General features: G+C 72.4%; 89 protein-coding genes, 1 tRNA gene and 3 rRNA genes (2 of these 93 only partly in view). 34 read left to right on the plus strand and 59 right to left on the minus strand.

Annotated elements, in window-relative coordinates:
- The 9 genes from K1J57_RS04615 to mca all read right to left on the minus strand — a co-directional run.
- Nucleotides 1-2,004 carry the 5' portion of a thioredoxin domain-containing protein gene (locus tag K1J57_RS04615; RefSeq protein WP_220563236.1) on the minus strand. Its footprint begins 36 nt before the window's first position, so only the first 2,004 of its 2,040 coding nucleotides appear in the window; it begins with the start codon at nucleotides 2,002-2,004; its stop codon lies beyond the left edge, outside the window.
- 66 nt (nucleotides 2,005-2,070) lie between these two features.
- Nucleotides 2,071-3,063 (minus strand): ornithine cyclodeaminase family protein, encoded by a 993-nt coding sequence (locus K1J57_RS04620; protein ID WP_220563237.1) that lies wholly within the window; start codon nucleotides 3,061-3,063, stop codon nucleotides 2,071-2,073.
- An 18-nt stretch (nucleotides 3,064-3,081) separates the two neighbouring features.
- Entirely contained in the window at nucleotides 3,082-4,008 is a 927-nt protein-coding gene (locus K1J57_RS04625; protein WP_220563238.1) for an ABC transporter permease, read from the minus strand.
- On the minus strand, nucleotides 4,005-5,132 hold the full coding sequence (locus tag K1J57_RS04630) for an ABC transporter permease (protein ID WP_220563239.1): 1,128 nt from the start codon (nucleotides 5,130-5,132) through the stop codon (nucleotides 4,005-4,007). Before K1J57_RS04630 ends, K1J57_RS04625 begins: the two co-directional genes overlap by 4 nt.
- Nucleotides 5,129-6,685: an ABC transporter ATP-binding protein gene (locus K1J57_RS04635; protein WP_220563240.1), complete on the minus strand. Its 1,557-nt coding sequence runs from the start codon at nucleotides 6,683-6,685 to the stop codon at nucleotides 5,129-5,131. Before K1J57_RS04635 ends, K1J57_RS04630 begins: the two co-directional genes overlap by 4 nt.
- A 25-nt stretch (nucleotides 6,686-6,710) precedes the next feature.
- Nucleotides 6,711-7,706, minus strand: a complete 996-nt coding sequence (locus tag K1J57_RS04640; protein WP_220563241.1) for a BMP family protein — start codon at nucleotides 7,704-7,706, stop codon at nucleotides 6,711-6,713.
- Between the two features lie 128 nt (nucleotides 7,707-7,834).
- Nucleotides 7,835-8,539 carry a GntR family transcriptional regulator gene (locus K1J57_RS04645; protein WP_220563242.1) on the minus strand — a complete coding sequence of 235 codons (705 nt, stop codon included), beginning with the start codon at nucleotides 8,537-8,539 and terminating at the stop codon, nucleotides 7,835-7,837.
- A 237-nt stretch (nucleotides 8,540-8,776) separates the two neighbouring features.
- Nucleotides 8,777-9,025 carry a hypothetical protein gene (locus K1J57_RS04650; RefSeq protein WP_220563243.1) on the minus strand — a complete coding sequence of 83 codons (249 nt, stop codon included), beginning with the start codon at nucleotides 9,023-9,025 and terminating at the stop codon, nucleotides 8,777-8,779.
- 4 nt (nucleotides 9,026-9,029) lie between these two features.
- The gene (gene mca, locus K1J57_RS04655) at nucleotides 9,030-9,911 is read right to left on the minus strand and encodes a mycothiol conjugate amidase Mca (RefSeq protein WP_220563244.1); all 882 of its coding nucleotides are present in this window, start codon (nucleotides 9,909-9,911) and stop codon (nucleotides 9,030-9,032) included.
- A gap of 155 nt (nucleotides 9,912-10,066) precedes the next feature.
- Here mca and K1J57_RS04660 point away from each other — a divergent pair, with 155 nt between their 5' ends.
- The 4 genes from K1J57_RS04660 (at nucleotide 10,067) to K1J57_RS04675 (ending at nucleotide 12,425) form a co-directional block, all read left to right on the plus strand.
- On the plus strand, nucleotides 10,067-10,519 hold the full coding sequence (locus K1J57_RS04660) for a DUF4307 domain-containing protein (protein ID WP_220563245.1): 453 nt from the start codon (nucleotides 10,067-10,069) through the stop codon (nucleotides 10,517-10,519).
- 141 nt (nucleotides 10,520-10,660) lie between these two features.
- Nucleotides 10,661-11,161 carry a transcription elongation factor GreA gene (greA, locus tag K1J57_RS04665; protein WP_220563246.1) on the plus strand — a complete coding sequence of 167 codons (501 nt, stop codon included), beginning with the start codon at nucleotides 10,661-10,663 and terminating at the stop codon, nucleotides 11,159-11,161.
- 276 nt (nucleotides 11,162-11,437) lie between these two features.
- A complete protein-coding gene (locus K1J57_RS04670) occupies nucleotides 11,438-11,926 on the plus strand; it encodes an RDD family protein (RefSeq protein ID WP_255646844.1) in 489 nt (162 codons plus the stop codon).
- Between the two features lie 10 nt (nucleotides 11,927-11,936).
- A complete protein-coding gene (locus K1J57_RS04675; protein WP_220563248.1) occupies nucleotides 11,937-12,425 on the plus strand; it encodes an RDD family protein in 489 nt (162 codons plus the stop codon).
- Nucleotides 12,426-12,586: 161 nt separating this feature from the next.
- Here the strand turns inward: K1J57_RS04675 and K1J57_RS04680 are convergent, their stop codons facing one another.
- Nucleotides 12,587-13,987: a hypothetical protein gene (locus K1J57_RS04680; RefSeq protein ID WP_255646845.1), complete on the minus strand. Its 1,401-nt coding sequence runs from the start codon at nucleotides 13,985-13,987 to the stop codon at nucleotides 12,587-12,589.
- Nucleotides 13,988-14,131: 144 nt separating this feature from the next.
- Complete coding sequence (locus K1J57_RS04685) at nucleotides 14,132-15,283, minus strand: FIST N-terminal domain-containing protein (protein WP_220563249.1); 1,152 nt, start codon at nucleotides 15,281-15,283, stop codon at nucleotides 14,132-14,134.
- Nucleotides 15,284-15,427: 144 nt separating this feature from the next.
- On the opposite strand from K1J57_RS04685, the gene K1J57_RS04690 reads away from it, so the two are divergent.
- Both K1J57_RS04690 and K1J57_RS04695 read left to right on the plus strand, forming a co-directional pair.
- Complete coding sequence (locus K1J57_RS04690) at nucleotides 15,428-16,843, plus strand: sigma 54-interacting transcriptional regulator (RefSeq protein ID WP_220563250.1); 1,416 nt, start codon at nucleotides 15,428-15,430, stop codon at nucleotides 16,841-16,843.
- Between the two features lie 47 nt (nucleotides 16,844-16,890).
- Nucleotides 16,891-18,012 carry a hypothetical protein gene (locus K1J57_RS04695; protein ID WP_220563251.1) on the plus strand — a complete coding sequence of 374 codons (1,122 nt, stop codon included), beginning with the start codon at nucleotides 16,891-16,893 and terminating at the stop codon, nucleotides 18,010-18,012.
- A gap of 30 nt (nucleotides 18,013-18,042) precedes the next feature.
- Here the strand turns inward: K1J57_RS04695 and K1J57_RS04700 are convergent, their stop codons facing one another.
- Both K1J57_RS04700 and K1J57_RS04705 read right to left on the minus strand, forming a co-directional pair.
- Nucleotides 18,043-18,855, minus strand: coding sequence for a GntR family transcriptional regulator (locus tag K1J57_RS04700; protein WP_220563252.1), 813 nt, complete (start codon nucleotides 18,853-18,855; stop codon nucleotides 18,043-18,045).
- 177 nt (nucleotides 18,856-19,032) lie between these two features.
- Complete coding sequence (locus tag K1J57_RS04705) at nucleotides 19,033-19,761, minus strand: GntR family transcriptional regulator (RefSeq protein ID WP_220563253.1); 729 nt, start codon at nucleotides 19,759-19,761, stop codon at nucleotides 19,033-19,035.
- A gap of 294 nt (nucleotides 19,762-20,055) precedes the next feature.
- Between K1J57_RS04705 and K1J57_RS04710 the strand changes: the two genes are divergently transcribed.
- The gene (locus tag K1J57_RS04710; protein ID WP_220563254.1) at nucleotides 20,056-20,325 is read left to right on the plus strand and encodes a hypothetical protein; all 270 of its coding nucleotides are present in this window, start codon (nucleotides 20,056-20,058) and stop codon (nucleotides 20,323-20,325) included.
- 181 nt (nucleotides 20,326-20,506) lie between these two features.
- Here K1J57_RS04710 and K1J57_RS04715 read toward each other — a convergent pair whose 3' ends face one another.
- The 3 genes from K1J57_RS04715 to K1J57_RS04725 form a co-directional block, all read right to left on the minus strand.
- Nucleotides 20,507-21,652 carry a cystathionine gamma-synthase gene (locus K1J57_RS04715; protein ID WP_220563255.1) on the minus strand — a complete coding sequence of 382 codons (1,146 nt, stop codon included), beginning with the start codon at nucleotides 21,650-21,652 and terminating at the stop codon, nucleotides 20,507-20,509.
- Between the two features lie 305 nt (nucleotides 21,653-21,957).
- Nucleotides 21,958-22,698 carry an acyltransferase gene (locus K1J57_RS04720; protein ID WP_220563256.1) on the minus strand — a complete coding sequence of 247 codons (741 nt, stop codon included), beginning with the start codon at nucleotides 22,696-22,698 and terminating at the stop codon, nucleotides 21,958-21,960.
- A gap of 138 nt (nucleotides 22,699-22,836) precedes the next feature.
- On the minus strand, nucleotides 22,837-24,213 hold the full coding sequence (locus K1J57_RS04725) for a cystathionine beta-synthase (RefSeq protein ID WP_220563257.1): 1,377 nt from the start codon (nucleotides 24,211-24,213) through the stop codon (nucleotides 22,837-22,839).
- A 324-nt stretch (nucleotides 24,214-24,537) separates the two neighbouring features.
- Here K1J57_RS04725 and K1J57_RS04730 point away from each other — a divergent pair, with 324 nt between their 5' ends.
- The 3 genes from K1J57_RS04730 to K1J57_RS04740 all read left to right on the plus strand — a co-directional run bounded on the left by K1J57_RS04730 (nucleotide 24,538) and on the right by K1J57_RS04740 (nucleotide 27,484).
- Entirely contained in the window at nucleotides 24,538-25,584 is a 1,047-nt protein-coding gene (locus K1J57_RS04730; RefSeq protein WP_220563258.1) for an SGNH/GDSL hydrolase family protein, read from the plus strand.
- A 132-nt stretch (nucleotides 25,585-25,716) separates the two neighbouring features.
- On the plus strand, nucleotides 25,717-26,937 hold the full coding sequence (locus tag K1J57_RS04735) for an acetyl-CoA C-acetyltransferase (RefSeq protein ID WP_220563259.1): 1,221 nt from the start codon (nucleotides 25,717-25,719) through the stop codon (nucleotides 26,935-26,937).
- 277 nt (nucleotides 26,938-27,214) lie between these two features.
- On the plus strand, nucleotides 27,215-27,484 hold the full coding sequence (locus tag K1J57_RS04740) for a DUF4287 domain-containing protein (protein ID WP_220563260.1): 270 nt from the start codon (nucleotides 27,215-27,217) through the stop codon (nucleotides 27,482-27,484).
- A gap of 101 nt (nucleotides 27,485-27,585) precedes the next feature.
- Here K1J57_RS04740 and K1J57_RS04745 read toward each other — a convergent pair whose 3' ends face one another.
- The 3 genes from K1J57_RS04745 to pruA form a co-directional block, all read right to left on the minus strand.
- Nucleotides 27,586-28,536: a Bax inhibitor-1/YccA family protein gene (locus tag K1J57_RS04745; protein ID WP_220563261.1), complete on the minus strand. Its 951-nt coding sequence runs from the start codon at nucleotides 28,534-28,536 to the stop codon at nucleotides 27,586-27,588.
- A 196-nt stretch (nucleotides 28,537-28,732) separates the two neighbouring features.
- Nucleotides 28,733-29,659: a proline dehydrogenase family protein gene (locus K1J57_RS04750; protein WP_220563262.1), complete on the minus strand. Its 927-nt coding sequence runs from the start codon at nucleotides 29,657-29,659 to the stop codon at nucleotides 28,733-28,735.
- A gap of 143 nt (nucleotides 29,660-29,802) precedes the next feature.
- On the minus strand, nucleotides 29,803-31,428 hold the full coding sequence (gene pruA, locus K1J57_RS04755) for an L-glutamate gamma-semialdehyde dehydrogenase (RefSeq protein WP_220563263.1): 1,626 nt from the start codon (nucleotides 31,426-31,428) through the stop codon (nucleotides 29,803-29,805).
- Between the two features lie 190 nt (nucleotides 31,429-31,618).
- Between pruA and K1J57_RS04760 the strand changes: the two genes are divergently transcribed.
- On the plus strand, nucleotides 31,619-33,349 hold the full coding sequence (locus K1J57_RS04760; protein WP_220563264.1) for a helix-turn-helix domain-containing protein: 1,731 nt from the start codon (nucleotides 31,619-31,621) through the stop codon (nucleotides 33,347-33,349).
- Nucleotides 33,350-33,366: 17 nt separating this feature from the next.
- On the opposite strand, the gene K1J57_RS04765 is transcribed toward K1J57_RS04760, so the two are convergent.
- From K1J57_RS04765 to K1J57_RS04795, 7 genes are all read right to left on the minus strand, one after another.
- Nucleotides 33,367-33,440, minus strand: a tRNA-Leu gene (locus tag K1J57_RS04765).
- A gap of 114 nt (nucleotides 33,441-33,554) precedes the next feature.
- Entirely contained in the window at nucleotides 33,555-34,934 is a 1,380-nt protein-coding gene (locus K1J57_RS04770) for an NAD(P)/FAD-dependent oxidoreductase (RefSeq protein WP_220563265.1), read from the minus strand.
- A gap of 441 nt (nucleotides 34,935-35,375) precedes the next feature.
- Nucleotides 35,376-36,362 (minus strand): Ppx/GppA phosphatase family protein, encoded by a 987-nt coding sequence (locus tag K1J57_RS04775; RefSeq protein WP_220563266.1) that lies wholly within the window; start codon nucleotides 36,360-36,362, stop codon nucleotides 35,376-35,378.
- On the minus strand, nucleotides 36,359-36,937 hold the full coding sequence (locus K1J57_RS04780; protein ID WP_220563267.1) for a DUF501 domain-containing protein: 579 nt from the start codon (nucleotides 36,935-36,937) through the stop codon (nucleotides 36,359-36,361). The genes K1J57_RS04775 and K1J57_RS04780 overlap by 4 nt, the downstream gene beginning before the upstream one ends.
- Nucleotides 36,938-37,004: 67 nt before the next feature.
- Entirely contained in the window at nucleotides 37,005-37,376 is a 372-nt protein-coding gene (locus K1J57_RS04785; RefSeq protein ID WP_220563268.1) for a septum formation initiator family protein, read from the minus strand.
- A gap of 183 nt (nucleotides 37,377-37,559) precedes the next feature.
- On the minus strand, nucleotides 37,560-38,843 hold the full coding sequence (eno, locus tag K1J57_RS04790) for a phosphopyruvate hydratase (protein WP_220563269.1): 1,284 nt from the start codon (nucleotides 38,841-38,843) through the stop codon (nucleotides 37,560-37,562).
- Nucleotides 38,844-38,948: 105 nt separating this feature from the next.
- The gene (locus K1J57_RS04795) at nucleotides 38,949-39,515 is read right to left on the minus strand and encodes a TetR/AcrR family transcriptional regulator (RefSeq protein WP_220563270.1); all 567 of its coding nucleotides are present in this window, start codon (nucleotides 39,513-39,515) and stop codon (nucleotides 38,949-38,951) included.
- Between the two features lie 145 nt (nucleotides 39,516-39,660).
- Between K1J57_RS04795 and K1J57_RS04800 the strand changes: the two genes are divergently transcribed.
- Nucleotides 39,661-40,872 (plus strand): FAD-dependent monooxygenase, encoded by a 1,212-nt coding sequence (locus tag K1J57_RS04800; protein WP_220563271.1) that lies wholly within the window; start codon nucleotides 39,661-39,663, stop codon nucleotides 40,870-40,872.
- Between the two features lie 229 nt (nucleotides 40,873-41,101).
- Here K1J57_RS04800 and K1J57_RS04805 read toward each other — a convergent pair whose 3' ends face one another.
- Together K1J57_RS04805 and cysC are read right to left on the minus strand one after the other, a co-directional pair.
- Complete coding sequence (locus K1J57_RS04805) at nucleotides 41,102-41,842, minus strand: MazG family protein (protein WP_220563272.1); 741 nt, start codon at nucleotides 41,840-41,842, stop codon at nucleotides 41,102-41,104.
- Between the two features lie 68 nt (nucleotides 41,843-41,910).
- Nucleotides 41,911-43,506 carry an adenylyl-sulfate kinase gene (cysC, locus tag K1J57_RS04810; protein WP_220563273.1) on the minus strand — a complete coding sequence of 532 codons (1,596 nt, stop codon included), beginning with the start codon at nucleotides 43,504-43,506 and terminating at the stop codon, nucleotides 41,911-41,913.
- A gap of 345 nt (nucleotides 43,507-43,851) precedes the next feature.
- Here cysC and mfd point away from each other — a divergent pair, with 345 nt between their 5' ends.
- On the plus strand, nucleotides 43,852-47,448 hold the full coding sequence (gene mfd / locus K1J57_RS04815; RefSeq protein WP_220563274.1) for a transcription-repair coupling factor: 3,597 nt from the start codon (nucleotides 43,852-43,854) through the stop codon (nucleotides 47,446-47,448).
- A 69-nt stretch (nucleotides 47,449-47,517) separates the two neighbouring features.
- Here mfd and K1J57_RS04820 read toward each other — a convergent pair whose 3' ends face one another.
- Together K1J57_RS04820 and K1J57_RS04825 are read right to left on the minus strand one after the other, a co-directional pair.
- Complete coding sequence (locus K1J57_RS04820) at nucleotides 47,518-49,518, minus strand: WD40 repeat domain-containing serine/threonine protein kinase (RefSeq protein ID WP_220563275.1); 2,001 nt, start codon at nucleotides 49,516-49,518, stop codon at nucleotides 47,518-47,520.
- A 152-nt stretch (nucleotides 49,519-49,670) separates the two neighbouring features.
- A complete protein-coding gene (locus K1J57_RS04825) occupies nucleotides 49,671-51,272 on the minus strand; it encodes a DUF6350 family protein (protein ID WP_255646847.1) in 1,602 nt (533 codons plus the stop codon).
- Nucleotides 51,273-51,507: 235 nt separating this feature from the next.
- On the opposite strand from K1J57_RS04825, the gene K1J57_RS04830 reads away from it, so the two are divergent.
- Nucleotides 51,508-52,011: a DUF1707 domain-containing protein gene (locus K1J57_RS04830; RefSeq protein WP_220563277.1), complete on the plus strand. Its 504-nt coding sequence runs from the start codon at nucleotides 51,508-51,510 to the stop codon at nucleotides 52,009-52,011.
- Nucleotides 52,012-52,146: 135 nt separating this feature from the next.
- Here K1J57_RS04830 and sucD read toward each other — a convergent pair whose 3' ends face one another.
- The 3 genes from sucD to K1J57_RS04845 form a co-directional block, all read right to left on the minus strand.
- Nucleotides 52,147-53,025, minus strand: a complete 879-nt coding sequence (gene sucD / locus K1J57_RS04835; protein WP_220563278.1) for a succinate--CoA ligase subunit alpha — start codon at nucleotides 53,023-53,025, stop codon at nucleotides 52,147-52,149.
- Nucleotides 53,026-53,041: 16 nt separating this feature from the next.
- On the minus strand, nucleotides 53,042-54,223 hold the full coding sequence (gene sucC / locus K1J57_RS04840) for an ADP-forming succinate--CoA ligase subunit beta (protein ID WP_220563279.1): 1,182 nt from the start codon (nucleotides 54,221-54,223) through the stop codon (nucleotides 53,042-53,044).
- Between the two features lie 406 nt (nucleotides 54,224-54,629).
- Entirely contained in the window at nucleotides 54,630-55,037 is a 408-nt protein-coding gene (locus tag K1J57_RS04845; protein ID WP_220563280.1) for a cobalamin B12-binding domain-containing protein, read from the minus strand.
- 126 nt (nucleotides 55,038-55,163) lie between these two features.
- On the opposite strand from K1J57_RS04845, the gene K1J57_RS04850 reads away from it, so the two are divergent.
- The 5 genes from K1J57_RS04850 (at nucleotide 55,164) to K1J57_RS04870 (ending at nucleotide 59,739) form a co-directional block, all read left to right on the plus strand.
- On the plus strand, nucleotides 55,164-55,448 hold the full coding sequence (locus K1J57_RS04850; protein ID WP_220563281.1) for a hypothetical protein: 285 nt from the start codon (nucleotides 55,164-55,166) through the stop codon (nucleotides 55,446-55,448).
- Nucleotides 55,449-55,622: 174 nt separating this feature from the next.
- Complete coding sequence (locus tag K1J57_RS04855; protein WP_277615494.1) at nucleotides 55,623-57,056, plus strand: AlkA N-terminal domain-containing protein; 1,434 nt, start codon at nucleotides 55,623-55,625, stop codon at nucleotides 57,054-57,056.
- Between the two features lie 128 nt (nucleotides 57,057-57,184).
- Nucleotides 57,185-57,748, plus strand: a complete 564-nt coding sequence (locus K1J57_RS04860; protein WP_277615514.1) for a methylated-DNA--[protein]-cysteine S-methyltransferase — start codon at nucleotides 57,185-57,187, stop codon at nucleotides 57,746-57,748.
- Nucleotides 57,749-57,928: 180 nt separating this feature from the next.
- Nucleotides 57,929-58,969 (plus strand): M23 family metallopeptidase, encoded by a 1,041-nt coding sequence (locus tag K1J57_RS04865; protein ID WP_220563283.1) that lies wholly within the window; start codon nucleotides 57,929-57,931, stop codon nucleotides 58,967-58,969.
- Nucleotides 58,970-59,331: 362 nt separating this feature from the next.
- Nucleotides 59,332-59,739, plus strand: coding sequence for a hypothetical protein (locus tag K1J57_RS04870; protein ID WP_220563284.1), 408 nt, complete (start codon nucleotides 59,332-59,334; stop codon nucleotides 59,737-59,739).
- 2,739 nt (nucleotides 59,740-62,478) lie between these two features.
- Here the strand turns inward: K1J57_RS04870 and rrf are convergent.
- The 4 genes from rrf to pcrA all read right to left on the minus strand — a co-directional run bounded on the left by rrf (nucleotide 62,479) and on the right by pcrA (nucleotide 70,607).
- Nucleotides 62,479-62,594: ribosomal RNA gene (gene rrf, locus K1J57_RS04875) — 5S ribosomal RNA — on the minus strand.
- 94 nt (nucleotides 62,595-62,688) lie between these two features.
- Nucleotides 62,689-65,784, minus strand: a 23S ribosomal RNA gene (locus tag K1J57_RS04880).
- 373 nt (nucleotides 65,785-66,157) lie between these two features.
- Nucleotides 66,158-67,691: ribosomal RNA gene (locus K1J57_RS04885) — 16S ribosomal RNA — on the minus strand.
- Together the 16S, 23S and 5S rRNA genes form the textbook arrangement of a ribosomal RNA operon.
- Nucleotides 67,692-68,297: 606 nt before the next feature.
- Nucleotides 68,298-70,607 carry a DNA helicase PcrA gene (gene pcrA, locus K1J57_RS04890; RefSeq protein ID WP_220563285.1) on the minus strand — a complete coding sequence of 770 codons (2,310 nt, stop codon included), beginning with the start codon at nucleotides 70,605-70,607 and terminating at the stop codon, nucleotides 68,298-68,300.
- A gap of 150 nt (nucleotides 70,608-70,757) precedes the next feature.
- On the opposite strand from pcrA, the gene K1J57_RS04895 reads away from it, so the two are divergent.
- Complete coding sequence (locus K1J57_RS04895; RefSeq protein ID WP_220563286.1) at nucleotides 70,758-71,687, plus strand: nucleoside hydrolase; 930 nt, start codon at nucleotides 70,758-70,760, stop codon at nucleotides 71,685-71,687.
- Nucleotides 71,688-71,720: 33 nt separating this feature from the next.
- Here the strand turns inward: K1J57_RS04895 and K1J57_RS04900 are convergent, their stop codons facing one another.
- Nucleotides 71,721-72,395: a response regulator transcription factor gene (locus K1J57_RS04900; RefSeq protein ID WP_220563287.1), complete on the minus strand. Its 675-nt coding sequence runs from the start codon at nucleotides 72,393-72,395 to the stop codon at nucleotides 71,721-71,723.
- A gap of 82 nt (nucleotides 72,396-72,477) precedes the next feature.
- Nucleotides 72,478-73,707 carry an ATP-binding protein gene (locus K1J57_RS04905; RefSeq protein WP_220563288.1) on the minus strand — a complete coding sequence of 410 codons (1,230 nt, stop codon included), beginning with the start codon at nucleotides 73,705-73,707 and terminating at the stop codon, nucleotides 72,478-72,480.
- A gap of 209 nt (nucleotides 73,708-73,916) precedes the next feature.
- On the opposite strand from K1J57_RS04905, the gene K1J57_RS04910 reads away from it, so the two are divergent.
- Together K1J57_RS04910 and K1J57_RS04915 are read left to right on the plus strand one after the other, a co-directional pair.
- A complete protein-coding gene (locus K1J57_RS04910; protein WP_220563289.1) occupies nucleotides 73,917-75,302 on the plus strand; it encodes a PspC domain-containing protein in 1,386 nt (461 codons plus the stop codon).
- Nucleotides 75,289-75,567, plus strand: coding sequence for a hypothetical protein (locus K1J57_RS04915; protein ID WP_220563290.1), 279 nt, complete (start codon nucleotides 75,289-75,291; stop codon nucleotides 75,565-75,567). The genes K1J57_RS04910 and K1J57_RS04915 overlap by 14 nt, the downstream gene beginning before the upstream one ends.
- A 58-nt stretch (nucleotides 75,568-75,625) precedes the next feature.
- Here the strand turns inward: K1J57_RS04915 and rsmA are convergent, their stop codons facing one another.
- Nucleotides 75,626-76,513 (minus strand): 16S rRNA (adenine(1518)-N(6)/adenine(1519)-N(6))-dimethyltransferase RsmA, encoded by an 888-nt coding sequence (gene rsmA / locus K1J57_RS04920; RefSeq protein WP_220563291.1) that lies wholly within the window; start codon nucleotides 76,511-76,513, stop codon nucleotides 75,626-75,628.
- 46 nt (nucleotides 76,514-76,559) lie between these two features.
- Nucleotides 76,560-77,723 (minus strand): resuscitation-promoting factor, encoded by a 1,164-nt coding sequence (locus tag K1J57_RS04925; RefSeq protein WP_220563292.1) that lies wholly within the window; start codon nucleotides 77,721-77,723, stop codon nucleotides 76,560-76,562.
- 345 nt (nucleotides 77,724-78,068) lie between these two features.
- Between K1J57_RS04925 and K1J57_RS04930 the strand changes: the two genes are divergently transcribed.
- The 3 genes from K1J57_RS04930 (at nucleotide 78,069) to K1J57_RS04940 (ending at nucleotide 82,561) form a co-directional block, all read left to right on the plus strand.
- Nucleotides 78,069-79,163, plus strand: coding sequence for a CaiB/BaiF CoA-transferase family protein (locus tag K1J57_RS04930; RefSeq protein WP_220563293.1), 1,095 nt, complete (start codon nucleotides 78,069-78,071; stop codon nucleotides 79,161-79,163).
- A 246-nt stretch (nucleotides 79,164-79,409) separates the two neighbouring features.
- A complete protein-coding gene (locus K1J57_RS04935) occupies nucleotides 79,410-81,647 on the plus strand; it encodes a hypothetical protein (protein WP_255646848.1) in 2,238 nt (745 codons plus the stop codon).
- Nucleotides 81,648-82,201: 554 nt separating this feature from the next.
- Nucleotides 82,202-82,561 (plus strand): STAS domain-containing protein, encoded by a 360-nt coding sequence (locus K1J57_RS04940; RefSeq protein ID WP_220563294.1) that lies wholly within the window; start codon nucleotides 82,202-82,204, stop codon nucleotides 82,559-82,561.
- 93 nt (nucleotides 82,562-82,654) lie between these two features.
- Here the strand turns inward: K1J57_RS04940 and K1J57_RS04945 are convergent, their stop codons facing one another.
- On the minus strand, nucleotides 82,655-83,365 hold the full coding sequence (locus K1J57_RS04945; RefSeq protein ID WP_220563295.1) for a M50 family metallopeptidase: 711 nt from the start codon (nucleotides 83,363-83,365) through the stop codon (nucleotides 82,655-82,657).
- 299 nt (nucleotides 83,366-83,664) lie between these two features.
- Here K1J57_RS04945 and K1J57_RS04950 point away from each other — a divergent pair, with 299 nt between their 5' ends.
- A complete protein-coding gene (locus tag K1J57_RS04950) occupies nucleotides 83,665-83,940 on the plus strand; it encodes a hypothetical protein (RefSeq protein WP_220563296.1) in 276 nt (91 codons plus the stop codon).
- A 56-nt stretch (nucleotides 83,941-83,996) separates the two neighbouring features.
- Here K1J57_RS04950 and K1J57_RS04955 read toward each other — a convergent pair whose 3' ends face one another.
- The 11 genes from K1J57_RS04955 to ectA form a co-directional block, all read right to left on the minus strand.
- Entirely contained in the window at nucleotides 83,997-84,434 is a 438-nt protein-coding gene (locus K1J57_RS04955) for an SRPBCC family protein (protein ID WP_220563297.1), read from the minus strand.
- Between the two features lie 292 nt (nucleotides 84,435-84,726).
- Nucleotides 84,727-85,716 (minus strand): NUDIX hydrolase, encoded by a 990-nt coding sequence (locus K1J57_RS04960; protein ID WP_220563298.1) that lies wholly within the window; start codon nucleotides 85,714-85,716, stop codon nucleotides 84,727-84,729.
- Nucleotides 85,713-87,752, minus strand: a complete 2,040-nt coding sequence (locus tag K1J57_RS04965) for an RNA degradosome polyphosphate kinase (RefSeq protein ID WP_255646849.1) — start codon at nucleotides 87,750-87,752, stop codon at nucleotides 85,713-85,715. The genes K1J57_RS04960 and K1J57_RS04965 overlap by 4 nt, the downstream gene beginning before the upstream one ends.
- Before the next feature lie 323 nt (nucleotides 87,753-88,075).
- On the minus strand, nucleotides 88,076-89,005 hold the full coding sequence (locus K1J57_RS04970) for a CPBP family intramembrane glutamic endopeptidase (RefSeq protein ID WP_220563300.1): 930 nt from the start codon (nucleotides 89,003-89,005) through the stop codon (nucleotides 88,076-88,078).
- Nucleotides 89,006-89,150: 145 nt separating this feature from the next.
- Nucleotides 89,151-89,942 carry an ectoine/hydroxyectoine ABC transporter ATP-binding protein EhuA gene (ehuA, locus tag K1J57_RS04975; protein ID WP_220563301.1) on the minus strand — a complete coding sequence of 264 codons (792 nt, stop codon included), beginning with the start codon at nucleotides 89,940-89,942 and terminating at the stop codon, nucleotides 89,151-89,153.
- The gene (gene ehuD, locus K1J57_RS04980) at nucleotides 89,929-90,567 is read right to left on the minus strand and encodes an ectoine/hydroxyectoine ABC transporter permease subunit EhuD (protein ID WP_220563302.1); all 639 of its coding nucleotides are present in this window, start codon (nucleotides 90,565-90,567) and stop codon (nucleotides 89,929-89,931) included. The genes ehuA and ehuD overlap by 14 nt, the downstream gene beginning before the upstream one ends.
- Complete coding sequence (gene ehuC, locus K1J57_RS04985) at nucleotides 90,568-91,293, minus strand: ectoine/hydroxyectoine ABC transporter permease subunit EhuC (RefSeq protein WP_220563303.1); 726 nt, start codon at nucleotides 91,291-91,293, stop codon at nucleotides 90,568-90,570.
- A 6-nt stretch (nucleotides 91,294-91,299) separates the two neighbouring features.
- Complete coding sequence (gene ehuB, locus K1J57_RS04990; protein WP_255647115.1) at nucleotides 91,300-92,166, minus strand: ectoine/hydroxyectoine ABC transporter substrate-binding protein EhuB; 867 nt, start codon at nucleotides 92,164-92,166, stop codon at nucleotides 91,300-91,302.
- 394 nt (nucleotides 92,167-92,560) lie between these two features.
- Complete coding sequence (locus K1J57_RS04995; RefSeq protein WP_220563305.1) at nucleotides 92,561-92,953, minus strand: ectoine synthase; 393 nt, start codon at nucleotides 92,951-92,953, stop codon at nucleotides 92,561-92,563.
- Between the two features lie 111 nt (nucleotides 92,954-93,064).
- Entirely contained in the window at nucleotides 93,065-94,330 is a 1,266-nt protein-coding gene (gene ectB / locus K1J57_RS05000) for a diaminobutyrate--2-oxoglutarate transaminase (RefSeq protein ID WP_220563306.1), read from the minus strand.
- Nucleotides 94,331-94,416: 86 nt separating this feature from the next.
- Nucleotides 94,417-94,884, minus strand: coding sequence for a diaminobutyrate acetyltransferase (gene ectA / locus K1J57_RS05005; RefSeq protein ID WP_255647116.1), 468 nt, complete (start codon nucleotides 94,882-94,884; stop codon nucleotides 94,417-94,419).
- A gap of 908 nt (nucleotides 94,885-95,792) precedes the next feature.
- On the opposite strand from ectA, the gene K1J57_RS05010 reads away from it, so the two are divergent.
- Both K1J57_RS05010 and K1J57_RS05015 read left to right on the plus strand, forming a co-directional pair.
- Nucleotides 95,793-96,056 (plus strand): WhiB family transcriptional regulator, encoded by a 264-nt coding sequence (locus tag K1J57_RS05010; RefSeq protein WP_220563308.1) that lies wholly within the window; start codon nucleotides 95,793-95,795, stop codon nucleotides 96,054-96,056.
- A gap of 805 nt (nucleotides 96,057-96,861) precedes the next feature.
- Nucleotides 96,862-97,491: a copper resistance CopC family protein gene (locus K1J57_RS05015; RefSeq protein ID WP_220563309.1), complete on the plus strand. Its 630-nt coding sequence runs from the start codon at nucleotides 96,862-96,864 to the stop codon at nucleotides 97,489-97,491.
- 77 nt (nucleotides 97,492-97,568) lie between these two features.
- Here K1J57_RS05015 and K1J57_RS05020 read toward each other — a convergent pair whose 3' ends face one another.
- A complete protein-coding gene (locus tag K1J57_RS05020) occupies nucleotides 97,569-98,330 on the minus strand; it encodes a PP2C family serine/threonine-protein phosphatase (RefSeq protein ID WP_220563310.1) in 762 nt (253 codons plus the stop codon).
- 714 nt (nucleotides 98,331-99,044) lie between these two features.
- Between K1J57_RS05020 and K1J57_RS05025 the strand changes: the two genes are divergently transcribed.
- Nucleotides 99,045-100,319, plus strand: a complete 1,275-nt coding sequence (locus K1J57_RS05025; RefSeq protein WP_220563311.1) for a glycosyltransferase — start codon at nucleotides 99,045-99,047, stop codon at nucleotides 100,317-100,319.
- Between the two features lie 136 nt (nucleotides 100,320-100,455).
- Nucleotides 100,456-101,424: an anti-sigma factor RsbA family regulatory protein gene (locus K1J57_RS05030; protein ID WP_220563312.1), complete on the plus strand. Its 969-nt coding sequence runs from the start codon at nucleotides 100,456-100,458 to the stop codon at nucleotides 101,422-101,424.
- A 9-nt stretch (nucleotides 101,425-101,433) separates the two neighbouring features.
- Here K1J57_RS05030 and K1J57_RS05035 read toward each other — a convergent pair whose 3' ends face one another.
- Nucleotides 101,434-101,718 carry an STAS domain-containing protein gene (locus K1J57_RS05035; protein ID WP_255647117.1) on the minus strand — a complete coding sequence of 95 codons (285 nt, stop codon included), beginning with the start codon at nucleotides 101,716-101,718 and terminating at the stop codon, nucleotides 101,434-101,436.
- Between the two features lie 196 nt (nucleotides 101,719-101,914).
- Nucleotides 101,915-102,679 carry an ANTAR domain-containing response regulator gene (locus K1J57_RS05040; protein WP_220563314.1) on the minus strand — a complete coding sequence of 255 codons (765 nt, stop codon included), beginning with the start codon at nucleotides 102,677-102,679 and terminating at the stop codon, nucleotides 101,915-101,917.
- Nucleotides 102,680-102,867: 188 nt separating this feature from the next.
- Between K1J57_RS05040 and K1J57_RS05045 the strand changes: the two genes are divergently transcribed.
- The gene (locus K1J57_RS05045) at nucleotides 102,868-103,953 is read left to right on the plus strand and encodes a GAF domain-containing protein (RefSeq protein WP_255647118.1); all 1,086 of its coding nucleotides are present in this window, start codon (nucleotides 102,868-102,870) and stop codon (nucleotides 103,951-103,953) included.
- A 47-nt stretch (nucleotides 103,954-104,000) separates the two neighbouring features.
- On the opposite strand, the gene K1J57_RS05050 is transcribed toward K1J57_RS05045, so the two are convergent.
- Together K1J57_RS05050 and K1J57_RS05055 are read right to left on the minus strand one after the other, a co-directional pair.
- Nucleotides 104,001-104,642 carry a two-component system response regulator gene (locus K1J57_RS05050; RefSeq protein WP_220565350.1) on the minus strand — a complete coding sequence of 214 codons (642 nt, stop codon included), beginning with the start codon at nucleotides 104,640-104,642 and terminating at the stop codon, nucleotides 104,001-104,003.
- A 5-nt stretch (nucleotides 104,643-104,647) separates the two neighbouring features.
- A complete protein-coding gene (locus K1J57_RS05055) occupies nucleotides 104,648-109,033 on the minus strand; it encodes a HAMP domain-containing protein (protein ID WP_220563316.1) in 4,386 nt (1,461 codons plus the stop codon).
- Between the two features lie 262 nt (nucleotides 109,034-109,295).
- On the opposite strand from K1J57_RS05055, the gene K1J57_RS05060 reads away from it, so the two are divergent.
- Nucleotides 109,296-111,476: a SpoIIE family protein phosphatase gene (locus K1J57_RS05060; RefSeq protein WP_220563317.1), complete on the plus strand. Its 2,181-nt coding sequence runs from the start codon at nucleotides 109,296-109,298 to the stop codon at nucleotides 111,474-111,476.
- 52 nt (nucleotides 111,477-111,528) lie between these two features.
- Here K1J57_RS05060 and K1J57_RS05065 read toward each other — a convergent pair whose 3' ends face one another.
- Nucleotides 111,529-112,134 carry a response regulator transcription factor gene (locus K1J57_RS05065; protein WP_220563318.1) on the minus strand — a complete coding sequence of 202 codons (606 nt, stop codon included), beginning with the start codon at nucleotides 112,132-112,134 and terminating at the stop codon, nucleotides 111,529-111,531.
- Nucleotides 112,135-112,367: 233 nt separating this feature from the next.
- Here K1J57_RS05065 and K1J57_RS05070 point away from each other — a divergent pair, with 233 nt between their 5' ends.
- Both K1J57_RS05070 and K1J57_RS05075 read left to right on the plus strand, forming a co-directional pair.
- Complete coding sequence (locus K1J57_RS05070; protein ID WP_220563319.1) at nucleotides 112,368-114,044, plus strand: trypsin-like peptidase domain-containing protein; 1,677 nt, start codon at nucleotides 112,368-112,370, stop codon at nucleotides 114,042-114,044.
- A 463-nt stretch (nucleotides 114,045-114,507) separates the two neighbouring features.
- On the plus strand, nucleotides 114,508-115,343 hold the 5' portion of the coding sequence (locus tag K1J57_RS05075) for a glycosyltransferase (RefSeq protein WP_220563320.1). The gene runs 445 nt beyond the window's last position; the window shows 836 of its 1,281 coding nt (coding positions 1-836); its start codon is at nucleotides 114,508-114,510; the stop codon falls past the right edge of the window.

Consider the following 115,343-nt stretch of genomic DNA (forward strand, 5'->3'; position numbering starts at 1 on the left):
CGCCGAGGTGACCGGGAGGCGGCAGACGAACCCCTCGCACACGTACGCCGTGGGCCGCCCGTCCACCCGGACGCGGTCGCGCAGCAGCGGCACTCCCCCGTCGTCGAGGCCGTCGCCGCGCGAGAGCACCGTGCCCAGCGGGGCGTGGGCCAGCGCGGTGCGCACCAGCTCGCCGGTGGCCGGGTCCCCGGGGTCGCCGACGACCGCGATCTCCAGCGGACCGGCCAGCAGCGCCTCGCCGACCGCCAGCCCCCACCCGGCGAACCGGGGCGCCTTCTCCGCCAGCAGGCCCACCGGCACCAGCGCCCGCTCGGCGGCCTCCCGGTGGCTGCGCGAGCCGGTGAGCGCCGCGTAGGACAGCAGCGCGCCGGCCGCCGCGGAGCGGCCCGAGGGCACGGCGTTGTCGGTGGGGTCCTGGGGGCGGTTGAACAGCTTCTCGGCGTCGTCCGCCGTGTCGTAGAAACCGCCCTCGTCGTCGACGAAGCGCTCCAGCACCACGTCCAGCAGCTCCCCGGCCGCCCGGGCGTAGCGGGCCTCCCCCGTGACGCCGTGCAGGGCGAGCAGCCCCTCGGCGACGTCGGCGTAGTCCTCCAGGACACCGGGGCTGCTCCCGGCGGCCCCGTCGCGGGAGGTGCGCACCAGCCTCCCCCCGCCCAGGTGCACCGAGAGCAGCAGCTCGGCGGCCTCCCGGGCGGCGTCCACCAGGTCGGGGCGGTCCAGCAGGACCCCCGCCTCGGCCAGGCCCGCGATCGCCAGCCCGTTCCAGGCGGCCACCACCTTGTCGTCGCGCGCCGGCGGCGTGCGCTCCTCCCGGGCGGCCAGCAGGGCGGCGCGGACCCGCTCGTAGCGCCAGGTGTCGGCGGGCGTGGACGGCAGGCGCAGCACCGAGGAGCCGTGCTCGAAGGTGCCCTCCTCCGTCACCCCGAACACCTCGGCGGCGAAGGCGGCGTCCTCCTCCCCCAGCACCTCGCGCAGCTGCCCGGGGGTCCACACGTAGTAGGTGCCCTCCTCCCCGTCGCTGTCGGCGTCCAGCGCGGAGGCGAACCCGCCCTCGGGGGTGCGCAGGTCGCGCAGCATCCAGTCGGAGGTCTCCCCGGCGACCCGGCGCAACAGGGCCGCGGACGCCTCCCCGGCCGGGCCGGGCTCGGCGGGGCGGCGGGCCATCCGGGCGTAGGCGCGCAGCAGCAGGGCGTTGTCGTACAGCATCTTCTCGAAGTGCGGCACCACCCACTCCCGGTCCACCGAGTAGCGGGCGAACCCGCCGCCGAGCTGGTCGTAGATGCCGCCGCGGGCCATGGCGTCGGCGGTGCCCAGCGCCATCAGCCACGAGGGGGTGGGCTCGGCCGCGCTCTGGAGGGGCCGGGTGCGCTCGTCGTGCGCGGTCAGGAACGACAGCAGCATCGACGGCGGGAACTTGGGCGCGCCGCCGAACCCGCCCTCCCGGGTGTCGTAGTCGCGTACCAGCGCCCGCACCGCCAGGTCGAGCACGGCGGCGTCCGGCGGGGGCGCGTCGGGCAGGGCCCGGGGGGCGCCCAGGGCCTCGACGACCCGGCGGCCCTGGTCGAGCAGTTCCCCGCGCCTGGTCCGCCAGGCCTGGGAGACGCCCTCCAGGAGGCGCTGGAAGTGGTCGCGCGGGAAGTAAGTGCCGCAGTAGAAGGGCGCGCCGTCGGGGGTGGCGAAGACCGTCATCGGCCAGCCGCCCTGGCCGGTCATGGCCTGGGTGGCCTCCATGTAGACGGCGTCGACGTCGGGGCGCTCCTCGCGGTCCACCTTGACGTTGACGAACAGGGCGTTCATCCGCTCGGCGGTCGCCCGGTCCTCGAAGGACTCGTGTGCCATGACGTGGCACCAGTGGCAGGCCGCGTAGCCCACGGAGATGAGGACGGGAACGTCGCGGCGGCGCGCCTCGGCGAAGGCCTCCTCCCCCCAGGGCCACCATTCGACGGGGTTGTCGGCGTGCTGGAGCAGGTACGGGCTGGTCGCGTCGCGCAGGCGGTTGGACATGTCCCCACTCTGCCATCCCGGGGCCGCCCGCGGCGGGGAGCGGACGGCCGTACCGGGGCGGCGGGGTCAGTCCGCCAGGGCGATCTCGGTGCCCAGCCCCCTCTCCCGGGCGGCGTCGAGCAGCAGGCGGCCGACCGCGGCGTCCTCCAGGCCCAGGCCGACGGAGGCGAACACGGTGATCCCGGCCCCGGAGGTCCGGCCGGGGTGCCGCCCGGAGACCACCGCGGCCAGGTCCAGGGCGCAGTCCCCGGCGGTGATCGCCCCCTCGGCGATCGCGGCGGCCACGGCCCCGGACTCGTGCAGGGCGACCGGGGCCGAGTCCACGACCAGGAGGCCGGCGGCCAGCGCGGCGGCGTCCACCTCGCGGTGGTCGGTGCGCGGCGGCGCCCCGACGACGTTGAGGTGCTGCCCCGGGCGCAGCCAGGCGCCCTCGACCAGCGGTTCCCTGGACGGGGTGACGGTGCAGACGACGTCCGCCCCGGCCACCACCGCGCGCGGCGAGTCCGCGGGGGCGACCTCCAGGCCCGGCACGTGGGCGGCCACCTCCTCGCGCAGGGCCCGCACGGTCTCCTCCCGGCGCGACCACACCAGGACCCGCTCGGGGCGCCGCTCGTCGGCGAGCGCGACCACGTGGGCGGCGGCCAGCGGGCCGGCGCCCACCACGCCCAGCACGTACGGGCCCGGGCGGGCCAGGTGCCGGGTGGCCACGCGCGTGGTCGCGGCGGTGCGCAGCCGGGTGGGCACCGCGCCGTCCATGACGGCCAGCGGGCCGCCGGTCTCGGCGTCGGCCAGGACCAGCACGGACTGCTGGGCGGGCAGCCCGCGGGCGCGGTTGCCGGGGATGTCGCTGAGCAGTTTGCCCGCGGCCAGGCCGCTCGCGGGCAGCAGCGCGGTCATCGGCACGAACTGCGGGTCGAGCCCGGCGACGCGCGCGGGCTCCCCGTACGGCTGCGCCGCCCGGCCGCCGGCCAGTTCCGCGAAGGCCGCCTCCACGGCCGCGGCGACCCGGGCGGGCGCGACCAGGCCGGTGAGTTCCGAACGGGTGAGGATGAGCGTCATGGGGGCCTTTCCGGTGGTTCAGCCGGTGCGTCCGGCTCGGACGAACGGGACGGTCAGGTCGGAGGGGCGCCGGGATCCGGAGACCAGCCCGGCCACGGCGGCGAGCGCCAGCAGGTACGGCAGTGCCACGAGCAGGGCCGCGGGCAGCGCGACGCCCAGGGCGGGGAGGGTGAACCGGAGCGCCTGGGCCGCGCCGAACACCAGGGCGACGGCGGCCACGCGCCCGGTCCGCCACCGCGCGGCGATGACGGCGACCACGGCGAGGTAGCCCACGCCCGCGGTCATGTGATCGGTGAACGTCTTGACCTGGGCGAGGGCGATGTAGGCTCCGGCGAGCCCGCCCGCCCCGCCGACCAGCAGGACCGCCAGGTGGCGGATGCGGGCCACCGGCAGCCCGGCCCGGTCGGCCTTGACCGCGTCCTCCCCGGTGGCGTCGACGGCCAGGCCCCAGGCGGTGCGCCGCGAGGTGAGCAGGGTCAGCGCGACCACCGCGCCGATCAGCAGGTAGCCCGGGGCCGGCAGGGAGAACAGCGCCCGGCCCAGCACCGGCAGGTCGGAGAGCAGCGGCAGGGCCGCCCGGTCGAAGCCGGGGGTGACCGTGTCCCGGTCCAGGAGCAGCCGGGCCGCGAACACCGTGCCGGAGAGCGCCAGCGTGTTCAGCGCCAGGCCGGTGACGATCTGGTCCGCCCGCCAGGCCACGCTCAGCAGGCCCTGGAGGACGCCGACCAGGACACCCGCCGCGGCCCCGGCGGCCAGTCCGGCCCAGGGGGAGCCGGTGGCCACCGCGGCCAGGACCCCGGCCAGGCAGCCGGTGACCATCATGCCCTCGACGCTCATGTTCAGGACCCCGGCGCGTTCGGAGACGGCCTCGGCCGCCGCGGCGACCATGATCGGCAGGCCCAGGGCGACGCTCATGGCGAGCAGTTCCGTGAGGGTGTGGATCATCGCGCGGTCTCCTTCTCCGGCGGCGCGGCCGAGGGAACGGGGCCGGCGGGCGGCGGCCCCGCGGCCCGGCGCGCCCTCGGCCGGGTGCGGACCAGCAGCGCCGTGCCGGCCACGAGCAGCACGAGCACGGCCTCGGTCATCTGGCTGATCGCGGCGGGCACCCCGGCGGCCAGCTGGACGCCGATGCCCCCGGCCGCCAGCAGGCCCAGGGCCAGGGTGATGAGGACCAGGGCCGTCATCGACCCGCGGGCGAGCAGCCCGGCCACCAGGCCGGTGAAGCCGTACCCCGCGGCGATCCCGTCGGCCAGGACGTACGGCGCCGAGGCGACGACCGTCCCCCCGGCCAGGCCCGCGAAGGCCCCGGCCGCCGTCAGCGAGCCGAAGCGCACCCGGCCCACGGAGACGCCCAGGCGGCGGCTCGCCGCGGCACCCCGCCCGACCGCGGTGAGCCGGAGCCCCGTCGCGGTCCGGTGCAGCAGGAACGCCGTTCCGGCGGCGCCGAGCAGGGCGAGGACGGCGGCGGCCGTCATCGGGGAGCCGGGCAGCCCGAGCAGCGGGACACGGGCCGCCTCGACCAGCGGCTCGGACTGGGGCAGGGTCTCCGCGCTGGTCACCGGCTGGCGCAGCAGCCGCTCGTCGTGGACGGCGAGCATGAGCAGGGCCAGCCCGATGAAGTTGAGCAGCAGGGTCGTGATGATCTCGTTGACCCCGCGCCGGACCAGCAGCCCGGCGGCGACCGCCGCCCAGGCGGCACCGCCCAGGGCGGCCGCCCCCAGCACCAGCGGCAGGGCGAGGAGGGCCGGCGCGGACTCGGGCAGGTGGACCCCCACGGCGGTGGCGCCGACGGCCCCGAGGGCGAACTGCCCCTCCCCGCCGACGTTCACCAGGTTCGCCCGGAACGCGATGACGAACCCGCAGGCGACCAGCAGGATCGCGGCCGCGGTGTTGACGGCCGCCCCCAGCGCGAAGGGGTTGCCCGCGGTCGAGGTCCACAGCGCGTTCAGGGTGGTGCCCGGCGGCGACCCGGCGGCGGCCGCCGCGAGCACGGTGAACAGCAGGGCCCCGGCTCCGCAGAGCAGTCCGAGGGAGAGGGGGTGGCGGGGGTCGGGACGGAGCGGGCTCATGCGGCGGCCCCCGCCATCAGGTGGGCGATCCGGTCGCGGGCGGCGGGGTCGGCGGGGTCCACCGGTCCGGCCAGCGTCCCGCGGTAGGCGACGCGGACCTCGTCGCAGACCGCCAGCAGTTCTTCGAGCTCCCCGGAGATCACGAGGACGGCCGCGCCCCGGTCCGCGGCGGCGCGCAGGTGGCCGAGCACGGCCGCGACCGCGCCGACGTCCAGGCCGCGGGTGGGGTGGGCGGCGACCACGCAGGCCAGCGGGTCCAGCGACAGCTCGCGGGCCAGGACGGCCTTCTGCTGGTTGCCTCCGGACAGGGCGGACATCGGGGCGTCCGGCCCGGGGGCGCGGACGTCGAAGCGGGCGGCCAGGTCCGCGGCCCGGTCCCGGAGGGCGCGGCGGTCCAGGACCCCGAAGCGGCCGGTGAACTCCCGCAGGCGGCCCAGCATGAGGTTCTGGGCCAGGCTCAGGTCCTCCACGACGCCCTCGTGGTGGCGGTCCTCGGGGATGACCGCCAGCCCGGCGGCGGTGCGCTCGCCCGGGGAGGCCGCGGTGATGTCGCGGTCGGCCAGCCGGATCGTCCCGGACCCGACCGGGACCGCCCCCGAGAGCGCGTCGGCCAGGGCGGACTGGCCGTTGCCCTCCACGCCGGCGATCCCGGTGATACGCCCGGCCCGGACGGTGAGGTCGACGCCGTCGACGGCGCTCGCCCCGTGGGCGTCGCGGGCGCGCAGCCCGGCCACCTCCAGGGCGGGCGGTCCGGCCTCCCCGCGCCGCGCGCGCCCGGCGCCGCCCCGCAGGCCCAGGGCGGCGGCCGAGGCGGGGTCCCGCGGCGCGCGGCCGACCATGAGGGAGACGAGGTCGTCGTCGGCGAGGTCGGCCAGGCGCCCGCCGCCGGTGACACGGCCGTGGCGCAGCACCGTGGCCCGGTCGCCGACGGCGCGGACCTCCTGGAGCTTGTGGGTGATGAGCACGACCGCCGTGCCGGAGTCGGCGATGCGCCTCGCGGTGGCCAGGAACGCGTCGATCTCCCGCGGGCCCAGGACCCCGGTCGGCTCGTCGAAGAGGACCAGCCGCGGCCCGTCCACCAGGGCCTTGACGATCTCGGCGGTCTGGCGGTGCCCCACCGACATCCGGTCGACCCGGGCGCCGGGGTCCACGGCCAGCCCGTACTCCTCCCCGATGCGTTCGAGGCGGCGCCGCAGGGCGCGCCGGTCAGGGCGGAACCGGGACCGCCCGAGCAGGAGGTTCTGCTCCACGGTCAGCGTGGGGACGAGGCTGAAGTGCTGGTGGACCATGGCGATGCCGCGGCGGGCGGCGTCGGCGGGCGAGGCGGGGGCGTAGGGCTCGCCGTCCAGGAGCATCCGGCCCCGCAGGGGCGGGGTGCCGCCGAACACGATGTTGCACAGGGTGGACTTGCCCGCGCCGTTCTCGCCCAGGACACAGTGGATCTCGCCCGCGGTGACGGAGAGGTCGACGCCGTCCAGGGCGACCAGGTCGCCGAAGCTTCGGGTGACGCCGTCCAGGCGCAGGACCGCGGGGCGGCCGTCGGAGCCGGTCATGGGGGGCCTTTCCGTTCGCACCGGTCTAGTAGGGCTCGACCGCGCCGGAGGCGATGGCCTCCGCCGCCTCGTCCAGGGCCTGTTCGACCTCCGGGTCGTCGGCGCACAGGACGAAGTCGGTGCCGACGCGGTCGCCCGCCAGGCCGAAGGGGACCTGGGCGGCCTCCCAGGTGCCGTCCAGGACGGCGTCGACCGCGTACTCGATCTGGACGCCGGTGTCGGTGACGACGTATCCGACGTAGGGCGAGCCGTCCGCGCAGTCGCCGGCGATGGGGCCGCCGACCACGTGCGCCCCGGCCTCCAGCGCGGCCTGCTCCAGGCCGGACTTGCCGAGGTTGAGGATCTGGCCGATCACGTCGACGCCGACCCCGTGGTCGGCCGAGGCGGCCTGGAGGGCGCGGGCCGGGTCGTTGAAGTCGCCGAGGAACTGGGGCTCGACGACCTCGATGCCGGGGTCTGCGCTGCGGGCGCCGTTCTCGAAGGCGTGGGAGGAGTTGACGATCTCGGGCAGTTCGGCGCCGCCGATGAAGCCGATCTTCCCGCTCCGGGAGGTCAGGGCCGCGACGACACCGGCGAGGTAGGCGCCCTCCGGCTGGCGGGGGTCGTAGTAGGCCAGGTTCTCCAGGGGCTCGGCGTCGGCGGGTCCGCCGATCTCCACGAAGGTGACGTCCGGCGCGGTGGCGGCGACGGCGCGCACGTCGGCGTCGGTCTGGCCGCCGACGGAGACGACCAGGTCCGACTCCCCGGCCATCCGGCCCAGGACCTGCTCGAAGTCGGCGGCGGCGACCTCTTCGACGAAGGTGATGTCCACCTCGTCGGAGCGCTCCGCCCGGATGCGCTCCACACCCGCGTGCCCGGACTGCATGAACCCGGTGTCGCTGATGGACCCGGGCAGCAGGACGGAGACGCGGAGCCGGTCGTCCGTGCCCTCGCCGCCCCCGGAGCCGCAGGCCGCCAGGGTCAGGGATCCGGTCAGTGCGGCGGCGGCCCAGGCGGCGCCTCGGGTGGTTCGGGGTGACATGACGTGCTCCTCTGCCGAGTTAGCGGTATACCACTAAATTCAGCATGGGAGCGGCCCGTGACCTCCGTGTTGCCCGCCGGGAAACACCGCGTTTCCCCGCACCGGGCCGGCCCGCCGGACGGGCGGCGCTACCTGCGGGTGCGGGTGCGGGTGCGGGTGACGTCGACCGGGTCGAAGCGCTCCCAGGTCTCGGCGATGGCCAGCGTGGGCTCCAGCCCCGCGGCGACGTGCTCGCGGTACAGCGCCGCCGCCCCCTCGCCGTCGCCGCGCTCGATCAGCCCGAGCAGCCGGACGTGCTCCTCCCGCTGCTCGCGGGTGTCGCGGTGCCGGGTGAGGTGGAACAGCCACTGCACGCGGGCGTCCAGCGGCGCCATCATCTCCTGGAGCAGGGGGTTGCCGCAGGCGCCCAGCACCGCGCGGTGGAACCCGGCGTTGGCGGCGGCGGTGGCGGAGTCGTCACCGGCGTCCAGCGCCCGGGCCGCCTCGTCGAGGCACCGCCGCATCAGGCGCAGGTCGTCCTCGCTCCGCTTGGCGGCGGCCAGGCGCGCGGCCAGCGGCTCCAGCTCCTCGCGCACCTCGAAGAGGTGCACGATGTCCTCCCGCGACCAGCCGGCCACCATGGCGCCCTGGCGCGGGACCAGGACGATCAGCCCCTCGGCCTCCAGCATCCGCAGGGCCTCCCGCAGGGGCACCCGGGAGACGCCCAGCTCGGCGGCCGTCTCGCGTTCGGTGATGCGGTGGCCCGGCGGCAGGTGCAGGTCCATGATCCGCGACTTGAGCTCGGCGTAGGCCCGGTCGCGCAGCGACGGGGACGGTGAGGGCGCGGGCGGCATGGACCCCATCGTAGGCCGTGTCCGGCGGGCCGTTCCGGGCCCGCCGTCCGCGGCCCGCCGCGCGACCGGAGGGGTCCGGGTGCGCCGCGGGCCGGGTGCCCGGCCGGGGCGTGTTCGGCGGACGCCTTAGAGCGTTCCGGCGCTCGCGCCGAACGCCGGGAGCGGCCGTCCGAGCGCGGGCGGCGCCGCGAGAGGCGGCCCCGCGGCCGCGACCCGGGACGATCCGCCGAACACTCCCTAGGAGTCCTTCCGCTTCGCGGCGTCGTCCTCGATCAGGGTCGGGGCGGCCGCGACGTCCACCGGCTCCTCGATGGTGCGCTCGCCGCGCACCGTCTTGAGCTTGCCGGTCATGCTGCGCATGAGCAGGTACAGGGCCACACCGACGGCGAAGATCACGAGGAACCCCAGGACGCCCGGGGTGACCGTGTACTTGTCCAGGGTGAACGTGTCGGTGTTCGCGGCGGCGGACACGAGAAGGGTGTTCATGGGCTCATACTCTCACTGCGTCTCGGACACCCGCGAAGAGGTCCGTCTCGGGGACCTCGGTGTCCACCAGGGACCGCACCAGGTGGTAGTCCTCGGTCGGCCAGGCCTGGGCGAGGAGGTCGTTGGGCACCGCGAACCAGAACCCGTTGGGGTCGACCTGGGTCTCGTGCGCCTTCAGCGCCTTCTCGGCGAGGTCGAAGTACTCGCCGCACTCCACGCGCGTGGTGATCTCCCAGGTGGGCCGGTCGCCGCGGTCCTTGATGCGGTCGATCCACTCCTGGTAGGGGTTCTCCAGCCCCTTCTCCTCCAGCAGCGCGGCGATCGCCTCGAACCGCTCGGGCGGGAAGGAGACGAAGTAGTACAGCTTGAGGGGCTGCCAGGGGTCGCCGGTGCCCGGGTAGGCGTCCGGGTCCCCCGCCGTGTCGAAGGCGTGCATCGACACCTTGTGGGTCATGATGTGGTCGGGGTGGGGGTACCCGCCGTTCTCGTCGTAGGTGAGGATCACGTGCGGACGGAAGCGGCGGATCGACTCCACCAGGGGCGCGGCGGCCTCCTCCACCGGGGTGAGGGCGAAACAGCCCTCGGGCAGCGGGGGCAGCGGGTCGCCCTCGGGCAGGCCGGAGTCGACGAAACCGGCGAACTCCTGCCGGATCCCGAGGATCTCGCGGGCCCGGTCCATCTCGCGGCGGCGCACTTCCGCGATGTTCTCGCGGACGTCGGGCCGCTCCATGGCCGGGTTGAGGATGTCACCGCGTTCACCACCGGTCATGGTGACGACCAGCACGTCGGCTCCTTCGGCGACGTAGCGCGCCATGGTGGCCGCGCCCTTGCTGGACTCGTCATCGGGGTGGGCATGCACGGCCATGAGCCGCAGGCGCTCGGACAACGAAGGGTTCTCCTTGACTCGGTCGACGGTCGCAGGGGCGTACCGTCCTGCTCCCCTGATCACGGCACATCCGGCGACTTGGTGCGGGCCGCGCGGGGGGGCTGTCAGGTCGGGGATATCTTAGACAACACCGTCCCCGTGTACGGAGATTCCCGATGCCCACCACCCCGGAGGAAGACGCCGTGAAGAGCGCCGACGAACCGGCCGCCGACGCGGCCGCCCCCGCCGCGGAGACCGCGCCCGCCCTGCGCAAACGCCACGGCAACGGGCCGGTCTTCTTCGTGATCGCGGCGGCGTTCGCCGTGCTGTGCGCCGTCGGGTGGGGCTACGCGGTCATGAGCTACACCGGGCTGGGCGGGGGCGTGTACCACCAGGTGGTCTCCTCCTCGGCGCCGACGGCGGCCGAGGCGACCATCACCTACGAGGTGAACAGCCGCGACGGGGCCGTGTGCCTGATCCGCGCGCTGGACGAGCGCCTGGTGGAGGTGGGCCAGAGGACCGTGGCGACGGAGGCCGGGAACCGCATGGTCACCACGACCGTTGAAACGGTTCGTCAGGCCGCAACGGTAGAAGTGGCCTCGTGCAGGGAACAAGGTTCGCAGGACTGACACCGCCGAACCCCTTTCCCCACCGGTTCGGGCGGTGGAGCCGGCCTTTCGGGAACCGTGTGCCATGACGCACGGTGATATTCTCGTAAGTTCAGCTCTGGCCGCCTGGTGGCCTTTGCTACTAGTACACAAGGAGTTCCCGTGACCCAGACCCGCGATGACAACGTCACCTGGCTCACCCAGGAGGCGTACGACCGGCTCAAGGCAGAGCTGGACCACCTGACGGGGAGCGGGCGCATCGAGATCGCGGAGAAGATCGAGGCCGCCCGCGAGGAGGGCGACCTCAAGGAGAACGGCGGCTACCACGCCGCCAAGGAGGAGCAGGGCAAGATGGAGGCCCGCATCCTCCAGCTCACCGAGATCCTGCGCACCGCGCGGGTCGGCGAGGCCCCTCGGACCGAGGGCGTGGTCGGCCCCGGTATGACCGTCACCGTCATGTTCGACGGCGACGACGAGGAGGTGACGTTCCTGCTCGCCTCCCGCGAGGAGAGCGGCTCCCCGATCGACGTGTACTCCCCGCGCTCCCCGCTCGGCTCCGCCATCAACGGCAAGGCCGTCGGCGAGAAGGTCAGCTACCAGCTGCCCAACGGCAAGAGCCTCGGGGTCGAGATCATCGAGGCGGTCCCCTACAGCGGCATGTAGGGCGGGTCCCCGGCGGGGATCGAAGCGGTGAGGGGCGGCGGATGCCGCCCCTCACCGCATGTGGGGCGGAAGCGGGCGCGGTCCCGGGAGTCCCCGGGGCTCCCCGGTGCGTCGTACCCTCTGAGGGCGGCCGACGGGTGCCGCCTCCCCGACCACCGAAAGGGCACGATGTCCTCGCCTTACTGGAACCCGCAGGGTCCCGGCCACGGCGGCCCCCCTCCGCAGGGCGGCCCGGGTCCGGGCGTCCCGACCCCCCACGGCCCGCAGGGCGGATGGATGCCGCACGAGCCGGAACCGGTGCCCGCCGGCCCCGAGCGCGCCTCCTTCGGCCGCCGCCTGGCCGCCCGGTTCATCGACTACATCCTGGCGGCGATCGCGGCCACGGCGTTCTTCATCCTCATGGCGGTCGTGATGGTGGCCCTGACCGGGGTCACGGAGTCGAGCGACGCCGAGGGCACGGTGTGGGCCCTGCTGTTCTTCTTCGGCTGGGGCGTGCTGCTGTTCTTCTACGACTGGCTGTTCCTGGTCACGTGGGGCGCCACGCTGGGCAAGCTGATGCTCGGCATCAAGGTGACCCGCGCCGACGGCGGCCGCCTCACCCAGGGCCAGGCCGTCGGGCGCTCGGCCTTCTTCTGCCTGCCCCAGTCCCTGCCCTGCCTCGGCCACGTGCTGAGCCTCATGGAGAGCATGGCGGCGCTGGGCGAGGACCGGCTCGCACTGCACGACCGCGTGTCCAAGACCGTCGTCGTGCACTCCCATCCCTGAGGAGGTCCCGATGCCCCGGCCCCTACCGGAGGGCGCCGGCCCCGACGCGGAGCCGGCGCCGTTCTCGCTGCGCGCGACGGCCCGGTTCATCGACATCGTGCTGGCGGCGACCGCGGTCTCGGCGCTGTTCGCCCTCGCGGCGCTGCCGGCCGCGGCGCTCCCCGTGGACGGGTACCTCGCGGCCATGGGCTGGGCGGGGCTGCTGCTGTTCGGCGGGGTGGCGCTGCTGTTCCTGTACGAGTGGGGCTTCCTGGTCGCGCGCGGCGCCACCCCGGGCAAGATGATGACGGGCATCTCCGTGGTCGGCCCCGGCGGCGGCCGCCCCACCCGCGGCCAGGCCGCGGCGCGCGCCGCCGTGCTCTGCCTGCCCCAGGCGGTGCCCTGCGTCGGCCTGTGCTTCACGCTGGTCGAGAGCCTGGGCGCCGCCTCCCCCGACGGGCTCGCCCTGCACGACCGGCTGTCCCGGACCGCCGTCGTCCGCCCCCCGGCACCGACCTAGGACCTGTTCCTGGGTGCTCTCCTCTACCACCGGGGGTTCGTGAGGCGCCCGGCGGGGTTCTGGAGGCCCGGAGGAGACGTCCTCGAGGGAAGCCTGTGGCCGTAGGCCATCCGTTGAGGACCTTCCGCCGCTCGACGGGCGGGCCGAAGCGCAGCGGAGGTTCAAAAAGAGGCGCAGGCGGGTGCGTCGGCGGCGCCTTCGGCGTACACCGCCGGGATGTAGTGGCCCTCGCCGATCCGGTACCAGGCGTCGCCGGTGCCCTGCGGGCCGGTGACCCGGGCCCCGGCCTCCTGGCAGACGACGTCGATGTTCGCGCTGTGGGCGGCCGTGCCGACGGCGGGGTGCTCCGGGCCCGCTCCGCCGCGCACCTCGACCGGCCCCTCCCCGGCGGGCGCGGTGACCTCGACGCGGTGGCGGTACTCGCCGGTCCACAGGTAGTCGACCTGCACCCAGCCGTTGGTCGGCAGCCGGAGCCCGTCGTTGAACGCGCCGTCGGCCAGGTCGATCCCGGCCGGGTTGCGCACCCGGCGGCCGAACCCGTCCAGGCCGCCGTTGTGCCCCTCGGAGTAGGCCGCCTGGGCCTGCGGGCGGCCCCGGTCGAGGTCGCGCCAGGACTGGCGGTCGGCGTTCCAGTGGTCGTCGGTGATGTTCCACGGGCCCACGTCCCAGACGGGCAGGTAGGCGCAGCGGGCCTCGTGGCCCTCGGTGTCGCCCTTGCCCTCCGGCCCCAGGGCGCCGGTGGTGCACACCCGGACGGTGTACTCGCCGCCGCCCCGGGTGGCCAGCCCGCGCCGGGAGGGCAGGGCCACGAAGTGGTCGTTCGCGCGGACGGTGTGCCCGTTGGCGGTGGTCTCCCCGACCAGGCCGATGCGGGTGGCGAAGAGCCGCGCGGAGAACGGGCGCTCGGGGATGTCGTCACCGACCCCGGCCCCGTCCCCGGTCGGGTCGTCGCCGTCCCCGTCGGGCTCCCCGCCGCCGTCGGGGCCCCCGTCGCCCTCGGGCCGGGGCGCGGCCTCGGGCGAGGGGTCGTCGGGCAGGCCGGCCGGGATGTCCCCGGTGCCCTCCAGCGGGCGCACGCCCAGTCCGGTGACGGCGGTGTCGGCGCCGTCGATGCCCACCCGCAGCTGCACCCGGGAGACGTCGGCGTCCAGCGTGATGCGGCCGCCGCGGTCGGGGGCGGGGTACCACTCGGTCCACATGCCGTCGGCGCGGACCCCGCGCACCTCGGCCAGCACGTCCTCGGGGTCGCCGGAGGAGCCCACCCGCACGTCGACGGTGTCGGTGGGCCGTTCCAGGGCCTGCTCGGGGAAGGTCGCCAGGCCGGTGGCCGGGGCCCCGCGCTCGCGGCGCAGGGAGGCCGGGGGCTCGGCCGCCCCGTCCAGGCGCAGCGTTCCGGAGGCCAGGACCAGGCCGATGCGGTCGGCGGACCCCAGGTCCTGGGGGAGCCAGCCGGTCTCCGCGAAGGCGGGTCGGGGGCCGACCGGGAGCAGCAGGACCAGGGCCCCCGCCACCGCCCAGCGCCTGCCGCGCATGCGGATCGAAGTGGGTGCGCACCCGGGCATGACGAACCTTTCGCCTTGATCACACAGAGTGAAGAAATAGTGCACTCTTAGTAAGCGCCCCGGTATGCGCACACTCAAGGAACTCGTGTCGGGTGTCGGTGATACGGCGGTAAAGGTCCGGTTCGCCGCGGGGGCGGCGCCCGCTCAGGCGAAGGCCAGCAGGCAGGCCGTGAACGCGTGCAGGTGGTTGACCCCGCCGACCGGGCCGATCTCCCCCGCCGCGAAGAACCCCGCCACCGCCTCCGCGCCCAGCACCCGGCGCACCGCCAGCACGTCGTGGTCGGCGTGCGGGAACAGGGCGGCACCGCGCCCGTTGCAGGAGAACAGCAGCCCCGCCCCCACCCGGTGGCGCTCGCCGAAGTCGGCCAGCCGCAGGGCCAGGTCCTCGTCCGCGGTCCCGGCGTCGCGTATCTGGAAGCGGACCGTCTGCCCGACCTCGACCGACTCGTCGACGACCAGCGTCCCCGCCCCGGCGTCGGCGCCGGTCAGCGAGCGGATGAGGAAGTCGCCCTGCTCGTGGTGGTCGGCGTACTCGTCCATGGCGATGCCCAGCTGCAGCCCGTGCTCCGCCAGGTCCCGGTCCTCGTCCGAGAGCGTCTCCAGCACCGCCTCCAGGCGGGTGTAGGCGGACTCCCCGGCCAGCTCCTCGACCACGTTGTCGTGCGCCGCGGTGACCGTCATCGCCGGCCCGATCGGGCGGCAGCCCTGGCTCACCACGGTGCCCAGCACGCCCTCGCCGCCGATGAGCAGGCCCACCGCGCCGTTCTCGGCCACCGAGCCGTCGCAGAACAGCCGGACCGACCCCTCACCGAGCATGCCCTCGGCCATGCCGCCCACCAGCGGCAGCCCGCCCAGCGCCCGGGTGGACTCGCGCACGAACTCGCGCGCCGGGAACTCGTAGGGGTTGACCAGCAGCAGGGCGGCCCGGTCGCGCGGACCCGGCTCGCGCATGCCCACGACGGTGAGCCGCTCGCCCTCCACCACCGTGTCCAGCCGGAACGGGGTGAGCTCCACCCCCGGCAGCCGGGCGCACCACACGCTGACCGACCCCTGGCCCTCCACCGCGCGGCCGCCGCCGATGACCCCGACGGCGCTGCACCCCAGGGTGAGCGCGGCGCCCGCCAGCTCCATCACGCGGATCCCGGCCAGCGAGACCTCCTCGGTGTCGGCGCCGCAGACGAAGAAGCACACCAGGTCGGCCGGGCCGTCGAGACGGGCCAGGGCGGTGAGCGCCGCGCGTTCGGCCGCGTTCACCAGGTCCGCCCCGGTCGTCAGTGCATCACCGAACCGAGCCACCGGCTGGACCCCTCACTCGTCACCGGACCCGCCGGACGCGGGTGCCACACTCCGTCATTGTCCCACCCTGAGCCCGCTGCGGAGCCCGGCCGGGACCGGCCTCGGCCGCCATCGGCCGCCGTCCGACGGAGTAGGTTCTGAAGGGTGACACCTCCGCCTCCCCCCGCACTGCCCGGGACCCTGGCCGGACTGCGCGCGTCCGGCCACGAGCACCGCACGGTGGCCGCCGAGATCCGCGCGAACCTGCTGTCCCGCATGGCCTCCGGCCTCCCGCGCTTCCCGGGGACGCACGGGTTCGACGCCACCGTGCTGCCCGCCCTGGAGAAGGCCCTGCTGGCCGGGCACGACGTCGTCCTGCTCGGCGAGCGGGGCCAGGGCAAGACCCGGCTCATCCGCGCCGTCGCCGGCCTGTTGGACGAGTGGTCCCCGGCGGTCGCCGGGTGTTCCGTGAACGATCACCCCTACGCCCCGGTGTGCCCCTCCTGCCTGCGGCGGGCCGCCGCGGAGGGCGACGGCCTGCCGGTGGTGTGGCGCCACCGCTCCGAGCGCTACGGGGAGAAGCTCGCCACCCCCGACACCGGCACCGCCGAGCTGATCGGCGACATCGACCCGGCCCGCCTGGCCGAGGGCCGCTCCCTGGGGGACCCCGAGACCGTCCACTACGGCCTGGTGCCGCGGGCCAACCGCGGCGTGTTCTGCGTCAACGAGCTGCCCGACCTGCCCGCCCGCGCCCAGGTCGCGCTGTTCAACGTGCTGGAGGAGCGCGACCTCCAGATCCGCGGGTACGCGCTGCGCCTGCCGCTCGACCTGCTGCTGCTGGCCAGCGCCAACCCCGACGACTACACCGACCGGGGGCGGATCGTCACCCCGCTCAAGGACCGGTTCGGCGCCCAGGTGCGCACCCACTACCCGCCGACCCTGGACGACGAGCTGGCGGTGCTGCGCCAGGAGGCCGCGGTGCCCGGCGGCACCGTGGTCCCCGGGCACCTGTGGGAGGCCGTCGCCCGGTTCACGAGGCTGGCCCGCGGCTCCCGCAAGGTCGACCCCCGCTCCGGCGTGTCGGTCCGGTTCGCGGTCGCCGCGGTGGAGACGGTGGCGGCCTCCGCCCTGCGCAGGTCCGCGCTGGCCGGGGAGGAGGTCCCGGTGGCCCGGGTGTGCGACCTGGCCTCCGCCGTGCCCTCGCTGCTGGGCAAGGTGGAGTTCGCGATGGGCCACGAGGAGGACGGGGAGGCGATCCTGCTCGGGCTGCTGCGCCGGGCCGTCTCCGACACCTTCCGCGCCCGGCTGGGGGACGTGGACCTGGCCCCGCTGGCTGACCGGTTCACCGCGGGCGGCACGGTGGAGAGCGGCGACCTGGTGGGGGCGGCCGAGCTGCTGCGCCGGATCGGGGCGGTGCCCGGGCTGGCGGCGATGATCGCGGCCGCCGCGCCCGAGGACGAGGACGGCCCGGCCTCCCCCGGGCTGGCCGCGGCGGTGGTGGAGTTCGCGCTGGAGGGCCTCTACCTGGAACGACGCCTGTCCAAGGACATCGTTGCCGACGGAGGGGTCTACCGGTTCTGAAAGCCGGGAACATAACGGGTCGTCGCGCACCCCTGGAGGTAGTGGTTGTGAGGTTCCGGTACCGGGAGTACATGGGAGGCCCCGACCCCCTGGCCGAACCCGACCCGCCGCCCGAGGAGGCCGTCGGGGCCGCCCGCGCCCTGCTCGACCTGATCGCGCAGGCCCCCAGCGCCGACGACGGCGTGGGGGCCGTGGAGAAGGCGGTGGCCCGCTACGCGGAGGGCGACCGGTCGGCCCTGAACGCCCTGGACTCCCCCGGAGCCCTGCTGGGCCGCGCCCTGGGGCCCGGGGCGCGTGAGCTGTGGGACCGGCTGGACCGCGCCGACCACGGGCTGAGCCCGCGCGAGCTGCGGCGGCTGGCCGAGGTGGCGCTGGGCGAGGCGCGCGCCGCCCCCCGCCCGGGCCCGCACCGGGGCGGGCTGCGGGGCGATCCGGGCACCGACCCGACCGGCCGCGACGTCCCCTACCGGGCGGACCGGCCGCTGGACGCGGTGGCCAGCATGCGCCGGGCGATGCTGCGCCGGGCCGCCGACCCCGCCGACACCGCCGCGCTGCGGGCACGGGACCTGCGGTCGGCGCAGACCGAGCCGTCCTCCGGGTGGGCGGTGTCGCTGCTGGTGGACCTGTCCCACTCCATGGCGGCGCGATCCCTGCACGAGGCCGCGGTGCGCACCGCGCTGGCGCTGGACGCCCTGGTGCGCCGCCACCCCGGCGACCGGGTGCAGTGGGTGGGGTTCGGCGAGACCGCCCGCGAGACGGATCCCGCCGAGCTGGTCGCCCACCCGTGGGGCCGGGTGCCCGGCACCAACCTGCACCACGCGCTGCGGCTGGCGCGCGCGTACCGCAGGCGCCACCCCGGCCTGGCCCACCGCGTCCTGGTGGTCACCGACGGGGAGCCCACCGCCCACCTGGGAGAGGACGGCGACGCCCGGTTCTCCTGGCCGGCGAGCCCGCGCACCGCGGAGGTGACGGTCGCCGAGCTGGACGCCGCGGTGCGGGAGGGGGCGCGGGTGACGTTCTTCCTGCTCTCCGACGACCCGCGGCTGCGCGCCTTCCGCGACCTGGTGGTGCGGCGGCGCGGCGTGGACGCGGTCGCCGCCGACGCGGAGGCCCTGGCGCCCCTGCTGCTGGACTCCTACCTCGGCGGGCGGCCGTGGCCGCGTGCATGAGCCGGGCTCACATGCTTCTGCACGTGCGTTTCAGCGCTCGAAGATGTTGACGTCCGAGGCCATGAGCAGCAGCTCCTCCGGAGCGTCGCCGCCGGAGTACAGCAGCTGGTGGCGGTTGGCGGGCATGATCGTCTCGGTGAACCGCAACGGGCGGTCGCCGTCGTAGACGACCCGCTCGTGGACGAGCAGCGGGATGCCCGGGCCCAGGTTGAAGGAGTCCGCCTCGTCCTGGGACGGCATGCGGGCGCCCACGATGTCCCAGTTCCACTCCTCCCGGTACCCCAGGTCGCGCAGCACGGAGGTGACGCCCTGCTCCAGGTGCTGGGGGGACATGAGGGGGGTGTTGCTGGCGATGGTGAAGGGGAAGAAGGTGACCTGGGACTGCCAGAGGCCGCCCTCCACGAACCGGTCGCAGGAGCGGATGACCACCAGGCCGCCGTTGGGCCCCTGCTCCTCGCCGGCCCAGCGCAGGCGCTTGGCCACCCGCGGCCGCATGGTGTCGAGGCTGACCTTGATCTGCTGCTCGATCAGGTCGTACCCGGCCTCGCGCAGGTGCGGCTGGTAGCCGTCCTCGAAGCGCTCGGAGTCGGTGCCGCCGGAGACCGGGGTGGCCAGGTGGACGATGGGCCGGTGGTCGGCGACGAACGCGCCGCGCCCCGCCTGGATGTCGATGACCCCCTCGTCCTGGAGGATGCGCATGCCCAGCCGGGCGGTGGCCCGGGAGACGCCGAACTGCTCGGCGAGCTCCTCCTCGCCCGGTAGCCGCTCGCCCGGTTTGAAGTCGCCGCGGGAGAGGGCCTCGCGCAGGTGATCGGCGACCACCGTCTTCTTCGACGTGCTCATGCGTGTCCTTACGTCCCGTCCGCCCGGCCGCCGTCGGCCGCGGGGGGCCGCCTGCGCGAAGCGGGCGGCCTTTCCCCGTCAACGGACGGACCCCGTCCCGGGTTCTCCCCCGCGGAGGGGCCGGCGTACCACCGGAACGCCCGCCCCGGGGCGGCGGGCGCGCGCCGGGCGCGCGGGTCAGTCGCGGTGGTAGGCACTGATGTCACCGTGCTCGTACTGGTAGCGGATGCTGTGACCGGCGTAGACGGTCTCGACCACCCGGATCGGCCGCTCCTCGGAGAGGTCGGTGCGGTGGACCCACAGCACCGGCACCCCGGGGGGCAGCTCCAGCTGGGCGGCCTCGCTGGGGCTGGGCATCCGGGTCTCCAGCTCGTCCACGAACCCGACCTGCCGGTGGCCGTGTTCGGCCATGACCGACAGGCCGCTCTCCACGTCCTCGGGCAGCATGAGGGGCGTCCCCTGGACCAGGTCCATCGGGTAGAACGCCGAGCTGATGGACCCGGAGATCTCGCCGGAGAAGCGGTACATGCGCCGGACCACCGTCATGTCGCCCTCGGGGACGCGCAGCCGGCTGGCGAGGTCGGCGTTGGCGCTGAGGAGCTGGAGCTCCTCCAGGGTCTGCCCGGCCATGTTGGACTCGTTGAACCCGTCGGCGCCCTTGGAGCGGTTGGCGTGGAAGGTCTCGGGGACGACGTCCTGCACGAAGTGGCCGCGGCCGGGGCGGCTGACGATCAGCCCCTGGTTGCGGAGCATGCCCAGCGCCAGCCTGACGGTGTTGCGGGAGGCGCTGAAACGCTCTTCGAGCTGCTTCTCCGAGGGCAGCTGCCCGCCGAGGGGCAGGCTCCCCTCCCTGATCTCCCGCCGCAGCGCCCGGGCGATCTGTCGATATCTGCTTTCTGCCCGCATAAGTCAGCCCTCAAGGGGGTAGCACTAGAACAACTTCACTTGTACCAACAAGGTGATCGGTACACCAAGCAAACGAGTCCGCCCGGTTCTGTTGAACCCATCATAGATGAAGGCCACCCTTAGTACACGGTGGCGCTGCCAGTTGGTCATACGGAAAAGCGACGATCGAGGCCCCAGGACCGGTCACCAACCGCCCGCAGACGGACACCGCACCCGCGGTGCCGGGCCCCACCCCCCGGGTGGCGGCACTCTCGACCGATAAGGAACAGCTCGGACCCAAACGGAGAACAGCCCATGTTCGCAAGCGTCATCATCGCCGTAGGCGGCCTCCTCCTGGCCCTGGCGGCCGGGTTCTTCCTCGCCGTCTCGATCGGCATCCGCCGCCAGGACGGCAAGGGGGGCTACCGCTCCCTCCGAGAGGAGGACGACAACAGCGCCCTCTCCCGCACCGGAAGCCTCATCGTCGGCCTGCACTTCGCCAACCCCGCCCAGCGCGGGAACACCCCCCGGGTCCCCGCTCCCCGACCCGCCCCCGAGCGAGACCGTACGCCCACCACGGTCTAGCCCGGGACGGCAGGAGCGCCCCGCACGGCACAACGGAGTGCCCACCCCGTTGCAGCCCACCCCCGTCGACAGAGCAGGAGCGCCGCGCCGGGCCCGGCAGAGTCGTCGAGGAGCCCGCGCGGCAGGACCGCGGGCGCCGCGGATCCGGCGGGCGGACCCCCCGAAGGGGCCCGCCGGCGCCTCAGCCCTCCAGAGCCTGCAGCAGGTCTGCCACCAGGTCGTCAGCCGACTCGATGCCCACGGAGATCCGGACCAGATCCGCCGGGACCTCCAGCGGGGAACCCGCGGTGGAGGCGTGCGTCATCCGCCCCGGGTGCTCGATCAGGGACTCCACCCCGCCCAGGGACTCGCCCAGGGTGAAGACCTGCGTACGCTCGCACACCCTCAGAGCAGCCTTCTCCCCGTCGCGCAGAGCGAAGGAGACCATCCCACCGAAGGACCGCATCTGCCGCTCCGCGATCTTGTGCCCCGGGTGCCCCTCCAGACCCGGGTAGAAGACCTTGCGCACCGCCGGGTGGCCCTCCAGCGCGGCCACGACCTTCTCGGCGTTGGCGCTGTGCCGGTCCATCCGCACGCCCAGGGTCTTGACCCCGCGCAGGGTCAGCCAGGAATCGAAGGGCCCCGGAATAGCTCCCATGGTGTTCTGGTGGAACGCCAGCCGCTCGCCCAGTTCGGCGTCGGCCACCACGAGCGCGCCGCCGACGACGTCGGAGTGCCCGCCCAGGTACTTGGTGGTCGAGTGGACGACGACGTCCGCGCCCAGGGTCAGCGGCCGCTGCAGGTAGGACGAGGCGAACGTGTTGTCCACGACGTGGATCGCCCCGGCGTCGTGGGCGATCTGCGCGACCGTCTCGATGTCGGTGATGTTGAGCAGCGGGTTGGTGGGCGTCTCGGTCCAGATCACCTTGGTCTCCGGGCGCACCGCCGCCCGCACCGCCTCGGTGTCGGTCTGGTCGACCGCGTCCCAGGAGACCCCCCAGCGCTCGACCACCTTGGAGACCAGGCGGAAGGTGCCGCCGTAGGCGTCGCCCGGGATGATGATGTGGTCGCCCGGGGACAGCACCGTGCGCAGCAGGGTGTCCTCGGCCGCCATGCCGGAGGCGAACGCCAGGCCGCGCACGCCGTCCTCCAGCGCGGCCAGGCACTCCTCCAGGGCGGCCCGGGTGGGGTTGCCGGTGCGGGAGTACTCGTAGCCCCGGCGCAGCCCGCCCACGCCGTCCTGGGCGTAGGTGCTGGTCTGGTAGATCGGCACCACCACGGCCCCGGTGCCCGCGTCGGGCTCCTGGCCCGCGTGGATGGCCAGCGTCTCGAATCCGTCGAACTTCATGGGCACCACGATAGTGCCCGAGGACCCGCCCGGACCCGTTTTCCCCAGTCCCTCTTCCTGCGCGAACGGCGTCCCGGCCGGCCGATCGCCCCCGGCTCGGACCGGAACCCTGACCGGGATCGGACCACGACCCGGAACCGGGACCGGACCGATCTCCCCGACCCCTCCTCCTGCGCGAACGGCACCCCGACCGACCGGTCGCCCCCGAGTCAGACCGGGCCCCTGACCGGGGACGGACCGCGGCCCGGAACCGGGGGCGACCGATCGCCCGCGGGACGGACCGGGACACGGCCCGGAACCGGGGGTCAGACCGGCGGGAAGCGGGTGGGGGTGCCCGGCTGCGGGGGCTCCTCCGGGGCGCCGGGCAGCGGCCCGGCGGCGGGGGTGGGCACGCGGGTGGGCGTGCCCGTGTCGCGCAGCGGCGGACGCCAGCCCAGCTCGGGCTCGTAGGTGCGCACGACCCTGCCCGGGACGCCCGCGACGACCGCGTGGTCGGGGTAGGTGCCCGGCCGCACGACCGTCCCGGCCGCCACCACGCAGTTGCGGCCCAGGTGGACGCCGGGCAGGATCACCGCGTTCGCGCCGATCCAGGTGCCCGCACCGATGCTCACCGGGTCGTCGACCGGCCACTGGAGGCCGACCGGGATCTCGGTGTTGGCGTAGGAGTGGTTCTGGTCGGTGATGTACACGTAGGGGCCGGTGTACACGTGGTCGCCGATGTCGATCGACTTGTGGGCGACGATGTGGGAGCCGCGCCCGATGGCGCACCCCGAGCCGATCCGCACGACCGTGCCCGGGCCCAGGTCGTAGTCGGGGCCCATCCCGGCGGCCAGGGTCATGTCCCCGCCCAGCACCGTGAAGGCGCCGATCTCGATCCAGGGCTCGCCGTAGAGCGTGGCCGTGGGGAAGGCGATGGCGGAGCCGTCGCCGAAGCGCGCGAACCTGCGCGCGGCACGGGAACCGGAGCGGATCTCCGCGTGACCGCGCGCGTACGACCAGAGCGAACGGATGATCCAGGACAACAGCCGCGACACGCGAGCTCCCATGTGTTACCTGCCAGTAGCCTCGCCGCGAACATTAGCAGTGTTCGAGTATGCGCCCCGATGTCCGTTCCGTTCGCACCGGGGCCCGAACAACGCTCGGTTCCGAGCGCGGTCCGGGCCCGCGGTGCCGTGTCCGGCCCGTCAGTTCGACAGGTGGGCCAGCAGGTCCTGCCGGGTGAGAATGCCCACGGGCTTGCCGTCGCGCAGCACCACCAGGGCGCCCGACGTGCGCAGCAGCCGCACGCAGTCGGCCACCGGCGTGCCGGTGCCCACCGTGGCCAGCGGGCGGCCCATGTGCGCCTCCACCCGGTCGTCCAGCTGCGCCCGGCCGTCGAACAGGGCGTCCAGGACGTCGCGCTCGGCGAGGGAGCCCACCACCTCGGCCGCCATCACCGGCGGCTCCTCCTTCATGACCGGCAGCTGGGAGACCCCGTACTCGCGCATGATCGCGACCGCCGTGCCGACGGTCTCCTCCGGGTGCGTGTGCACGAAGTCGGGCAGCTCCCCGCCCTTGGCGGCCAGCACCTCGCCCGCGGTGGCCCCCTCCGTGTCGGCGGACAGGAAGCCGTAGTCGGACATCCACTCGTCGTTGAAGATCTTGCCCAGGTAGCCGCGCCCGCCGTCGGGCAGCAGCACCACGATCACGTCGTCGGGCCCGGCGTCGCGGGCCACCCGCAGCGCCGCCTCCACGGCCAGGCCGCAGGAGCCGCCCACCAGCAGGGCCTCCTCGCGGGCCAGGCGGCGCGTCATCAGGAACGAGTCCTTGTCGCTGACCGCCACGATCTCGTCGCAGATCCCGGTGTCGTAGGTGCCCGGCCAGATGTCCTCGCCGACGCCCTCCACCAGGTACGGGCGGCCCGAGCCGCCCGAGTACACCGAGCCCTCCGGGTCGGCGCCCACGATCTTCACCGCCCCCTTGGAGACCTCCTTGAGGTAGCGGCCGGTGCCGCTGATGGTGCCGCCGGTGCCGATGCCCGCCACGAAGTGCGTGATCTGGCCCTCGGTCTGCTCCCAGATCTCCGGACCGGTGGAGTGGTAGTGCGACTCCGGGTTGTTCGTGTTCTCGTACTGGTTCGGCTTCCACGCGCCGGGGATCTCCCGGGCCAGCCGGTCCGAGACCGAGTAGTACGACTCCGGGTGCTCGGGGGCGACCGTGGTCGGGCACACCACGACCTCGGCCCCGTAGGCGCGCAGCACCGAGAGCTTGTCCGGGCCCACCTTGTCCGGGCAGACGAAGACGCAGCGGTAGCCCTTCTCCTGGGCGACCATCGCCAGGCCGATGCCGGTGTTGCCGGAGGTCGGCTCCACGATGGTGCCGCCCGGCCTGAGCTCGCCGCTCTTCTCGGCGGCCTCGACCATGCGCAGGGCGATGCGGTCCTTCACCGAGCCGCCCGGGTTGAAGTACTCGACCTTGGCCACCACCGTGGGGGCGTTCGGCCCCAGGCCCTCGGTCACCTTCCGCAGCCGGACGAGCGGGGTGTTCCCCACCAGGTCGATCAGTGAGTCGTATACCCGCACTTCATGCTCCCTTGCATCGTGGCGACCGGGTTCCGGCCCGCCGTTCGACTCGCGCCCCCGATGGCGCAGGCCCGGGGGCCACAGGGCCGGTCCGGCCCGTTCCCACCCGACTCTAACGCCCCCATCAGCGGGTTCCGCGCGCTCGGCCGGTCCCGGTCCGGACGGGGCCGTGGCCCCCGGGTTCGGCCGTGCTCACCCCGGGGTTCGGACGCTGTTCCGCGGGGGTACGTGACCAGGCCTCCCCCCGCCGGTAGCCTCGATGGTCCGACCGGCCCGCCGCGCAGGGGCGCGGGTCGGAGGCCCGACGCCGCGGAGGTCGTCCCGATGCTGCGAGCCGCACGCGCACGGCGGATAGCCGCGGCCACCGCGTTCGGTGGCGGCGGGCTCACCCTGGTGGGCGCGGGAACGCTGGCCCTCCTCTACCTCCAGGCCCGGCTGGCCCGCCGGGCGGTGGGGGTCACCGAGTGGGAGAGGCCCGTCGTCAACGGGCTGCACGGCCAGGGCGAGGGGCCGCCGATCCGCATGCTCATGATGGGCGACTCCACCGCGGCGGGGTTCGCCGTCCAGACCGCGGCCCAGACCCCCTCGGTGATGCTGGCGACCGGCCTGTCCAACGCCGCCGACCGGCCGGTGCGGCTGCGCTGCACCGCGTTCCCGGGCGCCACCTCGGCCACCCTGGCCGGGCAGGCGGAGCGGTCCGGGGCGCTGGCCGAGGGCACCCGCTACGACGTGGCGGTGGTGTTCATCGGCGCCAACGACGTCATCCGCCGGGTGCGGCCCAGCGACGCGGTGTCCGACCTGCGCGACGTCGTGCGGAGCCTGACGGACCGGGGGACGGCGGTGGTGGTGGCGACCTGCCCGGACCTGGGCACGGTGCGCCCCATCGGGTGGCCGCTGCGCTCGGTGGCGCGGCGGGCCTCGCGCCAGCTGGCGGCCGCCCAGACCATCGCCGTCACCGAGGCGGGCGGCCGCACGGTCTCCTTGAGCGACCTGCTGGCCGACGAGTTCCGGACCGACCCCTCGCTCATGTTCGGCCCCGACCGGTTCCACCCGTCGGCGCGCGGCTACGCCCAGGCGGCGTTCGCGGTGCTGCCGTCGGTGTGCACGGCGCTGGGGCTGCTCCCGGAACCGGCCGCGCTGCCGGCCGCGGGCATCCTGCCGGTGGACCGGGCCGCCGTGGTCGCCGCGGAGAACCCCGGCACCGAGGTGTCCGCCGCCGGCGACCCCGCGCAGGGGCGGCGGGGCCGCTGGTCGGCCCTGGTCCGCCGGCCGCTGGCCGGCCTGTGGGGCCCCTCCGCCGACCGGGCGCGGGTCCCCGCGGACGCGGGGGTCCCCGCCGAGGCCCCGCGGCCCGAACCCGGGGATCGGTGAGATCACGGACAAGGACGACCCCGGGTGGCGCGGGAGGGCGACCTCCGGGTTTACTGGCTGGTAACAAGATCTGCCGCGTCCGGCACCACGCCGGTCGCACACCTGTAGCTCCACTCCGATAGGGACGCCGCCATGCCCGAAGCAGTCATCGTCGCCACCGCCCGTTCCCCGATCGGGCGCGCCTTCAAGGGTTCGCTCAAGGACATCCGTCCCGACGACCTCGCCGCCCAGGTCATCGGCGCCGCCCTGGCCAAGGTCCCGCAGCTGGACCCGTCCTCGATCGACGACCTCATGCTCGGCTGCGGGCTGCCCGGCGGCGAGCAGGGCTTCAACATGGCCCGCGTGGTCGCCGTCCAGCTCGGCCTGGACACGGTGCCCGGCACCACCATCACCCGCTACTGCTCCTCCTCGCTGCAGACCACCCGGATGGCCCTGCACGCGATCCGGGCTGGCGAGGGCGACGTGTTCATCTCCGCCGGCGTGGAGGCCGTGAGCCGCTTCGCCAACGGCAGCAGCGACAACCCGCAGAACGAGAACCCGCTGTTCGCCGACGCCAAGGCCCGCACCGAGAAGCGCACCCAGGCCGGCACCGCCGCCTGGACCGACCCGCGCGAGGACGGCGCCCTGCCCGACGTCTACATCGCGATGGGCCAGACCGCCGAGAACGTCGCCCAGATCACCGGCGTCTCCCGGCAGCGCCAGGACGAGTTCGCCGTCCGCTCGCAGAACCTCGCCGAGAAGTCCCTGGACAACGGCTTCTGGGAGCGCGAGATCGTCCCGATCACCCTGCCCGACGGCACCGTGGTCACCACCGACGACGGCATCCGCCGCGGCACCACCTACGAGAAGGTCTCCCAGCTCCAGCCGGTGTTCCGCCCCGACGGCACCGTCACCGCGGGCAACGCCTGCCCGCTCAACGACGGCGCCTCGGCGCTGGTCATCATGAGCGACACCAAGGCCGCGCAGCTGGGCCTGACCCCGCTGGCCCGCATCGTGTCCACCGGCGTCACCGGCCTGAGCCCGGAGATCATGGGCCTGGGCCCGGTCGAGGCCTCCAAGCAGGCCCTGGCCCGCGCCAACATGGCGATCGGCGACATCGACCTGGTCGAGATCAACGAGGCGTTCGCCGCCCAGGTCCTGCCCTCCGCCGACCAGCTGGGCGTGGACATCGACGCGCAGCTGAACGTCAACGGCGGCGGCATCGCGGTGGGCCACCCGTTCGGCAGCACCGGCGCCCGCATCACCGGCACGCTGATCAACGGCCTCCAGTTCCACGACAAGACCTTCGGCCTGGAGACCATGTGCGTCGGCGGCGGCCAGGGCATGGCGGCCGTCTTCGAGCGCCTGAGCTGACCCGCTCCCGTGCGGGGGGCCGGGGCGCGCACGCCCCGGCCCCTCCTGCTTTTTCCGCACCTCTCCGCGTTTTCCGGACTTTCGCCCCGCCGCCCGAGGTGACTCCGGAACACGTGCGGGGGCCGCTTAGCACCGGCGGTAACGGTCGTCCAGGGCACCTTGGCAAACGTTCCCGCACGCGCAAGGTAAAAGCCGGTGTCCGGGGCTTGTCCATACCGTGATCCTGATGCAGTGTCGCAGGTAAGCGTCAAACGCCAACGCACTGCCGGAGGTGCCCATGCCGGTAACCCACTCGCCGGAAGTCCACGCCAAGCTCATCGAACGCATCCCGGCCGTCACCGGCCGCGGACTCCACGAGTGGTTCGACGCCCTCGACCAGGGACCGGGCCTGCTCCGCTGCTCCGACCGGGCCAACTGGCTCGCCGACGAGTACACGCTGCCCCCGTGGTACGCCCAGGCCCTCGTCACCGAGTACGACCGACGACGACGCAACCGCTCCATCCCCGCACCGCGCCGCGCGGGCGAGCGGAGCACGGAGTCGGCCTGAGGCCGGCCCCGGACCGCACCCGCTCCGCGAACGGGCGAAGGGCCGTTCCGGCACTGCCGGAACGGCCCTTCTCTGTACCGCGGACGACCGGTCGCCGTCGGCTACTCGGCGAAGATCGACTTGATGATCCAGAGCAGGCGCAGGATCTCGATGTAGAGCCAGACCAGGGAGACGGTCAGGCCGAAGGCGAACTGCCAGGCGAACTTGGCCGGGATACCGGCGTTGATGCCCTCCTCGATGCCCCGGAACTCCAGGGCCAGGGTGCAGGCCGCGATGACGATGAAGACCAGACCGATGACCAGGCCCAGCGGGCTGGGCTCGCGGATGCCGATGCCGCCGCTGATGAAGAAGCTCGCGACGAAGTTGACCAGCATCAGGGCCGCGGCGCCCAGGGTGGCGTACATGACCACCTTGGCGAAGCCGTCGGTGACCTTGATGACGCGGAACTTGTACAGCGCCAGCATCACGCCGAAGACCAGGACCGTGCCCAGTACCGCCTGGGTGATGAGGGTGCCTCCGGCACCCGCGTCACCGGTGGTGCCCACCAGCAGGGCGGCCAGGTAGGCCGTCAGACCGCCGACGAGCAGGCCCTCGAAGGCCGCGTAGGCCAGGACGGCCACCGGGTTGGTGCTGTTCGTGAACGCGATGACCAGGCCGAGGACGAGGGCGCCGATGATGCCGGCGATCCACAGGCCCAGGCCCAGGCCCGGGTTGGCCTGGAAGACGAAGTAGTTGACGACGGCCGTGAGCGCCACGACGCCGAGCGTCATGCCCGTGCGCACCACGACGTCGTCGATGGTCATCCGGGCTTCGCCGTGGCCCTGGGCGGGGCCGCCCGGGTAGCCCTGCTGCGGGTAGCCCTGCTGGGGGTAGGGCTGGCCGTAACCCTGCTGGGGGTAACCCTGCTGGGGGTAACCCTGCTGGGGGTAGCCCTGCTGCGGGTACGGCTGTCCGTACCCCTGCTGGGGGTGACCCTGCTGCTGGCCGTACCCTGCCGGGCCGGCCTGCTGGAGCGCCCGCTTGAGAACGGGGTTGGAACTGCGCATCCGCATGTCCAGGAAGACCTTTCGAAACCGTGGATTGCTGCCCACAAGGTAACGCACCGGACTCCGGCGGGGTTCCGGCGCGCAGGTCACCGTTGGGAAACGGCTCCGGGCGGGGCGCGTGAACCCCGGGCGAACACGATGACGGGCCGGGGTCTCGACCCCGGCCCGTGCCCCCGTCGTCCCAGGTGGGACCAGTGTGGAACTAGTTGCGCGTGACCAGCGCACGCGCCAGGAACAGCACGTTCGCGGGGCGCTCGGCCAGGCGGCGCATGTAGTAGCCGTACCACTCGGTGCCGTAGGGGACGTAGACGCGCATGCGCTTGCCCTCGGCGGCGAGGCGGACCTGCTCCTCCTCGCGGATGCCGTACAGCATCTGGTACTCGTAGTCGTCCGCGCCGCGGCCGTTGGCGGCGGCCAGCTCCCCGGCGATGGCGATCATCCGCGGGTCGTGCGAGGCGACCATCGGGTAGCCCTCGCCCTCCATCAGGATGCGCAGGGCCCGCACGTAGGCCTTGTCGACCTCGTGCTTGTCGCGGAAGGCCACCGACTCGGGCTCGTCGTAGGCGCCCTTGCACAGGCGCACCCGGGAGCCCGCACCGCTCAGGTCGCGGCAGTCGGCCTCGGTGCGGCGCAGGTAGGCCTGGAGCACCGCGCCCACGAACGGGAAGTCCTCGCGCAGCTCGCGCAGGATGCCCAGGGTGGAGTCGGTGGTGGTGTGGTCCTCCATGTCCAGGGTGACCGTGGTGCCGATGGCCTTGGCCGCCTCGGCGATGCGCCGGGCGTTCTCCAGGGCGATCTTCTCGCCGTCGCGGTCCAGGAACTGGCCGACGGCGGACAGCTTGACCGACACCTCGGCGCGGTCGCCCAGCCCGGCCTCGCCCAGGGCCGCCAGCAGGTCCTCGTAGGCCAGGACGGTGCCCTCGGCCTGGGTGCGGTCCTTGGTGTCCTCGCCGAGGAAGTCCAGCGTGACGAGGCGGTCGCCGGCCAGGCGCTCGACCGCGGGCAGTGCGGTGCCCAGGTCCTCGCCGGCGACGAACCGGTGGACCATGGCACGGGTGACGGGAGTGCGCTCGACGATCCGGCGGCAGGCGGTGGACCTGGCGGCGAGCAGCAGAGGCTTGCGGAGCATGGTGACCTCGAAGGAGACGAGCGCGGACGGTCGTGTCGCGCGCGGGTGGGGCGCGGCCGGGGGTCGGCCCGGCCGCGCCGGCGGTGCTTCGGGGGGCGGGGAGTCCGCACCCCTCAGGACGGGAGGGGTGCGGAACCCGGGTGCTACCCCTGGTGGGGGTAGGAGGAGGTCGTCGGGGCGACGAACGTCTCCTTGATGGAGCGCGGGCTGGACCAGCGCGACAGGTTCTGCGCGGACCCGGCCTTGTCGTTGGTGCCCGAGGCGCGGCCGCCGCCGAAGGGCTGCTGGCCCACGATGGAGCCGGTCGGCCGGTCGTTGATGTAGAAGTTGCCCGCGGTGAAGCGCAGGGCCTCCTCGGCCTCGGCGACCGCGGTGCGGTCGTTGGCGATGACCGCGCCGGTCAGCGCGTAGGCCGAGCCCTCGTCGACGACCTTGAGGATCTCGCTGTAGCGGTCGTCCTCGTAGACGTGGACGGCGACGACCGGGCCGAAGTACTCGGTGCGGAACACGTCGTTGGACGGGTCCGTGCCCACGATGATGGTCGGGCGCACGAAGTAGCCCACCGAGTCGTCGGCGGTGCCGCCCGCGACGATCTCCAGGGTCGGGTCGGACTCGGCGTCCTCCAGGACCTTGGCCAGCTTGTCGAAGGAGCGGCGGTCGATGACGGCGCCCATGAAGTTCGACAGGTCGGTGACGTCGCCCATGGTCAGGGCCTCGGTCTCGGCGATGAGGGCGTCGCCCATCTTCTCCCAGACCGAGCGGGCCACGAACACGCGCGAGGCGGCCGAGCACTTCTGGCCCTGGTACTCGAAGGCGCCGCGCACGATGGCGGTGCGCAGGATCTCCGGGTCCGCGGTGTGGTGGGCGACGATGAAGTCCTTGCCGCCGGTCTCGCCCACGATGCGCGGGTAGGAGCGGTAGGAGGAGATGTTCTCGCCGACGGTCTTCCACAGGTGCTGGAAGGTGCGGGTGGAGCCGGTGAAGTGCACACCGGCCAGCTCCGGGTCGTTGAGGGCGACGTCGGAGACGGCCAGGCCGTCACCGGTGACCATGTTGATGACGCCCGGGGGCATCCCGGCCTCCTCCAGCAGGCGCATGGTCAGCTCGGCGGCGAACTGCTGCGTCGGGGAGGGCTTCCACACGACCACGTTGCCCATCAGGGCGGGGGCGGTGGGCAGGTTGCCCGCGATGGCGGTGAAGTTGAACGGGGTGATCGCGTAGACGAACCCCTCCAGCGGCCGCTGCTCCATGCGGTTCCACACGCCCTTGACGCTCAGCGGCTGCTGGGCGATCAGCTCGCGGGCGTAGGCGACGTTGAAGCGCCAGAAGTCGATGAGCTCGCAGGCCGCGTCGATCTCCGCCTGCTGGGCCGTCTTGGACTGGCCGAGCATGGTGGCGGCGTTGATGGTGGCGCGCCAGGGGCCGGAGAGCAGCTCGGCGGCGCGCAGCAGGATGGCGGCGCGGTCGTCGAAGGACATCGCGCGCCAGGCCGGGGCGGCGGCCTTGGCGGCGGCGATGGCGTCGCGGGCGTCCTGGTGGGTGGCGTTGCGCATGGTGCCCAGCACGGCGGCGTGGTTGTGCGGCTGCACGACATCGATCGGCTCGCCGCCGCCCATGCGGCTCTCGCCGCCGATGCGCATCGGCAGGTCGATGCGCTCCTTGCCGAGCCTCTCGAGCTCGGCGACGAGCTCCGTGCGCTCGGCGCTGCCGGGCGCGTACGAGAGAACGGGCTCGTTCACCGGCAGCGGGACGTTGGTCACGGCGTCCATGGGGCACCTCCCTGGAAGTCTTATCCCTGAACAGAGCAGGGGCTGTCTCATCCAACGCTCCCAGAACAGGACCGTGCGAACCTTGTGGAGCGGGCCACTCTTTGCCCGACCTGTTTGTCCTCTAGGACAAAATGAAACCCGAAGGTCCACCACCGTCCCGTTTCGCGGCGTTCTTCCCACCGTTCGCCGCATGCCATCGGAGGCTCCCGTGACTTCTGACGTTCCCGCTGGTCACGACCGAGAGGCGACGGATCCGCGCCCGGGCGTCCCGTTGCGCCGCCTGCTGCTCGCCCTGGGCGACCCGGTCCTGGACGTGGCCGCGGCCCCGGAGGGGCTGGATGTCCAAGTGGACAACGTCCTCATCCTGGACCCCGAGGACCGGACCGAGGTGCGCGGCGGCGACCTGGTCCTGCTCATCGGGGCCCGCGGCGGCTCGGCCCGGCGGCTGGTGCGGCGGATCGCCGAACAGGGGGCGAGCGCGGTCGCGGTCAAGACCGGGGCCCCGCCCGAGGGGAGCCCGGTCCGCCGCCCCCGGGTGGGCGGCGACGACCTGGCCCCGCTGCGCGCGGAGGCCCAGGAGGCGGGCATCGCGCTGCTGGCGGTGCGGCCGGAGGTGCGCTGGGACCGGTTCCAGGCCGTGTGCCAGAGCATTGTCGACGACGCCCGGCTGCTGGAGGACGGCGACACCGGCGAGGCCGACGGCGACCTGTTCTCGATGGCCCAGACCATCGCCCGGCTGACCGGCGGACTGGTGAGCATCGAGGACTCGGCGAGCCGGGTGCTGGCCTACTCCAGCGGCGCCGAGGTGGACGAGCTGCGGCGGCTGTCGGTGCTGGGGCGGCGCGGCCCGGAGTCGTACCTGGCGCTGCTGCGCGAGTGGGGGGTGTTCGCCCGGCTGCGCGCGGGCGAGGAGGTGGTGCGCATCGACGAGCACCCGGATCTGGGCATCCGACGGCGGCTGGCGGTGGGCATCCACGCCGGCGACCGGCCGCTGGGCGCGATCTGGGTGCAGGAGGGCTCTCGCCCCCTGTCCGAGCACGCCGAGGAGGCGCTGCTGGGCGCCGCCCGCACCGCCGCGCTGCAGATGATCCGCCAGCGCACCCGGGCCAGCGCCGGGCTGCGGCTGCGCGAGGACCTGCTGTCCAGCCTCCTGGAGGGGCGGATCGACGCGGCGGCCCTGGCGGACACGGTGGAGGTGCACAGCCGCCGGGCCGCTCTGGTGGCGGCGTTCGCCCCGGTGGGCGAGGAGGGCCAGGAGCGGGCCGACCGCCCCGAGCGGGAGCTGCGCCGCCGCCGGTTCCTCGACCTGGTGTCGGTGCACACCGCCGCCTACCGGCGCAGCGCCCTGGTGACCGAGCTGAACGGGCGGGTCTACGCGCTGCTGCCCGACCTGACCCGGGACGGCGACGGGGTGGAGCGCACGGTGGTGACGCTGTGCGGCCGGATCGTGGAGGCGGCGCGGTCGGCCCTGGGCCTGCGGGTGCGGGCGGCGGTGGGCTCGCCGGTGCGGCGGCTGGCCGACGCCCCCGGTTCGCGGGCGGAGGCCGACCGGGTGCTGGAGGCGATGCGCGGCGACGCCGACCGGGAGGTCGCGTCCATCGAGGACGTGCGCTCGCGGGTGCTCGTCCGGGAGACGCTGGCGCTGCTGCGCGAGGAGCCCTCGCTGCGGGACCCGCGGGTGTCGCGGCTGGTGGAGTACGACCGGGGCGGCGGCGCGGAGCTGGTGCGCTCGCTGTCGGCCTACCTGGAGGCGTTCGGGGACGCCAGGGCGGCGGCGGAGCGGCTGCACATCCACCCGAACACCCTGCGGTACCGGGTGCGCCGGGCGGCGGAGGTCAGCGGGATCGACCTGTCCGACCCCGGGGAGCGGCTGTTCACGCAGCTGCAACTGCTGATGGAGCAGGAACGGCCCGCGCCGTGAGGCGCCGGGCCCGCGAGTACCCCCGGTCGGACTCGAACCGACACTTGTGACCCTTTTAGGGGGCCTGCCTCTACCATTGGGCTACGAGGGCGAGCCCATCATACCGGCCGGGCCGATCGCGCGATTTGCCGCGGACTGGCCGGAACGGGACACGCGAAGAGGCCGCCCCCCGGGGGGAACGGCCTCGGTCCGGTCCTCGTCCGCGCTAGCTCACCCGGCGCAGGTGGCCGCCCTCGATCACCTGCGGGTTGCTGGCCTCCTCGAAGGCCTGGCGGGGCTCGATCATGTCGGGCAGCGCGGCGAAGTCGCGGCGCAGGAAGAACCCGAGGGTCCAGTCCGACAGCACCCGGAACTTGCGGTTGAAGGTCGGGACCGCGAACAGGTGGTAGGCGCGGTGCGCGTACCAGGCCAGGCGGCCGTTGAGCCCGATCCTCCCGAACAGCTGGGCGGCGCCCTTGTGCATGCCCAGCCCGGCCACCGCGCCGAGGTTCTTGTGGCGGTAGGCCTTGGGCTTCTCGCCGCGCAGGGTGGCGATGACGTTGTCGGCCAGCACCGGGGCCTGGCGCACCGCGTTCTGGGCGTTGGGCGGGTAGTAGCCGCCGTTGCCGTCGGGCACCTGGGCGTTGTCACCGCCGGCGAACACGTTCTCGGCGCCGTTGACGATGAGGTACTCGCTGGTGTCGACGTGGCCCTTGGGGCCCAGCGGCAGGTCGCTGGCCGAGACCACCGGGCTGGGCTTGACGCCCGCGGTCCACACCAGGGTGCCTGCGTCGAACTCGGCGCCGTCGCTGAGCTTGATGCGCTGGTCGACGGCCGACTCCAGGAACGTCTTGAGCCGGACGTCGATGCCGCGGCGGCGCAGCTGGTTGAGGGCCTTGGTCCCGACCTCGGGGCCGACCTCGGGCAGGATCTTGTCGGCGGCCTCGATGAGGTAGAACCGCACGTCCGACTGCTCGATCGAGGGGTGGATGCGGACCGCGTCGCGGACCATGTCCTCCAGCTCGGCGATGGCCTCGGCGCCGGCGAACCCGCCGCCGACGAAGACGAAGGTCAGCGCCTTGCGGCGGACGTCCTCGTCGTCGGTGGAGTCGGCGATGGCCAGCTGGTCGAGCACGTGGTTGCGCAGGTAGGCGGCCTCTTCGACCGTCTTGATGCCGATGCCCCACTCGGCCAGGCCGGGGATGGGCAGGGTGCGCGAGACGGCGCCGGCGGCCATCACCAGGTAGTCGTAGGAGATGGTCTCGGGCTCGCCTACGTTGGGCTCGTAGCGGACGGTGCGGTCGGCGTTGTCGATGCGCACGACCCGGCCGCCCAGGACGCGGACCCGCTTGAAGACCTTGCGCAGCGGAACGACCACGTTGCGGGGGGCGATGCTCCCGGCCGCGGCCTCGGGCAGGAACGGCTGGTACGTCATGTACGAGTTGGGGTCGATGACGGTGATCCGCGCTTCACCGGCACCGAGCTTCTTCTCCAGCCGCTTCGCGGTGTACATCCCGAGGTAACCGCCACCGACGATGAGGATGTGCGGGATCTCCGCCTCGTCCCCTCCGCCGTGCACCAGCCGGTAGTTCCTGCTCTCGGTCATCGCATATCCGCCCTAACGGTTTCTTCGGCCTCCCCCGTTGCCCCGGGGGTGGAGGCTCCCACTCGTGTTGCGAGTCGTGGCTGTTACGGGAGCCCGACCTTTTTGTCGCTGCTTGTGCATTCTTTCACAAGCACCTACCCACAGAGAAGGTTCACACCTGACCACCTTCCCACCACTTTCCACCCGACCCGGATTGCGTTTCCGCAGCTCAGAGCGGTTGTGAAAGCGTTCACAAGGGTCCTGCGGGGTGACACGTCTCACCCGGAGGTCCCTTGCCCGGACCCCGAAAGACCCTGGTGAACCCTAGAACACGAGGTTCCGGCCCCGCGCACTCGGGTCCGCCGGACACCGGCGGACCCGTCCTCCCGCCCCGCCGGCGCGCGCGGGGCGCCGAAGGCGCCCAGCACGGCCGGAGGGGGCGGAGGTTCAGAGGAGCACGGCCTAGACGACCAGGCTCCAGGCCACGCCGTCCAGGATGTCGTGCTCGCTGGCCGTGAACGCGTCCGCCCCCGTGCGGGCCAGGACCCGGGACAGCACCAGCGCGCCCGCGCCGATCACGTCGACCCGGCCCGGGTGCATGACGCCGATCTCCGACCGCTGCACCGACGTGGACGCCAGCAGGCTCCCGGTGATCCGGTCCAGCTCCTCCGCGGACACGCGCGTGTGGTGGATCCGCTCGGAGTCGTACTCGGGCAGGTCCAGCGCGATCCCGGCGACCGTCGTCGCGGTGCCCGCGACGCACACCACCGTGCCCGCCTCGCGCAGCGGGACGACCCGCTCGACCTCGTCCAGCGCGGCGTCGATGTCGGCGGTCGCCGCCGCGATCTCCTCCGCGGTGGGCGGGTCGCTGCGCAGGTGCCGCTCGGTCATCCGCACGCAGCCGATGTTGACCGACAGCGCGGCCCGCACCAGCTCGTCCTCGTCCCCGGCCCCGCCGCCCAGGACGAACTCGGTGGAGCCGCCGCCGATGTCCACCACCAGGAACGGCGGCTTGAGGTCGGGGTGGCCGTCCTCCGCGGCCTCCGCGGCGAACTCGGCGGTGGCGCCCACGAAGGACAGCTCCGCCTCGTCCAGGCCGGTGACCACCTCCGGCTCCACGCCCAGGATCTCGCGCACGCCGTCGATGAACACCTGGCGGTTGCGCGCGTCCCGGGTGGCGCTGGTGGCGACCATCCGGACCGCCTCCGGGCCCAGCTCGATGCCGTGCGCGGCGATGGCCTCGGCGTAGCCGCGCAGCGCCTCGAAGGTGCGCTCCAGGGCCTGGGGGGCGAACTCCCCCGTCTCGTCGACGCCCTCGCCCAGCCGCACGATCTCCATGCGCCGGTCGACGTCAACGACCTGGACCTCGTCGCCGTCGATGTGGACGACGTCCGCGATCAGCAGCCTGACCGAGTTCGTCCCGCAGTCGATCGCCGCGACACCGCTCATGACCCGTTCCCTTCCGCGCCCTCGGGGGCGTTCTCGTCGACGCACACACAGGGGCCCCGGTCCCACCAGTGCGGGAGCTCCTCCAGAGCCTGGGCCCCGAACGGGTTGACCCCCGGCTCGGCCAGCTCGTGGGCGACCAGCGCGTGCAGGCACTTGACCCGGGTGGGCATGCCGCCGGTGCTCTGCATCCCCTCCGGCAGCGGCTCCACGCCGTCGCGGCGCGCCTGCTCGGCGCGCTCGGCGATGTAGGACTCGTGCGCCTCGGTGTAGGCCGCGCGCAGGTCCGGGTCCTCTGCCAGGCGGTCCTGCATCTCGCGCATCCGGCCGGAGTTCTCCAGCCGGCCGATCGCGGACGCGGCGCGCGGGCACGTCAGGTAGTACAAGGTCGGGAAGGGGGTCCCGTCCTCCAGCCGCGGCGCGGTGCGCACCACGTCCGGCAGGCCGCACGGGCAGCGGTGCGCGACCCCGCGCACGCCGCGCGGGGCGCGGCCCAGCTGGAGTTCGATGGCGGCGACGTCACGCGCGTCGACGGGGTCCCCGGTACGCCCGGATGCGGGCTGATCTGCGGAAGTCATGACCGGTCCAGGATAGGGCCCCCGGGGCGTCCGCGCCCCGCCAGGGGCCGGGCCGGAGGGCCGCCGGTCAGGGCGCGCCGCCCGCGGCGGGGTCGTCGGCCTCGCGCACCGAGCGCCACAGCGCGGTGAACCACGGCTCGCCGGGACCCGCCTCGGCGCCGGGCTCGTCCTCGTCCTCGGGGCGCACCACGATGTAGGCGGTCTCGCCCGGGTACTGGTAGTGCAGGCGCAGCCGGGCCTCGCGCTCGACGTACTCGTCGGTGCTCAGGGCCTCCTCGCGGGTGCGCAGCTCGCGCACGCTCGCCTCCATGCGCGCCCGCTCCTCCTGGAGCTGGGCGATCTGGGCGCGCTGGGCCACGTACTCGCGCAGCGGGTAGGCCAGGCTGAGCGCGATCACGCACACGACCAGGGCCAGGATCGCGGCCCGGCTGGTGAGCATGGGCCGCACGGTCCGGGCCGGGGAGGGCGCCGGTCGCGACGCCCTCCCCTGCTGCTTCTTCTGCTTCTTCCGGTCCGGTGCCCTCGTGTCCCGCCGGGCGGCACGGCCGCGCGGCCTGTCGGCTTTGGTCGCCTTACGGGCCTTTGCGGGCGGCTGCTGCGATTCGCGGGACACTGGGGCAGACTAGCCGCGCCGGGCGAAGCGCGGGAAGGCCGACACGCCCGCGTAGACGGCGGCGTCCTCCAGCAGTTCCTCGATGCGCAGCAGCTGGTTGTACTTGGCGACCCGCTCGCTGCGCGCCGGGGCGCCGGTCTTGATCTGCCCGGCGTTGGTGGCCACCGCGATGTCGGCGATGGTGGTGTCCTCGGTCTCGCCGGAGCGGTGGCTGATCATCGCCGTGTAGCCGCTGCGCTGGGCGAGGGCGACCGCGTCCAGCGCCTCGGTGAGGGTGCCGATCTGGTTGACCTTGACCAGCAGCGAGTTGGCGGTGCCGCTCTCGATGCCGCGGGACAGCCGCTCGGGGTTGGTGACGAAGAGGTCGTCGCCGACCAGCTGGACCTTGTCGCCGAGGGAGTCGGTGAGGGCCTTCCAGCCCTCCCAGTCCTCCTCGTCGAGCGGGTCCTCGATGGAGACCAGGGGGTAGGCCTCGACCAGCTCGGCGTAGTAGGCGGACATCTCCGCGGAGGTGCGCGGCTTGCCCTCGAAGGTGTAGACGCCGTCGGAGAACAGCTCCGAGGCGGCCACGTCCAGGGCCAGCGCGATGTCGGTGCCCGGGGTGTACCCGGCCTTCTCGATGGCCTCGACGATGAGGTCCAGGGCGGCGCGGTTGCTGTCCAGGTTGGGGGCGAAGCCGCCCTCGTCGCCGACGCCGGTGCCCAGGCCGTGGCCCTTGAGCACGGACTTCAGGGCCTGGTAGACCTCGGCACCCCAGCGGACCGCCTCGGAGAAGGTGGACGCGCCGATGGGGGCGACCATGAACTCCTGGATGTCGACGTTGCTGTCGGCGTGGGCGCCGCCGTTGAGGATGTTCATCATCGGCACGGGCAGCACGTGCGCGTTGGGGCCGCCGAGGTAGCGGAACAGCGGCAGCTCCGCCTCCAGGGCGGCGGCATGCGCCGTGGCCAGGGAGGCGCCGAGGATGGCGTTGGCGCCCAGCCGGGACTTGTCGGGGGTGCCGTCGAGCTCGATGAGCGCGCGGTCGATCAGCCGCTGGTCGTCGGGCTCGAACCCGTGCAGCTCGTTGGCGATCTCGTCGTTGACGGCCGCGACGGCCTTGCTCACGCCCTTGCCGCCGTAGCGGTCGCCGCCGTCGCGCAGCTCGACCGCCTCGAACTTGCCGGTGGAGGCACCGCTGGGCACGCCGGCGCGCCCGATGATGCCGTTGTCGAGCCCGACCTCGACCTCGACGGTGGGGTTGCCGCGGGAGTCAAGGATCTCTCGCGCCTGAACTGCCTCGATGGACGCCACGGTCTCTCCGTCTCTTCGGTGTTTCTGTGGACCACTGTTCCAGGACCCGCACACGAGACTAGCGACCCGCCCCGGGTGTGAGCGCGCGCACCCTGTGAAATTGGTCTAGTCCATGCCGTCCGTTCGCGGTCCCGTACCCTCCATCAGCGCGGCCGCCGCGATGGCCACGGCCCGGTCGCGGCACCGGGCCGCCTCCTCGGGGTCCAGGTACACGGCGAGGTCCTGGAGGCCGCCCAGGGCGATGACGGCGCCCATCCTGGCGGGCATCCCGGCGTCCTCCCCCACGAGCGCGGCGTCCAGGCGGCGCCGCCAGCCCATGACGTCCTCGACCAGCCCGATCCGGCTGAGGGAGGCCAGGTCGTTGAGCAGCGCGGTCAGCAGGGTGCCGTGGCGCACACAGATGTCGAAGTAGACGCCGAGGACCTCCTCGGGGGCGTCGCGGGCGAGCCCGTCCACACCCTCCAGGAACCCCTCCATGTCCCGCCGCAGGGGCTCGACGAGGGCCCGGAGCAGGTCCTCCTTGGACCGGAAGTGGTAGTAGAGCGCGGCCTTGGTGATGTCCAGGCGTTCGGCGATCTCGCGCAGGCTCGTCTTCTCGTAGCCCTGCCTGCCGAAGAGGTCGAGGGCGACCCCCTGGATCTCCGCCCTGGTGTCACCGTGCGTTCTGGGCACAGACCTCACTCCTGTTCCTGCCGCCGACCGTCCCCACGAGTCTAACCCTGACCTTCCGACCGGTAAGTTACTTGACGACCGGTAAGTAGCTCTCTACCGTGAACGGGGACGGCACTCCCGCCGAGGGACCCCGAGGAGGACCCCCATGCCCGCCGTGAACGACGTCCTGATCTCCGGAGCCGGCGTCGCCGGACCCGCCCTCGCCCACTGGCTGCACCACCACGGCATCCGCGCGACCGTGGTCGAACGCGCCCCGGGCCTCCGGTCCGGCGGCTACGCCATCGACCTGCGCGGCGTCGCCGTCGACGTGGCGGAGCGCATGGGCGCGCTCGCCGAGATCCGCCGCAACGTCACCGAGATGGACGGGGCGGCGTTCGTGGACGCGCGGGGCCGCCGGTCCGCCCGGTTCTCCTCGGCCGACGCGGTGGACGACGGCCGGTCCCTGGAGATCCTCCGAGGCGACCTGGTGCGCATCCTGCACGCGCCCACCACCGCGCACACCGAGTACCTGTACGACGACACCCTCACCGCCCTGGAGCAGGACGGCGACCGGGTGCGGGCGACCTTCCTCAACGCCGCACCGCGCACCTTCGACCTGGTCGTGGGCGCCGACGGGCTGCACTCCGCCACCCGGCGGCTCGCGTTCGGCCCCGAGGAGCGGTACGCCCGGTTCCTGGGCGCCTACATCAGCATCTTCACGATCCCCGACCACCTGGGCCTGGACCGGGAGGCGCGGCTCTTCAACGTCCCCGGCAAGGCCGCCGGGATGTACCACACGCCCCGCGCCGAGGGCGCCAAGGCCATCTTCCTCCTCCGCTCCCCCGAGTCCTCCGGCATCGACCGCCGGCCGCCCGCCGAGCAGAAGGCGTACCTGCGGGCGGAGTTCGCGGGCCTGGGCTGGGAGAACGACCGGATCCTGGACGCCATGGAGGAAACCGGGGACTTCTACTTCGACTCGGTGACCCGGATCCACATGGACACCTGGTCGGCCGGCCGGGTGGCCCTGCTGGGCGACGCCGGGTACTGCCCCTCCCCCATGTCCGGGCAGGGCACCAGCCTGGCCCTGGTCGGGGCGTACGTGCTCGCCGCGGAGCTGGCCCGGCACGGCGGCGCGGCCGGCGCCCTGGCCGCCTACGAGGCGCGGATGCGGCCCTACGTGGACGCCAACCAGGCCATCGCCGACGCGGGCCTGGGCATCCTCGCCCCGCGCACCCGGCGGGGGATCCTGCTGCGCGACACGGTGCTGCGGGCCGGGGGGCCGCTGCTCTCCCTGCTGGGCCGGTTCGACAGGCGGCTGTCCAACGCCGCCGAGGCCCTGGACCTGGACGCCCCCGCCCCGGACCCGGCCCGGCCCTGACCCGGGCAGACCGCAGGGGCCTCACGGATCGGGGGCTCGGGGTGGATGGGCCCCGGACCGGAGCTGCCGGGACGGACGGGCCCACACGGCTCAGGACGCTTGGGGCGGATGGGCCGCACGGGCCCGGGGCGCGGGACGATCGGGCCGGGACTGATGGGCCCACAGGGGTCGGGGGGCGGGGCCGGAGCGGCCCGAGGCTGAGCGCCCGGGGACGGGCGGGGCGGACCGGTCAGGCGGTGGCGGCCCAGTAGGCGCGCCACTCCTCCCCGGACAGCTCCCGCGGGTCGCGGCCGTCCGCGCGGGCGGCCGCCTCGGCCGCCCGCACCCGCGCGTCGAAGCGGCGGGCCGCCGAGCGCAGGTCGGTCTCGGCGTCGCGGCCGCGGCCGCGTTCGTCGGCCACCGCGGCGAACAGCCCGCCGCCCTCGCCGCCGTCGTCGCCCACCAGGTCCGCGGGGAACCCGTTGCGCACCGCGCGCCCCTGCACCTCGGCCGCCAGCATCACCGCGGGCTGGGCGAAGGGCACCCCGTCCAGGATGGAGACGTCCGCACCGCCCGCGGCCTCGGCCTTGGCGGCCCGCTCGGCGGCCTTGATGGCCTCCCAGTTCGACCACACCTCGTCGGTGCCCGACACCTCCGCCCCGCCGAACACGTGCGGGTGGCGGCGGGTCATCTTGTCGATGATCGCGTCGGCGACGTCGTCCACCGTGAACCGCGCCGGGTCGCCCTCGGGCCGCTCGGCCGCGATCGCCGCGTGGAACACCACCTGGAGCAGCACGTCGCCCAGCTCCTCGCGCAGCAGCGCGAAGTCGCCCTCCTCGATCGTCTCCAGGGTCTCGTACGCCTCCTGGATGAGGTACTTGGCCAGCGACCCGTGGGTCTGGTCCCGGTCCCACGGGCACTCGGCGCGCAGGGTCCGCATCACCTCCACCAGGCGCAGCAGGCGGTGCCCGGCGGGCTGGGGCTCGGTCATATCGGGTCCTCGTCCATCGTCGAAGGGGGGCCGGCCCCGGGCGCGGGGGCCGGCCGCGGGCGAAGGGGTCAGTGGTCCTGCTCGGGCAGCCAGCCGCCCGCGCGCAGCGCGGCCAGCACCGCCGCCACCGAGTCGGCCGGGTCCGCGTCCACGGTGTCCACCACCAGGTCCGCGTCCACGGGCTCCTCGTAGGGGTCGGAGATCCCGGTGAACGCGGGGATCTCCCCCGCCCGCGCCTTGGCGTACAGGCCCTTGCGGTCGCGGGCCTCGCACACCTCCAGCGGCGTCGCCACGTGCACCAGGAAGAAGTCGCCGCCCGCCTCCTGCGCCATGGCCCGCACCTCGGCGCGGCCCCGGGCGTAGGGGGCGATCGGCGCGCACACCGCCACCCCGCCGTGGCGGCCGATCTCCGCCGCCACGTAGCCGATCCGGCGGATGTTCAGCTCCCGGTCCTGTGTCGAGAAGGTCAGCCCGTGCGAGAGCATGCGCCGCACCACGTCGCCGTCGAGCAGCGTCACCGTGCGGCCCGCCCGGCGGATGCCGTCGCACACGCCCCGTGCGATGGTCGACTTGCCCGACCCCGACAGCCCCGTGAAGAACACCGTCAGCCCGCGCCGGGTGCGCGCCGGGCGCAGCCGCGCCAGCTCCGCGGCCACCCGCGCCGGGGTGAACCACACCGGCAGCTCGCGGCCGTGCGCCAGCTCCGCCTCCACCTCGGCGTCGGACGGCTCCCGGCGGGCCCGGGCCGGGTCCACCCGGGTCAGCGGCTCCCACAGGCCCTCGTCGGCGTCGTAGAGCCACGGCTCGGGGTCCAGCAGCGTCACCGGCGGGCGTCGGGCCATGACGCGGTCCACGTCCGGACCGTCCCGCCCCGCCTCGACCACCAGGTGGGTAGCGCCGTACGCGGCGGCCACGTGCGCCGCCAGCAGCGCGTCCCGGTCCCCCCACGGGCCGCCGAACGGCCCGCTCGCCCGGGCCTCCGCGCGCGGCAGCGTGCACACCGCGAACGAGGTGTGCGGCGGCAGCAGCGGCCGGGCGGCCAGCACCGCGGCCGTCATGCCCTCGTCCTCCAGACCGGTGTCGACCAGGACCAGCACCTCGGCGCGGTCCGCCTCCACCCCCGGGGCCTGGGCCAGGGCCTCCGCCTGGGCGCGGATCTGGTGCAGGGCCCGGTGGTGCAGCGGCCGGTCGGTGACCACCGCCAGCAGCGGCCGCTCCACCCGGCCCTCCAGGTCGCGGCGGGCGCGCACCTCCGCCGGGGTGGCCCGCAGCTCGCGCAGCACCCCGTACGTGGGCGGCCGCAGCAGCGACACCTCCCCCGCCAGGCGGTACTCCCCCGCCCCGTCCTTCCAGCGCTCGGCGACCGCCAGCTCCGCCAGCGGGGCGCCCTCCGGGTCGGTGAGGACCACCGTGCCGCCCTCGACGGTGAAATCCGCCGGGACGGGAAGGATGACCGGAACCGGCCACGCGCGCCCATCGGGCAGCCTGCCCGCGCGCTCCACCGACTCCGCCTGCTCACGTGTCATGAATCCCGGCAGCGGGTACGCCCCGCTCAGTATCAGTTCCAGATGCGCGAGCGCGTCCGGGCCGGGGGCGAGGACCGGGGCGTCCGGCCGCCCGGAGGCCCCCTCCGACGTGCTCCCGTGCCTGTCGACACTCACCACGCGACTTCCTCTCCGACGGTCCGACCGGGGTTCACCGAAATCGCCACTAGCGTATGCCGGACGGGGCGCGCGCCGCCGCGCCGCACCGCACCGGCGGCCCCCAGGCCCCACGAGGGGCGGAATACGCGCAGGTCACGAAAGGTTCCCATGAAGGCACCGCCCGCCGTGCGGCCCGTCCCCGACCGGGACACCGCGACGGCTCCCGTCCGGACCCGGCCCGCGTGCGGGCCGCGGACTCGATAGTCTGAACAGACCCGGGCGGCGCCCGCAGCCGTGCCGCCGCCCCTCACCGTGCAGGCCGCGACCTTCCGCCTGAACCGGAACTCTTCTTCTTTCTTTGGTGCTATGAGCCTCACTGGACTTCTCGCCGACGTCTCACGGGACCCGGCACTGCACAGCGCGATCGAGACCGCCCGCGGCGGCCGCGATCCCCACCTCGACCTCGTCGCACCCGCGGCACTGCGCCCCTTCATGGTCGGCGCGCTGGCGGCCGACGCGCCCCTGGGCGCCGGCCGCCCCGTCCTGGCCGTCACCGCCACCGAGCGGGAGGCCGCCGACCTGGCCGACGCGCTGGGTTCGCTGCTGCCCGAGAACTCCGTCGCGCTGTTCCCCGCGTGGGAGACACTGCCGCACGAGCGGCTGTCCCCGCGCTCGGACACCGTCGGCCGGCGCCTGGCCGTGCTGCGCAGACTCGCCCACCCCGACCCCTCCGACCCGCTGACCACACCGCTGCGGGTCGTCGTCGCGCCCGTGCGCAGTGTGCTCCAGCCCCTGGTCGCCGGACTGGGCGACCTCGAACCCGTCCGGGTCCGCCAGGGCGACGAGGTGTCCCTGGAGGACGTCGTGCGCTCCCTGGCCGACACCGGGTACTCCCGGGTCGACCTGGTGGAGAAGCGCGGCGACATGGCCGTGCGCGGCGGCATCCTCGACGTGTTCCCGCCCACCGAGGAGCACCCGCTGCGCCTGGAGTTCTGGGGCGACAGCGTCGAGGACATCCGCTACTTCCAGGTCGCCGACCAGCGGTCCATCGCGGCCGGCGAGGGCGGCGACCACGGCGACGCCGCCTCCGGGCTGTTCGCCCCGCCCTGCCGGGAGCTGCTGCTCACCGACACCGTCCGGGAGCGCGCCCGCGCCCTGGCCGCCGAGCACCCGGCGCTGGCCGAGGTCCTCACCAAGCTCGCCGACGGCGTCGCCGTCGAGGGCATGGAGGCCTTCGCCCCCGTGCTCGCCGAGCGCATGGAACCGCTCCTGGAGCTGCTCCCCGAGGGCGCCATGGTGGTGGGCTGCGACCCCGAGCGCATCCGCACCCGCGCCATCGAACTGGAGGCCACCAGCGCCGAGTTCCTCGAGGCGTCCTGGATCAACGCCGCCTCCGGCGGCGAGTCGCCCATCGACCTGGGCGCCTCCGCGTACATGTCCATCGCCGACCTGCGCTCCCTGGCCTCCCGGCTGGGAACGCCCTGGTGGGGGCTGACCCCGTTCAGCTCCGGCGAGGCCGGCACCCGCGAGGAGGACGACGCCGTGGTGGTGGGCGCGGTGCCCGCCGACTCCTACCGCGGCGACACCGAGCGCGCCCTGGCCGACATCAAGGGCTGGCTGCACGACAACTGGAGCGTCGTGCTGGTCACCCAGGGGCACGGCCCCGCCGAGCGGCTCGTGGCGATGCTGCGCGACGCCGGGCTCGGCGCCGACCTGGTCCAGGACCTCGCCGGGCCGCCCGCCCCGGCCGTGGCCACCGTGACGACCGGGCTGGTCGACCACGGGTTCCTGCTGCGCACGGTGCGCACCGTCGTGCTCACCGAGACCGACCTGGCCGGGCAGAAGTCCTCCACCCGCGACATGCGGCGCATGCCCAGCCGCCGCAAGGGCACCGTCGACCCGCTCCAGCTCAAGCCCGGCGACTACGTCGTCCACGAGCAGCACGGCGTGGGCCGGTACCTGGAGATGGTCAGCCGCCAGATCCAGGGCGCCACCCGCGAGTACCTGCTCATCGAGTACGCGCCGTCCAAGCGCGGCCAGCCCGGCGACCGGTTGTTCGTCCCCACCGACCAGCTCGGCGAGGTCACCCGGTACGTCGGCGGCGACGCGCCCGCGCTGTCCAAGATGGGCGGCGCCGAGTGGAGCAAGGCCAAGAGCCGCGCCCGCAAGGTGGTCCGGGAGATCGCGGGCGACCTCATCCGGCTGTACTCGGCCCGCCAGGCCTCGCCCGGGCACGCGTTCGGCCCCGACACGCCCTGGCAGCGGGAGCTGGAGGACGCGTTCCCCTACGTGGAGACGCCCGACCAGCTCGCCGCCATCGAGGAGGTCAAGAAGGACATGGGGCGATCCGTCCCCATGGACCGGCTGATCTGCGGCGACGTCGGCTACGGCAAGACCGAGGTGGCGGTGCGGGCCGCGTTCAAGGCGGTGCAGGACGGCAAGCAGGTGGCACTGCTGGTGCCCACCACCCTGCTGGTGCAGCAGCACCTGTCCACGTTCACCGAGCGGTACGCGTCCTTCCCCGTCACCGTCAAGCCGATGTCGCGGTTCCAGACCGACGCCGAGGTGGAGCTGACCCGGGAGGGCCTGCGCTCCGGCGAGGTCGACGTGGTCATCGGCACCCACCGGCTGCTGTCCTCCGAGACCAGGTTCAAGGACCTGGGCCTGGTCATCATCGACGAGGAGCAGCGGTTCGGCGTCGAGCACAAGGAGGCCCTCAAGCGGCTGCGCACCCAGGTGGACGTGCTCGCCATGTCGGCGACGCCGATCCCGCGCACCCTGGAGATGGGCCTGACCGGCATCCGGGAGATGACCACCATCCTCACCCCGCCGGAGGAGCGCCACCCGGTGCTGACCTTCGTCGGACCGTACGAGGACAAGCAGATCACCGCGGCGATCCGCCGGGAGCTGATGCGCGAGGGCCAGGTGTTCTTCGTGCACAACCGGGTCGCGTCCATCGACAGGGTCGCCGCCGAGATCAAGCGGCTGGTGCCCGAGGCGCGGGTCGCCTACGCCCACGGCCAGATGAACGAGCAGCAGCTCGAGAAGGTCATGGTGGACTTCTGGGAGAAGAACTTCGACGTGCTGGTCTCCACGACCATCGTCGAGTCCGGCCTGGACGTCCCCAACGCCAACACGCTGATCGTGGACCGCGCCGACACCTACGGCCTGTCCCAGCTGCACCAGCTGCGCGGCCGGGTCGGCCGCGGCCGCGAGCGGGCGTACGCGTACTTCCTGTACCCGCCGGAGAAGCCGCTCACCGAGACCGCCTACGAGCGGCTGGCCACCGTCGCCCAGCACACCGAGACCGGTGCGGGCATGTACGTGGCGATGAAGGACCTGGAGATCCGCGGCGCGGGCAACATCCTGGGCGCGGAGCAGTCGGGCACCATCGCCGGGGTCGGCTTCGACCTGTACGTGCGCATGGTCGGCGAGGCCGTCGCCGAGCTCAAGGGCGACCAGAGCGCCGCCGAGGAGACCGAGACCCGCGTCGAGCTGCCGGTCAACGCGCACATCCCGCACGACTACGTGCCGGGCGAGCGGCTGCGGCTCCAGGCGTACAAGCGGATCGCGGGCATCACCTGCGAGGACGACGTGCTCGCCGCCTACGAGGAGCTCACCGACCGGTACGGCGCCCCGCCCCGGCCGGTGGACAACCTCATGGCGGTGGCCCGGTTCCGGGTCCTGGCCCGCGCGGCGGGGCTCCAGGACGTGGTGCTCCAAGGCAACCAGATCCGGTTCACCCCGGTGGAGCTGCGGGAGTCGCAGGAGCTGCGGCTGCGGCGGATGTACCCCAAGTCGCTGCTCAAGGAGGCCACCCGCACCCTGCTGGTGCCGGTCCCCAAGGCGGGCGGCATGGGTGGCAAGCCGCTGCGCGACCTGGAGCTGCTGGCCTGGTGCACGGAGCTGGTCAACGCCATCTTCGAGCCGGACAAGCGCAAGCCCCCGGTCGCCAAGGACTGACCCTCGGCGAGGGAGAGACGAACCGCCCCCGGCGGCCCGAGGAAGGGCTGCCGGGGGCGGCCCCGTGTGTCATCCGATCTCCCACAGGTGCACGGTGCCGTCCGCGTGGCCGGTGGCGAACGTCGCGCCGTCGGGGCTGAACGCCACCGTCGTCATCCTCGACGGTTCGCCCTGCGGCCGCAGCGGGGGCGCGGCGGCCTCCTCCCACGTGCCGGTGTCCCAGAACCGCACGGTGCCCTCGTGGTCCCCGGCGGCGAGCATGGCGCCGTCCGCGCTGAACGCCACGGTCATCGCGCACTCCTGCCCCGATAGCGCAGCGGTCTCCTCCCAGGAGCCCGTGTCCCACAGGTGGATGGAGCCGCTGCACGCGGCGAGCGTGGCACCGTCCGGGCTGAACACCACCGATTGGAACGAAGCCTCGTTCGCGGCGAGGACGGCGACCTCGCCGCCGGTGCCGGTGTCCCACAACCGCACGGCACCCCCGTCGCTGTCCTCGAACACCCCGGCCGTGTGCTCCGCGGTGGCGGTGGCGAGCAGGTCGCCGTCGGGACTGAACGCCACCGAGGTCATGTAGTCGGTGGGTCCGTCTATCAGAGCCGTCTCCTCCCCGGTGCCGGTGTCCCACAGCCAGACATGGCCGACGGCGTCGGAAACGGCGAGTGCCGTGCCGTCCCGGCTGAGCGCCACCGAGGTGACCCACTCGTCGTCGAGGAAGCCGGCGGTCTCCTCCCAGGTACCGGTGTCCCACAGCCGGACCGAACTCTGGCCGGTGGCGAGCGTGTCACCGGCGGAGTCGAACGCCACCCCCGGGGTGCCCATGCCCATCGAAAAGTCCTCGTCGACCAGGAGGGCGGTCTCCTCCCAGGTACCGGTGTCCCACAGCCGCACGGAGAACTTGGTATCGCTCGTGACGAGCGTGGTGCCGTCCGGGCTGAACACCAGCGAGTTCACCTCGTCCTCGTGCCCGACGAGGGTGGTGACGGGTTCGGGGGCTTCGGAGACGGTTTCCGGTTCTTCGGAGCCGCGTTCGCCCCGGAGGACGACGACACCGGCGGTCACGGCGACGGTGACCGCAACCAGGGCGGCGGCGACGGTCAACGCTCTCCTCCACCGCGGCCCCGCGGGGGGCGCCGCGCGCGGGGAGAGGTCGTCCGGCATGACCGCGGTGGCCTCGGTGGCCGCGACCAGGGTCGGGGCCGGGGGACGTGTGGGCGCCTCGGGGTCGTCGACCGCTCGGGCGGTGCCGGACGGGGAATCTGTGGCGCGGGGAGCGAGGGCGCCGAAGCGGGCGAGGATCGCCTCGGGGGTAGGCCGCCGGTCCGGGTCGTGGTTCCAGCAGTCGGCGATCAGGGCGCGGGTGCTCGGATCGATGTCGCCCGGGTCGGGGGGAGGGCCGATGAGGCGGCGGATCGTCGCGGCCATGGAATCCGCGTTGAAGGGGTTGATCCCGGTGGCGGCGTAGGCGAGGACGCTGCCGAGGGAGAACACGTCCGAGGCCGGACCGACGTGGGAGTTCTCGGTCTGTTCGGGCGACATGTAGGGCAGGGTTCCGAACACGGCCTCGCGGGTGGTCAGGCTCTCGGCGTCCAACGGCCGGGCGATGCCGAAGTCGATGATGCGGGGCCCGTCGCCGCTGAGGACCACGTTCCCGGGCTTGAGGTCGCGGTGGACCAGTCCGCAGTCGTGCACCGCCCTGAGCCCCTCGGCCAGCCCGACGATCAGCGTGTGCAGGTCGGGCGGCGTAACGGGTCCCTGGTCGCGGACCCTCTGGTGCAGCGTGGGGCCGGGGATGTAGGCGGTGGCGATCCACGGGGGTTCGGACTCGAGGTCGGCGTCCACAACCTGGGCGGTGTGGAACCCGCCTACCCGGCGCGCGGCGTCGACCTCACGCGCGAAGCGGGTGCGGAAGTCCCGGTCCTGGACCAGGCCGGGCCGGATGACCTTGACGGCGACCTGGCGGCCGGACGCGGTACGGGCGAGGTAGACCTGGCCCATCCCGCCTTCGCCCAGCCGAGCGACCAGTCGGTAGCCGCCGATGCGCCTGGGGTCGGAAGGCTCCAGAGGCCGCACCTGTAGTCCCCTTCCACGGCGCTCGAAGCCCGCACCTGAGAGCGACCCTCCCCCGCCGAGTTCGGCGAAGCGCCCTCAGCGTAGCCACAACGTGTTCGAGGACGCAGCACCTGTCACCGGATCGCAACCGGCCGCGCGGTCCCGCTCCTCCGTCAGGGGCGGGGGCCGTCGGCCTCGTCGGGGCCGGCCTCGTAGGTGATGCCGTACAGGTCCTCGGAGTCGTCCTCGGCGGCCCTGCGGCGCCACAGGCGGGGGCGCTCGGCCCGGCGGGCGCGGCGCTCCTCGCGCTTGCGCTCCCTGTCCGCGGCCCTGGCCGCCCGGGCGGCGGCCCTGGCCTCGGCGCGCTCGGCCCGCTCCCGTTCCTTGCGCTCGCGCTCCTCCTCCGCGGTGGGCCCGGCCGTCGCGGCGTCCTCCGCCGGGGCCTCGGGCGCCTCCTCGACGGCGACCCCGCCGCCCTTGTCCTCCCGCGGGCGCAGGGGGGTGACCGTGGCCAGCCCCTCGCCCACAGGGACGTCGGCGGGCAGCTCCACCCGCCCGGCGCGCTCGGCCTCCGGCTCCGGGGCGTCCCCGGCCGGGGCCCCGGCCGTCGCGGCGGTCGCAGCGGTCGCAGTGGTCGCGGCCGCCGGGGAGCGGCGGGTGTACCACCAGTTGGCGACCCACGCCGCGATGGCCGCGGCCACCCCCACCTCCAGCGCGGCCACGAGCCCCACCTGCCAGGCGGACGGGCCCACGTCCGACAGCCGGTGGCCGCCCAGGGACCCGCCCGCCAGCTCCCCCAGGGCGGCGCACAGCAGCCCGGTGGTCACCCCGCACACGAACCCCCACAGCGGCGCGGCCTCGCTCACCACGTCCGGCGCGCTGCGCTGGGTCAGCACCCCGCCCACCGCCCCCGCGACGAACGGCACCGCCAGCGCCGCCAGGGACAACACCGGCGCCGCCCCGTTCTCCGGCAGCGCCGCCAGCATGGGCAGCAGCGGCAGCGGCCCCACCGACACCCCCGTCGGGGCCACCACCGTCATCTCCCCCACCGCGAACCCCGGGCCCAGGGCGTAGCAGACCGCGAACACCACCGCGTTGGGCAGGTAGGCGAGCTGGATGAGCAGCAGCAGCAGGCCGCCCACCCACCCCGGGGCCAGCAGCCGCGTGGTCTCGACCGCCTCGGGCAGGCTCACCGCCAGCGCCACCAGGAACAGCAGGAACCCGCCCGCCAGCAGCGTCCCGGTGGAGGCGAGCATCCCCACCAGCAGCGACCGCGACCGGGCGGGCATCAGCCCCAGCAGGTCCCTGGCCACCACGCCCTTGTCGCGCATCAGCTGGCGCAGCACCCCCAGCCCCCCGGCCAGGAACGCGATGACGAACCCCATGAGCAGCGCCCGCGGCATGCTCGGCTCCACCGTGTCGGTGCGGGCCAGCAGCGCCAGCGTCCCCGCGATCGCCGCGTACGGCCCGGCGATCGCGATCGCCGCCCGGTGTACGTGCCGCAGCCGGGCGATCTCGCAGTTGCGCGCCACCCACCGCCCCGACCGGTACAGCAGCAGCCCCGGCAGCAGCACCAGGCCGATCGGGAGGAGGCTGATGTCCCCCTCCGGCACCGAGAACGACACGTGGTGGCCCACCAGCCAGGCCAGCACGGCCCCCTGGAGCAGGTCGACGATCTCCTCGCCGAACGTGTCGTGGGGCGCGGCCACCCACCCGACCATGGTCAGGGTGACGATGACCGCCAGGCCGATGCCCGCGGCGGTCGCGGCCGCCACGCCCCCGGTCGAGTAGACCGGGCGCGGCGCTTCCGCGGTTCCCGTGCGGCGGGCTGGGTCGGGGGGTGATCCTGGCGTGCTCACCCGACTTATGCTGCCAGGGACCGGATTGCTCCGCGCCATCCCCGCCGCGCGTGTCGTGCTTCCCCGTCCCCGCGGGACCGTTCCGGAACCCCCTGGCCGGTACGTCCGTCATACGATGGAGAAGCCGGTTCCCCCGCTCGAACGGACGAAGATGACAGGCCCGGATCCCGCCCCCTACCGCCTCTCCGACGGCGAACGCGACGAGGCGCTGGAGTCCCTGCGCACCGCGTTCCAGGAGGGCCGGCTGACCGTCGACGAGCACGAGGAGCGCTCGGCCGCGGCCCTGCGCGCCGTCACCGGCAAGGACCTGGTCCCGCTGTTCGAGGACCTGCCCCCGAACCTGCACCCGGGCTTCCTGTCCGCCTCCGCGGCGGTCGTCCCCGCTGCGGACGGCGAGGGGCCGGTGGACCTGGCCGAGACCGGCCGGTCCGTGGCGAAGAAGAAAAAGAAGGACGACGACAACCTGTCGTCCATCATGGGCTGGGGCGGGTTCCTGCTCTTCGTGTGGGGCCTGCCGACGTTCATCTCCGGCAACGTCACGGCCATCTCCGTCTTCCTGGGCTTCTTCTGCCTGCTGGTGGTGCCCGGCCTCATCACCTCCCTGGCCCGCCGCCGGCGCCGCGGGGGCGGCCCGGGCGAGATCACCCGCGGCTGAGCCGGGGGCCGGGGGCGGCTCGGCGAAACGGCGGGCCGGGCCCGGAACGGCGGCCCCGGCGTGGCCGGGTCCGGGAACGGCGACGGCCCCGCCCGCGCCCGGAGGCGCGGTGCGGGGCCGTGACGACCTGAGCGGCTAGAACAGCTCGCGCACCAGCTTGGCGGTTTCGCTGGGGGTTTTGCCGACCTTGACGCCGGCGGCCTCCAGCGCCTCCTTCTTCGCGGCCGCGGTCCCCGAGGAACCCGACACGATCGCGCCCGCGTGCCCCATGGTCTTGCCCTCGGGCGCGGTGAACCCCGCCACGTACCCGACCACCGGCTTGGACACGTTCTCCCGGATGAACGCCGCCGCCCGCTCCTCGGCGTCCCCGCCGATCTCACCGATCATCACGATCACGTCGGTGTCCGGGTCGGCCTCGAACGCCGCCAGCGCGTCGATGTGCGTGGTCCCGATGATCGGGTCCCCGCCGATACCCACCGCTGAGGAGAAACCGATGTCGGCCAGCTCGTACATCATCTGGTAGGTCAGCGTCCCGGACTTGGACACCAGCCCGATCCGGCCCGGCTTGGTGATGGTCGCCGGGATGATGCCCGCGTTCGACTGGCCCGGGGTGATCAGACCCGGGCAGTTGGGGCCGATGATGCGGGTCTTGTTGCCCTTGCTCTGGGCGTAGGACCAGAACTCGGCGGTGTCGTGCACCGGCACGCCCTCGGTGATCACCACCGCCAGGCCGATCCCGGCGTCGATCGCCTCGATCACGGCGTCCTTGGTGAACTTGGGCGGCACGAAGATCACGGTGACGTCCGCACCCGTCTTCTCCATCGCGTCGGCGACGGTGCCGAACACCGGCACCTCGGTGCCGTCGAAGTCCACCGACTGCCCGGCCTTGCGCGGGTTGACCCCGCCCACGATGTTGGTGCCCGAGGCGAGCATCCGGCGGGTGTGCTTGGTGCCCTCCGACCCGGTCATGCCCTGGACGAGGACCTTGCTGTCCTTGGTGAGGAAGATGGCCATGGTGTGTTGCTCCCTGCTACTTCGCCGCGAGTTCGGCGGCCTGCGCGGCGGCGCCGTCCATGGTGTCGACCTGGCGCACGGCCGGGTGGGCGCGGTCGGTGAGGATCTGCCGGCCCAGCTCGGCGTTGTTGCCGTCCAGCCGCACGACCAGCGGCTTGGACACGTCCTCGCCCCGGCCCTCCAGCAGCTCCAGGGCCTGCACGATGCCGTTCGCGACCGCGTCGCACGCGGTGATGCCGCCGAAGACGTTCACGAACACGCTCTTGACCGAGGGGTCGCCCAGGATGATCTCCAGGCCGTTGGCCATCACCTCGGCCGACGCGCCGCCGCCGATGTCGAGGAAGTTCGCGGGCTTGACCCCGCCGAACGCCTCGCCGGCGTAGGCGACCACGTCCAGGGTGGACATGACCAGGCCCGCGCCGTTGCCGATGATGCCGACCTCACCGTCCAGCTTGACGTAGTTGAGGTTCTTCTCCTTGGCGGCGACCTCCAGCGGGTCACCCTCCTCGGGAACGGCGAGGCTCTCCAGGTCCTGGCGGAACTCGGCGTTCTCGTCCAGGGTGACCTTGCCGTCCAGGGCGACGACGCGGCCGTCCTTGGTGAGGATGAGCGGGTTGACCTCGACGAGCGTGGCGTCCTTGCCGACGAAGGCCTTCCACAGCTTGGCGATGATCTCGGCGGCGCCCGCGGCGGCGGCCTCGGGGAGGCGGCCGGCCTTGGCGATCTCCGCGGCGACGGCCTCGGGGGCACCGGTCAGCGGGTCGATCGCGATCTTGGCGACGGCGTCGGGGTTGGTCTCGGCGACCTCCTCGATCTCCATGCCGCCCTCGGCGGAGCAGATCGAGAGGAAGTTGCGGTTGGCCCGGTCCAGCAGGAAGGAGAAGTAGTACTCCTCCGCGATGTCGGAGGCCTCTTCGACCAGGACACGGTGGACCGTGTGGCCCTTGATGTCCATGCCGAGGATCTGCTCGGCCTTGGCCTGGGCGTCCTCGGGGCCCTCGGCGACCTTGACGCCGCCGGCCTTACCGCGGCCACCGGTCTTGACCTGGGCCTTGACGACGACGCGGGGCTTGCCCGCGGCGGCGAACTCGTCGGCGATGGCACGCGCCTCGGCGGCCGTGCTCGCCACCTTCCCCTGGGGTACGGGAATTCCGTACTCTGCGAAGAGTTGCTTCGCCTGGTATTCGAACAGGTCCACGAGGGTCCGTCCTTGTAACTCGCTGGCTCAGGATGTCTACCGGGGTGGCCTGGTCCGGATCCGGCTCACCACCGCGTGTCACACGACGCGGATGCCCCGAACGGGGGACGAGCCGACTACAGGGATCGAGATCGCCGCGGCGTCTTTAGCCACCCGCGACATGCGCAAAGCTTAGTCGCCTGAAATCCGGCCGCCGGACACCGGGGGCGCGTTGGCTGCGCCGCCCGCACCGGTGATCGCGGCGCAGGCGGCTCTCGAAAGCCCCCCGATGGGAAAATCTGTGACGAGCGCCACGGCCTATAACACTGTGAACGAGACGAAAGTCCTGGATCCCCACGTTATGGGCATGCGACCAACGTCACGTCGCGATGTCACGCCGCGGCGACACGACATGACACGTCACGGTTCAGGCGGCGTGCGCGGGCCGCACGTTCTCCTTGACCCACTCCGCGATCTCCGCCGTGGGCGCGCCCGGTGTGAAGATCTTCGCGACCCCCAGGCGCTCCAGCTCGGCGATGTCCTCGTCGGGGATGATCCCGCCGCCGAACACCCGGATGTCCTCCGCGTCGTTCTCCTTGAGCAGCTCCAGCACGCGGGAGAACATCGTCATGTGGGCGCCCGAGAGCACCGACAGCCCGATCGCGTCCGCGTCCTCCTGCAGGGCGGTCGCCACGATCATCTCGGGCGTCTGGCGCAGCCCCGTGTAGATGACCTCGACACCGGCGTCGCGCAGCACGCGGGCGACGATCTTCACTCCACGGTCGTGTCCGTCGAGCCCCGGTTTGGCGACGACGACCCGTGCTGCACCTGCCATGGTCCAACCCCTCACGGCCCCTCGTGAGGGCCCTTGTGCGAGAACGCTGCGAAACAATCCGATGCCCTGAAGAGTAACCCAGGTCACTTGAGGTGACGGGGCGCGGGGACGGGTATCGTCCGGAACATGGCACAGCAACAGGAACTCGACTCGCTCGGCACCGACGAACTGCGCGAGCGCGCCGTCGAACTGGCGCGCAAGAAGTGGGACCTGCGCTTCTTCTGGAAACTCCTGGGGCTGATCCCCGCCGCCGAGGCGATCGCCGGCAACCGGGAGGCCAGCGAGGCGAGTGTCGCCCAGCTCTCCGGGTTCGTGTACGAGGCCCTGTCCGCCGAGAACGACCCCAAGGTCCAGGAGGCCCTGCGCCCCGTGTACATCGAGTACCTCAGGGAGCATTCGGAGGAGGCCTGAGCAGAGGCCTGAGCACAGGGGGTGCGAGGGCGCGGGCGCGGTTCGGGAGGCGTCGGCACGGCGGGCCGGGAACACCGGAAAGGCCGGGCGGGCCGGGGACGCCGGGAGGGCCTGACCATGATGTCCGAAAACCGCCGGTCCGGGTCCCCGGGATCGGCGAGTATGGATCCCGTGATGGACGATGAGCAGCGCTACCGCGCCGTACACGGCAGGGACTCCCGGTTCGACGGGATGTTCTACACAGCGGTGCGCACCACCGGTGTCTACTGCCGTCCCAGTTGCCCGGCGCGCACCCCCAAGAGGCAGAACGTCGACTTCTACCCGACGGCCGCCGCCGCCCAGGAGGCGGGCTTCCGCGCCTGCAAGCGGTGCCGCCCCGAGCTCACCCCCGGCTCGCCCGAGTGGAACATCCGCGCCGACGTGGTGGGCCGCGCCATGCGGCTCATCCAGGACGGCGCCGTCGACCGCGGCGGCGTGAGCGAGGTCGCGTCCTCGGTCGGCTACAGCGAACGCCAGCTCAACCGGCTGCTCACCGCCGAACTCGGCGCCGGGCCGCTGGCGCTGGCCCGCACCGAGCGGGCGCGCACGGCGCGCACGCTGGTGGAGACCACGGACATGCCGATGACCGACATCGCGTTCGCCGCCGGGTTCTCCAGCGTGCGGCAGTTCAACGAGACCATGCGCGCGATGTTCGACCGGGCTCCCACCGAGATGCGCGGGCGCACCGTGCGCCCGGGCTCGGACACGATCACGCTGCGCCTGGCCTACCGGGCGCCGTTCGACCTCGACCGCACCCTCGCCTTCCTCGGCGCCCGAGCCGTCCCGGGCGTCGAGGAGTTCCACGGCGGCGTCTACCGGCGCACGCTGCGCCTGCCGCACGGCCCCGCCACCGCGGAGCTGTCCGCGGGCACCGGGCACGTGCTGTGCCGCCTGCGCCTGGCCGACACCCGCGACCTGATGGGGGCGGTGCGCCGCTGCCGTCGCCTGCTGGACCTGGACGCCGACCCGCAGGCCGTCGCCGAGACGTTCGCCGGCGACCCCCTGCTCGGCCCGCTGTCCGCCCGCTTCCCGGGGCTGCGCTCCCCGGGCCACCCGGACCCGGCCGAACTGGCCGTGCGCGCGGTCCTGGGCCAGCAGGTGTCCGTGGCCGCCGCCCGCACGCTCGCGGGCCGCCTGGTCCTGGCGCACGGCGACCCCCTGGCCCCGGAGCTGCGCACCGGCGGCCTCACCCACCTGTTCCCCGCCCCCGCGGCGCTGGCCGCGGTCGACCCGGAGGACCTGCCGCTGCCGCGCACCCGCGCCGCCACCCTCACCGGGCTGGCCGCCGCCCTCGCCTCGGGCGGGGTCGACCTGGGCCCGGGCTGCGACCGCGACGACACCGAGCGCCGCCTCCAGGAGCTGCGGGGCATCGGGCCGTGGACCGCCGCCTACGTGCGCATGCGCGGCCTGGGCGACCCGGACGTGTTCCTGGGCACCGACCTGGGCGTGCGCAAGGCGCTCACCGGCGGGGCGCCGGCCGGGGGCACCGGTCCCGGTCCCGACCCCGACGACAAGGTGTGGAGCCCCTGGCGCTCCTACGCCACCCACCTGCTGTGGGCCTCACTGTGAGGGCGCCGGACATGGACGCGGGCGTGGATACGGGCACGGCCCCGGCGATCGGGCCGGCCATGGAGACGGACGTGGACCCGGAGACCGAACCGGGCGTGGACGACGTGGATAGAGACGTGGATACGGACATGGACATGCTGCCCCTCGACATCGAAGTACCGGAACCGGCCCGCGCCGCCGCGGTCGTGTTCAAGGACCCGACACCGGGCCCGACCCGGTTCACCACCATGGACTCGCCCGTCGGGGAGCTGACCCTGTACGGCGACGGGCAGGCCCTGGGCGGTGTGCTCACCCCGGCCAAGGACGGGAGCTCCCGCCACGTGCCCGCCGACTGGGTCCGGGAGGACACCGGCGTGCTCGCCGACACCGCCGACCAGCTGCGCGCGTACTTCGCGGGCACGCTCACCGAGTTCGACCTGCCCCTGGCTCCCGCGGGGACCGAGTGGCAGCGGCGCGTGTGGACCGCGCTGACCACCATCCCGTACGGCGAGACCGCGAGCTACGGGGAGCTGGCCCAGGAGCTGGGCCGGCCCACCGCGTCCCGCGCGGTCGGCATGGCCAACGGGCGCAACCCCATCAGCATCGTGGTCCCCTGCCACCGGGTGATCGGGGCGGACGGGACCCTCACGGGGTACGCGGGCGGACTGGAGCGCAAGAGGTTCCTGTTGTCCCTGGAGGCGCACGGGGCGTGAGCGGAGCCCTGGAGGGCCGGGCTTCTCGAAAAGCGAAGCTCCTCCCCTTGTCTACGTGTGGGCGTCTGGTTACTCTGCGGTAGCCGCGGTCCTGAGGTAGGACCACAGGCGCGGCCGGGGCCGTGACACCGTCCCCGGCCACCGTCGAACCCCGCTCGCTCACCCCCACAAGGAGAAGCGTTGACGCCCCCCACCCCCCGTTTCCTCGGCCTGTCCACCCTCGCCCTCACCTGTGCGGCCGCCCTGGTCGCCACCGCGGGCACCGCCCAGGCCGCGCCCGCCCCCGCGGCGCCCGAACTCGCCGCCGCCGACAACGTCGAGATCCTCGTCGAGCCCGAGGTCTCCGCCGAACTGCCGGGCGTCCGGGGCTCCGGGAGCGCCGAGGAGCCGCTCGCCGACGCGGTCGTCGCCGACGTCCTGGCCGAACAGGGCGCGGGCATCGCCGCCCTCGACGCCCAGGACAAGGACGTGCGCGTCGACATCCGCGAGGCCTCCGACGGCTCCGCGTTCGGCGTCGCCATCGTCGCCGTCCCGGTCGGCTCCGAGGAGGCGCCGGAGGCGTGGCTGTTCGCCGCCGACCACACCGCCCAGGGGTGGGAGGTGGGGCTGGAGGGCAGCGCCGAGTTCTCCGACATCCTCGGCGGCTCCGACCTCCTGGACGCCGAACAGCGCGAGGCCGTCGCCACCGCCACCGACCCCGAACAGGACGTCACGGCCGCCACCTACATCGGTGTGGGGCTGCCGTTCGCCATCGGCACCTCGATGATCATGACCGGCGGCCCGCACGGCTGGGGCTCCGGACGCCCGTACAGCTCGGTGGACTTCGCCGGCGGCAACGGCCAGGCGCGCGCCGCCCGCGGCGGGTACGCGTACAGCCTGTGCACGGGGTGGACGCGCGTCATCCACGACAACGGGTACTCCACGGACTACTACCACCTCGAGAACTACCAGTGGCTGCCCGGCAACAACGTCGGCGTCGGGCACTACCTGGGCACCCAGGGCAACAGCCTCTGCGCGGGCGGCTCCACCACCGGCGCCCACATCCACTTCGGGCTGAGGGCGTACACGGACCCGAACGCCGCGGGCTGGTACGTGCCGCTGCACGGCCGCACCCTGGGCGGCTGGACCTTCGTCGAGGGCGCCGCCTACGGCGGCTACGTGTACCGCAACGGCGTCGGGACGGTGTACCCGGGCGGGTCGGTGTACAACTACGGCTTCTAGCCCCAGGGGAGGCCCCCGGCCCGGATCGGCAGGCCTCCCCCACCACCGGTCCGACATGAACGAGGAACACCGCAGCCCTCGTCCCACCAGGCCGAACCAATGATCTAGCCCCCCTTTATCATTGATATCTAGGGGGGCTAGATTTATTCTCATGGTCAAAGGGATGAAGCGGCGACAGGTCGAGCAGGCACTCGGCAGGCACGGGTGCGTACAATCCCGGAACTCCGGCAGAGGCAATCACGAGAAATGGATCTGCCCGTGCGGAGAGCACCGAGCGATCATCCCCGACACGGTGAGCTCTCCCCAGGAGTCATCGCCGACACGATCAAACGCATGAAGTGCCTACCGGAGGGGTGGCTCCAGTGAAGACTTACCAGGTACACGCCAAGCGGTGGGACCGCGGCTGGGAGCTCCACATCGACGGCGTGGGTGTCACACAGGCCCGCCACCTCACCGAGGCGGAGGAGATGGCCCGTGACCACATCGTCATGGCCCTCGACCTCGACGACGACACGTTCACCGTGGTCATGGAAGACATCCAGGTGGACGCCGAGATCGACGCGCTCTCCACACAGGCCCGCCAGGCCCAGCGCGAAGCCGAACGCATGCAGCAGGAGGCGGCCCGGAAGATCGGGTGCACGGTCACCAAACTGCAAGGACGCGGCTTGAACAACCGGGAGATCGCCCGCTATCTCAAGATCTCTCCACAACGGGTCTCCCAGATCTCCTCCCGCCAGAAGAGACCGGCGGACCGGCACGACCACCTGTGATCTCACCTGTTCCCCTCCCGCTCCCTCCTGAGCCGTACCCGCGACCGGGTGCCTACCCGTACCTTTCAACGCTGTGGTGGGTGGCGGGTGTGTCTGTCGGGGGCCGAGGCACGGTCGGAAGGCGGATCGTCTCCTTCGGCGCCGAGGGGTCGGGGTGGGCGTTCCCGCCGCCCCGGACACATGAGGATGGGGGCCACAGGTGGCCTCCCGCCCGGGCCCGGGAGTCGCTCACCCACTTGGAGCCCTCAGCCCCCGCCGGAGGGCGACGCGGGGCCTTCGCCCTAGGGGGCAAAGGCCGTGGGAGGCTTCCCGCCCCGGCTCCGGGGGTGCCCCTATGCCCTTTCAACGTTGTGGTGGGTGGCGGGTGGGTCTGTTGAGGGCCGAGGCACGGTCGGAGGGCGGATCATCTCCTTCGACGCCGAGGGGTCGGGGTGGGCGTTCCCGCCGCCCGGACACACGGGGCGGGGGCCGCGCGTACCTGCGGGCCCCGGGCCCAGGGGGTCGCCCACCCGGCCGGGGCCCTCAGCCACAGCCGGGAGGTGAACCGTTACCTCCGCTCCAAGGGGTGAAGGCCGCGGGAGACTTCCCGCCCCGACCCCAGGGGGTTTCCCACCTGACCGGAGCCTCAGCCACCGCCGGAAGGCGAACCGCCTCCTGCTCCGCAGGGGGTTTCCCACCTAACCGGGGCCCTTGGCCACAGCCGGAGGGCATCGCTGGGCCCCCGCCGCAAAGGGTGAAGGTCGCAGGCGGCTTCCCGCCCCGACCCCAGGGGGTTTCCCACCCGGCCGGGACCTCCGCCCCAGCCGGAGGGTGGACCGCTTCCTGCGCTCCAGGGGGTTTCTCACCCGACCGGGGTGGCCCGCCATAGCCGTGTCAGGCCAGTGGGGTGCCCGGCCATAGGGGGTCTTCGCCGAGGTAGTTGTAGGTTTCCAAGAGGCCGGCCGCTTGGGGTGGGCGGTCCGCGCCGGGTGGGCCCGGCCCCGGCCGCAGTCGGCGCACGGCAGACCGCCAGGGGGAATCGTTGGGCGCGCGTGGCGGGTGGTGGGGGTGTGACTGCCGGAGCCGGGTGCACGCGGAGCGCGCACACCCGCACCGCCTGGAAAGGTTGGGGGCGCCGACGGACGTGAGGGCGCTCCACGCTGCCGCCTACTCCCGCGCGTGACCGCGGTACGGACGGGAGCGGGGGTGAAACCCGCACGCACCCGCAGCTCCCAAGCCACAGGGGGTATGGGAAGGCATAACCGCAACCCCCGCCCCAGGGGGTGTCGCCGCACGTACCCGCGACCCTAGCCCCAGACCGGGCACAGGGCCGCGACCTCTGCCCCAGGGGGTGTGGGAAGGAGAGACCGCGACCCCCGTCCCAGGGGGTGAAAGCGGTACGTTCTCGCGGCTCCGGCCACAGCCCGGGCACAGGACCGCGCACCTCCGCCCCCGGGGTTGAAGGCCGCGCGTTCCCGTGGCATCAGCCAGAGGGGGGGTTGGGGAGGCATGACCGCGACCCCGGCCACAGCCCGGAGGAGAAACCGGAAACCTCCGCCCCAAGGGGTGTTGCCGGAGGTGTCCGCCGACCTGTGCCACAAGGGGGGTGCAGGGAGGAGGAACCACCACCCTCGCCCTACGGGGGTGAGGCCCGCACCCGACTCCCGGCCCCGACCCACGGCACGGAAAGGCGTTCGCGGCACGCACCCCGGGGGGCAAGGCCGCGGTTCTGTTCCCGACCTGGGGCTGAGGCCGCGGGCCTTGGCGGCGAAACCCCCCATGGCGAAGGCCGCAGGCATGCCTCCCCACACCCCCTGGGTCCTGGGTCCCGGTCATGCCTCCCTGAACCCCCTGCGGTGGAGGCCGCGGTTCTTCCTCCCCAACCCCCCTCTGGCTGATGCCGCGAGCACCTACGGCTCTCACCCACGGCGGCTGAGGTGCGCGGTCCGGTGCCCGGTCTGGGGCCGGGGTCGCGGGTACGTGCGGCTTTCACCCACGGCGGCTGAGGTGCGCGGTCCGGTGCCCGGTCTGGGGCCGGGGTCGCGGGTACGTGCGGCTTTCACCCACGGCGGCTGAGGTGCGCGGTCCGGTGCCCGGTCTGGGGCCGGGGTCGCGGGTACGTGCGGCTTTCACCCCCGGCGGCTGAGGTGCGCGGTCCGGTGCCCGGTCTGGGGCCGGGGTCGCGGGTACGTGCGGCTTTCACCCCCGGCGGCTGAGGTGCGCGGTCCGGTGCCCGGTCTGGGGCCGGGGTCGCGGGTACGTGCGGCTTTCACCCCCGGCACTGACCGGTACCGCGGTCATCCGCGGGAGTAGGCAACAGCGTGGAGCGTCCTCACCGCCGCCGGCGCCCCCAACCTTTCCAGGCGGTGCGGGTGTGCGCGCTCCGGGTGCACCCGGCTCCGGCAGTCACACCCCCACCACCCGCCACGCGCGCCCAACGATTCCCCCCGGCGGTCTGCCGTGCGCCGACTGCGGCCGGGGCCGGGCCCACCCGGCGCGGACCGCCCACCCCAAGCGGCCGGCCTCTTGGAAACCTACAACTACCTCGGCGAAGACCCCCTGGGGCCGGGGGCTCCACTGGCCTGACACGGCTGGGGCGAAGGTCCCAATCGGGTGAGAAACCCCCTGGGGCGGAGGTGCTGCGACGCCTTCCGGCTGTGGCCGAGGCCCCCAGGGCACAAAAAAGGGGGCCGCTACGCGACCCCCTCTAAAACAGGGAAAGCCCCCACCCGAAGGCAGGGGCTCTCAACCCGAAAAAAACCGTGGCGGCAACCTACTCTCCCACCCCACCACAGGGCAGTACCATCAGCGCAAGGAGACTTAACGACCGGGTTCGGAAAGTAACCGGGTGTGACCCTCCCACCATAACCACCACGGAAACCCACACCGCAACCCCACCCCAACCAGGACAGGGAAACGGAAGCTTCCACAGTTATGTGAACATGTATGCGCGAGCACCCAATTATCTGCAGCGGACAAGCCCTCGGCCTATTAGTACCGGTCAGCTCCACCCCTCACAGGGCTTCCACACCCGGCCTATCAACCCCATCGTCTCTAGGGAGCCTTACCCTCTCAAAGGAGGCAGGAGACCTCATCTCGAAGCAAGCTTCCCGCTTAGATGCTTTCAGCGGTTATCCCTCCCGAACGTAGCCAACCAGCCATGCCCTTGGCAGGACAACTGGCACACCAGAGGTTCGTCCGTCCCGGTCCTCTCGTACTAGGGACAGCCCTTCTCAAGTCTCCAACGCGCACAGCGGATAGGGACCGAACTGTCTCACGACGTTCTAAACCCAGCTCGCGTGCCGCTTTAATGGGCGAACAGCCCAACCCTTGGGACCAACTCCAGCCCCAGGATGCGACGAGCCGACATCGAGGTGCCAAACCATCCCGTCGATATGGACTCTTGGGGAAGATCAGCCTGTTATCCCCGGGGTACCTTTTAGCCGTTGAGCGACACCGCTTCCACACGCCGGTGCCGGATCACTAGTCCCAGCTTTCGCTCCTGCTCGACACGTCCGTCTCACAGTCAAGCTCCCTTGTGCACTTACACTCAACACCTGATTACCAACCAGGCTGAGGGAACCTTTGGGCGCCTCCGTTACTCTTTGGGAGGCAACCGCCCCAGTTAAACTACCCACCAGACACTGTCCCCGAACCGGATCACGGCCCAAGGTTAGATGCCCGAAACAGTCAGAGTGGTATTTCACCAACGCCTCCACCACCACTAGCGTGGCAGTTTCACCGGCTCCCACCTATCCTACACAAACCATCCCAAACACCAATGTCAAGCTATAGTGAAGGTCCCGGGGTCTTTCCGTCCTGCTGCGCGAAACGAGCATCTTTACTCGTAGTGCAATTTCACCGGGCCCATGGTTGAGACAGTGGGGAAGTCGTTACGCCATTCGTGCAGGTCGGAACTTACCCGACAAGGAATTTCGCTACCTTAGGATGGTTATAGTTACCACCGCCGTTTACTGGCGCTTGGATTCCCAGCTTCACAGGGCGAACCCCGTTAACCGGTCCTCTTAACGTTCCAGCACCGGGCAGGCGTCAGTCCGTATACAGCGTCTTACGACTTCGCACGGACCTGTGTTTTTAATAAACAGTCGCTTCCCCCCGCTATCTGCGACCCCACCCAGCTCCAGCCGCAAGGGCTCTCACCAGACAGGGCTCCCCTTCTCCCAAAGTTACGGGGACAATTTGCCGAGTTCCTTAACCATGGTTCACCCGAACGCCTCGGTATTCTCTACCTGACCACCTGCGTCGGTTTAGGGTACTGGCCGCTCACGAACTCGCTAGAGGCTTTTCTCGACAGCATGGGATCACTCACTTCGCCAAAAACGGCTCCGCATCACGTCTCAACCTTCATGGGGGGCGGATTTGCCAACCCCCCGGCCTACACGCTTACCCCCGGACAACCACCGCCGGGTAGAGCTACCCTCCTGCGTCACCCCATCACTTACCTACTACAAGCTCGGATCCCAGACCAGCACAGCAACCCGTCCCGAAGGACAGAAAGCCGGCCAGCGTGGTTAGCATCACCTGATTCGATACTGGGCGCTCGTGCACGGGTACGGGAATATCAACCCGTTATCCATCGACTACGCCTGTCGGCCTCGCCTTAGGTCCAGACTCACCCTGGGCGGATTAACCTGCCCCAGGAACCCTTAGTCAATCGGCGGCAACGTTTCTCACGTTGCTTTCGCTACTCATGCCTGCATTCTCACTCGCACGCCCTCCACCACACGATCACTCGGCGGCTTCACCGAACGCACGACGCTCCCCTACCAACCCCACCCCAAAGGTGGAGCTTCACAGCTTCGGCGGTGTGCTTAAGCCCCGCTACATTATCGGCGCAGAACCACTTGACCAGTGAGCTATTACGCACTCTTTAAAGGATGGCTGCTTCTAAGCCAACCTCCTGGTTGTCTCAGCAACTCCACAACCTTTCCCACTTAGCACACGCTTAGGGGCCTTAGCTGATGATCTGGGCTGTTTCCCTCTCGACTACGAAGCTTATCCCCCGCAGTCTCACTGCCACGCTTCACTTCACCGGCATTCGGAGTTTGTCTGACGTCAGTAACCTTGTCGGGCCCATCAGCCAAACAGTAGCTCTACCTCCGGCAAGAAACACGCAACGCTGCACCTAAATGCATTTCGGGGAGAACCAGCTATCACGGAGTTTGATTGGCCTTTCACCCCTACCCACACCTCATCCCCCAGGTTTTCAACCCTGGTGGGTTCGGGCCTCCACGAGGTCTTACCCCCGCTTCACCCTGGACATGGGTAGATCACTCCGCTTCGGGTCCACAGCATGCGACTCAAATCGCCCTATTCAGACTCGGTTTCCCTACGGCTACCCCACCCGGGTTAACCTCGCCACACACCATGACTCGCAGGCTCATTCTTCAAAAGGCACGCCATCACCAGATACAAGACCCAGCTCTGACGGCTTGACAGCACACGGTTTCAGGTACTATTTCACGACCCCTCACCGGGGCACTTTTCACCTTTCCCTCACGGTACTAGTGCACTATCGGTCACCAGGACGTATTTTGGCTTAGCAGGTGGTCCTGCCAGATTCACACGGAATTCCTCGGGCTCCGCGCTACTCGGGGACAGCGTCAACACCCGACCAGAACCTTCACCTACGGGACTCTCACCCACTCCGGTACCGCTTCCCAACGGTTTCAGCTAGCTCTGATCTCAAGTGCTCCGGGCCGGCAGACCCGAAAAGACACGCCCCACAACCCCGCACACGCAACGACTGCCGTCTATCACACGCGCACGGTTTAGCCTCTTCCCCGTTCGCTCACCACTACTAGGAGAATCACTGTTGTTTACTCTTCCTACGGGTACTGAGATGTTTCACTTCCCCGCGTCACCACCAACCGCCCTATACATTCAGGCGGCGGCAACCCGACACAACTCGGGCTGGGTTCCCCCATTCGGACACCCACGGATCACAGCTCGGTTGACAGCTCCCCGTGGCCTATCGCGGCCTCCCACGTCCTTCATCGGCGCCTGGTGCCAAGGCATCCACCGTATGCCACTATCACTTGGCCACTACAGATAACAAGATGCTCGCGCACACTATTCACAAATCAAAACACCAACCGCGTTCTCCGCTACCACTCAGACAAACCCCCGCCCCGCCTCCCTCAGGAGAGCAGGACACACAGGAGATTCTGAGAGTTCTCAGAGGCGGTCCGCGGGAACCAACCGACCCGCTAGCCCGAAACCGGACCAAGACGAGGGTTGCTTCCTCAGACACCCAACAGCGCGCCCCCCGAGGCTTCTAGGACCCCCGGAGGTGAAGTTCGATATGAATTTCTACAGCCATCCCGACCTCTCACCGGCCACCAGGGCCAGGAGCATCGGGTCCACTTTCGAGTCCGGCCAACCATCGGAAAAGTGTTGGCCTTGAAAGACTCCTTAGAAAGGAGGTGATCCAGCCGCACCTTCCGGTACGGCTACCTTGTTACGACTTCGTCCCAATCGCCAGCCCCACCTTCACTCACTCCCTCCCCGAAGGGTTAGGCCACAAGTTTCGGGTGTTGCCGACTTTCATGACGTGACGGGCGGTGTGTACAAGGCCCGGGAACGTATTCACCGCGGCGTTGCTGATCCGCGATTACTAGCGACTCCACCTTCATGGGGTCGAGTTGCAGACCCCAATCCGAACTGAGACCGGCTTTTAGGGATTCGCTCCACCTCACGGTATCGCACGCCCATTGTACCGGCCATTGTAGCATGTTTGCAGCCCAAGACATAAGGGGCATGATGACTTGACGTCGTCCCCACCTTCCTCCGAGTTGACCCCGGCAGTCTCCCATGAGTCCCCACCATTACGTGCTGGCAACATGGAACAAGGGTTGCGCTCGTTGCGGGACTTAACCCAACATCTCACGACACGAGCTGACGACAGCCATGCACCACCTGTCACCCGCCAACCAAATGACCCTGTATCTCTACAGGTCCACGGGTGATGTCAAACCTTGGTAAGGTTCTTCGCGTTGCGTCGAATTAAGCAACATGCTCCGCCGCTTGTGCGGGCCCCCGTCAATTCCTTTGAGTTTTAGCCTTGCGGCCGTACTCCCCAGGCGGGGCGCTTAATGCGTTAGCTACGGCGCGGAAACCGTGGAAAGTCCCCACACCTAGCGCCCAACGTTTACGGCATGGACTACCAGGGTATCTAATCCTGTTCGCTCCCCATGCTTTCGCTCCTCAGCGTCAGGTAAGGCCCAGAGACCCGCCTTCGCCACCGGTGTTCCTCCTGATATCTGCGCATTTCACCGCTACACCAGGAATTCCAGTCTCCCCTACCTACCTCTAGCATGCCCGTATCCACTGCAGAACCGGGGTTAAGCCCCGGTCTTTCACAGCAGACGCGACACGCCGCCTACGAGCTCTTTACGCCCAATAATTCCGGACAACGCTCGGACCCTACGTATTACCGCGGCTGCTGGCACGTAGTTAGCCGGTCCTTATTCCCCACCTACCGTCAACCCCGGGAGAACCCGGGGCCTGCGTGAGTGGTAAAAGAGGTTTACAACCCGAAGGCCGTCATCCCCCACGCGGCGTCGCTGCGTCAGGCTTTCGCCCATTGCGCAATATTCCCCACTGCTGCCTCCCGCAGGAGTCTGGGCCGTGTCTCAGTCCCAGTGTGGCCGGTCGCCCTCTCAGGCTCGAGCTACCCGTAATCGCCTTGGTAGGCCGTTACCCCACCAACAAGCTGATAGGCCGCGAGCCCATCCCCGACCGAAAAACTTTCCACCCCCCACCATGCGGAGGAGGGTCGTATCCGGTATTAGACGGCGTTTCCACCGCTTATCCCGGAGTCAGGGGCAGGTTGCTCACGTGTTACTCACCCGTTCGCCGCTCGTGTACCCCGAAGGGCCTTACCGCTCGACTTGCATGTGTTAAGCACGCCGCCAGCGTTCGTCCTGAGCCAGGATCAAACTCTCCATAAAGGTCTTGCACCAGACCAGCGTGGGTCTGGAAACCTAGAAGAAATCCTGACCGAACCATGTCTGGCTCAATCAAAGGAACCTCGCACACTCGAATCTCACCGATTCTCGTGTGACGGGGCCAAAACAAACTTGGCTGTAAAAATCGAACACGCGCTGTTGAGTTCTCAAGAAGCAACCGCCCTTCCCGTACAAGCCCGGAACCCTTGGGTTCCGTGTGCTCTTCCGTGGAAGGCGTCTGCGTTTCCGCTTTGTTGTGTCTTCACTTTATCAGTGTTCCCGTTCCCCGCCAAATCGGCGTTTTCCGGGTCCTTCTGATTTCGGTGAAGGCTTGTGCCTCTTTCGAGGCGACCCGACCGAGTTTACATGGTCGAAGCAGTGCTTCGAACCGCTCACTTCGGAAGGGAGGTTTCGACCGGCCCGTCCGCCCTGATCCCTGGGGATCGGCGTCCGTCTCGCTCGGTCTTGGACAACACTACCCCCGTCCGGGAGTGCTCGTGACGTGTTTGCCGATCCTTGCCCGTGTCGTGTCTTACAGGCGACGGACAAAAACGACGAAGGCCCACAGAACACCGTCTGTGGGCCCTCCGGGGCGGTGTCAGGTCGCGGTCACAGCTTCTCGATGGGCGCGTACTTGACCATCAGGTCCTTCTCCCCGATGTCCGCGCCGAAGTCGATGCGGGCCTTGGTGCGGTCGCCCGTCCCGTCGACCAGTTGGACGCGGCCCATGCCGAACTTGTCGTGGTTGACCAGGTCCCCCACGCTCAGGGTCGGCGCCTCGGTCTTCTGCCGGCTCCGGCCGAAGGTGCCGCCGAAGCCCTCGCCGCCGAAGGAGCGGCCCGACGGGCCGCGGCGCAGGGCGGGCGGGGCGCTCAGGACCGGGGACTCCCCGCGGCGCCAGTCGACCAGGGACGGGGGGACCTCGTCCAGGAAGCGGGAGGGCGGGTTGTACGACGGGCTCCCCCAGGCGCTGCGCACCGCGGCGCGGCTCACGTAGAGCAGGCGCTCGGCGCGGGTCAGCCCCACGTACGCCAGCCGTCGCTCCTCCTCCAGCTGGGTCTTGTCGCCCAGGGTGCGCATGTGCGGGAACACCCCGTCCTCCAGCCCCGTCAGGAACACCACCGGGAACTCCAGCCCCTTCGCCGAGTGCAGGGTCATCAGCGTGACCACCCCGCCCTCGTCGTCGGCGTCCGGGAGCTGGTCGGTGTCGGCGACCAGGGAGATCCGCTCCAGGAAGTCCACCAGCGTGGGCTCGGCGTCCTCCTCGACGACCTCCTCCCCCTCCAGTGCGGCCTCGTCCTCCAGCAGGGCGGTGAAGGTGTTCTCGAACTCCCGCGCCACGTCCACGAACTCCTCCAGGTTCTCCACCCGGCTCTCGTCCTGGATGTCCTTGGACTCGGCGAGCTCGGAGAGGTACCCGGTCTTGTCGAGGACGGCCTCCACCAGCTGCGACGGGCTGGACGCCTCCACCAGCGCCGCCAACTCGTCGAGCAGGGCGGTGAAGTTGCGGACGGCGTTCACCGAGCGGGTCGCCATCGCCGGGACCTCGTCGACCCGGCGCAGCGCCTGGGCGAACGTGATGCGCTCGCGGGCGGCGAACAGCTCCAGCGACTCCTCGGCCCGGGCGCCGATGCCGCGCTTGGGCACGTTGATGATGCGGCGCAGGCTGACGGTGTCCTCGGGGTTGGCGAGCACGCGCAGGTAGGCCAGGACGTCGCGGATCTCCTTGCGCTCGTAGAAGCGCACCCCGCCGACGATCTTGTACGGCAGGCCCATCCGGATGAACACGTCCTCGAAGACCCGGGACTGGGCGTTGGTCCGGTAGAACACCGCCACCTCGCCCGGGGTGATCGCCCCGTCGTCGGTGAGCTTGTCGATCTCCCCCACCACGAACGCGGCCTCGTCGTGCTCGTTGTCGGCGACGTAGCCGACGATGGGCGTCCCCTCGCCCTGCTCCGACCACAGGTTCTTGGCGGGCCGGCCCTCGTTGCGCTCGATGACGGCGTTGGCGGCCGACAGGATCGTCTGGGTGGAGCGGTAGTTCTGCTCCAGCAGGATCGTGCGCGCGTCGGGGAAGTCGCGCTCGAACTCCAGGATGTTGCGGATGGTCGCGCCGCGGAACGCGTAGATGGACTGGTCGGCGTCGCCGACCACGCACAGCTCCGAGGGCGGGACGACCGGCGCCTCCTGCTCCGCCCCGACGAGCTCGCGGATGAACACGTACTGGGCGTGGTTGGTGTCCTGGTACTCGTCGACCATGACGTGCCGGAAGCGGCGCCGGTAGTGCTCCGCGACGTCGGGGAACATCTGGAGCAGGTTGACGGTGACCATGATCAGGTCGTCGAAGTCCATGGCGCCGGCCTCGTGCAGGCGGCGCTGGTACAGCCGGTACGCCTCGGCGAGCTTCTTCTCCTGCTCGGTCTGGGCCTGCTCGGCGAACGTGTCGTAGTCGACCAGCTCGTTCTTGAGGTTGGAGATCTGGGCGGAGAAGGACTTGGGCGGGAACCGCTTGGGGTCCAGGTCCATCTCCTTGCAGACCAGCTGCATGAGCCGCGCGGAGTCGGCGGAGTCGTAGATGGTGAAGCCGCTCGGGTAGCCGAGGCGGTGGGCCTCCCGGCGCAGGATGCGCACGCACGCCGAGTGGAACGTCATGATCCACATGCTGGCGGCGGCGCGCGCGCCGAGCAGGGCCTGGATGCGCTCGCGCATCTCGGCGGCGGCCTTGTTGGTGAACGTGATCGCGAGGATCTCCCCGGGGCGCACCCCCCGCGCGGCCATCAGGTACGCGATGCGGTGGGTGAGGACACGGGTCTTGCCCGAACCGGCTCCCGCGACGATGAGGAGCGGGCCGCCGCCGTGGGTGACCGCCTCGCGCTGGGGACCGTTCAGACCTTCGAGAAGCTGCTCTTGGGAGGACACGGATCCAGGTTACGGCCGGTCGGAGACAGGGCCCGCCGGGCGCGGTGCTTCACAACCCGATCGGATGTTCGTCCCGTTTAGGCTGTTCCTCTGATGACTCTGGGCCTCCGCACGGGCGGGGGCCGTCGCTCGTGTTCGGGGGTTCTTGTCATGCGCGTGTTCGTCGACTGCGATCCGGGGATCGACGACGCGGTCGCGCTCGCCTATCTGGCGGCGCGGCCGGAGGTGGAGATCGTCGGGGTCGGCGCGGTCTTCGGCAACGGCGGTGTGGACGTGACGGCGGACAACGCCCTGCGTCTGCTGGAGCTGTACGGGCGGCCGGAGGTGCCCGTGGCGGTGGGCGCGTCCCGGCCGCTGGTGCAGGAGCCGAGGCTGGCCCCGCACGTCCACGGCGACAACGGGCTGGGCGGTGTGGAGCTGCCCGAGCCGGCCGGGGCCCCGGTGGACGGGAGCGCCGCGGAGTTGCTGGTGCGGCTGGCCCGCGAGTACCCCGGCGAGCTGGACGTGCTGGCGGTGGGCCCGCTGACCAACCTGGCGATCGCCCTGGGCCTGGAGCCGCGGCTGCCGGAGCTGGTGCGCAGACTCGTGGTGATGGGCGGCGCGGTGCGGGTGCCGGGCAACGTGTCCTCGCACGCCGAGGCCAACATCAACAACGACCCGGAGGCGGCCGAGGCCGTGTTCGGCGCCGGGTTCGACCTGGACCTGGTGGCGCTGGACATCACCATGGAGACGGTGGCCACCGGCGGGTGGCTGGAGGAGCTCAAGGCGGTGCCGGGTGTGCGGGCCGCGCGCACCTCGGAGTTCCTGGACTTCTACGCCGACTTCTACAAGGGCATCTTCGGGGTGCGCCAGTGCGCGATGCACGACCCGCTGGCGGCGGCGGTGCTGGTGGACCCGCACCTGGTGACGGAGGCCGTCGAGGTGCCGGTGCGGGTGGAGCTGTCCGGGTCGCTGACCCGCGGCATGACGGTGGCGGACCTGCGGCTGCGCCCCGGCGGGGACGGCCGGCGGCCGGCGCGGGTGGTCACGGCCGTGGCCGGCGAGGAGTTCCTCGGCCGGATGCTCGACGCGCTGCGCTGACCCCGTCCCCCGGGTCCGCCGGGCCCGGGGGCGTCAGACGAGCCGTCGGGCGGTGGCCCAGCGGCTGAGCTCGTGCCGGTTGGAGAGCTGGAGCTTGCGCAGCACCGACGACACGTGGGTCTCCACGGTCTTGACGGAGATGAACAGCTCCTTGGCGACCTCCTTGTAGGCGTAGCCCCGGGCGATGTGCCGCAGTACCTCGCGTTCGCGCTGGGTGAGGCGGTCCAGCTCGGGGTCCACGGGCGGGGCGTCGGTCGCCGAGAAGGCGTCCAGGACGAACCCGGCCAGGCGCGGGGAGAACACGGCGTCGCCGTCGGCGACGCGCACGATGGCGTCGGCGAGCTCCTTGCCGGAGATGGTCTTGGTGACGTAGCCGCGGGCTCCGCCGCGGACCACGCCGATCACGTCCTCGGCGGCGTCGGACACCGACAGCGCCAGGAAGCGGATCTGCGGGTGGCGGGCCAGGACGCGGCGCAGGACCTCCACACCGCCGCCGCCGGGCAGGTGGACGTCGAGCAGGACGAGGTCGGGCTGCGCCCGCTCGATCACCTGCACGGCGGAGTCCACGTCGCCCGCCTCGCCGACCACGTCGACGGCGTCGCCGAGTTCTCCCCGGACCCCGCTGCGGAACAGGCGGTGGTCGTCCACGATCACGACGCGGGGTGGCGCGCCGCCGTCACTGAAGGTCGTGCTGCTGTCGTCTCCCACAACGGGAACTCTACCCACGGCCCGGCCCGCTCCACATCCCGGTCCCTCCTCCGACGTACCTTTCCGGTGCGTCCGCAACGCCCTACACCTCGGGGATGCGCGGCATGCGCAGCTGGACCTCGGTGCCCTCGCCCGGGGCGGTGCGGATGCGCGCGGAGCCGCCGTGACGGTCCATGCGGCCCAGGATGGAGCCGCGCACGCCCATGCGGTCCTCGGGGATGGAGTCGAGGTCGAACCCGGCGCCCCGGTCGCGCACGAACACCAGCACCTCCTCGGGCTCGACCTCCCCGAACACGGAGATGGTGTCGGTGCCCGCGTACTTGGACGCGTTGACCATGGCCTCGCGGGCGGAGCGCAGCATGGCGTGCAGGCCGTCGTCCACCGGGCAGTCGCCGACGCAGACCACCTCGATGGGGATGCCGTGCTCCTCCTCGACCTCGGCGGCGACGCGCTCCAGGGCCGGGGAGACGGTGGTCTCGGCGTCGGCGGGGCGCTGGTAGAGCCAGCTGCGCAGGGCGCGCTCCTGCACCCGGGCCAGGCGCTGCACCTCACGGGGGTCCTCGGCGCGGCGCTGGATGAGGGTGAGGGTGTGCAGCACGGAGTCGTGGATGTGGGCGGCCAGTTCGGCGCGTTCGGCGTTGCGGATGCGCTCGCGGCGCTCGGCGTCGCGTTCGCGGACCAGGCCGACGATCCACGGGGCGACGATCAGGGCGACGCCCGCGAGCAGGGTGAACGCGAAGGTCAGCCCGGCGCGGGCGTTCTGGAGCTGCTCCTGGAAGACGAGGAACCCGATGACCCCGACGACGACCAGGAGGACGCCGGCCAGGGCGCGCATGAGCCCCTTGCCGCGGCCGACCGTGCTGGTCATCCACTCGTCGCGCTGGCCGGGGTTGGCCTGCTGCCACAGGATGACGGCGCCCAGGGTGCCGAACACCACGAACCACAGCAACGGGTCGAAGACGCCGCCGAACAGCAGGAACAGGAAGCCGAGCCCGGCGGCCAGGCCGACGTAGGCGACGAGCTGTGAGATGTCGCGGCCCTTGCGGCGGCCGTCGGCGGCGCGCGCCTCGTCGTCCTCCCCGCGTCCGGTGTCCTCGGCGGGGACGAAGAAGAAGAGGGCGACGTACACGGCGATCCCGATGCCGCCGACGGAGAGCGCCATGAAGGCGAGGCGGACCACGACGGGGTCCACCCCCAGGTGGCGGGCGAGTCCCGCGGCGACACCGCCCAGCAGTCTCCCGTCGGCCGCCCGGGTGAGCCTGGGGGTGTCGTCCGCGACCGGTGTCACCCGGTCGCCGCTTGCTTTGTCCATGTCTTCCGTCCGTGCGCGTTGCCGGTCCGGGGCGCACGGGTGCCCCCCGTCGACTCCAGCATGCACCGGGCCGCGGGCCGCGGGCATCGGGGTGGAGCCCCCGGATGTGCCGGGGCGGGCGGTCAGGGTGGGGTCAGGGTCGTCCCGGATTCCCCTGATCACCGCCGGCGGGTGACCATGGGTGTGTGAGGAGAGTGCGGTGAGCGACCATGAGTGAGGATTCGGCCCCCACGGGATCCGACGCGCCCGCGGCCGGGACGGTTCCCGTCCCGGAACGGGAGCTGCGCAAGGCGGACGACGACCGGGTCCTGGCCGGCGTGTGCTCCGGGCTGGGGCGCTACACGCGGACCGACCCGGTGGTGTGGCGGGCGGCCTTCGCGCTGACCTCGTTCGCCGGGGGCACCGGACTGCTGCTGTACCTGGTCGCGTGGATGCTCATGCGGGACGCGCGGGGCGGTCCGGCGACGATCGAGCAGATGCTGAACCGGAGCATCCCGCCGCGGACGGTGCTGAAGCTGCTCGCGGTGGGGCTGGCGGTGGCGACGGCGTTCAGCCTGGTCGGTGGTTTCGGCTGGTCGACTCTGGTGCTGGCGGTGCCGCTGGTGCTGGGGGTGCTGGCCGCGCGCGGCCGCGGGGTGGACCTGCGGTCCGCGTTCACCGGTCTGGGCGAGGAGCTGCGGGCCAAGGCGCCGCCGCCGGAGACGCCGGTCGCGGGTCCGAGCCCGAGCTACTACAACCCGGCGCAGCCGTGGGCGTCGGCCCCCACCGGTCCGGTGGACCTGGCGGTGGTGGCCGAGCGGACGATGGGCGGCGACCGCTCGGACGGCGGGGACGGGGACGAGGGCCCCGGCGACGGGGATCATGACGGCGGGGACCGCGGCCCCGGAAGGGACCGCGGGAAGGCGAAGCCCCGGCGCGGGGCGCCGTTGGCGGTGCTGGCGCTGTGGACGCTGCTGGCCGTCGCGGTGGTGGCGCCGGTCGCGGCGTTCGGCGGCGACTCGTCGGTGTGGAGCGCCGACACGGCGCGGCTGCTGCTGGGCCCCGAGACCGGCGTGTACTTCCTGGCCGGCGCGCTGGGGCTGGTCGGGCTGCTCGCGGTGGTGGGCACCTGGGCGGGGAACCCGCGGGGGCTGGGCTTCCTGGGCCTGGTGCTGACACTGGGCCTGGTGCTGGTGTCCGTGGTGGACGTGACCCGGGTGCGGATCGGCGAGGACGTGTGGCGGCCGACCACGGTCGCGCAGGCGGAGGCCGGGGGCGCCCCCCGATTCACGGTGGGCGACCTCACGGTGGACCTGACCGCGATCGGGGACCTGGAGCCCGGGGAGACCGTGGACGTGCGGGCGGGGATCGGGCGGGGGCGTCTGGTCCTGCTGCTGCCCGAGGAGGCCCGGGCCCGGGTGCGGGCGGACGTCGGCCTCGGGTCCCTGGTACCGCTCGGCGGGAACGGGGAGAAGGAGGAGCAGTTCGGCATCACCCGGGAGTTGAGCGAGGTGTTCGAGCCGGTCGGCGGGGCCGGGGACGACGAGGTCCCCCTGATCAGAGTGGACACCGACATCCGCGTCGGGACTGTGGAGGTACGGCATGGCGAAGCGTAGAACGGACTGGGGGTCGCTGGTCGCGGGGCTGCTGTTCCTCGGACTCGCCGTCGCGTTCGTCGTGCGGGGCACCGGGGAGTGGGAGTTCGGTGTCTGGTGGGCGGTGCCGGTGGTGCTGGCGGGGCTGGTGCTGGCCGGGGTGGTCCGCGCGGTACAGCGTTCGCGGTCCCGCGCCCGGGAACGGGCCCGGGAACGCGCCGAGGCGGCCGGGACCGCCGTCTCCGACGGGGGCGGGGACGGGGACGACGGCCCGCCCCGGGGGTGAGGCCGGGGACACCAAGGGGGCGCGGCATCCGCCGCGCCCCCTCGTGCGTGTCCGCCGGTCAGCCGTCCGCGGCCGGGCGGTGCTCGGCGATGGCCGCGAAGTCCTCCACCCGCAGGGACTCCCCGCGGGCGCCGGGGTCGATCCCGGCGGCGCGCAGCGCCCGCTCGGCGGCCGGGGCCGAGCCGGCCCAGCCGGCCAGGGCGGCGCGCAGGGTCTTGCGGCGCTGGGCGAAGGCCGCGTCGATCACCCGGAAGACCTCCTCGCGGGTGGCCCGCGTCTCGGGCGGGGTGCGGCGGACCAGCTCCACCAGCCCGGAGTCGACGTTGGGGGCGGGCCAGAACACGTTGCGGCCCACCGCCCCGGCCCGGCGGGCCGCGGCGTACCAGGCGACCTTGGCCGAGGGCACCCCGTAGATGCGGCCGCCCGGGGAGGCGGTGATCCGGTCGGCGACCTCCGACTGGACCATCACCAGGACCCGTTCCAGGCTCGGCAGCAGTTCGAGCAGGTGGAGCAGGACGGGGACGGACACGTTGTAGGGCAGGTTGGCGACCAGAGCGGTGGGGGCCGGGCCGGGCACCTCGGCGACGCGCATCGCGTCGTCGCGGACGACCGTGAGCCGGTCGGCGAGCTCGGGCGCGTGCTCGGCGACGGTGCCGGGCAGCGCCTCGGCGAGCACCGGGTCGATCTCGATGGCGGTGACACGGCTCACGTGCGGGAGCAGCGCCAGGGTCAGGGAGCCCAGACCCGGCCCGACCTCGACCACGACGTCGTCCTCGCCGACCCCCGCGACCCGGACGATGCGGCGCACGGTGCCGTGGTCGATCACGAAGTTCTGCCCGAGGGTCTTGGTGGGCCGGACTCCGAGCCGCTCGGCGAGGACCCGCACGTCGGCGGGGGTGAGCAGGCGGGATCGGTCATCGGGTGCGGGTGTCTGTGTCACCCCCACATCTTGCCAGCCCGGCGGGGGTGGGGGCCGCGACCGCGGGGCCCGCTCACTCGAAGAGGTGGACGCCGCAGTGCGGCCACTGGCTCTGCCAGTTCCCCCCGACCGCGTCGTAGAGCCGCTGGGCGCGCTGCGTCTGCTCCTGGGCGCTGGCCTCGGAGGGCAGCCCGGTGCCGCCGACCGAGTTCCAGGTCGGGACGCTGAACTGGTAGAGGCCGTAGTAGCCGCCCGCGGAGTTGACGGCGGCCGGGTTCCCGCCGGACTCGCACTGGGCGAGGCCGGCCCAGTTGAGGCCGGCGGCCGCGCCGCCGCCCGCCGGGGCGGCGTCCTCGGGCGCCTTGGTGCCGATCTCCACCACTCCCTCGACGGGTTCGGTGACGACCTCCTCCTCCAGGACCTTCTCGACCTCCTCGCCGTGGTGCAGGACGGTGGCGGTGGTCACCCGTTTGACGCCGTCCTCGGGCTCGGTGACGACCTCGCGCTCTCCCTCGGGCAGGTCGGGGTTCTCGCGTTCGGTGGTCCCGGCCTCGATGGGGACCTCCTCGGTGACGGGTTCGCCGACGACCGGGGTGATCCGGACGGTCATGTCGGGGACGGCGGGCTCGTCGGGGGCCGGGGAGACGAGGTCGTGCTCGCCGGGGTCGACCCCGGCGGCGGCCAGGACGTCGGCGACGGTCTCACCGGTGGAACGGGTCTCGGTGCGGACGGTGTCGCGCAGGACGACCATGCGCGGGGCGCGTTCGGCGGTGACGGTGAGCCCGTCGGCGGGGATGGGGGTGTCGTGCCCGGCGGAGAGGGAGACCCCGTCGGGGTCGAGGCCGAGCTGGTGCAGGGCCTCGCCCAGGGTGGCGGCGTTGACGCTGCGGGCCAGCGGGTGGCCGTCGAGTTCGACGGTGATGTCGCGCGGGGAGCGGACCAGGACGTGCTCGCCGGAGGCGACGGGGGCGTCCGGCGCGGGGGCCACGAGGTCGCCGTCGGCGAGGGTGACGCCCGCGGCGTCGAGGGCGTCGGCGACGGTGCCGCCGAAGGTGTGGACGGTGCGCTCGGTGCCGTTGACGTCCACGACGACGGCCCGGTGGGCGGCCAGGGCGGTGCCGCCCGCGGTGAGGGCGAGGAGTCCGGCGGCGGCCGCGGCGAGCAGGGGCAGCGGGGCCCGGCGCCGCGCGCGGCGCCGGCCGCGGGAACGGCGGGAGGAGGTGGTCCTACGGGGCATGGCGGTTCCTGGGATCACACGAAGGAAAGGGGATGCCCGGGGGCGCGATCGGACACGACCCCGCTTTTCCGGCACCGGCATAGCGGCAGTTCGCCGGGGGTGCGAGGCCCGTCGGGCATCGGACACATTAGCACCGGCCTATTGTTCGGTTTTTGGACTCGCCGAAAAAGGAGGCGCCCGAAAACGGAAAGGCGGTCTTTTTCCGCATTATCCTTTTCGATCCGCAGGCACTCCGGACACCACCCCCGGACACCACCCCGGAGCGCCGCCCTGGTGCCGCACTGTCCGACCCGGCACAATGAACCCGAACGTCGTTCTAATCCACCCCTCCTGGAGGCCTTGCACATGGGACCCCTCAACGGAATCCGCGTCGTCGAGTTCACCGGCATCGGGCCGGCGCCGATGGCCGCCATGCTCCTGGCCGACCTGGGCGCCGACGTCGTCCGCCTCGACCGCCCGCAGGCCGCCGAGGCGATGAACGCCGGGCTCCCCGGCCCGCACATGAGCGAGGGCCGCACCGTGCTGGGCGCCGACCTGAAGTCCGAGGAGGGCCGCGCCCTGGCCCGCGACCTCGTCGAGCGCGCCGACGTCCTGCTGGAGGGGTTCCGCCCCGGGGTCATGGAGCGGCTGGGCCTGGGCCCCGACACGTGCCTGGAGCTCAACCCCCGGCTGGTCTACGCCCGCGTCACCGGCTGGGGCCAGGACGGCCCCCTGGCGAGGACCGCCGGGCACGACATGAACTACATCTCCGTCAACGGCGCCCTGCACGCCATCGGCCGCGCGGACGGCCCGCCGGTCCCGCCGGCCAACCTGCTCGGGGACTTCGCGGGCGGCACCATGTTCACGGTCACCGGCATCCTGGCCGCCCTGGTGGAGCGCGGCGCCTCCGGGCGCGGACAGGTCGTGGACGCCGCCATGGTCGACGGGTCGGCGCTGCTGATGTCGATGATCCACGAGGACCGGGCGCGCGGGTCCTGGAGCGACGAGCGCGGCACCAACTACCTGGACACCGGCGCCCCCTGGTACGACGTCTACGAGTGCGCCGACGGCCGGTACGTGTCCGTGGGCTGCATCGAGCCGCAGTTCTACGCCGCCTTCCTGGCGGGCACCGGGCTCGACGGGGAGGAGCTGCCCGGCCAGTGGGACCGCTCGGGCTGGCCGGTGCTGCGGGAGCGGTTCGCCGAGGTGCTGCGCACCCGCGGCCGCGACGAGTGGGCGGCGGTGTTCGAGGGCGTGGACGCCTGTGTGATGCCGGTCCTGTCCCTGGAGGAGGCGCCCGACCACCCGCACGTGCGCGCGCGGGGCACGCTGGTCCGCGAGGGCGGCCGCGTGGTCCCGGGCCCGGCACCCCGCTTCTCGCGCACCCCGGGCGGGGTGACCCGGGGGCGGCCGCAGCCGGACACCGCCGAGGTCCTCAAGGGATGGGGCCTGGGCACCTGAACCGGTCCGTCCGATACCCGGCTCCCGGGCCCGCGGGAACGGAGATCCGAAAGGGGATCCCCGGACGGATTCGGACGGGTCGGGCGAGTATCCCCCGATGGGCGCTCCGGGGTCGCTAGGGTGGCGAGCTCAGGTCGAGCGCGCGACGGGGGGTCCGCGATGCCACGACGGTTCGTCAGTGCGGTATCGGCGCTTCGGGGGGCGGCCGGAGCCGCGGGGGCGGCGCACCGGAGGGCGGCCGGCACGGTGCCGGCGCGCTGGTGCGCGGCGGTGGTGGCGGTCGCCGCCCTGCTGTGCGCCGCCCCGTCCTCGTGGGCGGACCCGGGCCCGACGGGCTCGGGGGCGCCCGTCCGGCAGCCGGACGTGCCGGTCCCGGCCGGGGAGCCCCTGGTTCTGGTCGGGGTGCCGGGCCTGCTGTGGGAGGACATCACCCCCGGGCACACGCCCACCCTGTGGGAGATGGCGGAGCGGTCGGCCATCGGGAACATGTCGATCCGCACCGCGACCTCGCGCACCTGCCCCACCGACGGATGGCTGTCGGTGTCGGCGGGCGACCGCGCCCTGGCCGCACGGGAGGACTTCGGGGTCTGCGAGCCCGCGCCCCGGCCCGAGCGCACCGGCTCCGGCGCGGTCGTCCCCGGGTTCGACTCGTACGTGCGCCAGAACGCCGAATCGCAGTTCGCGGCGCGGGTGGGGCTGCTCGGCGACACCGTGCAGCGGTACGGCGGGTCCACGCTGGCCGTGGGCCCGGGGGCGGCGCTGGGCGTCGCCGACGGCCGGGGGCGGGTCGACCACTACCTGGCGGGGGTGGGCGACCTCGACACCGAACGCCTGGAGGGCGTGGCCCTGGCCGCGGTGGAACTGCCCGACCTCACCCGCCTGTACCCGGAGGACGACCCCTTCTCGACCGACCCCGACGGCCCCGACCGGGACGACGTCCCGCAGGTGGACCGCGAGGAGGCGCTGGAGATGCTGGACGGGCGGCTGCGCACGCTCGTCTCGATGCTGCCCACCGGGTCCTCGCTCATGGTGGTGGGCGTGTCCATGGACAGCGCGCCCTCCCAGCTCACCGCGGCGCTGAGCGCGCAGGTGGCGCAGGAGGGCCCGGCCGGGCCCATCGGGTTCCTGGCCTCGGAGTCGACCCGGCGGCGGGGGCTGGTGGTGCTCACCGACGTCACCGCCACCGTCCTGGCCGAACTGCGGATGGACCCGGAGGCGGCGGTCGCCGGTCGGGCCTGGCACGTGACCAACCGCCCCGCGGACACCGGGGAGTCCGTGCAGCGGCTGATGGACTTCAACACGGCCGCCGTGGTGGTCGGGGCGGCCATCCCCGGGTTCTTCAGCGGGCTGGTGGCGGTCCAGCTGCTGATCTACGCGGCCGCCGCCTACGCCCTGCACCGCTACTCCGACGGGCAGCGCGGCAAGCGGGTCCTGGTGCTGTCGGTGACCCGGATCGTGGCCCTGGCCGGGGCGGCGTTCCCGGTCGCCAGCTACCTGGCCAACCTCATCCCTTGGTGGGCGGCCGAATCGCCGCCCACGGCGCTGCTGCTGTGCGTGCTGGCGGCGGACGCGCTGGTGGTGGTGCTGGCGGTGGCCGGGCCCTGGCGGCGCACGGTCCTGGGGCCGATGACGGTGGTGGCGGGGGCGACCACGGCGGTGCTGTTCGTCGACCTGTGCTTCGGCGCGCACCTGCAGATGAACTCGCCCACCGGGTACTCGCCGATCGTCGGCGGCCGGTTCTACGGGATCGGCAACATCGCGTTCGCCACCTTCGCCACCGGCATGCTCATGGCGGTGGCCGGGATCGCCCACGGGCTCATCGTGCGGGGGCGCCGGCGCGCCGCCGTGGCGGTGGCCCTGGTGGTGGGGGCGGCGTCGGTGGCGATCATCGGCTGGCCCGGCCTGGGCACCGACTTCGGCGGGGTGATCGCGCTGGTGCCGGGCCTGGCGGTGACGACGATGATGATCGCCGGGGTGCGGGTGACGTTCCTGCGACTGTCGGCCGTGGTCGCGGCGGCGGTCGCGGCGATCACGCTGCTGTCGTGGCTGGACTACCTGCGCCCGCCCCAGGAGCGCAGCCACCTCGGGGCGTTCGCCGCCCAGGTGCTCAACGGGGAGGCGGGCACGGTGGTGGCCCGCAAGCTCGGGGCGATGCTGGGCACGCTCGGCAACTGGCAGCTGACCCTGCTCGCGGCCTGCGCCCTGGTGTTCCTGTTCGCGGTGCTCTACCGGCCCACCAACTGGCGGATCGGCGCGCTCCAGCGGGCCTACGAGTACGCGCCGACGCTGCGGGCCGGCCTGACCGGGTCCCTGGTGACCGCGCTGGTGGGGTTCGCCGTCAACGACTCGGGCGTGGCGATCCCGGCGATCGCGCTGACGGTCGCGGTCCCGCTCACCCTGTCGGCGTGCGTGTGGGCGCTCGAACAGGAGGACGAGGACCCGGCGCCGGATCCCGAACCCACCGAGAACGCCCACTGCCTGTGACGCTTACCTCATCGACGCCACGCGGCGCAAACGGCAACGAACACGACCTTGCGTCGCTCACGTCACGAAACGGCCACGGCACTGTGGTAAAGTCCGAGGCTGAGCGGCTGATGCGAGGGACAGCCGGGACCCCGAGGGGGCCGGGCGGTCACCGTCTCCCGAAGATCCCGGCCACCGATCCGGCCGCCGCACCTCCCCCAGGGAGGGAATGACCGCCCCCAGGGGCGGGTTCTTGTTGTCGTGAAGGGTGCGGGAGTCACCCGACACGGCACGCCGCCGTTCTCCGGTCCCGGTGACCCGTGGACCGCCGGGGAACTTCCGACCCGCACTCGGACGTTCCCAGGGTGGCCGCGCTCCGCGCAGGCCCCGTTGCGGAGGAGAAGGCGTCACATCCCCGGCCCCGTACCACCGGGGCGGCACGCGAGGACATGATGAACCATCAGCTTGGCTACCGCGGTAACGCACTGAACGTACCGGTCGACGCCCGCGCCCGGCGCGGGATGCGGCCCGCCTCGCCTGCGCGGCGGGCACGTCCCGACTACGCCGGAGTCGCCATGCCCGCACTCACCATCTCGTCCACCCTGCACGACAGCGGCCGGGTGCTGGCGCTGGACGGCGAGATCGACCTGGCCACCGAGGGGCGGTTCCAGGACGCGGTCACCGAGGCGCTCGTCACGCAGCCGCGCGGGCGCGTCGTCCTGGACTGCACCGACCTGCGCTTCATCGACTCCAGCGGGCTGCGCGTGCTCATCCGCGCGCACAAGACCGCCCGGGAGCAGCGCGCGGTGCTGGCGATCGCCGCGCCGGCCCAGCGGATCATGCAGACCCTGCGGATCACCGCGCTGGACACCCGCATCCCGGTGTTCGGCACCGTCCCCGAGGCGCTGGCCGCGCCCCGGGCCGACAACGGCTGAGGCCGCGGGCCGGGCACGGCCACGACGGACACGGAAGAAGGGGCGCGACCGCACGGGTCGCGCCCCTTCGTGTGCCGGGGGCCGGGGGCGGCGTCAGGCCAGGAGCAGCATCCACACGCCCAGACCGGTGACGGCGAGGTTGACCAGGCCGAACACGACCACCCACAGGGTGCCGGGCAGGCCGGTGAGCCGGGCCAGCTGGTCGGCGTCGGAGTGCGGGGAGGGCTGGCGCACGCGCTGGCGCTGGAGCTCGAACACCGGGCGGATGCCGGCGAACAGCAGGAACCAGATGAACAGGTAGGCGAAGGCCGCCTGGACCTCGCTGGGGGTGAACCAGCTGATCCCGAACACGACCGCGCCGGTGCCCACCACCGAGAGCACGCCGTAGAGGTTGCGGATCATCAGGAGCATCGCGGCCAGCACCACCAGGCTCAGCCACAGCAGCGCGGTGATGTGGTCGGTCATGAGCACGACGATGCCGAGCAGGCCGATGACCGACGAGGCGACGTACCCGGCGAAGACCGTGAGGACCATGCCGACGCCGGTCGGCTTTCCGCGCGAGACGGTGACACCCGAGGTGTCGGAGTGCAGGCGGATCGCCGTGAGCTGGCGTCCGCTGAGCAGCGCCACCAGGGCGTGGCCGCCCTCGTGGGCGATGGTGACGACGTTGCGGGCCACCCGCCACACGGGGTTGAACAGCACGGCCGCCAGGGCGAGCACCGCGGCGCCGATGACGATCCACTGCTCCGGCTCGGGTTGGGTGGTCAGCACCTCCTGCCAGACGTCACCGAAGGTCGTTTCCACCAGTGGTCCCCCAACTGCGTCTCGACGGCTCTCCCGGCCCGGACGGGCCGGGGCACTGCCCGAACTCTAGCGATCCGCCGGGACGGGCCCGAACGGCGCGGATCGGTGCGGAATGTGAGACGGCCGCGGCGGGTCGGCGGTTCGTCCGGACGGCCGAAAGCGGCGGACGGGGGCGGACGCGTGCCACGCTTCGTCGGAGATGTGTCCCGAACCGGGGCGATGAACTGGCCAAACCACTCCGCGCGACCTACAGTCGCAACCGTTGGCTATTGACCAACTACTAAGAGTGAGGAACTTCCGTGAAACGGATCGCTGGAATCGCCCTGATGACGCTCACCGCCGGTGCGGCCCTCGGCCTCGCCGCGGCGCCCGCCTCGGCCGGCGGCCACGACGGCTACGGGTACGACCACGAGCGTCCCGCCCTGGTCCAGGGCCACGAGGGCTACGGCTACGACCTCGAGCGCCCCGCCCAGGTCCAGGGCCACGGCCACGGCCACGGCCACGAGGGCTACCCCGGCTACGGCGACATGCGTCCCGCCCTGCTCCAGGGCCACTCCGGTTACGGCTACTACTAGCCGCACCCGTGACCGAAGGCGCGGCCCGGCTCCGGCCGGGACCGCGCCCCCTCCGGTCATCCGCGCTCGGCCAGCTCCTTCAGGCGCACCAGGGTCGCCTCGATGCCCCGGGCGTTGCGCGCGGGCATCCCGCCCAGCACGTAGAACAGCGGGAACCCCCGGGAGTAGTCGAAGGTCTCGGTCACCCGCGTCCCGCCCCCGGGCAGCTCCTCCAGCTCGTACCGCCACCGGTGCGGGCCGAAGTGCCGCCAGGCGATGAGGCGGTCCTTCTCGTACTCCACCACCCGGTTGGTCATCCTGTACGGCAGGCCGAACATCTTCATGTCCATGCCGAACCGCGCGTCCTGGACCAGCTCCGGCGGACCGAAGAGGCTGCCGCGCACGGTCCCCGATCCGTCGATCTCCGGGTGCCGGGCGGGCGACGCGAGGATCTCGAAGATCCGGGCGGCGGGAGCGTCGACCACCGCGCTCCGGGAAACCTTGTATTCAGCCATGCGGCCATCATGGCAGCACGCCCTGAAGGGATCCTTCCCGCCTCCCGGACCGCACTCACGGCCTGTTCTTTGGGTGCTCTCCTGCGCCGCTGGGGGTTCGTGAGGCGCCCGGCGGGGTTCTGGAGGCCCGGAGGAGATGTCCGAGGAACGAGGATGTCGACGCAGGGCCGAAGGTTCCCGCCCTCGGGGGGCGCCGAACAAGGTAGCCGAACTGCGGCCGCAGGCCGTCCGTTGAGGGCGGTGGCGGGCGACGGGCGGGCCGAAGCGCAGCGGAGGTTCAAATGAACACGCCCTATCCCCGGACCGCGTGCCTCTCCACGCCGGCCAGCTCCCCGGCGGCCACGTGGACCACCCAGAACGACCCCTTGCGCAGTCCCAGCTGCTGGGTGATCGGCGCCCCCAGCCGGGTGAGCGCCTCCTCCATCAGGTCCGGGATCAGCTCCCCGTGCGTGCACACCACCGTGGGCCGCCCGGCGCCGAGGATCTCGGCGAACGCCTCGCGGGCGCCCTTGACGTCGTAGGGCGGGGTGCCCTCCCGGACCGTGAAGGCCCGTTCGGTGCGCATCTGCACGTCCGCCTCCACCGTGTACGGCAGCATCGACTCGGTGCAGCGCGCCGCCGCCGACGACACCACCTCGGGCCGCCCGTAGGCGCCCAGCACCCGCGGCAGGGCCAGGGCGTCGGCCCGGCCGACCTCGTCCAGGGGGCGCAGCAGGTCGCTGTCGTCCCAGGTGCGCTTCTCCCCCGCCGACAGGTGCCGGAGCAGGATGACCGGGAAGGTCGCCGCGGGTCCGGCCCGGAAGTTGTCCAGGACCTCCACGTCGTGGTCGTAGGTGAGGCGTTCGCGCGCCTCCCCCACCGGGACCCACTCGACCCGGTCGACCTCCTCGTTGGCCTGGTAGTCGATGGCCCCGCCGGCTTCGGCGGGGGTGGCCGCCCACCACTCGACCTGCTTGGGCCAGCCGTCCTTGAGGTAGCGCTGCGGGGGCAGGCGGCGGCCCAGCACGGGGTTCAGGCCGGTCTCCTCCTGCACCTCGCGGACCGCGCCGATGATGGGGTGCTCGCCGTTCTTGAGCTTGCCCTTGGGCAGGGTCCAGTCGTCGCGGGCGGGCCGCCGGATGAGGACGACCTCGGTCCCGGCGTCCCCCTCGCGCCACAGCAGGGTGCCGCCCGCCCGGATGGGCTCCAGGTAGCCGCCGACCGCAGCGGTGCGGGGCGGGAAGGCGCTGGTCACCCTGACCTCGCCGGCCCCCTCCGCGGGGGTGTCGCCCTCCGCGCTCATCCGCCCTCCACCACCCGCAGGTGGCGGTCGCCGCGCAGGCTGTCCTGGAGGTCCACCAGGGGCTGCCCGTCGGGGGCGTGGGTGACCCGGTCCCAGATGCCGTCGGGCTGCAGGCGCCACGAGGACGTGTCGTCGGACATCGCCAGGTCCATCAGGCCGATGAGCCTGCGGCACTGCTCCCCGTCGGAGATGCGGACCAGCGCCTCCACCCGGCGGTCGAGGTTGCGGGGCATGAGGTCGGCGCTGCCGATCCACACCTGGGGGCGCCAGCCGTTGGCGAACACGAAGATCCGCGAGTGCTCCAGGAAGCGGCCCAGGATGCTGCGGACCCGGATGTTGTCCGAGAGGCCGGGCACCCCGGCGCGCAGGACGCAGCTGCCGCGCACCCACAGGTCGACGCTGACCCCGGCCTGGGAGGCGCGGTAGAGGGCGTCGATGATCTCCTCGTCGACCAGCGAGTTGACCTTGATGCGGATGTGCGCGGGCTCGCCCTTGAGGGCGTTGTCGGTCTCGACGGAGATCTGCTGGAGCAGGCCCTCGCGCAGGGCCGCGGGCGCCACCAGCAGCCTGCGGTAGTGCTTCTTGCGGGAGAACCCGGTGAGGCTGTTGAACAGGTCGCTGACGTCCTCGCCCACCTCGGAGGAGGCGCTGAACAGGCCGAAGTCCTCGTAGATGCGGGCGGTGCTGGGGTTGTAGTTGCCGGTGCCGACGTGGCAGTAGCGGCGCAGCAGCCCGTCGTCGTCCTTGCGGATGACCATGGACAGCTTGCAGTGGGTCTTGAGGCCGACCACGCCGTAGACGACGTGGCAGCCCGCGTGTTCGAGCTTGCGGGCCCACTGGATGTTGTTCTGCTCGTCGAAGCGGGCCTTGATCTCGACCAGGACCACGACCTCCTTGCCCTCGCGGGCCGCCTCGATGAGCGACTCCACTATGGGCGAGTCGCCGCTGGTGCGGTAGAGGGTCTGCTTGATCGCGACGACCTTGGGGTCGCCGGCGGCCAGGGCGAGGAACCGCTCCGTGGTGGTGGCGAAGGACTCGTAGGGGTGGTGGACCAGCACCTCGCGCTCGCGGATGGTGGCGAACAGGTCCCCGGAGGTGAGCGCGCGCGGCTCGACCGGGACCATCGGCGTGTAGTGCAGCTCGGGGCGGTCCAGGTCGGCGATCTGGGCCAGGCCCGCCAGGTTCAGCGGACCGGGGACCCGGTAGATCTCCTCCTCCTCGGCGCCCAGCTCCTCGGCGAGGATCGCCAGCGTGTCGTCGCTGATGTCCTCCTCGACCTCCAGCCGCACCAGCGGCCCGAAGCGGCGGCGCAGCAGCTCGTTCTCCAGGGAGGTGACGAGGTCGTCGGTCTCGTCCTCGTCGACCTCCAGGTCGGAGTTGCGGGTGACCCGGAAGGCGTGGTGGTCCACGACCTCCATGCCCTCGAAGAGCTGGGGCAGGTGGGCGGCGATGATGTCCTCGACCGGCACGAAGCGGCCGCCGCCCTTGGTGCTCAGCTCGATGAACCGGGGCAGCGAGCCGGGCACCTTGACCCGGGCGAACATGCGGCGCTCGTCGCGCGGGTCGCGGACGGTCACGGCCAGGTTGAGCGACCGGCCGGAGATGTAGGGGAAGGGGTGGGCCGAGTCCACCGCGAACGGCGTGACCAGCGGGTAGATGGAGCGGCGGAAGTACCCGTGCAGGTACTCGCGTTCGGCGGCGTCGAGGTCGTTCCAGCGCACGATGCGGATCCCGACCTCGCGCAGGGCGGGGGCGACGCTGTTCTGGAAGCAGGCGGTCTGCCGCAGCACGAGGTCGTGGGTGAACTCGGAGATCCGTTCGAGCAGGTCGCGGGGGTGGTGTCCGCTCGACGAGGCGACGGAGAGCCCGGTGGCGAGCCGGCGCTTGAGGCCGGCGACGCGGACCATGAAGAACTCGTCGAGGTTGCTGGAGAAGATGGACAGGAAGCGGGCGCGCTCCAGCAGGGGGATGTCCTTGTCCTCCGCCAGTTCGAGGACCCGCTGGTTGAAGCGGAGCCATCCCTCCTCGCGGTCCATGAAACGATCGGCGGGGAGACCTCGGGGCTCGGTGGTGCTGGGACCGGCTGGCGTCGATACGGGTTCCGTGCTCACAGCTGGCAGACTCCCCCCTTTTCATGACCGGCCGGTGACATCCCCGTGAGGGGGAAATGACCGCGACACGACCGCTATGGACCTTCTGTACCCAGATGCACACGAACACCTGCACTTACCGAGCATAGATTGCGCAGGTTTCGGCCCATGCACGTGACAACGGCCGGAATAGGGAAGAAAAGGCGAGCCGACACACCGGACCACCGACCGAACATTCGGACTTTTCGGACCTAAGGCGCGATTCCGCCCTACATCATCACAGGTTCCAGATCGGGGGGCGTGAGGATGAGGAACACGCCGATCCGCAACAGTACGTTGAGCCAGGTGTTGCGGAAGCACAGCCACAGGTAGCCGTAGAGCAGGCTCGCCGTGCCGTAGGTGAGCAGGGCCAGCCCCAGGTCGTAGACCGGGCCGTGCCCGGGGAGCTGGGCCACCGGGTCGTAGGGCTGGATGATCGCGTACATGAGGGCGAAGAGGATCGAGGTGGCCACGATCCCTCCCCACGGCCCCATGATGATCTCCAGCCTCGTCTGCACCATCCCGCGGAAGAAGATCTCCTCGCACACGGAGATCAGCGCGAACGCCAGCACGAACCCGAAGAGCGGGAACGAGGGCTCGGGCAGGCCGTTGACGGGGACCAGGATGTAGCCGACCAGCGCCAGCACGAGGACGACCGGGACCAGGCCCAGCCACCGCCAGGGCTGCTCGACCTTGAGGGCGATGGAGGGCATGGCGGTCCCGCGGCCGTCCAGGACCACCCCCGAACGGTCCATGACCAGCAACGGCAGCGTGAACAGGAACAGCAGCCGCGACACCAGGGACGACGACATCTCGAGGTCGGCCCCGATCTCCGCCCCGTACATGTGCAGGATGGTGCTGAGCACGAACAGGCACAGCACGAACCCCACCAGGAACAGGGCCAGCCAGCCGAGCTCGCGGTTGATGGGGTGGGTCTGCATGGCGGCGGCGATGCGCCGGTCCAGTTCCGCCCGCTCGCCGAACGCCCCGACCAGCCCCCAGGCCACCAGGCCCCCCAGGAGCATCGGCCCCCAGGAGATCAGGAACAGGACCGGGGTTCCGAAGATGTCGTGGCGCAGGCCGGGATCGACGGCCAGGGTCACCGCGATGACCAGGAGGGCCGCCGCCGTCCACCCGGCCAGCCCCCATCTTCGCACCATGGTCACAAGAGTCCCCCCTGCCTCAGAACACCCATTCTGCCCAGGAGGAAACCAAAAGCTACTTTACGACTACGGTATGTCGCCATCGAAGACCCCGGGGGCGGGCGGGCCCGCGGCCCGCCCGCCCCGGGGAACGGCGCTCCGGTCAGTGCCCGTTGTCCAGCACCGAACGGAGGAACTCCTTGGTGCGGTCCTCCCTGGGGTCGCCGAAGATCTCGTCCGGCGTCCCCTCCTCGGCGATCCGGCCCTTGTCGAACATGAGCACCCGGTGAGACACGTCCCGCGCGAACCCCATCTCGTGGGTCACGCACAGCATCGTGATGTCCGTGGTCTCGGCGACCGTGCGCAGCACGTCGAGCACCCCGGCCACCAGTTCCGGGTCCAGCGCCGAGGTCACCTCGTCCAGCAGCAGGATCTCCGGCCGCATCGCCAGCGCGCGGGCGATCGCCACCCGCTGCTGCTGGCCGCCGGAGAGCTGGGAGGGGTGGGCGTCGATCTTGTCCGACAGCCCCACCAGGTCCAGCAGCTCCTCGGCCCGGGCGTCCGCCTCCCCCCGGGACAGGCCCAGCACGTGGACCGGGGCCTCGGTGAGGTTCTTGCGGACCGTCATGTTCGGGAACAGGTTGAACTGCTGGAACACCATCCCGATCCGCTTGCGGCGCGGGCGCAGGTAAGCCTCGTTGGCCGGGACCAGCCGGCCCCCGCGGGACATGTGGCTGAACGGCTCGCCGTCCACCTCGATCAGGCCGTCGGTCACCTTCTCCAGGGTCATGAGCAGGCGCAGGATGGTCGTCTTCCCCGAGCCGCTCGGCCCGATCAGGGTGACCCTCTCGCCGGGGGAGACCGAGAAGTCCAGGTGGTCCAGCACGGTGAGGTCGCCGAAGCGCTTGACCACCTGGTCGAAGTTGATCAGCGCCGAAGTGTCAGACGGCGGCATAACGTCGCTCCAGTCGTCGGATGATGATCGCGGAGGGGATGCTGACCAGGAGGAACAGGAACCCGACCACGGTGTAGGCCTCCACGATGCGGAAGTCCGCGCTGCCGACCTGGCGCGCGGTGGCGAGCAGCTCGACCACGGTGATCGCCAGCAGCAGCGGGGTGTCCTTGAACATGGCGATGAGGTAGTTGCCCAGCGCCGGGATGACCTTGCGGATCGCCTGGGGCAGCACCACCGCGCCCCAGGTGCGCGAGGCGGGCAGGCTGAGCGCCCGGGCCGCCTCCCACTGGCCCTTGGCCACGCCCTCGATCCCGGAGCGGTACACCTCGGCGGTGTAGGCCGCGTAGTGCACGCCCAGCACCACGATGCCCACGGTCAGCGCCGACACCGTGGACGGCGCCAGCGCGAACACGAACACCAGCTGGACCAGCAGCGGGGTGGTGCGGACGAACTCCATGACGGCGTGCACGGCGGTCCCGACCACCGGCACCCGGCGGACCATCGCGATGGCCAGCCCCAGCACCAGGGCGATGAGGTAGCCGAGCAGGGTCGCCTGGACGGTGACCGCCAGTCCCCGCATGAGGTCGGGCAGGACCCGGAAGGTCCATTCGAAGTCCCAGAACATCTACTTCGCACCCCCCGACGTGGTGAGCGCGGGCGGCCGCAGCAGGCCCAGGATCCCCCGGCCCCCCGGTGGTACGCGCCCCAGCCGGTGGTTGGCCCGGCGCTCCAGCAGGCGCACGCCGAAGATGAGCACCTGGGCGATGAGGAAGTACAGGATCAGCGCGCCGCTGAAGGCGAGCACCGTCTCCCCGGTCGCCTGGCGCATCCGCTCGGCGATGGCGCTGATGTCGGCGACGCCGATGAGGTAGGACACGGCGGTGGCCTTCATCAGCTCGATGGACAGGTTGCCGAAGGTCGGCAGCATCTGCGCCCAGGCCTGCGGCAGGATCACCAGGCGCATGCGCTGGAACCAGGTCATGTCCAGGGCGACGGTCGCCTCGAACTGGGCCTTGGGCACGGCCTTGATCGCACCGCGCACGACCTCGGCCCCGTAGGCGCCGATGTTGAGGCCCACCGCGATGATCGCCGCGAACCGGCCGTCCAGCTGGTAGCCGGTCAGGACGGGCAGCGCGTACGCCATCCAGAACATCAGCACCAGCGCGGAGACCCCGCGGAAGACCTCGACGTAGGTCGTGGCCACGGCCCGCGGCAGCCACTCGGGGCGGGTGCCCAGGATGCCGAAGAACAGGGCCAGGACGAACGCCAGCGCGAGACCGCCGGCGGTCAGCTGGATGGTGACCCAGGCGCCGTCCAGGTAGATCGGCAACCGCTCGATGAGGAAATCCACGAGGGATCAGCCCTCACAGAGCTCGGCGGTGGTGGTGCCGTCGGGCAGGTCGGCCTCGGTGAAGCCCCACTCCTCGCCCAGCTCCAGCAGGCGGCCGCTCTCGGTGAACTCGGCGATGACCCGGTTCATCTCCTCCAGCAGCCCCTGCTCGGCGGGGCGCACGCACAGGCCGCCCCAGCCCTTCTCCTCGCGGCCGTCGATCTCCGGGAAGAAGGGCTCGGTGACCTCGAAGTCGCCGCCCCGGTCCTGGAGCAGGTAGTGGTGGGAGACGCTCAGCATGGAGACGGCGTCGACCCGGCCCGACTCCAGCAGCTCGTAGCCGGTGGTCTGGTCGGGGATCAGCTCCATCTGGCCCGCCGGGACGCCGAAGTGCTCCGCGTAGCCCTGCTCCACCGAGGCGTTGAGCACCGCGAGCCGCAGGTCGGAGTTGTCCACGAAGTCCGTGAAGTGGCTGATGTCGTGCGGGTTGCCGGACTCCACCATGAACGCCTCGGGCGAGGTGGCGGTGGGCTCGGTGAAGGCGACCTGTTCGCAGCGCTCCGGGGTGATGAACATGCCCGCGGCGATCACGTCGAACTGGCTGGCCTGGAGACCCGGGATGAGCCCGTCCCAGGCGACCGGGTTGGCCCGGATCTCGGGGACGCCCAGCTCCTCGAAGACCGCCTGGGCGACCGCCGGGGACTGGCCCGCCGGGTTGTTGTCGCCGTCCACGAAGCCGAACGGGATCTCGTTGGCCAGCCCGACGTTGACGAAGCCCTGCTCGCGCAGCCTGTCCAGGAGTCCGGTGTCGGCCTGTCCGCCGCCGCCGGCGCCCCCTCCTCCGCCGTTCTCGACGCGTGTGCACGCGGCGAGCCCGAGGGTGATCGCCCCCACGCCGGCCAGGCGGAACGCGTCCCGGCGCCCGGGGGCCCGTCGACTGTTCGCTGATACCTGCATCTTCACTCTCACTCCTCGCATCGCTCGCGCGGTCCGTCGCGCTCCGCGGGTGGTCCCGCTCGGCGCCGCGCCGTGGAGTCTCGGCCCCGCCGCTGGTCGGCGGCCGGTCCGGCTCCGGTACGGGGGTCTCCCTCCCCGAGGCCCTCCGGAGGTAACGACCCCCGGGTGGTCCGTTATGTACTGGTTATTCAATGGGCGGTACAACGACCGCGGATGCACCGGTATCTACCCCGTCGCAGTACATCCGTCACCCCGGGTGACGGAAAGCGGGAGCGGTCCCGGGCTGACCCGGGACCGCTCCCGCGGGGGCCTCTCCTCAGGGAGGGCCCGGTCAGTCCGTTTCCACGACCAGCGGGTAGACGCCGTTCTCATCGTGGACCTCGCGGCCGGTCACCGGCGGGTTGAACACGCACAGCACCCGGAAGTCGGTCTTGGGGCGGACGGTGTGCCGCTCGTGGCCGTTGAGGAGGTAGAGGGTGCCGGGGGTGATGATGTGCTTCTCCCCCGTCTCCTCGTTGGTCAACTCGGCCTCGCCCTCGATGCAGTGGACCAGCTCGACGTGGTTGGCGTACCAGAACGTCGACTCGGTACCGGCGTAGAGCACGGTCTCGTGGAAGGAGAAACCGACCTTCTCCTTGGCCAGGACGATGCGTCGACTGCGCCAGTTCTCCGTCTTGATGTCCGCCTCGGTGTCGGTGATCTCGTCCAGGCTGCGAACGATCACGGGATTCCTCCTCATCGGTGCGCTCGGGTGCGCACATGGCTGTCGTGTACGGCACGGGGCCGGCCGGCCACCCCCACGGGCGGCCGACCGGCCCCGAGCGGTGTCCGTGTGTCAGGCGGGCTGGGCGACCTTGACGGCGGCGCGCGCCGCGTCGGCCATGATGTCCAGGCCCGCCGTCAGCTCCTCCTCCGTCATGGTGAGCGGGGGCAGGAGCTTGGCGACCTCGTCCTCGGGACCGGAGGTCTCCAGCAGCAGGCCGCGCTCGAAGGACTCGGCGGCGACCCGCTTGGCCACGGAGGTGTCGGTGAACGCCAGCCCCCGGGCCAGGCCCCGGCCGCGCACGTGCGCGCCCAGGTCGACGTGCTCGGCGGCCATCTCGTCCAGGCGGGCGGCCACGAGGTCGCCCTTGGCCTTGGTCGCGGCGCTGAAGGCGTCGTCCGTCCAGAAGCGGCGCAGCGCCTCGGTGCCGGTGACCATGGCCGGGTTGAAGCCGCGGAAGGTGCCGTTGTGCTCCCCGGGCTCCCAGACGTCGAGCTCGCGCTTGAACAGCGTCAGGGCCATGGGGAGACCGTAACCGCTGATGGACTTCGACAGGGTGACGATGTCCGGAACGATGCCGGCCTCTTCGAAGCTGAAGAAGTCGCCGGTGCGCCCGCAGCCCATCTGGATGTCGTCGACGATCATGAGCATGTCGTGCTCGCGGCACAGCTCCGAGAGCTCGCGCAGCCACTGGGCGCCGGCCACGTTGATGCCGCCCTCGCCCTGGATGGTCTCGACGATCACCGCGGCGGGCTTGTCCAGGCCGCTGCCGCTGTCCTCCAGCAGGCTGCGCAGCCACAGGAAGTCCGGGGTGCGCCCGTCCATGTAGTTGTCGAACGGCATGGTGGCCACGTGGCCCAGCGGCACGCCCGCGCCGCCGCGCTTCATCGAGTTCCCGGTGACGGCCAGGGCCCCCAGGGTCATGCCGTGGAAGCCGTTGGTGAAGTTGACGATCGTCTCGCGGCCGGTGTACTTGCGGGCCAGTTTGAGCGCGGCCTCGACGGCGTTGTTGCCCGCCGGGCCGGGGAACTGGACCTTGTAGTCCAGGCCGCGCGGCCGGAGTACGACCTCCTCGAAGGTCGCGAGGAAGTCGCGTTTGGCGACGCTGTAGGCGTCCAGGCTGTGGACGATGCGGTCCTCGGTGAGGTAGCGGATGAGCGCGGTCTTCAGCTCCGGGTTGTTGTGCCCGTAGTTGAGCGATCCGGCTCCCGCGAAGAAGTCCAGGTAGGGACGGCCCGACTCGTCGTAGACGTGGCTTCCGACGGCCCGGTCGAAGACCGCCGGCCAGTTCCGGCAGTATCCGCGGACTTCGGATTCCAGGCGCTCGAAGGTCTCCATCGTGGGTTCCTCGGTTCCTTTCCCCAGGTTCGTGGGCTCATGGCGTGGCCGCTCGATGGGTTGGTCGACGCGGTGCGGATGGCCGGTCACACGTGTGCTTCGTCGGGGAGACCCAGGGGTCCGATGCGCACGAGGTCTTCGGGCTCGTGTGAGTCTCCATTCTCCTTCGGGAAGTGCTCCTCGGAGAAGAGTGCGGACCATGTGATCCGGGCCCGGCGGTCGCGCGCGAACGATGCGAAGAGCGCTCGCGACGCGGTGTTGTCCGGGGTGACGGTCGCCTCCAGGTGGTCGATGCCCCGTTCGACGATCCGGTCACCGATGAAGTCGAGCATGAGTCGGGCCAGTCGGCGGCCCCGGTGGGCCGGGTCCACGGCGACCTGCCAGAGGAAATAGGTGTCCGGGCTGTCAGGTCGCACGTAACCGGTGACGTAGGCGATGGGACGACCGGCCTCGTCGCGGGCGACGACGCTGGTCGCGGCGAAATCCCGGCACCAGAGGGCGTAGGCGTACGGGGAGTTGACGTCCATCCCCGCCTCCCGCGCCAGGGCCCACAGGTGCGGGCCGTCCTCGGGGCCGGGATGTGCCAGGCGCACGTCCCCACGGCCCGCGGCCCCGGCGCTCTGCGCGGAGCCGTGCGCTCCCTCGTCGGTTCGGTCGCGGGCTTGGAGATTCGTTCGTAGATGCGGCACGTCGATTGAAACTAGCGAACGAAAGTCAATGGGATGACGAGATGGTCCGCCGCGGATGTTTCATCGAAAGGCGACCGGGTAGGGCTTGTTTCTTTAGCCCGATTCCAAGGCCGTGACCAGGGCTTTCGCGGACCGCGCGGTGGAGCGCGCAAAGTCGGCGCACACGCCGCCCAGCAGGGGATTCGGTACCACCTCCGCGCGGCGGCCGCGTGTCGGCGCCGTGCCGGGGCGCCGCGGGCGGAAGAATGCGCGTGGTGGCCGTCAGGGTCAAACATAGAGCCTGGACGAGCAATATTAAGCGTGCGTTAAGTCACATCAATTCGGTGGAAACCTCGCGACATAACGTCTTCCCGACACAGGGGAGGCGACGCCCGGATGTCACGCCCCCGTAACGCGGATGTCACGGAGGCCGTCCCGGGGTCGGAGAAAGCCGCTCTGCGCAGGGGGTTCGCCCCGGCACCGGAACGGGGCCGCCGCGACCCGGCCGTGACCCGGCCCCGGCCGCCGCCGGGCCCCGTGCGCCCCGGAATCCGACCAAGGTCCCTGGAGAAACGGCGGAGTTCCAGGAAGACCCCCTGTAGTACGACCCGATGTAGTACTACACTTAGTCGCATCGCTTCGCCGCAGTTCCGGAGCGGCCGGACACCCTACGGCCGTCCCGGTGCTCCGACCTTCGGAGCCGCGGCACGGCGCGAGACTTCCGCCGACCCGGCCGTGGAGGACACGGCGCGGGCCACCGGCCACGGACCGACAGCCACGGATCGGAGGCGCCCGTGAACCGCCTGTACCACGAGAGCGAGGACTGGGTCACGCAGGGACGTTGCCGTGCGTACGACCCCGAGATCTTCTTCCCGGTGAGCTCCACCGGTATCGGCAGGGCCGATACCGAGCAGGCCCTCGCCGTCTGCCGCAGCTGTACTGTTCGCCCGGAATGCCTGCGGTGGGCGCTGCGATCCGGGGAGGCCCACGGAGTCTGGGGTGGGACCACCCCGGAGGAGCGGCGCTACATGCGCCGCGAGTTGGCCCCCGCGGTCTGAGACCGGCCCGGGAAGAAGGACCCGTCCCACGACGGGGAGGCCGCCGGATGCGCGGGGGATCGCATCCGGCGGCCCGTCGTGCCCTTGCGGGCGAATCGGACAGGATCTAGGTTTTCTCACGTGCGACCCGCCCATGGCACACTCCGTCTGCTGCGCACGGCCTCCCTGGCCGGTGCGTGCACGGGGCTCGCCTGGGTCGGACACAACCTGTGGGCCGCCGAGCCCGCGGGGGCGGCCGGGTTCGCCCTGGCGACCGCCTTCCTCACCCCCGTGCTGTGGCACTTCACCCGCATGATGCGCGGCTTCGGCGAGATCCTCGCCGTCATGTCCTGCGCCCAGGTCGTCCTGCACCTGATCCTCCAGGGGTCGGCCGACCCCGCCTTCGCGACCTTCGACACCGGCGCCGACCATTCCGGCCACGGGGTGCTCGCGCACGCCTTCGGCCTCGCCCCCGGCATGCTGCTGGCGCACCTGTGGGCGGCGCTGCTGGCATCGGCGCTGCTGGCGCGCGGGGAGGCGGCGCTGTGGTTCCTGGCCGCCCTGCTCTCGCGCGCGCTGCCCCCGGCGAGCGCCCGCGACCTCTCCCTTCCCCCCGCTCCCGCGGCCGTCGCGCCCGCTCCCGCGGCGGCGCCGGCCGCGCCCGCGCTCACGGCGCACCCGCCGCGCGGCCCGCCCGCCCCTCCCCCGCCGCACGAGTCCCGGGACCCCGCGTCCCCCGGACTCCGGGCGGCCTGGGAGACGAGACCGGCAGGCGCCGCCGTGCGGCCGCCCCGGTGCGGAACGAGCCCGAGAGAAGAAGAGAAGAATGACCCGCAACCACACCTCCCCCCTGCGGCGCGCCCTGGTCCCGGCCGCCGTTCTGGCCGCCGCCCTGGTCGCGGCGCCCGCGCCCGCGCTCGCCCACGACGTCCTGACCGGGTCGAACCCGGAGGACGGCGCGACCCTGGACACCGCTCCCGAGGAGGTCGTGCTCTCGTTCAACAACGCGCCCATGGAGGGCGGCTCCGGCAGCGCCGTGGTCGTCACCGGCCCGGACGGGGAGACCACCTACGAGGACGGCGACCTGGTGTTCGACGGGCTGGACGTGTCCGTGGGCCTGTCGCCGCTGGACGAGGCGGGCGAGTACACGATCGGGTACCGGGTGGTGTCCTCCGACGGCCACCCGATCCAGGGCAGCCTGACCTTCACTGCGACCGAGGAGGCCGTCACGGCCGCCGCCCCGGCGGAGGAGTCCGCGGAGCCGGCCGAGGACGCCGGCGCGTCCGCCGCGGAGGAGTCCCCCGCCGAGGTCGAGGCCTCCGAGGCCGCGGCCGAGGACGAGGGCGGGAGCTCCCTGCCGGTGGGCCTCATCGCCATCGTCGCGGTGGGAGTGATCGCGATCGCCGCCGTCGCGGTGGTCGCCCTGCGCCTGCGCAAGGGCTCCTCTACCCAGTAGGGGCCGGAACCGGAAGGGCCCGCACACCGATCGGTGTGCGGGCCCTTCCGGCGTTGCGGGATACGGGGCGGCGGCCGTCAGACGCGGCGGGCGAGCAGGATGCTGATGTTGTCCTTGCCGCCCGCCTCCATGGCGGCCTGCCACAGGGCGTGAACGGCGGCCTCGTCGCTGCCGGCCTCGGCGATCATCCGCTCCATCTCCTCCGGGAGCACCAGGTCGGAGAGGCCGTCGCTGCACATCAGCCAGGCGCTGGGGTCGGCGGCGTCGTCGCGGCCCACGTGCGGGACCATGCTGCCGCCCGAGCTCCCGCCCAGGGACTGGGTGATGAAGTTGGTGGTGACGGGGCGGCCGTCCTCGGAGGGGGGCAGCGCCGGGGAGTCGTCCTCGGAGAGCTGCACCAGGCGGCGCCCGTCCAGGCGGTAGGTGCGGGAGTCGCCGACGTTGAACCAGAAGTTGCCGTCGCTGTTGAGCAGCACGCCCGCGACGGTGGTCCCCATCCCGGCGAACTCGGTGTGCTGGAGCGCGTGGTCCTTGATCTCCTCGTCGATGTTGCTCAGCAGCTGGGCGATCTCGTCCGGGCCGCCGAGCCGCGGCCCCATCTCCGCCATGCGGTGCACGGCGTGCTCGGAGGCGATCTCACCGGCCGCCTGGCCGCCGATGCCGTCGGCGACCGCCAGGATGACGGGTTCGCTCACCGGCAGCACGCAGCGGACCGGAGAGGTCATGTTCGCACTGGCGACGGTCAGGGCCCCCATGACGATGGCGTCCTCGTTGGCGGGACGGATAGCGCCCCGGTGCGTGAGGGCCGTGACGATGACTTCCCCACCAGCGACACCCATACGCCCTTCCTCCCGTTTCGTCGGCCGTGGCCGCTGCCCGACTCGTGCGCCGGACCCTTGGTCGAATCCCGTTCAACGTCTGGATTCTGCAACCGTACCGAGCCACTGCCGGGGTAGGTCAAAATCCGGGTACATCATGACGGAAAACACCCGGATATGCAGTTCCAGCACGGGATTCGAGTGCCGAAAGCGCTGCCCGGAGTACGTGTTGCTCCGCATTGACAGTAGCGGCCGCGGCGGGTGTCCGGCAGGGCCCCCCGTACCCTGCTTCACGGGCGGCCGCGATCCTTCGGTTCGCGGTGTCCGACAGCGGCCGGGAGCCCTCCTCCGGTTGTCCCCGGCGGCGGAGTCTGGCACAATGACCTCGTTGGGTGTCTAAGACGCAGACACACACGACCACCACTGTGCATCCACATACGGTCACGCACGGTGGCGAACGGTATCCCTTCGAACAGGTCGTCTGGTGTGGTTCCCGTGCGTCTGCCCTTCTCCTTCCTTTCTCTTTCCCTTTCCCCCCTTCCCTGCGACGGGTGTCCCGCACCCGTCCCCCGGGCCGTCGGGCATCCACCGCCGGGCGCCCTCCTTCGGCGTGCCCGCCGACGGTGAGCCGACCGCCCTTTCGAACCATCCGCCCGTCCCGGGGGACTCCGACCCCGCTCCGGAGTCCCCCGGGCATCCCGACGGGCACCCGCCCTCGCCTAGGAGTTCAGCCTCGTGAAGATCGCGATGATCGCCGAACACGCCAATCCTCTCCCCGCCCACCGGGGCGAACCGGCCTGCCCCGCGAGCCTGCACCTGTGCGCCCTCACCCGACAGCTGGCCAAACGCGGCCACAAGGTCACCGTCTACGTCCGCCGCAGCGACCCGGACCAGCCCGAGGGGCGCACCCGGATGGCGCGCGGCGTCTCCGTGACCCACCTCGACGCGGGCCCGGCCAGGCCGCTGCACGAGCAGGAGCACGCCGAGCACACCGGCGCGTTCGGGACCGCCCTCGCCGCCGTCCTCGACGAGGACCGTCCCGACGTCCTGCACGCCATCGGCTGGACCAGCGGCCTGGCCGCCCTGCACGCCCAGGCGCACAGCGAGCGCGACCAGAGCTCGATCCCCCTGGTGCAGACCTTCCACTCGCTCAACGCCGGGGAGCAGCGCTCCGGCCTGGACAGCGACCCCCAGCGCGCCCGGATGGAGTCCATCCTGGCGTCCCGCGCCGACCGCGTGCTGGTCGGCTCCACCGACCAGCAGAACGAGCTGGCCCGCCTGGGCGTGCCCCGCCACCACGTGAGCGTCGTGCCGTTCGGCGTGGACACCGACCACTTCACCGTGGAGGGCGGCACCTCCTCCGAGCACTGGCGGTCCTCGCGCGGCGAGCGCCCCCGTCTGGTGGCGGTCACCTCCCCGGACCGCGCCGGCGGAGCCGAGCGCCTGGTGGACTCCCTGCTGCGGCTCCCCGAGGCCGAGCTGCTGCTGGTCTCCACCACCGCCCACACGAACGTCTCCCTGGACGAGGACGCCCGACGACTCGAACTCCGGGCCAAGGAGGCGGGCGTCGACGACCGCCTGCACCTGGTCGGCCCGGTGGAGCGCAAGGAGCTCCCGCGCCTGCTGCGCTCGGCGGACGTGTACGTGTCCGCCTCCTCCTACGACCCCTACGGAGGGGCCGTCCTGGAGGCCATGGCGTGCGGCCTGCCCGTGGTGGCCACCGCGACCGGGGCCGTCCCCGGCGCGGTCCTGCACCGCACCAGCGGCGTACTGATGCGGTTCGGCCACCCCGACGAGGTCGCCCGGGCCGTGCGCTCGGTGCTCGGCACCCCCACCATGAGCACCGCGTACGGCATCGCCGCGGTGGACCGAGCCCGTTCCCGGTTCACCTGGCAACGGATCGCGATCGAGACCGAGATCGCCTACGACCGCGCCCGGCCCCGTCCTGCCGAGCGCGACGAACTCGACGGGGAAGCGGACGGCCTCGTGCTGTCCGCCGCCGCGCACTGACCCTCGTGGCCCGTCTCGCTCCGTGTCCGCGTTACCGGCCCCCCGGTGTTCTCCCCGGGGGGCCGCAGCGGGTACACCTCGGACGGCGGTTCCCGCGCCCGGGAGCCGTGACCCCCGACCCGCCGACCACGGATCCATGACCTTCGAACACCAGGGCCTCCTCTTCCGCCGCGACCGGTGGTTCCGCGAGACGGTGACCGGGCTGCTCCGCGACGCCGGGGACGCCCGCACCGTCCTCGCCGTCTCCGACGAGCGCGCCGGCGCGCTGCTGTCCGCGCTGCCGGAGGACGCCCGCGCGCGCGTGCGCGCCGTGGACCGCGCCCGCCTGTACGCCTCCCCCGGGCGCGCCCTGGCGGCGCTGCACCGGCTCGCCTCGGCGCACCCGGAGGGCGTCCTCGTCATCGCCGAGCCCCCGGCCGTCCGCGGGGCCCTGGAGACCCGTGAGTGGCGGCGCTGGGAGTCGGTGCTGTGCACGGCCCTGGCCCCCGTTCGGATGCGCCTGGTGTGCGCGCACGACGAGCGCGCGCTGACGCCCCGCGACCGGGCCGCGGTGCTCGCCACCCACCCGGTGCTCATCGGCGCCGACGGGCCGTACCCGAACCCGTCGTACCAGGGGACGGCCGCGTTCGGCGCGCGGCCGCGCGCCCCGGAGCCGCTCCCGGTGCACGGGGCCGTCCACCGGCTGGAGATCGGCCCGTCGCTGCCGCGCCTGCGCCGGGAGCTGACCGCGCTGGGCGAGGCCGAGGGGATGGACGCCGACCAGGTGGAGCGCCTGGTGACGGCGGTCAACGAGCTGGCCGCGAACGTGCTGGAACACGGCGCGGGCAAGGGCGGCGTGCGGGTGTGGCGGACCGGGGACCGCTGGGTGTGCGACGTCTCCGACGAACGCGGCGGGCCGACCGACCCGCTGACCGGCTACCGGCCCTCGGACGGGCTGCGCCCCCGGGGCTACGGGCTGTGGATCACCCGGCAGATCTGCGACTTCCTGGAGATCACCGGCCGCGGCGAGGGGTCGTCGGTGCGCCTGCACTTCCTGGACGACCGGGTGGAGGACGTCCCGCTCGACGGGGCGTGGGGGGAGAAGGACCGCGAGGGCGTCCGCTGAGGGAGGTCCTCAGTCCTGGAGGTCCTCGACGGCCCCGTCGACGGTCTCGGCGATCGGGATGACCTGGTCGATCCCGGCGATCATGAACAGGCGCATCACCTGGCGCTGCGGTTCGGCGACCACCAGGCCCAGCCCCAGGTCGCGGGCCTGGCGGTAGGCGGCGACCAGGACTCCGATGCACCGGGAGTCGCAGAACCCGACCTTGGTGAAGTCGACGACCACTCCGTGCGGCGGGTCCGGCGACAGGATCCCGTCCAGCACCTCGGCGAGCGCGGGCGAGGTCACCGCGTCCATCTCCCCCACGGGGGTCACGACGACGATCCCGTCCTCGCGACGGATCGAGATGTCTGATGACGTCACGCTCGCCACTCCTTGCCGTCGGATCGGCCGGTCACGGCACCCGGCCCCTGCCCATCATGGCGTCTTTCGATCACGCTCGGGACTCGTCCGCCCCCGCGGAGGGTTCGGGACACCGCTCCGGGCCCCCGGCTCACCCACCCGAGGGGGCGGAGGGCCTGGCGCCCGCGTTCTCGGCCACGAGGTCGCGGGCGACGTCCACGACCCGCTTGCGGTTGCGCTGGGCGACCTCGCGCAGCGCCGCGAAAGCGGTGTCGGCGTCGCAGCCCCGGGCGTGCATGATGATGCCCTTGGCCTGGTCGATGACGGTGCGCGCGGACATGGCGCGGCGCATGTGCGCGCTCTGGCGCGCCTCGTCGGTGCGCCGCCCCACGTTGGCCAGCGACGCGGCGGCGTGCTCGGCGAGCAGCGCGGTCAGCGGGGCGACCACACCCTCGTCGAAGGCGTCCGGGCGCACGGAGTGCACCCCGAACGTGACCACCCGGTCCGCGTCGGCGCCGTCGCCGGGCAGCGGGCTGGGCAGGGTGAGGGAGGAGCGGTCCCCGCACTGCACGGCCATGCTGGTGTAGCGCGGCCAGCGGTGGGACTCGCGCAGCACGTCGCCCACCCGCACCTGGCGCATCTCGCGCACCGCCTCCACGGCCGGGCCCTGGTCGGTGGTGTACTGGTGCTCGAAGGCCGCGGCCAGGTCGGCGTGGGAGGCGCCGTAGTCGACGACGACGTGGCGCACCGAGCCGTCGGGCCCCGCCACCTCCCGCCAGACCACCACCAGCGCCGCCGAGCACCCCGGCACGCCGAGCGCGGCGGACCGGCCCATCTGGTCCAGAGCGCGTTCGAGGGTCGTGCCCTCGCTGTGCCCCAGCGCGCCGATGTCGCGGGCCAGGCGCTCGATCCACACGATCCGGCCTCCTTGCTTCTCCCAGGACCACGGTAGCCCCGTGCCGCCGCGGGAGGGCACATCCGTTAGCGTCGTGATGGTCATGGCCGACCGCGACGACAGGGAGTGCCCGCGTGCACCTGGCGGAGCTGCAACGAGAGATCACCGCTCTGGGCGAGCGCATCGCGGCCCTGCGCGATACGCACACCATGTACCCGGACGACGGGCAGAGCACGGCCGAGGCCGCGCTCGCCGAGCTGGAGTACGCCGAGCGCCTGCTCGGCGAGGCCGGCGGCCAACTGGCGCAGGCGCACGCCGAACCGCCCGAACAGCGCCGCCAGGGCGACGACGGCGACCGGGCGCTGCTGCGGGCCATGTTCACCGAGCTGAGCGTGCCGGTGGTGCTGCTCGACCACGAGGGGTACATCCGGCGGATCAACCACGCCGGCGCGACCCGGCTGGGCAGCGGCCCCGGGTACCTGACCGGCAAGCCGTTCGTGCACTTCGTGGACCTGCGGCGGCGGGCCGCGATGCGGTCGTGGCTGGCGGCGGTGGTGCGCGGGGACGGCGACGCCGACCTGGAGTCCCGGCTGGCCCAGCGCGGCTGGGCCGAGGACGTGCACCTCACCCTGACCCGGGTGGAGCTGCCCACCGAGCCGAACCCGCTGGTCCTGGTGGCGATGTCGCCGCCGATGAACGGCGGCGAGGAGGAGGGCCCCGCCCCGCTGGAGCCGGAGGTGGAGGACCAGGTGGTGGTGCTGGCCGCGCGCAGGCTGGACGTGCTCACCCGGATGACCCGGCTGCTGCTGCGCTCGGCCGGCCCGGGCGGGGCCGGGAAGCCGCTGGCGCTGGCCGACGCCGCCGAGCTGCTCGCCGACTCCTACGCCGACTGGGTGATCGTGGACGTGTGCGACCTGCCGGACCCGCGGGCGCCGCGCCGCGCCGTGGTGGCCGGTCCCCCCGACGCCACCGGCGAGCAGCGGGAGGAGGTGTCCGGGGCGGTGCCGGAGGACGCCGACATCCCCGGCGAGGTGCTGGGGCGGGGCCAGTCGCTGCTGTTCCCCCTGATCGAGGAGGAGGGCGTGCTGGGCCGCGCCTCCTCGGGGGCGCCGCTGCTGTCGGTGCTCGGCGCCGGCTCGCTGCTGTCGGTGCCGCTGCGCGGCAGCCGGGGCGTGCGCGGGGCGCTCACCCTGATCCGGCGCAGCAACCGGGGCAGCTTCCGCCTGGCCGACCTCGGCCTGATCGAGGAGATCGGCGAGCACATCGGCCTGGCGCTCCCGCCCCGGCCGCGGTAGCCGGGCGGCGGTGGCCGGGGCGGCGGGCGCCCCGGCGCCGGGCCGGGTCAGTCCTCGGGGCCGTGGAGGGTGTCGATGAGGGTGGACAGGCGGGAGAACGCGCGGTCCACCCGGCGCACCCCGTCCACCAGCGGCTGGTCGGTGTCCTGGTAGGCGTCGACGATGTGGCGGCGCAGCTCGGCCAGTTCCTCCTGCACCTGCCCGGAGCGCTGGGCGAGCTGCTCGGCCAGGACCTTGCCGGGCTCCCCGGTCTCCTGGCCCAGGTCGCGCTGGAGGGTGCGGGCCTGCTCGCGCATCTGCGCCTTGAGCTGGTGCAGCTCGACGAACACCTCCACCTTGGAGCGCAGCACCCACGGGTCGAACGGCTTGAGCAGGAAGTCGACCGCGCGCGAGGCGTAGCCGCGGAAGACCTGGTGCCGGTCGATCTCCTGGGCCGTCAGGAAGATGATCGGCACGTCCTTGGTCTTCTCGCGCTGCTTGATGTGCGCGGCCGTCTCGAAGCCGTCCATCCCCGGCATGACCACGTCCAGCAGGATGACCGCGAAGTCCGTGCCCAGAAGGTGTTTGAGCGCCTCCTCCCCGGATCCGGCGCGGATCAGGTTCTGGTCCAGGGACGTGAGGGCCGCCTCCAGCGCGATGAGGTTCTCGTCGCGGTCGTCCACGAGGAGGATGTTGGCCTTCTGGGTCACGGCGGTCACTCCAGGTCTTCGGTCGGGTCGTTGCCGGTGTTCCCCGTGGGGCCGGTGTCATCCCCGAGACTGCTGCGGCTGCTGTCTCCTTCCGCGCCATTGTGCCGGTTCACGGCGCCCACCGCCGCCGCGGCCCCGGGGTCGGTGGCGGATCCGGGCGTGCTGTCCGCCGGGTCGACGGTCAGCCAGTGCCGCATGACGTCCAGCAGGTGGTCCAGGTCCACGGGCTTGGTGACGTAGTCGGAGGCACCCGCCTCCAGGCTGCGCTCGCGGTCGCCCTGCATGGCCTTGGCCGTCAGCGAGATGATCGGCAGGTCCGCGAACTGGGGCATCTGCCGGATGCGCTCGGTGGTCTGGTTGCCGTCCAGGTCGGGCATCATCACGTCCATGAGGACGAGGGAGATGTCCTCGTTGGCCTCCAGCTTGGCGATGCCCTCGTGGCCGTTGTCGGCGTACAGCACCTCCAGGCCCTGGGCCTCCAGGGCGCTGGTCAGCGCGAACACGTTGCGCACGTCGTCGTCGACGATGAGGACCCGGCGGCCGGCCAGCACGGCGCGGCGCTCGGGGTCGGTGCGGGGCTCGCCCTGCCGCTCCGGCTCGGTCCCGCCGGAGGCCGCCTGCGACTCCGCTGCGGGTTCGGGCGCCTTGAGCACGGGCACGGCGGGCAGCGCCTCGGCGCCCGGGTCGGTCAGCGCCGCCACCGCCGCGTCGAACTCCTCCGGGGGCATCCCGAAGTCGTCGTCGCGGCCGGACTCCAGGGCGGGCACCGAGTCCAGCCCGGTGTCCTCCCCGGCACGCTCGGCGGCGTCCTCGGGCAGCCGCACCGGCAGCAGCAGGGTGAAGGTCGAGCCCTGGTTGGGGACGCTCTGCACCCGGATCTCGCCGCCGAGCAGGCGGGCGAAGTTGCGGCTGATGGACAGGCCCAGCCCGGTGCCGCCGAACCGGCGGGAGGTGCCGCCGTCTCCCTGGTGGAACGCCTCGAAGATCACCTGGAGCTTGTCCTCGGCGATCCCGATGCCGGTGTCGGCGACGGTGAACGCGATGATCTCCTCGTTCTCGACGAACATCTCCAGGTCGGCGTCGTCCAGCGCCCACGCGGGCTCGATGAGCAGCCGCACCTCGCCCTGCGGGGTGAACTTGACCGCGTTCGACAGCAGGTTGCGCAGGATCTGCTGGAGCCGCTGCTCGTCGGTCCACAGGACGTCGGGGATGTCCGGGGAGACGTCCACCGCGAACGCCAGCCCCTGGTCGCTGGTGACCGGCCGGAACGTCGCCTCCACGTAGTCGACGAGCTGGTCGATGGAGACCTCGCTGGGCGAGACCTCGGCCCGGCCCGCCTCGACCTTGGACAGGTCGAGGATCTCGTCGATGAGCAGCAGCAGGTCGCTGCCCGCCTTGTGGATGGTCTGGGCGAACTCCACCTGCTTGGGGGTGAGGTTCTGCTCGGCGTTGTCGGCCAGCAACCGGGCCAGGATCAGCAGGCTGTTGAGCGGCGTGCGCAGCTCGTGCGACATGTTCGCCAGGAACTCCGACTTGTACTTGGAGGAGACCTGGAGCTGGTGGGCGCGCTCCTCCAGGGCGTTGCGGGAGCGCTGGATCTGCTGGTTCTGGAGCTCGATGGCCCGGTTCTGGTTGGCCAGCTGGGTGGCCTTCTGGCGCAGCTCGGCGTTCTTGTTGCGCAGCTCCTCCTGCTGGCGCTGCAGCTCGTTGGAGCGCTCGCGCAGCTGGTTGGTGAGCTGCTGGGACTGCTCCAGCAGGTCCTCGGTGCGCTTGTTGGCCAGGATCGTGTTGATCGTGGTGCCCAGCAGGGCGACCAGCTGGCGCAGGAAGTTCTTGTGGATCTCGCGGAACTCGTCGTAGGAGGCGAACTCCAGGACGCCCAGCGCCCGCTCCTCCGACACGATCGGCAGGATGTACAGGTGGCGCGGCTGCGCGCCGCCCAGGCCGGAGTCGATGGTGACGTAGCCGTCGGGGATGTTGCCGACCTCGAGCTCGATCTGCTGGTCCAGGGCCTCCCCCGCCAGGCCGACGCCCTTGCGGATGCGGCGGCGCGCCTCGGAGGGCTCGAACCCGAACCCGGCGTAGAACAGGAACGCCTCCTGGTCGTCCATGTCCTCGGGCAGGTAGCAGGCGGCGTGCTGGGCGTTCATCAGCGGCGTCACCTCGGTCATGATGAGGCGGGCCAGCTCGTGCAGGTCGCGGTGTCCCTGGATGTGGCCGGAGATGCGGGCCAGGTTGGACTTGAGCCAGTCGGCGTCGCGCTGGGTGGCGGTGGTCTCGCGCAGGTTGGACACCATCAGGTTGATGTTGTCCTTGAGCTGCTCCATCTCGCCGCGGGCGTCGACCTGGATGTTGCGGGTCAGGTCGCCCTTGGCGACGGCGTTGGCGACCTCGGCGATGGCGCGCACCTGCGTGGTGAGGTTGCCGGCCAGCCCGTTGACGCTGTCGGTGAGCTGCATCCACGTGCCCGAGACGCCCTCGACCTTGGCCTGGCCGCCCAGCTGGCCCTGGCTGCCCACCTCGTGGGCCACGCGGGTGACCTCGGTGGCGAACGCCGACAGCTGGTCCACCATCGTGTTGACCGTCGTCTTCACCTCCAGGATCTCGCCCTGGGCGTTGACGTCGATCTTCTTCGTGAGGTCGCCGGCCGCGACCGCGGTGGTGACCTCGGAGATGTTGCGCACCTGCGTGGTGAGGTTGTGCGACATCGAGTTGACGTTCTCGGTGAGGTCCTTCCACATGCCCGAGACGCCCTTGACGTCGGCGCGGCCGCCGAGCTTGCCCTCGGTGCCGACCTCGCGGGCCACGCGCGTGACCTCGTCGGCGAACGCCGACAGCTGGTCGACCATCACGTTGATGGTCTCCTTGAGCTCCAGGATCTCGCCCTTGGCGTTGACCGTGACCTTCTTGGTGAGGTCGCCGGCCGCGACGGCGCGGGTGACCATGGAGATCTGCCGCACCTGGTAGGTGAGGTTGTTGGCCATGGAGTTGACGTTGTCGGTCAGGTCCTTCCAGACCCCGGACACGTCGCGCACGTGCGCCTGGCCGGCCAGCTTGCCCTCGGTGCCGACCTCGCGGGCCACACGGGTCACCTCGTCGGCGAAAGCGGACAGCTGGTCCACCATCTTGTTGATGGTGTCCTTCAGCTCCAGCATCTCGCCCTGGGCGTCCACGGTGATCTTCTTGGTGAGGTCGCCGGCCGCCACCGCCGTCGTCACCTGCGAGATGTTGCGCACCTGGTAGGTGAGGCTGTTGGCCATGGAGTTGACGTTGTCGGTCAGGTCCTTCCAGATGCCCGACACGCCCTTGACGTTCGCGCGGCCGCCCAGCTTGCCCTCGCTGCCGACCTCGCGGGCCACGCGGGTGACCTCGTCGGCGAAGGAGTCGAGCTGGTCGACCATGGTGTTCACGGTGTTCTTGAGGGCGAGCATCTCGCCCTGGACGTCCACCTGGACCTTCTGGGTGAGGTCGCCGCGGGCCACCGACGTCGTCACCTGGGAGATGTCCCGCACCTGGTTGGTGAGGTTGTCCGCCATGGAGTTGACGTTGTCGGTCAGGTCCTTCCAGATGCCCTGGACGCCGCGCACGTTGGCCCGGCCGCCGAGCTTGCCCTCGGTGCCCACCTCGCGGGCCACACGGGTGACCTCGTCGGCGAACGTGGAGAGCTGGTCCACCATCGTGTTGACGGTGTCCTTCAGCTCCAGCATCTCGCCCTGGACGTCGATGGTGATCTTCTTGCTGAGGTCGCCGCGGGCGACCGCGGTGGTGACCTCCGAGATGTCGCGCACCTGCACGGTGAGGCGGGAGGCCATCTGGTTGACCGCCTCGGTGACCTCGCGCCAGGAGCCGGAGACGCCCTCGACGCGGGCGCTGCCGCCGAGCTTGCCCTCGGTGCCCACCTCGCGGGCCACACGGGTGACCTCCTGGGTGAAGCCGCTCATCTGGTCGGCCATCCGGTTCACGGTGGTGGCCAGGCGCAGCAGGTCGCCCTTGAGGTCGCCCCGCCTGCCCTGGGTGGAGGCGCGCATGGTCAGCTGGCCGGCGGCGACCGCGTCCAGGACCCGGGCGACGTCGGTGACCGGCTCGGCCACCTCGTCCAGGAGGGTGTTGAGGGCGGTGGCGCTCTCCGCCCACGCGCCCCGGGAGGGGTTGACGTTGATGCGCTCGTTGAGCCTGCCCTCGTTGCGGACGACCCCGCCGACCCGCTTGAGCTCGCTGCTGAGCTGCTCGCTGTGGTCGACGACCTCGTTGAACACCGAGGCGATCTCCCGGATCGTCCCGCTGCCGCGTTTGCGCAGACGCACACTGAAGTCCCCGTCGCGCATCCGGTAGAGAGCGCGCAGGATCTCGTCCAGCTGGTCGTCGGCCACTGCACCGACCGCCTCGGGCATCGAACCCCTCCTCCGTGACCCTGGCATCGGCCACCATCGGGCTGTGAGCGGACGTATCGACTTACACTAACCGCCCGAGTCGACCCGCACAGGAGGGTTCGCCATGTCGATCCCGCCACGGACCTGCCCGGGTACGGGGCCGTACGGACCGGCCGGGGCGGCCGGGTCCGCGTATCGTGTCAGTGTCCACCCCTCTCCCGAGTCCGTATCCAGCGACGAATCCAGCGATGAAGGACCTGACGGTTTGCCGGCACATGACACCTTGAAGGTCGCTCGACGGGAGTTCCCGCCCGCGCCCGAGACCGCGGCCGCGGCCCGCGAGTTCGTCCACGACACCCTGCTGTCCTGGGGGGTGCCCGATCCGTTCGACGACGTGATCCTGTTGGTCAGCGAACTGGTGACCAACGCGGTCATCCATGCCCGCTCGTCCCTGGAGGTGACGGTGCGCCGCCTGGAGGGCACCGTCGAGGTGATGGTGACCGACTCCGCGCCCGAGCGCGCGGTGCCCCAGGCCGGCCCCCTCTCCGTGGACGCCTCCCCCTCCCGCGGCGAGGAGCGCAGCGGCGGGCTGGGACTGGCCCTGGCCTCGGCGATCGCGTCCAGCTGGGGCGTGAGCTACGGGCGCACGGACAAGGCGGTGTGGTTCCGCATCGACGACGCGGGCGACGGGGTGTCGGCCCTGGAGGCCCCGGCCGCGGCGCGCCGCACCCCCAACCGCCCCACCCGGCCCGCGCCGTGGTCGTCGCTGGACGCCGCTCTGGGCTCCCGGCTGAGCCTTCCCCAGCTGCTGGAGCGGACGGTCGAGTACGCCGCGACGGCGCTGGGCGGCGACGCCGCCTACATCGCGCTGGCCACCTCCGACGAGACCATGTGGGAGGTGCGCTCCGCGGTGGGGCTCACCTCCGGCGGCGCGCCGTGGCGGCCGCTGCGCATCCGCACCGAGGAGGCGTTCCCGTCGGCCGCGCCCGAGCCCGGCGCGGTGATCAACGACGACCTGATGATCGCCCGCGCCCACCGGGGCCGGCTGTCGCGGGCCGGGATGCGGTCGCTGGTGACCGCCCCGCTCATCGTGGACGGCCGGGTCACCGGCCTGCTCGGGGTGGCCTCGCGGCGGGCCCGGCACTTCGCCGCGGCCGCCGCCAAGCGGCTCCAGGAGGGCGCCGACCTGATCGCCCTGCCCGTGGAGCGCGCCCGGCTGGCCGAGGTGGAGCTCAACCGGCGGGCCTCGCTCAGCTTCCTGGCCGAGGCCAGCGACCTGCTGGCGGGCACCCTGGACGAGCGGATGACGGGGGCGCTGGCCGCGCAGCTGATCACGTCCCGGCTGGGCCGCTGGTGCGCCATCCACACCATCAACGAGCTGGGCGTGCCGCGGCTGACGCACGTCATGCACGGCAACGAGAACTACAACGACGTCCTGCGCGAACTGCTCTCCGGCGAGCCGCCGCGCGAGCAGCGCGACCCGCACCCGCTGTGGGGCCCGGCCGACTTCACCGGCGCGGACGGCGGGGAGATCGACGACGGGCTGGTGCGCGAGCTGGTGCGCGGCCCGGCGATCAGCATCCCGCTGGTGGCGCACGGGCGCGAGCTGGGCCGGATGACCATCGGCAAGAACGAGTCGGACGACTTCACCCGCGAGGAGGTGGACGTCGCCGACGACCTGAGCCGCCGGGTGGCCTCCGCGATGGAGAACGCCCGCCTGCACGAGCGGCAGGCCTCCATGAGCGTGGCGCTGCAGCGCAGCCTGCTGCCCGCCAAGGAGAAGGAGCCGACGATCCCGCACGTGGACCACGCGGTGTTCTACCGTCCGGCGGACGAGAAGAACGTGGTCGGCGGCGACTTCTACGACGTGTTCGCGGCCAGCGGCCGGTGGTGCTTCGCCATCGGCGACGTGTGCGGGACCGGCCCGGAGGCCGCGGCGGTGACCGGCCTGGCCCGGCACACGCTGCGCGCGCTCGCCAAGGAGGGGTTCACCCCCTCGCACATCATGCAGCGGCTGAACATGGCGATCCTGGACGAGAACACCTCGACCCGGTTCCTGACGATGCTGTACGGGGAGATGACCCCGGCCACCGACGGCGGGGGCGGGATGCGGGTGCGCATGGTGTGCGCCGGGCACCCGCTGCCGCTGCGGCTCAACCCCAAGGGCGAGGTGGAGCAGTTCGGCACCTCGCAGCCGCTGCTGGGGGCGTTCGAGGACGTCGGGTTCACCACCGAGAACGTGGACATCCGCCCGGGCGAGGTGGTGCTGGCGGTCACCGACGGGGTGACCGAGCGCCGCAGCAACTCCGACATGCTCGGCGACACCGGCCTGGAGCGGATCTTCTCCGGCTGCTCGGGCCTGTCGGCCCAGGCGGTCATCAGCCGCATCGACCGGGAGCTGGAGGAGTACGCCCCCGGCGGCCACACCGACGACACCGCCATGCTGGTCCTGCGCTTCCTCTGAGGACCCCGGGCCCCGCCCCGGTGCCCGGGGCGGGGTCCGGGCGGGCGCGCCCTCAGAGCCAGCCCATGTCCTGCGCGGTGCGGATGGCGGCCATGCGGTTGTCGGCGCCGACCTTGCCTATGGCGTTGGAGAGGTAGTTGCGGACGGTGCCCTCGCTGAGGTGGAGGGCGGCGGCGATCCGGGCGACGGTGGCGCCGTCGGCGGCGGCGCGCAGCACCTCGGTCTCGCGCTCGGTGAGGGGGCTCTCGCCGCCGACCATGGCGGCGGCGGCCAGGTCGGTGTCGATGTAGCGGCCGCCCTCGTGGACGCGGCGGATCGCCCCGGCGAGCTGGTCGACGGGCGCGTCCTTGGCGAGGAACCCGCGGGCGCCCGCGGACAGGGCGCGGCGCAGGTAGCCGGGCCGGCCGAAGCTGGTGAGGATGACGACGCCGCAGCCGGGGGCGGACTCCTTGAGCCGGGCGGCGACCTCCAGCCCGGTGGCCCCGGGCATCTCGATGTCCAGCACGGCGACGTCGGCGCCGTGCTCGCCGACGGCCCCGGCGACGAGGTCGCCCCGCCCGACCTCGGCGACGACCTCCAGGTCGTCCTCCAGGCTCAGCAGGGCGGCGATCGCCCCTCTGACCAGGTGCTCGTCATCGGCCAGCACGATCTTGATCAAGGTCGGCCCTTCGGTCTGTGTCGGTTCGGTCGCGGCGCGGTAGTGTTCCGGACATCTCGGTGCATAGGCCACAGGGGCCACCGATCCGGGCAAGGGGGTGTCCTCTTCGAGGGCTCTCCGGAGGAGAACGGACTCGAAACCCCGGTATATCGGGCTCTCACCCTGTTCTAACCCATGCGCCGCATGATGGAGCACAACAGATCGGAACATCGTCCCGCCAGCCGGAGGATGAGTTGAACCCCAACGAACCCACACCAGGTACCGAACCCGACGCCTCGGAGAACCTGCCCGGGACCGACGCCGCCGGGCCGGTGGGGGACGCCTCGGGCGAGCACGGGACCTCCGGTCCGCAGGGGCCGGAGCCCTCCGACGGCCGGGGCGCGGGGGCCCCCGGACCTGCGGAGGGCACCGGCCCCAGGTTCGCGCCGCACGACGTGCCGCAGGACCGGCCGCCGCGCTGGGCCACCGGCCCCAACGAGGCCGACCGGGTCGCCTTCTCCTTCCCGCCCGAGGGCGGGGAGGGCGTGCGGCCGGGCGGGCCCGAGCCCGGCCCGGTGCCGCACGCCGCCGCCCAGGGGGGGTTCGCGGTTCCCGGCGGACAGGCCCCGCAGGGGCAGCCCGCCCACGGGCAGGCGCCGCACGGCCTGCCGCCGCAGGCCCCGCACGGGCACGCTCCGCACGGCCAGGGCCCGCAGGGCCCCGGCGGACCCCAGGGGCCCGGCGGGCCGCAGGGCCCGTTCGGCACCCCGCACTTCCCGGGCGGGCAGCCGCCCTACGGCGGGCACGGCGCAGCTCCGGCCGCGCCGCAGCCCGAGCGCAAGAAGGGCTCGGGCCGGGTCGTCGGCATCGCCGCGGTCACGGCCCTGGTCACCAGCCTCATCGTCGGCCCGGCCGCCGCGCTGGGCACCGCCGCGCTCTTCCCCGACGGCCTGAGCGGCCCGGTCAGCTCCCTCACCGGTGAGCAGGGCGGGACCGCCACCGAGGGGGAGGTCGGCGAGGTCGCCGAGACGGTGCTGCCGAGCGTGGTGTCCATCCAGACCGCCAACGGCGGCGGCAGCGGTGTGGTCATCTCGTCCGACGGCCAGATCCTCACCAACGCGCACGTGGTGGACGCCGCCCAGGGCGGGCCGCTGGAGGTGCTGTTCAACGACGGCACCTCGGCGCCGGCCGAGGTCCTGGGCTCGGACCCGGTGTCCGACATCGCCATCGTCCAGGCCGAGGGCGCCAGTGGGCTCCAGCCCGCCGTGCTGGGCGACTCCGACCAGGTCGGGGTGGGCGCCGACGTGGTCGCGATCGGCTCCCCGCTGGGGCTGTCCGGCACCGTGACCACGGGTGTGGTCAGCGCGCTGAACCGCCCGGTCAACACCGGGGCCACCGAGAGCGGCAACGGGCAGACCTCGACGGTGATCAACGCCATCCAGACCGACGCGGCGATCAACCCCGGCAACTCGGGCGGCCCGCTGGTGAACATGGCGGGCGAGGTCATCGGCATCAACACCGCGATCGCCGGCCTGTCCCAGGAGAGCGGTTCGGTGGGCCTGGGCTTCGCCATCCCGATCAACCAGGCCAAGCCGATCGCCGAGCAGCTGGTCGCCGAGGGCAGCGCGAGCTACCCGGCGATCGAGGCCACCATCACCAACAGCCCCGACGGCGGCGCCGCCATCGTCGAGGTGACCGAGGGCGGCGCGGCCGACGAGGCCGGGCTGCGCGCTGACGACGTGGTCGTGTCCGTCGACGGGACGCAGGTCACGACGCCGGACCAGCTCATCGCGCAGATCCGCTCGCACCGCCCGGGCGACGAGATCACGCTGGGCGTGCGGCCCGGGGGCACCGGGCAGCCGCGGGAGGTCACCGTGACCCTGGGCGAGCAGAGCTCGGCCTCGGTCGAGCAGGAGGCCGAGGAGGACTGACCCCGGAGGGAGGGGTTCTCTGGAAGGACACGGACACGGGAAGACCGCGGGGCGGGGCCGTACGGCCCCGCCCCGCCGTGTGTCCGGGCCCCGGTGTGCGCCCGGGCCCCGGCGTGGGGGTGGCACCACCGCCGGGGGCGGGGCAGCGCCACCGCGGCCGTGGTGTGCGCCTCCTCGTACCGCGCGGCGGGCCGGATTACCGTCGGTCGTGACAGGTGGGGACCGCGCCGCGGCCGTCCGAGGGGGCGGGGCGGCCGGCGGGCGAGGGGACCGGCGGGATCACCGGTCGGCAACGGCGCGGTGATGAAGAGTACACAGGTGATCACTCAGGGTATCGTTCCCTGCGTCGTGTGCTCGTCCGTCGCCACTCCGTCACCCGGAGGTCGGCGGTGGTCAACGCGGGTGCCCCACACTCGTGCGTACACGGCGACCCGATGTGCACCGGCTCAGGAGACACCCCGATATGACCACCTCGTTCCTTCCCGAACCCCCACCGGCGGCCGAGGTCCGGACGGCCGCCGCGGGGCACCGCACGACCGTGCTCATCGGCACGGACACCTACCCGCCCGACGTGAACGGCGCCGCCTACTTCACCGCCCGGCTGGCCAGGGGCCTGGTGCGGCGTGGGGTGGCCGTGCACGTGGTGTGCGCCTCCCCCGACGGGCGCCCGCACGTGGTGGAGCGCGGCGGGGTGGTCGAGCACCGGCTGCGGTCGATGTCGTCCCTGGTCCACGACAGCGTCCGGCTGGCCCTGCCGCTGGGGGTGCGCGGCCACCTGGACCGGCTGCTGGAGCGGTTGCGCCCCGACGCCGTCCACATCCAGAACCACTTCCTCATCGGGCGGATGCTGGCCTCCGCGGCCCGGGCGCACGGCGTCCCGGTCGTGGCCACCAACCACTTCATGCCGGAGAACCTCTTCGACTACGTGCACGTCCCCGGCTCGCTGCGCCCGTACGCCGCCCGGATGGCCTGGCGGGACCTGGGCGCGGTGCTGTCCCGGGTGGACCACGTCACCACGCCGACCCCCGCGGCCGCCCGGCTGCTGTGGGAGCAGGGGTTCACCCGGCCGGTGGAACCCGTCTCCTGCGGGATAGACCTGGCGCGGTTCCGGCCCGTGGAGGGCGGGGAGGAACAGCGCGAGCGCATCCGGGCCCGCCTGGGCGTACCCGACCGGACCACGGTGGTGTTCGTGGGCCGGCTGGACGAGGAGAAGCGGGCGGACGAGCTGATCCGGGCCGTGGCGCGGACCGAGGCGGACGTCCAGCTGGTGCTGGCCGGGCACGGCGCCTACCGCAGGAG

Origin of the sequence: Nocardiopsis sp. MT53, assembly GCF_019598965.1 — a bacterium.
Taxonomy (GTDB): domain Bacteria; phylum Actinomycetota; class Actinomycetes; order Streptosporangiales; family Streptosporangiaceae; genus Nocardiopsis; species Nocardiopsis changdeensis.

Bases quoted from the DNA above. Each gene is read 5' to 3' on its own strand.
- K1J57_RS04940 (WP_220563294.1), top strand. From the start codon at position 82,202: ATGCCCGCACTCACCATCTCGTCCACCCTGCACGACAGCGGCCGGGTG.
- K1J57_RS04955 (WP_220563297.1), bottom strand. From the start codon at position 84,434: ATGGCTGAATACAAGGTTTCCCGGAGCGCGGTGGTCGACGCTCCCGCC.
- K1J57_RS05055 (WP_220563316.1), bottom strand. From the start codon at position 109,033: ATGCCCGAGGCGGTCGGTGCAGTGGCCGACGACCAGCTGGACGAGATC.
- K1J57_RS04670 (WP_255646844.1), top strand. From the start codon at position 11,438: ATGCCGCACGAGCCGGAACCGGTGCCCGCCGGCCCCGAGCGCGCCTCC.
- K1J57_RS04915 (WP_220563290.1), top strand. From the start codon at position 75,289: ATGGCGAAGCGTAGAACGGACTGGGGGTCGCTGGTCGCGGGGCTGCTG.
- K1J57_RS04905 (WP_220563288.1), bottom strand. From the start codon at position 73,707: ATGGACAAAGCAAGCGGCGACCGGGTGACACCGGTCGCGGACGACACC.
- ehuD (WP_220563302.1), bottom strand. From the start codon at position 90,567: ATGTTCTGGGACTTCGAATGGACCTTCCGGGTCCTGCCCGACCTCATG.
- K1J57_RS04735 (WP_220563259.1), top strand. From the start codon at position 25,717: ATGCCCGAAGCAGTCATCGTCGCCACCGCCCGTTCCCCGATCGGGCGC.
- K1J57_RS04930 (WP_220563293.1), top strand. From the start codon at position 78,069: ATGGGACCCCTCAACGGAATCCGCGTCGTCGAGTTCACCGGCATCGGG.
- K1J57_RS04775 (WP_220563266.1), bottom strand. From the start codon at position 36,362: ATGAGCGGTGTCGCGGCGATCGACTGCGGGACGAACTCGGTCAGGCTG.
- K1J57_RS04855 (WP_277615494.1), top strand. From the start codon at position 55,623: ATGGACGATGAGCAGCGCTACCGCGCCGTACACGGCAGGGACTCCCGG.
- K1J57_RS04740 (WP_220563260.1), top strand. From the start codon at position 27,215: ATGCCGGTAACCCACTCGCCGGAAGTCCACGCCAAGCTCATCGAACGC.
- K1J57_RS05045 (WP_255647118.1), top strand. From the start codon at position 102,868: ATGTACCCGGACGACGGGCAGAGCACGGCCGAGGCCGCGCTCGCCGAG.
- ehuA (WP_220563301.1), bottom strand. From the start codon at position 89,942: ATGCCGCCGTCTGACACTTCGGCGCTGATCAACTTCGACCAGGTGGTC.
- K1J57_RS04895 (WP_220563286.1), top strand. From the start codon at position 70,758: ATGCGCGTGTTCGTCGACTGCGATCCGGGGATCGACGACGCGGTCGCG.
- K1J57_RS04970 (WP_220563300.1), bottom strand. From the start codon at position 89,005: ATGGTGCGAAGATGGGGGCTGGCCGGGTGGACGGCGGCGGCCCTCCTG.
- K1J57_RS04620 (WP_220563237.1), bottom strand. From the start codon at position 3,063: ATGACGCTCATCCTCACCCGTTCGGAACTCACCGGCCTGGTCGCGCCC.
- K1J57_RS04770 (WP_220563265.1), bottom strand. From the start codon at position 34,934: ATGACCGAGAGCAGGAACTACCGGCTGGTGCACGGCGGAGGGGACGAG.
- pruA (WP_220563263.1), bottom strand. From the start codon at position 31,428: ATGGACGCCGTGACCAACGTCCCGCTGCCGGTGAACGAGCCCGTTCTC.
- ectB (WP_220563306.1), bottom strand. From the start codon at position 94,330: ATGGAGACCTTCGAGCGCCTGGAATCCGAAGTCCGCGGATACTGCCGG.
- K1J57_RS04730 (WP_220563258.1), top strand. From the start codon at position 24,538: ATGCTGCGAGCCGCACGCGCACGGCGGATAGCCGCGGCCACCGCGTTC.
- K1J57_RS04660 (WP_220563245.1), top strand. From the start codon at position 10,067: ATGCCCACCACCCCGGAGGAAGACGCCGTGAAGAGCGCCGACGAACCG.
- K1J57_RS04635 (WP_220563240.1), bottom strand. From the start codon at position 6,685: ATGACCGGCTCCGACGGCCGCCCCGCGGTCCTGCGCCTGGACGGCGTC.
- K1J57_RS05035 (WP_255647117.1), bottom strand. From the start codon at position 101,718: ATGGACGCGGTGACCTCGCCCGCGCTCGCCGAGGTGCTGGACGGGATC.
- sucD (WP_220563278.1), bottom strand. From the start codon at position 53,025: ATGGCCATCTTCCTCACCAAGGACAGCAAGGTCCTCGTCCAGGGCATG.
- K1J57_RS04965 (WP_255646849.1), bottom strand. From the start codon at position 87,752: ATGGACCGCGAGGAGGGATGGCTCCGCTTCAACCAGCGGGTCCTCGAA.
- K1J57_RS04675 (WP_220563248.1), top strand. From the start codon at position 11,937: ATGCCCCGGCCCCTACCGGAGGGCGCCGGCCCCGACGCGGAGCCGGCG.
- K1J57_RS04805 (WP_220563272.1), bottom strand. From the start codon at position 41,842: ATGACCGAGCCCCAGCCCGCCGGGCACCGCCTGCTGCGCCTGGTGGAG.
- K1J57_RS05030 (WP_220563312.1), top strand. From the start codon at position 100,456: ATGACCTTCGAACACCAGGGCCTCCTCTTCCGCCGCGACCGGTGGTTC.
- K1J57_RS04720 (WP_220563256.1), bottom strand. From the start codon at position 22,698: ATGGGAGCTCGCGTGTCGCGGCTGTTGTCCTGGATCATCCGTTCGCTC.
- K1J57_RS04700 (WP_220563252.1), bottom strand. From the start codon at position 18,855: ATGAGCACGTCGAAGAAGACGGTGGTCGCCGATCACCTGCGCGAGGCC.
- K1J57_RS04785 (WP_220563268.1), bottom strand. From the start codon at position 37,376: ATGCTCACCAGCCGGGCCGCGATCCTGGCCCTGGTCGTGTGCGTGATC.
- K1J57_RS04650 (WP_220563243.1), bottom strand. From the start codon at position 9,025: ATGAACACCCTTCTCGTGTCCGCCGCCGCGAACACCGACACGTTCACC.
- K1J57_RS04710 (WP_220563254.1), top strand. From the start codon at position 20,056: ATGTTCGCAAGCGTCATCATCGCCGTAGGCGGCCTCCTCCTGGCCCTG.
- K1J57_RS04850 (WP_220563281.1), top strand. From the start codon at position 55,164: ATGGCACAGCAACAGGAACTCGACTCGCTCGGCACCGACGAACTGCGC.
- K1J57_RS04745 (WP_220563261.1), bottom strand. From the start codon at position 28,536: ATGCGGATGCGCAGTTCCAACCCCGTTCTCAAGCGGGCGCTCCAGCAG.
- K1J57_RS04760 (WP_220563264.1), top strand. From the start codon at position 31,619: ATGCCATCGGAGGCTCCCGTGACTTCTGACGTTCCCGCTGGTCACGAC.
- K1J57_RS04705 (WP_220563253.1), bottom strand. From the start codon at position 19,761: ATGCGGGCAGAAAGCAGATATCGACAGATCGCCCGGGCGCTGCGGCGG.
- K1J57_RS04845 (WP_220563280.1), bottom strand. From the start codon at position 55,037: ATGGCAGGTGCAGCACGGGTCGTCGTCGCCAAACCGGGGCTCGACGGA.
- K1J57_RS04630 (WP_220563239.1), bottom strand. From the start codon at position 5,132: ATGAGCCCGCTCCGTCCCGACCCCCGCCACCCCCTCTCCCTCGGACTG.
- K1J57_RS04750 (WP_220563262.1), bottom strand. From the start codon at position 29,659: ATGCTCCGCAAGCCTCTGCTGCTCGCCGCCAGGTCCACCGCCTGCCGC.
- K1J57_RS04925 (WP_220563292.1), bottom strand. From the start codon at position 77,723: ATGCCCCGTAGGACCACCTCCTCCCGCCGTTCCCGCGGCCGGCGCCGC.
- K1J57_RS04625 (WP_220563238.1), bottom strand. From the start codon at position 4,008: ATGATCCACACCCTCACGGAACTGCTCGCCATGAGCGTCGCCCTGGGC.
- K1J57_RS04680 (WP_255646845.1), bottom strand. From the start codon at position 13,987: ATGCCCGGGTGCGCACCCACTTCGATCCGCATGCGCGGCAGGCGCTGG.
- K1J57_RS05020 (WP_220563310.1), bottom strand. From the start codon at position 98,330: ATGGGTGTCGCTGGTGGGGAAGTCATCGTCACGGCCCTCACGCACCGG.
- K1J57_RS04830 (WP_220563277.1), top strand. From the start codon at position 51,508: ATGACAGGCCCGGATCCCGCCCCCTACCGCCTCTCCGACGGCGAACGC.
- K1J57_RS04780 (WP_220563267.1), bottom strand. From the start codon at position 36,937: ATGACTTCCGCAGATCAGCCCGCATCCGGGCGTACCGGGGACCCCGTC.
- K1J57_RS04910 (WP_220563289.1), top strand. From the start codon at position 73,917: ATGAGTGAGGATTCGGCCCCCACGGGATCCGACGCGCCCGCGGCCGGG.
- mfd (WP_220563274.1), top strand. From the start codon at position 43,852: ATGAGCCTCACTGGACTTCTCGCCGACGTCTCACGGGACCCGGCACTG.
- K1J57_RS04715 (WP_220563255.1), bottom strand. From the start codon at position 21,652: ATGAAGTTCGACGGATTCGAGACGCTGGCCATCCACGCGGGCCAGGAG.
- K1J57_RS04640 (WP_220563241.1), bottom strand. From the start codon at position 7,706: ATGTCACCCCGAACCACCCGAGGCGCCGCCTGGGCCGCCGCCGCACTG.
- K1J57_RS04860 (WP_277615514.1), top strand. From the start codon at position 57,185: ATGGACATGCTGCCCCTCGACATCGAAGTACCGGAACCGGCCCGCGCC.
- K1J57_RS04960 (WP_220563298.1), bottom strand. From the start codon at position 85,716: ATGAGCGCGGAGGGCGACACCCCCGCGGAGGGGGCCGGCGAGGTCAGG.
- K1J57_RS04645 (WP_220563242.1), bottom strand. From the start codon at position 8,539: ATGCCGCCCGCGCCCTCACCGTCCCCGTCGCTGCGCGACCGGGCCTAC.
- K1J57_RS05015 (WP_220563309.1), top strand. From the start codon at position 96,862: ATGACCCGCAACCACACCTCCCCCCTGCGGCGCGCCCTGGTCCCGGCC.
- K1J57_RS04800 (WP_220563271.1), top strand. From the start codon at position 39,661: ATGCCCGCCGTGAACGACGTCCTGATCTCCGGAGCCGGCGTCGCCGGA.